The sequence below is a fragment of the Enterococcus sp. DIV2402 genome (assembly GCF_017426705.2).
Lineage (GTDB): Bacteria > Bacillota > Bacilli > Lactobacillales > Enterococcaceae > Enterococcus_F > Enterococcus_F lowellii.
Genome location: NZ_CP147251.1, coordinates 3048530 through 3163872, shown reverse-complemented (window position 1 = coordinate 3163872; position 115343 = coordinate 3048530). Strand labels below are relative to the sequence as shown.

Here is a 115343-nt window from a genome sequence, read left to right as displayed (position 1 = left end):
GTGACCATTAGTTATGTACGTCAAAATTATGAAGATAATCAAGGGACATTGCAGGAATTTGCAGAAGAACATCGCTTAAGTTACCAAGATTTATTAAACAACTTACGGAAATTAGGTATTGAACGAACCGTCTTTAATAATCGAATTGAAAATATGAGTATGGGACAGAGAAAACGCGTAGAACTAGCGAAGTCATTAGCAACTCCTGCTGAATTATTTATCTGGGATGAACCATTAAATTATTTGGATGTGTTTAATCATAAACAACTAGAAGAAGTCATTCAATCGATTCAACCAACGATGCTGATTGTCGAGCATGATACAACTTTCTTAAAAAATGTAGCTACAAAGATTATCCACCTTTAAAAAGCGATTTGCTTGAAAAAAAGTGGTGCAGAAATTTTCTGCACCACTTTTTAGTTTTCGACATTACGGACGTAATCATCGAAGTATTGTAATAATTCATTTTTTAATTGTTGGTAATCGTCTTCTGTATAGTCTTTTTCCGCTAGTTTAATTTCTAAAAAGGGAATATTCAACTCTTCTTTTAGACGATCCAGTATATCTAATCGGTCCATTTTTTTCACCTTTATAATAAATTAAATGATGCATTGACAGTTTCATAGGTTTGACTCATGTAGATTAAACGATTATAAAGTGATTCCAAATCATCATTTTTATGGAAAAGGACTTGCTTTAATTCGAAATAAAATACATCAAACGCATTAACAAATTCTTCTACTTCTTTCGTTTGTAATTCTTCAAAAGTATCGCAACGAACATAAGCTTTTTCAGCAATCGCATAAGCTTCTGCTGTAGTCAAAATAGCTAAATATTCATTAAAATTACGACTAGTGACTAATTCATAAGCGGATTGGCATTTGTTATAAATATTTGAAAAGTCTTTAACTAATAATTCGACTGGCGTTTTTGAAAACATAGCGACTCCTCCTAGGGATTATTTTTCAAATAAGACACAGACACATTCTGGTGCATAAATATCTTTTTTAATAAGTGTCAATGTGCCATTTTCTGGATCACGACGATACAATGTAAGGTTATCTGTATTTTGATTGGCACAGATGACAAAGTTTTCTGTCGGATCTAAATCAAAATCACGAGGATGATCGCCTTCTGTTGAAATGTGTTGAACAAAAGTAACACTTGCGCCTTCTTCTGCTACAGCGAATACAGCGATAGAGTTATGACCACGATTTGATAGATAGACAAAACGGCCATCACTAGAAATACGAATAGCTGCGCCACCGTTAAAGCCTTCGAAATCTTCTGGTAAAGTGGACACTTTTTGTAACTCTTTAAATGTACCTGTTGGCGCATCATAAGCTAAAACAGTAATCGTACTGTCTAATTCTCCAAATAAATAGGCATAGTTAGTATTTGGATGGAAAACTAAATGACGAGGACCTGTTCCAGCAGGCGCAACATATGTCGCAACTTCGGTTAATTTTCCTTCGTTAGATACATCGTATGTGTAAACACGGTCTGTTCCTAAATCACAAACAACTAAACGATCATCTGGAGTTAAGTCTGTGTAATGTACGTGAGGAACATTTTGATTTTCATGTGGTCCGACTGGCTCATCATGAAACACTGCGTCAGTTGCTTCTAAAGAACCATCGTCCAAAATTTTGTATACGTTTACTTCGCCTTTGTGGTAGTTGGCACCGTAAACAAGTTGACGTGCTTCGTCTACTGCTACATAACATAACGGAGCGCCTTCTTCTGTCACAGCATTTAAAAAGTTAAATTCTGGATCATACGCACCCGCGCCGCCTTTACCGTCAATTTCTGTGACTGTATACGTGAAGCCTTTTTCACTACGTGCTAAATAAGTGGGACTATTTTCTTCAGTAAGTAATTCTAAGTCTACCAACTCTTCTTTATCTGTGTCTAAAACTAAAGAATAAATTCCTTTACTTTCACGACGAGTGTAAGTTCCTAAAAACATTTTTTCTAACATAGTGTTACCTCCTAAAAATAGATTATATTTATTTTAACATACAACTTCTGAAAGAAGAACATTGTCTGACTCAAACATCTGTGAGAAATAACATAAACATAAGGAACCTTCTGACAGACTTAATAAATAATATGTTATAATTTATCTATCCATAATAACAGGAGGTCGATGTTTAGGATGCATCAAGGAAAAGTAGTTACAATTGGTCAAGAAGCAATTGATGAAAATGAAAAAATCTTGATTTTTTTCGGTAAAGGAGTAACAGATGGGTTACGTCCATACTCTATCATTCAAGAAGTCGAACAAGCAAAAGACATCGAATTAGCCGTAGGCGGGAGTATTTTGTTTGGGGCCCAAGAGTACCAAATTACGTATGTAGGCCATTTGGCGAATCAAAATTTACAAACGATTCAACATATTTCATTTGTATTTTCTGAAGTGCCAACCGATAAATTATCAAGTAGCGTGTATTTAACACCTGCTAAACTTCCCGAAATAACAGAAGGGATGACCATTACTTATCGCTAGGAGGAGAAACGATGGAAAAGAAAAATAAGTCGCTTTCGTGGTTTTGGAAATGGTTTTTAAATAATCAAGTAGTGACCGCATTATTAATTGTTTTGCTCGTCCTACTTATCATTAATCTATTTACCCGCGTCTCGTATTTATTTACGCCGGTACTACAATTTTTAGCAATTGTCGGTTTACCGATTATTTTAGCAGGAATATTGTATTATTTAATGAATCCGGTGGTCGATTTTGCAGAGAAAAAAGGCATCAAACGAATTTACAGTATTATTGCATTATTTGTTTTAGTAGTAGGGTTATTGGCATGGGGAATTGTCGTAATCGTGCCAAAAATTCAAGAACAAACATTAAGTTTTGTAGATAATTTTCCACAATATGTCAAAGTAGTTGAAAAAACAGTGAATGATTTATTCTCTGATCCAATTTTTAGTCAGGTTCAAGAACAATTGACCGCATCTGGCGAAAAATTCATGAACTCATTAACAGAAGTCATTCAAAATGTATCAAAAACTACTTTCCAAAATCTGGGGAATTTCTTCGGGGCAGTGGCATCCATTGTCGTCGCAGTGATTACCATGCCGTTCATTTTATTCTATCTATTAAAAGATGGGAAAAAATTGGGTCCTTATATTGTCAGCTTTTTACCAACCAAATTGCGTAAACCAACTTTGAAAGTTTTGGGTGAAATGAACGCTCAAGTATCTTCTTATATTCGTGGACAATTAACGGTAGCTTTTGCAGTGGCAATTATGTTTATGATTGGGTTTTCAATTATCGGTTTAGATTATGCCATTACACTAGGGATTGCAGCAGGTTTCTTAAATTTAATTCCGTATTTGGGCTCATTTTTAGCTCTTGTTCCAGCGGTCTTTTTAGGAATTGTGGGCGGACCAGTGTTATTAGTGAAAGTTCTGGTTGTATTTGTTATTGAACAAACGATTGAAGGCCGTGTGATCTCACCATTAGTTCTAGGAAGTCAGTTATCGGTTCATCCCGTTACGATTTTATTAGTGCTATTAACTTCTGGAAAACTATTTGGTTTAGTGGGCGTAATCTTGGGAATTCCAGCATATGCCGCAATTAAGGTAGTGATTGCTAACGTGTTTGAATGGTACAAACGCATTTCTAATTTATATGAAGAAGAAACAGAAGTTGTATCAAAAGAATAAGCAAAAAAAGCTAGAGACCTTTTTTCAAGGTTTCTAGCTTTTTTGATGACTAAAAGTTTAAGCTAATTTCTTCAGCTTTTTCAATAGCTTCATTGATAATTGATTCTGTTTTTTCTGGAAAATGATCGGCGCCTTCAACAAAGATTTGGTTGAAATCAGTCACGCCAATAAAGTTTAAAATACCTTTGACATATTGTGAAGCGAAATCCTGTCCTTCATAAGCACCACCACTCGCTTGAATATGCAAGGCTTTTTTGCCTTCTGTTAAAGGTTGTGGTCCAGCTTCTGTGTAACGGAATGTTTTTCCCGCAACGTTGATCGTATCAAACCATGCTTTCAAACGTGTAGGAATGTTTAAGTTCCACAAACCGTTTGCAATAACTACTTTATCAGCAGCTAAGAATTGGTCTGTTGATTCGTTGAAACGCGCAATTTTGCGTTGTTGTTCTGCTGTTAATGTAGAAAAATCTTTGCCTTCACGTAAATCGTTCCAACCAGACATAATATCATAATCAATTTCAGGAAAATCTTCATGATATAAATCTAATGTAATGATTTCGTCTTCCGGGTGACTTTTTTTGTAACTATCTAAAAAAGCATAAAAAACTTTCATGGATTTTGATGCTTCATCTGTCATTGGGTGCGCTTTAACCGCTAATAATGTTGCCATAGAATCTCTCCTTTTAATTTGTAAGTAAGTTCTTAAAAATAGTATACAAGATAAAAAAAGGAATTCAAATATATTTGTTTGATTTTTTTCTGCCTAAAGGCAATATCTATTGTAGAATTAATTAAAACGTATATGGAGGATTTGAATGTATGATTAATACCGTAATTTTAGATTGGGCAGGAACAACAATTGATTTTGGATGTATGGCGCCAGTGGATGCCTTCTACCAAGCCTTTAAAAAAGAAGGTATAATAGTAACAAAAGAAGAAATTCGATTACCAATGGGGACAAAAAAACACGATCATATTATGACTATGTTAAAGATGCCGCGAATTGCTCAAGAGTGGTTAGCTGTTCATGAACAAGAACCAACAGAAACCGATATTAATCGTATCTATCAAACATTTGAAGACGTGATTTTTCAAACCTTAGATCAATATTCAGACGTGAAATTAGGTGTGTTAGAGGTAGTCGAACAATTAAAAGCGATGGGGATATCGATTGGCAGTACAACAGGATACACAAGTGACATGATGAAAATTGTTGCTAAAGTTGCAGCTGAACAAGGTTATGAACCAGATTTCATTGCAACTCCTGATTTAACAAAAGGAATTGGTCGTCCGGCACCGTATATGATTTTTCATATCTTAGAGCATTTTTGCACACCATCAGTTCAAAATGTTGTTAAAATTGGTGATACGATTTCAGATATTGAAGAAGGCAAAAATGCAGGTGTCTTTTCGATAGGTTTAATAGAAGGCAGTTCATTAGCGGGTTATTCTTTTGACGAGTATCAACAGTTATCAGAAACAGATAAACAGGAGCTGGATGAACGTGTGCGTGAGGAATATTATGTTGCGGGAGCAGATGCGGTGCTTGATAACTTAGCTGAATTGCCAGCGTTTATTGCGATGCTAAATAAAAAATCAAATGAATGCAAAAAGAGCAACTGAACGAGAACGCTCAGTTGCTCTTTAGTGTTATGCAGCTTCTTTTCTAAGAGCTTTCATACCACCGATGACATGTATTGCTTTATATCCATGATTATTTAAAAATTGTGCAATGATGTCTGAACGACGACCAGAATGACTGAGCACATAATAAGTTGTATTTTCATCTAATTCATTTAAACGATTCGGCAAACTAGTTGTCGGCATAGAAATAGCATCAGGTAGGTGACCTTCGCTAAATGCACTTGCATCACGAATATCCAAAATAGCAATAGATTGATTTAGCAACAGTTGAAAGTCTTGTACATTGATTGAATTCATAAAAAAATTCCTTTCTTTCTTGAATGAATTGATTTTATGTGCTTTTTTGAAAATATGCAACGTTTTTGTATATAGATGAAAAAATAATGAAACAAATCTTAATGTTTTCAACATCAAACATAGAACAACATACGTTTTGTTTGTATAAATATTGTTTTTCCGTAAATTAAACATAGAAACTTGCTTTTTTAGAGAGAATCAAGTAAAGTATATCTGTGCGTTAAGCACCACCTGTCACTTGGTTTGACGAATCACCAACGTTTTACTCAGTTGCAGGGAAATAATCGAAAGAGGTGGAAAACATGGCAATTTCTAAAGAACGTAAAAACGAAATCATCAACCAATTTGCTCGTCATGAAGGAGATACTGGTTCTCCAGAAGTACAAATCGCTGTATTAACTGAAGATATCAATACTTTGAATGCTCACATCCGTGAACACAAAAAAGATCACCATTCATACCGTGGTTTGATGAAAAAAGTTGGTCACCGTCGTAACTTGTTAGCTTACTTACGTAACAAAGACGTAGCGCGTTACCGCGAATTGATCAAAGCTTTAGGATTACGTCGTTAATCATTACAATGAGAAAAGTGAGGTTCAACCGAATCTCACTTTTTTGTTGTGAAACACAGCGATTCGCCAACTGAAAGGCGGGCGAAAGCTGATGTTGAACAATACTAGCTGAGCAAAAGCGAGGGTAGTAACCGCACCACCGAAACACAGCGATTCGCCAACTGAAAGGCGAGCGAGAGCTGATGTTGAACAATACTAGCTGAGCGAAAGCGAGGGTAGTAACCGTACCACCGAAACACAGCGATTCGCCAACTGAAAGGCGAGCGAGAGCTGATGTTGAACAATACTAGCTGAGCGAAAGCGAGGGTAGTAACCTTTTGTACCAAAGGATGGTCAGAAGAGAAAGCTTATGTTGCACAACATGATTTGGGTAAAGCAAATCATGAATTTCAAAAAAACAAAAAAATAAAATCGCTGTGACTGTTGGCCTGGCTTACTACTAACCAAATGAAAGCACTGAATTTTCAATGTTTTCATTTGTTTAGTAGCAGCCTTGACTCACAGTAGAAAAGGAGTTCTTATGACAAAGCAAGTATTTAAAACAACTTGGGGCGGACGCCCATTAGAAGTAGAAGTCGGACAACTTGCAAAACAAGCCAATGGGGCTGTTTTAGTCCGTTATGGAGACACTGTTGTCTTGAGTGCAGCTGTTGCCTCAAAAGAAGCAAAAGATACAGACTTCTTCCCGTTAACAATTAACTATGAAGAAAAAATGTATGCAGTAGGGAAAATCCCTGGAGGTTTTATCAAACGTGAAGGTCGTCCAAGTACTGATGCGACATTAACTGCACGTTTAATCGATCGTCCTATTCGTCCAATGTTTGCGGAAGGTTTCCGTAACGAAGTACAAGTAACGAATATTGTTATGAGTGTTGAACAAGATTGCTCACCTTCTATGGCAGCAATGTTGGGTTCTTCCTTAGCATTATCAATTTCAGATATTCCATTTGATGGTCCGATTGCCGGTGTGGATGTGGGTCGTGTAAATGGCGAATATGTCTTAAATCCAACTGTTGAACAAGCAGAAGCAACAGATATCGAATTAACCGTAGCAGGAACAAAAGATGCGATTAACATGGTAGAATCTGGTGCCAAAGAAGTATCAGAAACAGATATGTTAGGGGCATTATTATTTGGACATGACGCAATTAAAGAAATCGTTGCTTTCCAAGAAGAGATTGTTGCAGCTGTGGGTAAAGAGAAAATGGAAGTTACTTTGTTACAAGTTGCTGAAGACTTGAAAAAAGAAATTTTCGATGCGTATTATCAAACAATGAAAACAGCCGTTTTAACAGAAGAAAAATTAGCTCGTGAAGACGAAATTGACAAAGTAAAAGATACTGTCAAAGAAGTTTATGCAGAAAAAGCAGCTGAATTAGAAGCAGATGCTGCTGCGCAATTAACAAAAGAAGTAAAACAAATTGCTGAAGATCTTGAAAAAGATGTTGTTCGTGAATTGATTACAATTGATAAAATTCGTCCTGATGGGCGTAAATTAGATGAAATTCGTCCATTGGCATCAGAAGTAAGTTTATTACCTCGTGTGCATGGTTCTGGTTTATTCACTCGTGGACAAACACAAGCATTATCTGCTTGTACTTTAGCACCATTAGGCGAACATCAAATTATTGATGGTTTAGGTGTGGAAGAATCAAAACGATTCATCCATCATTATAATTTCCCTCAATTCTCTGTAGGTTCAACTGGACGTGCTGGTTCTCCAGGTCGTCGTGAAATTGGACACGGTGCATTAGGTGAACGTGCATTAGCTCAAGTAATTCCAAACGAAGAAACATTCCCTTACACAATCCGTTTAGTTGCGGAAGTTTTAGAATCAAATGGTTCTTCTTCTCAAGCAAGTATTTGTGCAGGCACCTTAGCTTTAATGGATGCCGGTGTACCAATTAAAGCCCCAGTTGCAGGGATTGCAATGGGCTTAGTTTCTGACGGTGAAAATTATACAATTTTAACAGATATTCAAGGTTTAGAAGACCATTTAGGCGATATGGACTTTAAAGTTGCTGGAACAAAAGATGGGATTACTGCGTTACAAATGGATATTAAAATCCAAGGTATCACAGAACAAATCTTACGTGAAGCACTAGCGCAAGCGAAAAAAGCACGTATGGAAATTCTTGAAGAATTAACTTCAACAATTGCAGAACCACGTGAAGAATTAAGCCAATATGCACCGAAGATTGAAATGATTAAGATTGACCCAGCGAAAATCAAAGACGTTATCGGTAAAGGTGGCGACACGATCAACGGAATTATCGATGAAACAGGCGTTAAAATCGATATTGATCAAGATGGAAATGTGTCAATCGCTTCTGCGGATGCCGATATGATTAAAAAAGCGATTAAGATTATTGAAGACCTAACAAAAGAAATCAAAGTTGGCGAAGTTTACTTAGGTAAAGTTGTCCGCATTGAAAAATTCGGTTGTTTCGTAAACTTAATTAAAGGAAAAGATGGTTTAGTCCATATTTCTCAATTAGCAAATGAACGTGTCAATAAAGTAGAAGACGTTGTGAAATTAGGCGACGAAATCTTAGTGAAAGTCACAGAAATCGACAAACAAGGTCGTGTGAACCTTTCAAGAAAAGCTTTATTAGCAGACGAAACAAAAGAAGAGAAATAAACAAAAAAGTTAGGATGGCAACATCCTAACTTTTTATGTATCTTAAAGGAGATTTCTTATGAAACAAAATTGGAAATTAAAAATCATGAAATTCATGCAAGGACGTTATGGACATTTTGATGCATTGGGTAAAATGCTTATTATCATTGCATTAATTGTATTGTTACTTTCTAGCTCATTTCGTTGGTTAGCCTATGTATTACTTATTGTTGCTTATTATCGCTTCTTTTCAAAAAAGATTTATGTACGCGCGAATGAAAATAAAAAATATTTAGTCTTCCAAAATAAAGTCACAAATTTTTTTAAGCAAAAAAAAGAAATATTCCAACAGCGAAAAACACATGTCTATTTTCGTTGCCCAGAATGCAAGCAACAATTACGCGCACCAAAAGGGAAAGGGAACATTAAAGTGACCTGTAGTAATTGTCACCATCAATTTGTCAAAAAAGTTTAGCTTCAATCAAAGGGAAACTTTTGTATAAAAGAATAAAAGGTGCTATAATACTTTTCCTTGCCCTTTGAAAACAGATGAATCGATGAACTCTGTGCAGAGCGTCTAAACAACGTGCAGTAGATGATTTGGGATCAGACCTTGCTGTTGCTTGATGGGATACTGTCAAACAATGAGTTGAGAAATATGGTGACATATGATGAACGAGGAGTAAAAGCTCCTTAAGGCGAAGAATCATGCAAAATATTGCTAGATATAAGGTATGGTAGCTTACGGGGAGGAGAATAAAAAGCGTAGAGAAATACTCTCGCCTCTCCTTGCTGGCGCTTAAAAAGGGATTTTTAAGAAAGTCGAAGGAAGATCCAATTAACTCCTATGCTGTGAAGGTTAGAAATAATCTATAACGTAAGAAACGAGTAAAAGTAGCTCAAAGGCAGAAATTAAACCTAGAATGGTAGACAATTGACTGAATGTTTGAGTAAAATTTGTGGTCCGTTGTGATCGACAGCACTTAAGGTTGTTTTTACAACTGTATAAAGCAAGAGAAAGTTTCAGGTCGCTCCTGTGGCTCAGTCTTCTTGGGTGCGTGACTGAATAATATCACACCAATATGGCGTAGAGAGAAATACTCCAGCGATTCATTTGTTTTTAAAGGGTAAGTAAAAACTGCGAGAACGTTATTAACAACGTTCTCGCAGTTTTTTTAATTACGTGTAATTGTACATTGCATAATTAGTTCGCCATTTTTTGAATCTTCTTCATTTGTATGTGTGAAGCCAAATGATTCGTAAAAAGGAAAGGCTTTAAGATTTTCTTTGTGCACACTTAAATAAATAGTATCGACTTGTCTGTAGTGATCTTTTAAATAATTCAAAACAGCACGAAAGAGTGCATGTCCGTATCCTTGTTTTTGATGACGATAATCAATCATAAAACGATCAAACCAAATTGAGCGCTCTGTAGTATTTTCAGCGCCAATCATCGCAAAACCAACCATTTTATGATCCACATACAATCCGATAGGTGTCCATTGTAACGAACGATCATAAGCAGCTTCCAGTAATGAATCACGATTTTCTTCAATTAAATTTTTTTGGTTTTCCGCAACAGATAAGTTTGCTGCTTCACGCCAATTGTCTTGGGTAATTGGTTTTAATTGGTATCTCATATAAAAATCACTCCTTTCCCATAGTATATCAAACTTGAAATAATTCTAAAGTAAAACGTATTCATTTTTTTAGAAAGCGTTTTTTTCAGTTCCAGTATTTGAACTTCATTCTCAATTAGTCTACAATGAATAGGAATAAATAATGAATTTGGAGGGAACGGAATGTCTGTTTTAGAAATCAAAAACTTGCATGTTTCAATTGAAGATAAAAAAATCTTAAAAGGTGTTAACTTAACTTTAAATACAGGTGAAATTCACGCAATCATGGGACCAAATGGAACAGGTAAATCAACTTTATCTGCGGCTATTATGGGAAATCCTAACTTTGACGTTACTGAAGGAGAAATTCTTTTGGACGGCGAAGATGTTTTAGAAATGGAAGTTGATGAGCGTGCGCGTTTAGGTCTATTTTTAGCCATGCAATACCCTAGTGAAATTCCTGGAATTACAAATGCAGAATTCATGCGTGCGGCAATTAATGCAAAACGTGAAGAAGATGACAAAATTTCTGTGATGGATTTCATCAAAAAATTAGATGAAAAAATGGATTTATTGAATATGCCCGAAGAAATGGCAGAACGTTACTTAAATGAAGGCTTCTCTGGTGGGGAGAAAAAACGGAACGAAATTTTACAATTATTGATGTTAGAACCAACATTTGCTATTTTAGATGAAATTGATTCTGGTTTAGATATCGATGCTCTAAAAGTTGTGGCAAAAGGGGTTAATGAAATGCGTGGCGAAGGTTTTGGCTCGTTAATCATTACGCATTACCAACGTCTATTGAACTACATCACGCCAGATGTTGTGCATATTATGATGGAAGGTCGCGTTGTAATGACTGGTGACGCTGACTTAGCTCGTCGTTTAGAAGCAGAAGGTTATGCTGGTATCAGTAAGGAATTAGGTATTGATTACAAAGAAGAAGAAGCGTAAGGAGGTCAAGATATATGAAAAACAACTTGAAAGACTATCTTGACGCAGTCAACGTTTTTTCAGCTCTAAAGGAAGAACCTGCTTGGATGCTTGAATTGCGTCAAGCTGCGTTAGACAAAGTAGATGCACTACCATTTCCAGTAATTGAACGTGTGAAATATGAACGCTGGCCATTATTGAACATTGATGAAGCTGAATTGAATGGTGAAAATGTGGTAGAAGGAACTATTCCGTCATTTGACGAAATGAGCGACCATCCAATTTTAGTACAACAAGATGGCGCAACTGTTTTTGAACAACTTCCACAACATTTAATCGATCAAGGTGTCATTTTTACCGATTTGTTTACAGCAATGCAAGAGCATTCTGATTTAGTAAAAGAATACTACATGACGAAAGCTGTACCAGTGGATGAAGATAAAATGACAGCCGCACATGCAGCCTTTATGAATGGTGGTATGTTCTTGTATGTACCGAAAAATGTTGTCATTGAAGAACCAATCGAAGCTGTTTTCCATCATAATGGCAATGCAGCAACACATTTCTTCAAACATGTGTTAATCGTTGCCGATGAACACAGTGAATTTAGCTATTTAGAACGTTTTATTACAAAAGGTGCAGAAGCTGAAAAAATTTCTGGGAATGTGGTTGTTGAAGTAATTGCTAAACCAGGTTCAAAAGTGAAATATTCAGCGATTGACCAACTAGGTGTGAACTTATCCACTTATATGAATCGTCGTGGTTATATCATGCGAGACGCTTCTGTCGATTGGGCTTTAGGTGTAATGAATGAAGGCAATATCGTTGCCGATTTTGATTCTGATTTAGTCGGTGAAGGTTCTCATTCAGAAGTAAAAGCAGTCGCAATCAGTGCGGGACGTCAAATTCAAGCAATTGATACGCGCGTAACCAATAAAGCACCTCATTCAATTGGTCACATTTTACAACACGGAGTTATTCGTGAACGTGGAACCTTAACATTTAACGGAATTGGTCACATTCTAAAAGGAGCAAAAGGTGCCGATGCCCAACAAGAAAGTCGTGTTTTAATGCTTTCAGATAAAGCTCGTGGCGATGCTAACCCAATTTTATTAATTGATGAAAATGAAGTAACCGCAGGACATGCAGCCAGTGTTGGTCGTGTTGACCCAGAAGAAATGTATTATTTAATGAGTCGTGGTCTACGTAAAGAAGATGCAGAACGTTTAGTTATTCGTGGCTTCTTAGGATCTGTGTTAACAGCGATTCCAGTCAAAGAAGTTCAAAAAGAATTAATTGATGTTATTGAAGGGAAGTTGAACACATGATCAATGCCCAAAATCTTCGACAAGAATTTCCCATTTTGAATCAAATTGTCAACGATGAACCGCTTGTTTATCTTGATAATGCTGCAACGACACAAAAACCGGATGCTGTTTTACAAGCCTTGACGGACTATTATCATAGAAATAACGCGAATGTTCATCGAGGAGTGCACACATTAGCAGAACGTGCGACCCATGATTACGAAGCCTCAAGAGAAAAAGTTCGTCGTTTTATTCATGCGAAAGAAACTGCAGAAGTTTTGTTCACTCGTGGAACGACAACTGGATTAAATTGGGTATCACGAAGTTTTGGGGATGCATTTGTTCAAGAAGGCGATGAAATCGTCATTTCGTATATGGAACATCATTCCAACATTATTCCTTGGCAACAATTAGCAGCTCGTAAAAAAGCGAAATTGAAATACATTGCACTAACACCAGAAGGCTTTTTGGATATGGAAGATGCCAAACGTCAAATTACAGATAAAACGGCACTTGTCTCTGTCGCCCATGCGTCAAATGTGCTAGGTGTGATTAATCCCGTCAAAGAATTGGCAGAAGTTGCGCATGCACATGATGCAGTGATGGTGGTAGACGGGGCACAAGCAGTCCCACATATGCCAGTCGATGTGCAAGCTTTAGACGCTGATTTCTATGCGTTTAGTGCCCATAAAATGTGTGGTCCCACAGGAATTGGTATTTTATACGGCAAACGCAAATGGTTAGAGAAAATGGAACCCGTGGAATTTGGTGGCGAAATGATTGATTTTGTCCATTTATATGAAAGCACATGGAAAGAACTACCGTGGAAATTTGAAGCAGGCACGCCCAATATTGCTGATGCAATTGGCTTAGGTGCGGCTGTTGATTATTTAGAAGCGTTAGGAATGCAAGAAATTCATGATTATGAGGCAAGTTTAGTGGCATATGTTTTACCAAAATTACAGGCGATTGAAGGATTGACGGTCTATGGACCACAAAACCCAGATGACCATACAGGTGTAATTGCCTTTAATTTAGATGGTATTCATCCACATGACGTGGCAACCGCATTGGATATGGAAGGGGTCGCTGTACGTGCAGGACATCATTGTGCCCAACCATTATTGAATTACTTAGATGTTCCAGCAACTGCTCGCGCAAGTTTTTACATTTACAATACAAAAGAAGATGCTGATCGTTTAGTGGAAGCAATTCAAGCAACAAAGGAGTTTTTCAAACATGGCACTATCTAGATTAGATAATTTATACCGTCAAGTGATTTTGGATCACTCCAGTCATCCACATCATCACGGTAGCTTAGAAAAATCAAATCAACGAATCGAATTAAACAATCCAACCTGTGGCGATGTGATCCATTTAGAATTAAATATGGAAGATGACATCATTCAAGACATTGCCTTTTCTGGACACGGTTGTTCCATCAGTACCGCTAGTGCGTCAATGATGACCGAAGCGGTACTTGGCAAAACATTGGCAGAAGCAATGGCGTTATCCGAAAACTTCTCTCAATTAGTCCAAGGAAACGATGTCCCAGAGTTGGATAAATTAGGCGATGCAGCCATGCTTGGTGGCGTCGCAAAATTTCCCGCACGAATTAAATGTGCAACTTTAGCTTGGAAAGCCTTAGAAAAAGCCTTAGAACATCCTGAAACAGGAATTGGTGAAAGTGGCTTTATGAAGCATGAAGAAGATAAGGAGTGAGAAACATGGGAGTACCTGAATTAGAAGAATATAAATATGGTTTCCACGATGATGTGGAACCAGTCTTTAGTACCGGAGAAGGACTAACAGAAGATATCGTCCGTGAAATCTCACGTGTCAAAGGCGAACCAGAATGGATGTTAGAATTCCGTTTGAAATCATTAGAAGCCTTCAATAAAATGCCGATGCAAAAATGGGGACCTGATTTATCAGACATTGATTTCAATGCCATTAAATATTACCAAAAACCAAGTGACAAACCAGCCCGTGATTGGGATGACGTTCCAGAAAAAATCAAAGAAACCTTTGAACGTATCGGCATTCCCGAAGCAGAACGTGCCTATTTAGCCGGTGCTTCTGCTCAGTACGAATCAGAAGTGGTTTACCACAATATGAAAGAAGAATTTGAAAAATTAGGGATTATCTTTACAGATACAGATTCAGCATTAAAAGAATACCCAGAGATTTTCAAACAATATTTCTCAAAATTGGTGCCACCAACCGATAACAAATTAGCCGCATTAAACTCAGCCGTATGGTCAGGCGGAACCTTTATCTATGTACCAAAAGGTGTTCGTGTTGATGTCCCATTACAAACGTATTTCCGTATTAATGCCGAAAATACAGGCCAGTTTGAGCGTACATTGATTATCGTTGATGAAGGCGCCAGCGTTCATTACGTAGAAGGCTGTACCGCACCAACCTATTCAAGCAACAGCTTACATGCTGCGATTGTTGAAATCTTTACCTTAAAAGATGCATATTGCCGTTATACAACCATCCAAAACTGGTCAGATAACGTGTATAACTTAGTAACAAAACGCGCCAAAGCAATGGAAGGCGCAACCGTTGAATGGATTGACGGAAACCTAGGTGCCAAAACAACCATGAAATACCCAAGCGTTTACCTTGAAGGTGAAGGCGCACGTGGAACCATGTTGTCAATCGCCTTTGCCGGTGCCAAACAAATTCAAGATACTGGTGCCAAAATGATTCACAACGCTCCAAACACCTCTAGTTCGATTGTATCCAAATCAATCGCTAAAGACGGTGGCGAAGTGAACTATCGTGGACAAGTAACATTTGGTAAGAGAAGTAAAGGCTCCATCTCTCATATCGAATGTGACACCATCATTATGGATGACCAATCAAAATCTGATACCATCCCATTCAATGAAATCCACAACAGCCAAGTCGCCCTAGAGCATGAAGCCAAAGTATCAAAAATCTCAGAAGAACAATTATATTACCTAATGAGTCGCGGCCTTTCAGAAGGCGAAGCAACAGAGATGATTGTTATGGGCTTTGTCGAACCATTCACCAAAGAACTTCCAATGGAATACGCAGTTGAGTTGAATCGATTGATTTCGTATGAGATGGAAGGGTCTGTGGGGTAATAAAAATTATGCGTAATAAATGCTTATATATAGGCGTTTATTACGCATTTTTTGTTTCGTTTGAAAAAAATTGGCGTGAATTTTGGCGTACTAGCTAAAATTTGATTGATTTACATCGAATTAGACTTGATTGAAGCAAACTCATCCAATTTTGTTACAGTACCTTTCAATTTGTTTTTTATAATATATGTAGATGTCTAATGTTACTTTACTATTTTCTTGCCTTAGTTGTTTTTGAATGACTTTGAAATATTCCCCATCTTCCAATAATAAACTAGTATGCGTATGATTGAATCTACGAGGAGTGATATGGAGTAAAGTATATTTTTTTAATATATCTTAAAAAATCATTCACAATATTGGAAATGTGCAGAGTATTCGTAAACGTTGAAAAAACACATTGCTCTTCTGTACTCGTATTATAGTCTAGCTTAAGGTAGGCAGTTCTCTAGTACATCTCTTTCTTCTAATTATGTAAGATTGCTAATAGATGTTAAAAATCGTGCTGAACAAGTTTATTATTATCAATTGAATACAGGATATAATAGTAAGTGCAAATTTAGATGCTTATGTTGTATCACAGCATGCAACTCAATTCCTCATTACTGAAATTTCAGTAAAAATAAGATACAATAAGGGTAACTAATTAATAAAGGAAGTGCTACTTATGACAACTCTAGACATAGATAAATCTAAACTAACGATTATGGGTGTTCAATTTGACTCTCAACAAGAGTTCAAGGGTGTCTGGTATGCACTAAGTACGAATATGATTGAAGGCTGGGAGCCTGAAAAACAAGATGTAGAAGAAATGAAGCAATATATCATTCAAAAGAATAAAGAGAATTTGTATGAGTAAATGTGATTTATACGAAGCGTACTACTATGATGATCCTGACAATGAGTATACTTACCCAGATTCATCTGTATTAAGAAATAAATTTAACATTAGAGAATTTGAAGAACTAGTGAAACAAGAATATCAGCTGGTTAGAATCAAGGCTTTAGATCTTTACGTTTCTCCAATTTTAGTACATTCAATGAGAGATGTGTGTAAAATTCATTTTATGCTTTTTTCAGAGTTATATGAATGGGCTGGAAATTATAGAAAGGTGAACATTTCTAAGCAAGGGAACGCATTTATGGCAATGCAATCTTTTGCTACAGGTGAGCAGTATATGAATTCATTATTTAATGATTATTACGATAATGCTCATGATGTGAGTCAGATATCAGCTAAATTGGCAGTGATTTTAGATAATTTAAATTACATGCACCCCTATAGAGAGGGAAATGGCAGAACGCAGCGTGAAGTTGTAAGAGTTTTGGCCTTAGCAAAAGGATACGAGCTGTTGATAAATGTTGATGGAGAAGATGAAGTTTACAAGCAATATATGGATGGAACGGTTTATTCAGATGTAAAGGTGTTAGATAAGTTAATCAGTTCATTGTTAGAGAAAATTGAAGAGTGATTATATCAGTTGAAATATAAAAGCTCCTCTTTGCATAGCCTGTCCGTTGAGATATTTTACCTGTCTGATATAGATTTTAGAGTAAATAATTTTTTTAAAAGCTTATTTGTAGAGATTTAGAGAGTTATAGTGAACTGTAGACTCTTAAAATCTTGAATGGAAAGGTCTGTGGGCTAAACGGTTTTCAGTCTAAATAAACGGGCTCTTTAACAATTAGTGTTGGTAGAAACTAATTGTTAAAGAGCCCGTTCAAGTCATCAGAGTAACATACAACTCCCCTGATGGCTTTTTTTGTACATCAACAACCTTCATCAAGAAACAAAAATTGATTGTTGACGAAACTGAATTTTTTATGAAATAGTCTATTTTCTCGTATTCTCCTAAACCCCACCATTCAAAACCCTAACCTGACCCAGCAACGAAGTTAATTCTATAATCTCAATTTCATCAATATGTTGGATAGTTGTGGCGATTTTATCCGCTAGTTGTTTATCAATGTTTTTGGTTAAGTAATAATATTTTTTAAGTAAGACGTCCCAAGAGGCAGGATTGGTGGTAAAGCCTTCGTAATCTTGTTTTTCTACAGAGAAAATAGTCCCGTCATTCGTTTCAATTTCAATTCGGCAGGCCATTTCTTGTGGGAAACGATTGCTATATTCGTCTGATACTTGAACATCTACTTTTTGTAATAGTTGTTGCACGTCGTCACTGTTAATGCGGTTAGTCTCGTACTGTTCTGGCATCACTTGACCATCTAAAAAGGCGACAGCAAGCATATAAGGAAGAGAGTGATCGGCTTCTTCTTTTGTTTTGATGGTTTTCTTTTCGCCTTCTTCTCCGCCGCCGATAATGTTATATGCAACATCGAAAGTTGCTAGTCGGATTTGTTTGATGTCTTGTGCAGCTATTTGTTGGTTATTTCGAATTTCCAAGATACCTTCGATAGAGGATTGGGAATGAATTTCTGCGTTATATTTTTTTATGATTGTATCGGTTACTCGTTCAAGATTTTCTTTGGACCAATCGATTTCAAAGGGACCGGCAATACTGTCCATGAAGCCTTTATTTCCTTCAAACACTTCACGAGCGCCAGTGATTCCATAACTAGCGAGGAGTGTTGCATGAACAGCACCCATGGCGGTATTTGGATACGCTAAACCTTTCCAATTCGATAAAGTTCCAGTTCTGGTGACTCTTAAAGCATTTTGCGTTGTACCAGCGATTGCGATGGCATTTGCGATACCCGTAGCAGCTAAACCGAGTGCTCGTGAAGCGCCAGCTGCGGCACCGTAAGCTCCTTGAACAGTATGATCAAAGCCATGTTTTCTAACAGGTGCTAGCTCAGATAGTCTAGCTTGGACTTGGTAAGCGATACCTAGTGACAATAAAAATTCTTTGCCGCTAATTTTATTGTATTCAGCCGCAGCAAGGACAGGTGCGATATTATCTGAAGGATGGCACGTTTCTTCTTTTGCTAGATAAGAGTCGTTATAATCAAGATAACGAATCGCTGCACCATTGTAGAAGGTAGCGTAATCTGGTGTTGTTTTTCCACCACCGATTAAGGTAACTAAGGGATTTCCTCCTAAATCATCTGTCATTTGACGGATAGCTTTTATCGGTTTACCATCCAGTGCGCCAATGGCAACACCGATGCTATCAAGTAAACGTCCTTTTAATGAGTCAACTGCTTCTTTTGATAAATCTGTCCATTGTAGTTGAGCAGTCCATTCAGCAAGTTCTTCAACCATAGTCATGTTCGTGTTCGTCATTTATTCAACCTCCATATTCTAACTGTTTCAAAAATAAGATTAATCGTTTTTGCCGTCATCCAATGTAAGGACGCGACCAAATAATTCAGTATTGCCCCAAATACCTCTACGCAAACCTTCAAGTTGGACAATTTGGCTATGGTCGACAAAAAGGTTGATTTCAGGACCATAATTTTTAATGTACCAAGCAAAAACATTCGGGTCAGCAGCTTCAAACATCACTTTTTCTGTCCCCAATTCTTTCACAAATTTAGAGACCATATCTGTTCGCCAAGTATCCACACTTTCAGTAATGCCTTCTGATTCGATCATTAACATATAAGCGCCTGCTTCTAAACATTTTTTACCAGTCTCGATTGCTTTATCGATGTCTGTTAAACCGGCAGCTTCGTTTTGTGCAACGGTATTTGTTCCTCCAGAACCGAATTGAATGCCAATCTCTGGTTTAGCCAATAAACCAGCATCTTGCACACGTTTGGTTAAGCGCACAATATCGTCACTTGGTATTGTTAGGAATCCAGTTGAAATTTCGATAATATCAAAGCCTAATCTTTTACATTCGCTAATATAATGGTCAACTGCTTCGATACCTTGCGTCAAGACATATTCCATCCAACCACCAGTATCCACTTTTACATCATATTCATGGCAAATATTGATGAAATTGATTAATTGATCTTCTGGCATTAAGGAGAATGAACCACCAGCAAATTTTATGATATCTACATGTTCGCCCATTGTTTCCATAATGTCTCTTAAATAGCGTTCACCCATAACATTGTAGTAAGGGCCACGGATTTCACTGACACCATATTTTCTTGGTTTTTTTGGTCTACTATTATGTCTAATTTTTGAAAATGCTTTATTGTTTGTCATATAATCACAATCCTTTTCTAAGTTTAAATTGAAGTTTGCTAATTACTTTTTACTATCCACCTTTCCTCTGTTATATCTATAAACGTATTTTCCGTTTTTATCAGTTTCCTTATCAAAAAAATTAACTTCTAATAAAGAAATAATGGCGACTGTTTTACTAATGTGTGATAAAGTGTTGATGTAACCTTGGTGTTATAGTAGCATTGTAGCTTCTATATATAAATATAGATTCTCGTTATTACTATCGGTTTTTCCGATGATTAGGAGTGAAGTGATGAATTTAAATCAGATTAATGCGTTTCTAACGATTGTTGAAACAAACAATTTTACAAAAGCAGCAGACAAGTTATATATTAGCCAATCGACGCTTTCAGACCGGTTATCTGCTTTAGAAGAGGAGCTAGACACACGTTTAATTAAGCGTCGTTCGGGTAAAAAAAAGCTAGAACTCACGGAAAAGGGTATTGAATTTTTGGATTATGCCGCACGATATATCGAATTAGAAAATGAAGTGAATGAGTGGAAACAAGCACCCTTACTTCCACATTTAAAAATTGGTGCGCCGCAAAGTGTGAATACTTATTTATTTCGAGGTCTTTATAGAAGTTATTTAGCAGAGTCCTATCAAATTCATGTCAGTTCACATTGGAATCGAACGATTTATAGTATGGTGAATTCGTTTGATATAGATATTGGCATTGTTTCTAAACCCTATCAATCGAATCAAGTAACCACAAAAGAGTTAATCAATGAACCGTTATTGATTATTTATGATAACCGCTTTTCTAATTATCATCAGCTTGATGAGTTGAAACGGTCAGATCAAATCTATATTGGCTGGGGACCGGATTATAAAGATTGGTACTATCGTCAATGGGATAGTAGTATTCCTGCAAGAATTACGCTGGATTCTCCTGAACTGCTGATGGATTATCTAGAATCAGAAGATACATGGGCAATCGTACCGTTATGTGTTTATCAGGATATCATTCAAAAAAATGATCATATTAAAACAGTTCCCACAGAAAGTGACATTCATCGCACGCTATACTTAATTTATAAAATGGGTCAAGGAGAAGCACGTAACCAAAAAATAAACGGATTTATTGAAAGCTTGCATGACTATATTTTAGACTTAGAATCAAAAGAATTATGTACGGTTTTAGGGGATGAGTTGTACGAAAAGTAACAAAGGTGCCATGAATGGAGATATTGAGGAATCACTATCTCTTCAGCGGACAGTAATAAGATGTTATTTATTTTGGATAAAGTTTTCATATTTCACTTGAAGAAAACTAATAGTGTTCCTTCAATTGCCCATAAAACCGCAGTATGTTATGCTATTTCTTGAAACTGTTTTCAAAAAGTGTAGAGGAGGAATATCCTTAGAAAGGGCTAAGGGTAGATGGGGAATATGAAGAAATATATAAACAAGAAAGTAGTTGTTTTATTAAGCATGGGAGTACTTGCTGGCTGTGCGACTAATACGACCAGTGAAGACAAAGAAACGGAGAGCGCTAATTCTGAAGAGAAACAAATCACTATTTTAGGGACATCGGATATTCATGGTCGCTATATGGCGTGGGATTATGCGATGGATGTGGAAAATAAGGCGGGAAGCTTTGCGCAAATTAGTACGATTGTCAAAGAAGTTCGCGATAACAATGAGCATACAATTTTAGTTGATGCGGGTGATTTGATTCAAGATAATTCAGCGGAATTGTTTAAAAATGATGACCATCATCCAGCCACAGAAGTGTTAAAAGCCTTGGATTATGATGTTTGGACGATGGGAAATCATGAGTTCGATTATGGATTTGATGTTTTGGACAATATCACTGAGCAGTTTGATGGGGGTGTTTTAGCTGGAAACGTACAGTTGGAAGATGGAACGCCGTATTTTGATTCGTATAAAATTGTGGAACGCGATGGTGTGAAACTTGGTTTTATTGGGATGACGACGCCATTAGTTGCGGAGTTTAAGAAAGATACAGATATTTTTGATGGAAAAAAATTAACTGATCCTGTCAAAGAAACGATTGAAGTGGTAAAAGAGTTGAAAAAAGATGTCGATGTCTTAGTTGGTGTTGTTCACATGGGAATATCGAATGAAAACGATGTGCACAATACTGGCGTAGCAGATATGGCAGAAGCCGTTCCAGAATTGGATGTGGTATTTGCTGGTCACATGCATACATTGGTAGAAGAAGAGTTCATCAATGATGTATTGATTGTTGAACCTGATAAATATGGCCGTTTTGTTTCGCGTGTGGATTTAACCTTAACTAAAAATGAGGATGGCTATGAAGTGAAGGATAAATCTGGTTCTGCCATAGAAGTGGCTGGCTATGAAGAAGATCCTGAAATTAATGAACTGCTAAAACCTTCGCATGAACGTGCGAGAAAAGATGCAAATACAGTATTAGGCGAACTTGTGGGCATGGATTTAGTTCCTGAAAATGAGATTCAAGGGATTTCATCTGCACAAATTCAAGAAACACCGTTAGTCAATTTCTTTGGTGAAGTGATGCTTCATTACAGTCAAGGAGCCGATGTAGTCGCGTTTCAAATTGACACTGACACACCGTCTTTAGACATGGGAGAAATTAAGAAAAAAGATATTGCACGAAACTATCAATTTACAGATGGTGAAGTGACGGTCTATGAAATTACGGGTAAAGATTTAAAAGATTATATGGAATGGGGCGCTGATTATTATAATCAAACGAAACCGGGCGATGTGACAGTCAGCTTTAATCCAGAACGCCGAACAAGTAAATACAATACGAATGACCGTTTTTACAATGTGAAATATGAGATTGATCTTACAAAAGAATCGGGTGAACGAATTGTCAATTTAAGACGTTTAGACGATACGCCAATCAAAGAGGATGAAACGCTTAAAATTGGAATGAATCAATACAGAATGAACTTTTTAGTATCTGAAGATGGACCGTTAGCCGGCAGAGAATTTAAAGAAGGCTATTCCACTTTTGCTCAAGACGCATTTGGTGAAGTAGAAGGACGTATTAGAGAACTGTCTGCTCGTTATATTAAAGAAGAGAAAGATGGCGTTTATGAAGGTGTTCTGTTAAACAATTGGAAAATTATTGGTATAGAAAATGATGCAGAAGTACGCCAAGATGTTGTTGATTTAGTCAATGCAGAGATTTTAGAATTGCCTAGTATGGAAGAAGGTAAAGTGACCAACATTGCTTCTATCAATATCAACGACGAAGTAACCCAACAAGATATTGATGCATTAGCTAAAAAAGCCAATATAGCGGTTGAAGAGTTGCCAGATATTCAAACAACAGGTGAATTGTACCAAGCGATTAATGAAAAACGTAGTAAATAATCAAAAAATAAACCGCATCAGAATTTCATCTGATGCGGTTATTTTTCTATTTATCTTTACGATATTCTAACATTAACCCCTTCAAGAAATTACGCGCATATTTATCCAAACAAGGTTTATAATTGCGGTGTCCTTCTTTACGTAAAATGGCACCTAGTTCTCCTTTAGAAACGTTCACTCCTGCGAGTGCTAAAATCTCTAACATATCTTCACTAGTTAGGGACAGGGCAATTTTTAATTTCTTTAGTAACAAGTTATTGGCATTGCCATTATGCAGTTCCAGCACGGGTTCAGGAGCACCTTCACGCACACCGCGTTGCGAAGTAATCATCCCGTTTAGAAATCGTTCAAAATTTTCATTGGTTAATTCTAATTCATAATTTTCTTCATCTTTTTTCTTCAACATTTCTCGAACTTCTTCTTTAGTAACAGTTACGCCACCTAATGCAAAAATTTTTATCATATCGTTATCTTTAATGTCTAGCGCATAACGTAAGCGCGTTAAACGATCATTATGATTCATACTTAACACCTTCCATTTCCCTTTGATTATAACAGATTTATCGTTATTCTGTTTGATACATTGAAAAAAGCGATAAATCTTCTAATGTAACGTAATAGAAATTTTCAGTTGTCACAAATGTAGAATAAACGGATTTCGGTATCGCTACTTCAATATGACTAAATTCCAGTTCATCATTTTTTAAAGTGGTAAGGGCATTTTGATAATTTTGTTTTTCGTCTTCAACTAGAGAACTAGATTCATTCATCATCTTCTCTAAATTATCTTCTGGATGTTTCAAAAGGTACGTAAAGTTAGAAATTAAAAATTCTTTGACTTCTATACCACCATCATGGAGTTAGATTTTTGGTCTAGCTTTTTGGGGTCGGTACATAGTTCAAACTATAATGGCGTTTTTTCTGTTAGGCAAACTAGTTTTTAAGTTTTCGCCAAGCTACAAAACCGCCTGCAATCACGAGAATACTAACACCAGCAATTGGCAAAATATTTTCGGATTCTCCCGTTCTAGGTAAATTCTTGGAAGGGGGATTTTTTTCTTTAGCAGTTGGTTTATTTGTTTTTTTTGTTGACGAAGTTGTTTTTGATTCAGTTGTATGCTTTTTTGTGCTACTAGTTGACGTTTCCTCTTTGGAAGAAGAATCGTTGGTACTATTAGTAGAAGTTTCATTTTCAGTTGTTGATTCTGTGGAACCAGTTGTTTCACTTGTCGAAGATTCTATGGTGCTGCTTGATTGTGTATGTGTATCTGAAGTCGATTCTCCCGAGTTTGATTCTGAGGTTTTGGTGCTCGATTCTATGGTGCTACTTGATTGAATTTCTTCATCACTTGAATCATCGGGTTCTTCAGGTGTTTCTGGCGTTTGCGCGATTTGATTGAATTGTTGATTTTCTTCAAATAATTTTCCGACTTCCAGTAATAAATAGTCGTTATTTTGAGCAGCCATAAATTGAATGCCTAAGGGTAAGCCATCTGTTGAAACATAAGTTGGTAAACTAATCGCAGGTGTACCTGTTAAATTTGCTACTTGGGTAAACGGTGTATGCGTTAGACCTGGTAACCATTGATCATAAACTAGTTGCAATTTTTCTTCTTTAGACAAAGTTTCCATATTCTTGATAGCTTCAATGTGTTCTGGAAGCATGGCTGTATCATTTAGCAAAGGGGCAGTCGAAGCAGTCGTCGGTGTTAAAAATAAAGGATATTTTTCTTGAAACGAAGCCAGTTCTGCACCAATTTGCCGAACCGCTTCCCATGCTTGATCAACATCTGCGGTTGTTAAATCTTTACTTGTTTGAAACAATGCCCAAGTCGTCCAATCAACATCTTCCATTTCAACCGGTCGTTTTGCTTGTTGTTTAGCTAAAAAATCAATGATGCCCATGGAGCTAGCACCGATTGTATAATAATTTTCCATCAACTGGACACCGTCATAAGGTTGCTCGACTTCTTCTACTTGAAAGCCTTGTTGACGTAAAAAATCAATGGCTGTTTCTACTGCTTGAACGGCTTCTGGTTCAACGGGCGTACCCACAGGTGATTTAGTCGAGTAGGCGATTTTAACGTCTTGTGTTAATGAAAGTTGTGGCAATTCTTGTGTTTTAAACGTATCAAACAAAGTGATGGTATCATCCATCGTTTTTGTTTCTGCAAAATGACTGGTTTGCCCACGTTCGCTAGCGGAATTGCCAACTAAAACACCTCGAGAAGGCTTCATCCCAATAATGCCATTCCAAGAAGCTGGGATACGAATGGAACCACCGGCATCGCTTCCTGTACCAATCGGTGTATAACCAGCAGCGACCCCAGTTGCTGAACCGCCAGAAGAACCACCTGCTTGATATAAAGGATTCCACGCACTACCTGTCGGACCATAGAGCTTGGAATTTGTAATATTTTTTAATCCCATTTCTGGATAATTGGTTTGCCCAATCACAATAAAACCAGCATTTTGAAAAGCTTTCGTGAACGTTCCGGTTGAACGTGAAACGACATCTTTTGAAAATGTTAAACCGTTTGAGTTACTCCCACCAGCAATTGTGTGACCCAATCCTTTGACAATTAAAGGAACACCTAAAAAAGGTTGTCCTGTATCTTCAATTTCAGCGGCTTCTTTGAGCGCTTCTGTTTCACGCAAAGAAATCATGGCATTGTAGGTATCATCTTGCTCGCGAATTTTTTGAAAAGCGAATTGGACTAATTGAACACTAGTCACACGCTGTTGCCGGACAGCTGCTGCAAGTTCTAATGCCGAACTATTTTCATAGTCTGCCAACGTAAAGGTACTGGGTACTTCGGAAGAATTTTCGGTAGACTCAACAGAAAAATTAGTTGCAGATTCAGTTGTTATTAAAGTAGAATCGGTTGTATTTTTCTGTTCACTACTGGAAGTGAGTTGTTCTTCATCTGAAGTGACGTATTCAGATAGACTAGTGGATGTTGCTATACTTTCGACAGTGGTTTGTTCTGTGCCACTGGTTGAATCGATTGTGTCTAAAACCCCTGTTGACACTGGAATAAGTAACACACTTGTTGCTAATAAAATTCCCCATTGTTGCCATTTAATCCCTATTCTCTTCATAAGCATCTCCTTAAAATAACAAAAGTAGTTACGATTATTAGGCTAAAGGAAAGCTGTATTTCTGTCAATTCAATTGATTGTTTGTTATTTCTTTTATAAGTAACTAGTTATTTTATTTAATGATGGTTAAATAAAGGTTGTCACTATAAAAAGAACAAGTTATCATTAAGGAAATAACTATAATTGGGGATTTTGTTATGAATGAGTATCAACAGATAGTCGCACGTTATAAAAAATATAAACAATACGAGTGGAAGGTGCTTTTCGTCTCGATTAGCTTACTTATTTTAGCGAGTATCTTTGTTTCATTAGATTTGATTCGAATAAATCCATTTGTCGTGTATTTGTTTGCGATGGGGGTCGCACTTTATTATGCCTGGCATATTCGTGTGGAGACTAAAAATTTTTATCAATTAAAACGTTTTTTGAAAAAACATGATGTCGAAACATTGAAAGATAAAGAATTGTTATTTTTTATAGATTACCAATTAACACACGCAGTGAACCAAAAAGTGTTAGATGTGAATGCCCATCAATTAACTGAGACAAAACAAACATTGTCATTGATAAAAAATTATTATAACCATTTAAAGGATGGTGATAATCAAGAAACAACGTTGACATTAATTGGGTATCAAACTTTGATAGAACAAGAAAAATAGTGCGAGTAGGTAGGGTGTAAAATGAAATTAAGACGTGCAGTAGTAGGTATTATTTTAGCATTTTCAGCTACAGGGGTTGTTGCAGCAAATGAGAATGCCAATGCGTACCAAGAAGTTTATACACAACAAGATAAACAAGAACGACAAATTCAAACGATTTTAAACTCGGAATTTATTTCTGAAGAAGACTCAGAACTATTAAAGCAAAAAGTAACCGAAATCAATCAAGCAGAAGAAAAAGCGAATCGCCAGACATTAAAAACGTTAATTGCAGAAGAACAACAAGATTTTTCTGCTGTTAAAAAACGGGTTGCCAAAAATGAAAAGCTAGTCATTCAGACAGAGCAAGAAGAGTTATTAAAGAAAATTACAGAGCTAGAAACTAAAAGCAAAGAGAAATTTATTGCTAAAAAAGATCGCCAACAATTAACAGAACTGAAAGAAGAAGCTCAATTGGCGTCTAATTCCACTATCATCACTATTCGAGAACTTACACGTACAGTTAGCGAATTAGCTGAACAAATGGAAAACAATCAAGTGTTAATTACAGAAACAGTGAAGGAACTAGCTGAATTAAATAAATCATCAGAAGCGCTAGCTAAACAAAAGTATATATCTTCTAGTGAAAAAGAGGAGTTAGCAGCAGATAGAAAAGAAAATGCGACATATTTAGAACAAGCTGAGAATCTACAAGCAATTACAGAGCGCAAATCCTCTTCTCAATCTTTAGTCACACGCTTGCAAACAAAACAAACAGAAAGTGCTGAAGATTTTGATGCACATGAAAAGAAAGCTACCGAATTCATTCAAACGGCTCGCTCTTTAGTAGCAAATGGGGACTTGACGTCTGATGAGCAAGCAAAACTAGAGGACGTGCTTACAACATTAGATGATTCTCTAAAAATGAAAAATTATCAGCCTGGTGATTTGGCAAAAAATTCGCAAACTTTGCAAACAACATATGATGAATTCTTAGAAAAAAGTAATGAACGAATTGCAGAAGCGAAGAAAAAAGCTGAAAAAGAAGCAGCTGAAAGAGCAAAAAAAGAAGCTGAGGAACAAGCTGCTCGTGAAAAAGAAGCTCAAGCGGAAGCTGCTAGACAACAAGCAGCAGTGGAACAAACGACGAACGCTAACGATTCAGCTACTCCTACTTTAGTGGGCGACTGGCATCAAGCGCCAGCCGGGTATAAGTATTTAAAAGTAGAGAGCGGGAAAACATATGGTCAAGTGAAAAATCCAGGGAATTTTAGCTTGATTACAGAAGCCGAAGCTGCCAATTATAGTCCTGGTCATGGCAATGGCTCTGCTAAACAATAACTACCAAAGACGAGATGACCGATTTTAGTCATCTCGCCTTTTTAGTAGTCCCTGTCTACATCAGATCATCTGGTTTGTATTGGAAAGAAATCCCAAACCCTGTTAATTCACTCAACTCAAAAACATCCAATAAACTGTTTGTTTTGACTATTTTTTTATTAACACAAGCAATAGGTAATATATGTGTACCATGTTCCTCTAGCAACTTCCACACAGCGTAATTCTTTTTAAATTCTGCGGAGGAATCGTTCAAAGAGTGTAGATAGTAATTATTGCAATCTTTGTGAGAATGTTTGTTTTTGTTTAACGCTGCTAATACTTCTATCCCTAACAGGATTTCTTCTGATTCTGGTTTATTTTTGTCTAATACATAATAGTCAATATCCATTATTATCCTCTCCATTCATATTGCTACAATTTAATCCTACCATATCATTTAGTATGCAAAAGAGCTAGATAAGGAAAAGTTCATCGCCTCCATGCGTCATTGCAGGGAATTTGCTATACTATAAATAGAAATATAATCGTTTTTTTAGGAGGAGGAATATGAATATCAAATTAGGTAAATTGTTGATTGCTACAATAATTATGGGAAGTTTTCCAGTAAACTTATTTGCAGAAGAAACAGTAACTTCTACGACAGACAGTGATATAAGCTCTGAATCAATTTCTGACATTTCAGAAAGTCAAACATCTGTGACTAGTGAAAGTCAAAGTTTTGAAACAACAGAATCTTTAGTAGAAACAACAGATAGTTTAGAAAATACCGAAACAACCACTGAAGAATCTAGTACTTCGGTTAGTGAACAACTTTCTAGCGAGACAAATTCTTCAACAATGAGTGAAACAAAGACAACCGAAACAACAACAAGTGAATCTTCTACAGAAACCTCTCAAGAAACAGAAGAAACCACAGAAGAACCGCAAATTCAATTGTTTCAACAAGCGGTGTCTTTACCTTACGCCACCATTTTGTCAACAGCTAAAATCTGGGATGATACGTTGAAGAAAGAGTTGGGCACGACAGCGACTCTAATCAATCAAACTGTAAAAGTCGAAAACAAGCTAACGAAAAATAATCTGACGTATTATAAGATTGCTACTAAAGATCGGTCATTAGGATATGTTGAAGCGAAAGTTTTAGAACTGACAAAAGAAGGTAATGGGAAACACCATAGTTATGGAAAATATGTAACGGTAAAAAATGATCAATACATGTGGCAAAATTTTTCATGGGAGAAACGAACGACCAACGCTGCGAAAAAAAATCGCACCTATCAAGCACGCGGGTATTATCAGCATTTTAATGGGAGTCGTTATTTAACGCTATACGATAACAATGGCAATTGGGCAGGTTATACCAATGAAAATAACGTAGTCGTAGCAGATGGTCAGCAAGGGATTTATCTGGCGAATAATAAATATGTAACGGTAAAAAACGATCAATACATGTGGCAAAATTTTTCATGGCAGAAGCGAACGACCAACGCTGCGAAAAAAAATCGCACTTATCAAGCACGCGGGTATTATCAGCATTTTAATGGGAGTCGTTATTTAACGCTATACGATAACAATGGCAATTGGGCAGGTTATACGAATGAAAATAACGTAGCTGTAGCGAATGGCCCACAAGGAATTTATCAAGCAGATAGTAAACAGGTAACAGTGACGAATGATCAATACATGTGGCAAAATTTTTCATGGCAGAAGCGAACGACTAACGCTGCGAAAAAAAATCACACGTATCAAGCACGTGGCTATTATTACCATTACAATGGCAGTCGTTATTTGACTTTATATAACAATCAAGGAACTTGGATGGGGTACGTGAACGAAAATAATACGAAAAAAAGTAGTCCACAAGGCGACGCTATTTCCACATCAAAACGAGTAACTATCCCTAGCTCAAACTATGAGGTGTGGCAAAATTTTGATTGGCAGCGAAAAACGACAGCACGTCAATTAAGCGGGAAAATTTATCACGTAAAAGTGTATTATCAACATAGGAATGGTTCAACCTATTATTCCTTGTATGATTCGAAAAATAATTGGCAAGGTTATATCAACGCAACTGGAACAAGAACCGTTGAGACTAGGCAAGGGATTACCTATGTCGATGGTATTCTAATTGCGAATAAAAAGCATTCTTTGCCAGCTAATTATAATCCAGGCGAAAATTCAACAGCAGGTGGTAAATTCCGTCAATTATTACGAGCGATGCAACAATTGAATATGGATGTGAGTAATAGTTACAGTGGTTTTCGTTCATATAGTTATCAAAGTGTGTTATATCAAAATTATGTAAGAACCTACGGGCAAGCCGCAGCAGATCGTTTTTCTGCACGACCTGGCTATTCTGAACATCAAACAGGTCTAGCCTTCGATTTAATTCATAACAATGGCTCATTATTGGAAAAAAGTCGCGAAGCTAATTGGTTAGCGGCGAATGCACATCAGTATGGTTTTATCATTCGTTATAAAGCAGGAAAAGAAGCCATTACTGGGTATCAATATGAGCCATGGCATGTGCGTTATATCGGAAGTCAAGCAAGTGCGATTTATCGCTCAAACAAAACATTAGAAGAATATTTAGGAATTCCTGGTGGAGGATACTAAATAAAAAGCGACAGTGAAGATGAATCATTGTCGCTTTTTTGCGCACAAAAATCATTTAGTTTCTAAAATGTAAACGTTTTTATTGAAGTTTATAAAATAGAAGTATATAATTTCTATAATCGAAACAATTATTAAATAAAAAGGTTGTGAAGAAATGAAGAAAAAAGAGTTTGGAACCGAAAAAAGCACCAAACCATTATCCGTGTTGCATGACCACGTTTCAGTTTCTAAGTTAACCCTCAATCGGCTCTATATTGTCACCTCGATTGGTTTTTGGGTACTGTATGTCTCTTCCACTATTTTTAAGCAATTTACGAATACAACACATGAATTTCAAACAGTTGTAGAAGCAGCTCTTTATATTTTGATTGTGACACTCTTAAATTTTTCCGCCTTAATCTATTTATTTTCTAGAGAAGGGGCATTTAAACGATTTAATCAACACACTCGAGTTCCCCGAGAAAAAATCGATCAATTTTTTACACAAAAACAACCGACGATCACGGTGTTAGTTCCGTCTTATGATGAAGAAGTCGCTGTTATTCGTAAGACGTTATTATCCGCTGCGTTACAAGAATATCCGCAAATGCGGGTGGTTCTTTTAATTGATGATAATCCGGTGCCAAATAATCCACAAGCCTTTGAAAAATTAGAAGCAACGAAACGATTGATTCACGAAATTACTATGCTTTTACAAGAACCACGCGACCATTTTGAACAAGTTCTAAAAGTGTTTGAGCGTGGACAAGTTACTAAAAAAATTGCGGGTGATCGTTTACGAGCAATTGCTAGAGAGTATACACGTGCGGGTGACTGGTTAAGTGAGATGGCGCAACAAGAAATAAATGAAGACCACGTCGATCAATTTTTCATTGAGCAAGTCTTACATGATTTAGCAAATGAATTATATTTAGTGGCAAAAGCGTTACTGACTGCTGCGAATCAACAGTCATCAATTGACTATACTCGTGCACATCAACTGTACTGTCGCTTGGTGTGGCTATTCAAAGTAGAACTTGATTATTTTCAAAGAAAAAAATATAGTTCATTATCCCATGAAGCGAATAAAGCGATGAATTTAAATGCGTATATTGATTTAATGGGTGGCAGTTATCAAATTGAGCGTACGCCAGCGGGTGACATTTTGACACGAACAGAAGAAACACCAGATGTGGTGATTCCAGATAGTGAATTTTTGTTAACGCTTGATGCCGATTCTATTTTATTAAGAGAGTATTGTTTACGTTTGGTTTATTTATTGAATCAAGCTGAAAATAAAAAAGTTGCGGTTACGCAAACGCCCTATTCATCTTTTCGAGGGACGCCTACTAGGATCGAACGAATTGCAGGTGCTACCACCGACCTTCAGCATATTCTTCATCAAGGAACCACCTATTACGGCGCAACATTTTGGGTAGGAGCTAATGCGGTCATTCGTAAAAAAGCTTTGGAAGATATTGCCGAAATATCTTATGTGAATGGCTTTAAAATTAGACGTTTTATTCAAGACCGAACTGTAATTGAAGATACCGAATCTAGCGTAGATTTAGAAAAACACGGCTGGCAATTAGTAAATTATCCAGAACGTTTGAGCTACAGTGCGACTCCGCCAGATTTTGGTTCCTTAATCATTCAAAGACGGCGTTGGGCAAATGGTGGATTATTGATTCTTCCAAAATTATTTGGAACAATGAAACAACGAAAAAAGGCGGGCCATCCAATCAAATGGATGGAATTTTGCATGCGTCTTAATTACATGGCGTCCATTTCTTGGGCTAGTTTTAGTTTGATTTTTCTATTAGCGTATCCCTTTGCTGAAAATCTTTTAAGTGTCTATATCTTATGTTCAGCATTACCTTATTTTATGGCAATGGCGGGAGATTTGAACTATTCACGTTATAAACGAACAGATATTTTTAGAATCTATGGGTTTAATTTAATTCTCTTAGCAGTTAATTTAGCGGGTGTGCTTAAATCAATCCAACAAGCGTTAACTGGAGAGAAAATTCCTTTTGCACGGACACCTAAAGTAAATAATCGCACGGCTTCACCAACCATTTATTTACTTATGCCGGTAGTCATTATTCTTTTTTCCAGTTTTATGTGCTATCGTTCGTTGCTAGTAGGAAATTGGGGAAATGCCCTTTTTGCTGGTTTCAATGCAATAACAGCTACTTGGGCATTTGTGTCGTATATTGGTATTTGGAATATGTGTGTGGACATCTTCCATAATTTTATTGATTGGTTCTTTGTCGAAGTGAAACCAAAACATACCACCTTACAAAATCCGGTGAATGACTTGAATTGGCAAGCAGTCTTGTATTATGGGGATGATAAAAATAAAGTCCCTTTAAACGTCGAGTTGCAATATTCGAAACCACTAGCCAAGAAGAGAGAGGAATGAGTGATATGAAGAACAAACAGGTTACGCCTACTCGTCGCTTGTCCATTTTACGTCTACTATTCATGGTGGTGGTACTTTTGATTGGGTCAGGTGCTTATTTAAATCGTACAGAACTGTTTGCTCAATTTCAAAAATCGGATCATCAACCGTGGTTTGCTTCATATGTCGATGTGACTGCAACACCCCAGTTTAATTTTGAGCAATTGGAGGATAACGTTGTTTTATCATTTGTTGTAGCATCAGAAAAGGATGGTTCACCGAGTTGGGGAAATTTTTATTCATTAGAGGAAGCGAGTCAGAATCTAGATCTTGATCGACGTATCGCACGACTAAGACAAAAAGGGTATGATGTGATTGTTTCCTTTGGCGGACTATTGAATGATGAATTGGCGTTGCGCTATACGGATGTTGATTCGCTTGTCGCAGCGTATCAAGAAGTCATCGATCGTTATGACTTAACGACGATTGATTTGGACTTGGAGAATGACGGTCTCACCAATCGAACAGTCAATCAGTTACGGGCACAAGCAATTGCTAAGTTACAAACAAATCGTAAAAAAGCCGGCAAATCGTTGGCGGTGTGGTTGACACTGCCAGCTGATCCGAATGGCCTAACAAAAGATGGAACGGATACAGTTGCTGAATTTTTAACCAACAAGGTTGATTTAGCAGGAGTGAATATTATGACGATGAACTATGGTGGTAGCCGTCAACCGAAATTATCTTTAGCTGAGAATGCGATACAGGCATTGAAGGAAACCCATCGGCAATTAAAAATTATGTATAACAAAGCTGGAATTTATCTAAGTGACGCTGTATTATGGGCAAAAATAGGTGCAACGCCCATGATTGGACAAAATGATGTTGCTACTGAACGCTTCACCTTAAAAGATGCGACAGAATTAAATCAGTTCGCGCAAAAAGTGAAATTAGGACGAATGTCGATGTGGTCGGCTAATCGTGACCGTAAATCCAATCCAGATTATGTGCCCGCAACGTTTGTATCTGATAGTTATAGCGGCGTTACCCAAGAAGACCAAGATTTTGCCAAGCGATTAAAGAAAAATTTAAACGGCAAAGTTGCAGAAAATGCGCAACTTACAACAGTTTCTAATTTAACAAAAGAAGAGTTACAAAAACCCGATGATCCTGCGACTAGTCCGTATCCGATTTGGTCAGAAGAAGGCGTTTATTTAGCGCAAACGAAAGTCGTTTGGCATCATCATGTCTATGAAGCAAAATGGTGGACGAAAGGCGATGCACCCGACAGTCCGATTTTACGTGCCGAAGAAACGCCTTGGCAACTTATCGGTCCAGTTTTGCCTGGTGAAAAGCCGTTACCTCAATTAAAATTACCTGAAGGGACGTATCCGAACTGGTTAGAAGACACAGTGTATACTGCTGGAAAACGAGTCATGTTTGACGGCATTGGGTATGAAGCAAAATGGTGGAATAAAAATGAAAATCCCGAAAAAGCGTTAATCAATTTTGAAACATCGCCATGGAAAGCCCTGTCTCAAAAAGAGATTAAGCAGATGATACAAGCAGAATAATTTTTCAGATAATTTCCAGAAAAAAAGGCAAACGTATGCTCCCCTCTTGTGGTATACTGTTAACGGAATAAAATGCAAAAGAGGGGTTAGTATCGGAAAAAGAAGAAAAACATTAAAAAGTCGTGTTAAAAAAATAACACGTAAACTTATCCGTCAATTAAAAAAAATGCCACCATCAACAGTCGTCTCTTTGTCTTCAGTTATGGCTAGTTTATACGGCGTTTTAGGAGAAGGATTTGTTAAATTTTCGAATTATAATTTGATTACGCTGTTTAATCAAATGGAAAGTGTCATTAAACGTTGGGCGGCATATAGTCCAGAATTGTTAATGAATTATCGCAATAATTTCCAGCTTTTCGATTTTGCGAAGTACGCACTAATCGGAGTGCCTATCATCATTTTAGTTTTACATGTCGTATCTTCCAAAAAAAGTCAGATTATCGCTTTTGTTTTTTCTGTCGTTCAATTGGGCTTGTTTACGTATCTGAACAGTTATACTGGAAAAGTTGTTTCCGCTGCGTCAGATGATTACACGACTAATTTTGTCCGCTTACTTCTGGATAATCAAAACAATATGTTTGGGATGCCTGCGTATTCTTTATTCGTTGGTGTGATTGGTTTAATTTTAACATCGCTATTTAAAGCCGTGAAGCGCTAGAATTTTTCTAGTGCTTTTTTCATTCAGCTCTTTTCATTCAAAATAATTTACGGTATGATGAGACACGTGCATGAAATCGAGAAATTTTTCTCGGACTGGTTCGAAACCTCCCAGTTATAAAAAACTATATACCTCTTGAAAGGAGGTTGGAAATGCAACGACAAAAAGTAATTATTGATTGTGACCCTGGTATTGATGATATGTTGGCGCTAATGCTGGCTGTTCAAGCACCAGAGCTAGAAGTAGTTGGAATCACTGTTGTTTGTGGCAATGTTCCTGTTGAGTTAGGAGTTGAAAATACCTTTCGCTGTTTGGAACGTTGTCATAGACTAGATATTCCTGTGTATCAAGGTGCAACAACACCATTGACGCGAGAATTTATCAGTGCGCAAGATACACATGGAATGGATGGTTTAGGCGAAACATATTTCCCTCGAACATCCGAAAAAACAATAGAAGTACAAGATGCAGCAACGTATCTAGCGACCACTTTTGCTCAACCAACAGCTATTTCCGTCATCGCCTTGGGTCCGTTGACAAATATTGCGCAAGCTTTGCAGAAAAATCCACAGCTTGGAGAACATATGCAACGCTTTGTTTCAATGGGTGGAACGTATAAAAGTCATGGGAACTGTTCACCAGTAGCAGAATACAATTACTGGTGTGATCCAGATGCTGCAGCGTACGTCTTTCAACATCTAAATCAAACAATCGAAATGGTTGGTTTAGATGTAACGCGCGAAATTGTTTTAACACCGACATTAATTGAATACTGTCGACGGATGAATCCAGAAATTGGTCAATTTATTCAAGCAATCACCCGCTTTTATGTGGACTTTCATTGGCAGCAAGAGCATATCTTGGGCTGTGTTATTAATGATCCGCTTGCGGTCGCTTATTTTATTGACCCCACGATTTGCACGGGTTTCGAAAGTTTTACTGCTGTTGAAACAACGAGTATTAGCATGGGACAAACCTTAGTTGATCGCTATGATTTTTGGCAGAAACCTGCGAACAGTAAAATTTTAACTGAAGTGGATACGTATTCTTTCTTTGGGAAGTTTTTGACCGTCATTCTTCATGCACAAGAAGAACTGATTCAAACGGATCTAAAAAACTTAATGTGAGGATGACTATGTATCATGAATCAAACAAAAACCATCACTACTAGAACCATTACCATTGTTGCGTTAGCTTTAGCATTGAATTATGTAGGGGGCACCATTGCCTTGTTCTTGCGTCTGCCTATTTATTTGGATACGATTGGAACAATTTTCGCTGCTGTATTATTAGGTCCTGTTTATGGTGTATTAGCAGGCTTATTAAATGCTTTACTTAGCGGTTTGACTACTGATTTATTTGCTTTATATTATGGACCTGTCCAAATTGTTACTGGGTTTTGTGCAGGTTATTTCTTAAAAAATCGCTTAGAAGGAAAACAATTAGTGATAAAAACGTTATGGATTTCATTACCTGGAACAATTATAGCAACGATTATCACGGTTGTTTTATTTGGAGGTATCACGTCTTCTGGTTCAAGCGTGATTGTTCAATTATTACGTGGGATTGGCTTATCACAAGTTTCCAGTGTCTTCCTTGTTCAAGTGATTACAGATTACCTTGATCGATTGGTGTCCATTGTTTTGGTGTTGATGGTGACAACTCGTATCACGCATCGGTTTATGAAAGAGTACTAGAATTTTTCTAGTGCTTTTTTTGTGGGGGAAATATGCTAAACTAATGGAGATGTTGGGAGGAGAAGCAATGAAAAAATTAAGTAATTCGTCTACTGATTTAGTGAAAATGACGAAATGCCCAAAATATTGGTGTATTTATGGGGGATTAGTTGGAAGTATGCTGGGCTTTTTTCAGCCGGTAGTATCAGCCGATAGTTGGCAAGTAAATTCGGTTGAAGAAATTGTTAGTCGTATCGATTCAACCCACTCGTTAACAATGATAGAAGGGGATACTGTGTGGAATATCGGCATGGCGTTAAATATTAAAAATCCGATGCAGTTGTTATCTGCGAATGGTTACCAAGATGGCGAACAATATACGTTGCCAGTTGGTACAGTTATTACGTGGGATGGCAATTATGTCATTGTTAAAGACGAGCAAAATCAGGTAGTAGGTGAAAAAATCATAACGGATAATGAAAAAATGAATCCTGAAAAAACGATAGCCAATCAAACAACGGATGAACCACAGACACCAGCAATTAAAGAAAAAATTGCCAAACAGCGTGAACAAGTGGCTCAAGCAAGAGCAGACTTAGAGGCTGGGGAGAATCAAAATGTAGAACGAGCACCTGCTGTATCAACTGCAAAAAAACAAGAACTTGAAACAGCTTTAGCAGATAAACAAGCGGAGCTAACGGCTTTAGATTCAGAACTAGCTGTCGCACAAACACAAGAAACGAGCGAAGATTTAAAAGAGCAAGCAAACGCGCAACAAACCATCGCCGAAATTGATGTGAAACGTCAACGTTTAGAAACAGAAATAGCGATTTTAGAAGCGGAATATAGCGCAGCTAAAGTAGAGGAGACAGATTCAACTCATACAGCTGAGGCAAGAAATCAAGCAATTCAACGAGATGCTTTACAAAAAGCGGCTTTAGAACAAACACAAATCCTACAAATCTTAGAGGACAATTTGCAACAGCAAACAGTGATTGAATGGACACAAGCAGTGGAAGACTTTTCAATGACTTTAGCAGATACCGAGAAGCTATTCAGTACAATGGAGGTGACGGCAACGCCCCAAACGAATCAAACGATAGCAGCTGCCAATGAAGCACTAAATCAAAAACAAACGCAACAAGCTGAGTTGTCGATACAATTAGAACAAGCGCAGAACGATTATCAAGCTGCTCAAGAACTATATACGAATTGGTTGAATACTGGGAGTGACAAAAATGCAGAAGGCGAGCAATTAGCGACGACGTTATTAGACATGGAACAAGCTAAAAATGAAATGGTTGACCGTTTTACAGCAGACTTGCTAGATTTTGAGGAAATAAGCCTAACTTTCTCAGATCTTGCCTCTCAATTAGCAACTTATCCAACAACAAACCAATTCACCAAAACACAACAAGCGATTGCGACAGTCATTCAACGCTATAAATAACAAAAAAGAGACGTGTACGAGCGTCTCTTTTTTGTTTAAACCACCATATTCTCTTTAATTGCATGTAAATCTTTAATTAAAATTTTACGATTTTGGATACGAATAGCACCGGTTTCTCTTAATTGCTGCATCATACGATTGACACTACTTGCAGAAGTAATCCCACAAAAGTGAGCAATTTCTTCATTCGTCACGACAAAATCAATTAAATAACCTTCTTTTGTTTGTACGCCAAATGTCTCATAAAGGTCATATAATTGTGTACAAACGGCACCAAATTTCCCATTCATTAGCATTTGCTGCATTTTTTTCATCGATTGCAACAAATTCACACGATAATATTCTTTAACATAATTTTGTAATTGTGGACTTTGATTAATATCTTTCCAAAATTGCACACGATCAATTTGATAGAGCTCAGCTGTAGGAGATTCGACACGGATGTTAAAAGGAGCATCAATAAATTTCGAATATTCATCACGTAATAAAGAAACAATTTCTAACCCAGTAATATAGCGAAGATTAAATTCCCGTCCGTCATGAGAAATGACACTAGTTTTAATGATTCCTTTTTTCAAAATATACGCAGAACTATCTTGTAATCCTTCATACATTAAATACTTTTTCTTTGACCTAACAATCACTGGAAACGCATGATCATCCAAATAATCTTGTAAGATTTGTTTATCCATCGTCATCCTCCTTTTTTGCTTGTTCTCTAGCATTTAATCGTAGAAACTCACAAAAAACAATAACAAATGTTAATAACATTTGCAATTAAAAGATGTTATTAGCAATTTATTGTTACAAAGTGACATTTTTTGTGTAAGAAAACTTTGTATAATGCGATTTGTGAAAGAAAATTATGCCATCATTCGCGAAGATCCGCGTTGAACAAATAGATATGATATTTTTTCACAAATTTATTTTAACAGAGGTGACCTAAATAATGGGAGAGTTGGAAAAAGAAGTGGGGGAGAAACGGTTGGAGACACCAGATAAATTATTTAATAAAGGCTTTATTGGTATGACCGTGATTAATTTTGTTGTTTATTTGGTTTATTATTTATTGATGGTGATTATCGCAGTTATTGCTCAAGATCAACTACACGCAACTTTAGGACAAGCGGGATTGGCGTCAGGCATTTATATTATAGGAACATTGTTCGCTCGTTTGTTAATGGGGAAAAAATTAGAATCTTACGGTCGGAAAGCAGTCTTGCGTTATGGGTCAGTCTTTTATTTATTAACAACAGTTGCTTATTTGTACGTGCCATCGATTGGTATCTTATATGTCGTACGTTTATTGAATGGGTTCGGTTATGGTACGGTGTCAACTGCTACAAATGCGATTGTCACAGCGTATATTCCGAAATCACGTAATGGGGAAGGCATCAATTATTATGGATTAAGTACTAGCTTGGCTGCCGCCATAGGTCCATTTATTGGAATGGTATTATTAAATTTGACGAATTTTTATTTTATTATTGGTTTTTCAATTGTATTAATTACCATTACGACAATCGCCAGTTTTCTATTTCCAGTTAAAAATATCGTATTATCAGCAGAACATCGAAAACTAATTGCATCATGGTCGTTGGAAAGTTTTATTGAAAAGAAAGTTCTATTTATTACATTTATTGCCTTTTTAATGGGATTTGCTTATTCAAGCGTATTAGCCTTTTTGTCTTCTTATGCACAAATCATACATTTGGTGCCGGCTAGTTCATTCTTTTTTGTTGTTTACGCATTGGTCATTACGGCTACTCGTCCGTTGTCAGGACGCATTTTTGATACTTATGGTGAAAATTATGTGATTTACCCAAGCTATATTTGTCTGGCTATAGGATTATTGCTGTTAAGCTTCACAACAAGTAATTGGATGTTACTTCTTTCAGGTGCTTTTATTGGGTTAGGCTATGGAACCTTCATGTCAAATGGGCAAGCGATTTGTTTGAAAAAATGTGAAGGTCATCAAATTGGTGTAGCTTTATCCACGTATTTTATTGGCTTGGATTTAGGTTTAGGAATAGGGCCTTATTTATTAGGTGAATTACGAAGAGTGATGACTTTTCAAGAAATCTATCGAATTGCTAGTCTATTGCCCGTCGTTTGTGTCATTTTATATGCTTTATTTTATCAATCAAAAATATCATTACCAAAATTACAAGAAATCAAAGGGGAGAAGTAACATGCAAACAGAAGAACAATTTGTTGAATTAATGAAACAAACGCTATCTACATTGAATGAAATTAGTCATAAATTAGAGGGGATTGAAGCAAATACTGAAGCAATTGACCATGAACAACAAAGCTTACAACACTCGGTCTATTGCTTACAAAAAGTGATGGAGAACGATAATTTCATTGGTTAACGAAACGATACCTCTGCAAAAGTCTAGTAAACTAGGAAACTCTAAAAGAACATGCTAAAATAGAAAAAATAGACAATGATGAGGTGTGCCGATGAAGAAGCCGATGAATTATTACTTGCCAATTATTTCCCATTACTTAGATGTTCCCTATGATGATAAACCACGTCGCGTCCGTGTGTTGCTACCGCGAGATTACGATATGTATGTGGAAGAAAATTACCCAGTGGTCTATATGCATGATGGACAAAATGTTTTTTATAGTAAAGAAGCCTATTCGGGCCATTCATGGAAGTTAATTCCTTTAATTAAAAATAGTGTTGATTTACCGAAAATGATTATTGTAGGCATTGATAATGCAGGGGAAGATCGCTTAGACGAATACACGCCTTGGCCGTTTGAATTGAAAGAAGAGGTTGAAAGTCATGGGCATCCTGGCGGTATGGGTATTCCTCACGGTGAATGGATTGTGAATACCGTTAAACCATTTATCGATAAACATTACCGGACACAACCAGAACGTGAACATACAGCATTAGTGGGTAGCTCTTTAGGAGGACTCATCACAGCGTATATGGGTGCAGCATATCCTGAAACTTTTGGTTCATTGGGAGTATTCTCATTAGCTTCATGGTTAAGTGAAAATGCCTTTTTAGATTTTATCGATAAAAACCCACTGCATCCTGATACGAAAGTATATATTCAAGTAGGAACAGAAGAAGGAAACGAAGTCGATGAAACCTTTGTTAATAAGAATATTAATCAAGCGTATATTGATAGTTCCTTGTGGTATTATCAAACGATGTTGCGAAATGGACATGCTATGGATAAAATTTGGCTGCGTATTTTAGCAGATGAGCACCATTTTGAAAAATATTGGGCGGACCATTTTGGTGAATATCTACAGTTCACTTTTCATAATTAAGAGAAAAAGGCGATGATATACGTCTTTTAATCCTAAACTATCCGAATGATACACCATGAGTGTTACTCAATGTGTATCATTCGGATAGTTTCATTTTTTTTATGTCACGGACTTTTTTTAAACTTTACGATATTTTCGTAAGCCTAAAATATTCGCAAGGGTAAACAACAAAGCGAATAACATTAACATACCTAAATCACCCGCAATGGTGTCAAATCCTTGACCTTTAAACATCACACTAGTCAGCGCGTCTCCCGCATAAGTCAAAGGTAAAAATTTGCCGACAGTTTGAACCCAATTGGCCATCGTATCAATGGGAATAATGCCTGCAAAAAAGATTTGAGGAATCACGACTAAAGGGATAAATTGCATCATCTGGAATTCGGAAGATGCAAAGGTAGAAACAAATAACCCCATCGATAGCGCCACTAAGGCAATTAACAGATTAATAACAAAGACCCAAATCAACTCACCAGCGATGGTCAAATCCAAAATATAGGTTGCATATAACACAATCAAAATTGTTTGAACAATCGCAAATAAGCCATAACCAGTCATATAACCAAAAATAATTTCACTTCGTTTCACCGGTGTTGCCAATAAACGTTCTAAAGTTTTTTTGGTTCGTTCTCTCAGTAACGAGATACCTGAAATCAAAAAAACAAAGAAAAAGACAAAAAAACCAATTAAAATCGGAAATAAGGTATCAAAAAAATCAGAGTCATCATTACCATACACATATTGATTGGTTATCGTATAGTGCGGTAGCTCGTTTGTGCGTGGGAGATTCTGCATTGCACTACTCATAAGTAGACTAGGCAAGAGACCGGCTAGTTGTTTGCTTTTATTTGGATCGGCATTTTCATAGGTTACCGTTAATTTCGTACCGGTTGTTTCGATGAATGCATCGAGTTGATGCTGCTCAATAAGTTTTTTGGCAGAAGTATCGGTAGTAAATGCTGTTAATGTCACGGTATCAGGAAATTGCTCAATGAGGCTATCAGGAACTTGTCGATAGCCTACAACTAGTTGCGTATCTGTTTCATGGTCAAAAACAACATGCATCAGCGTTAGAATAAATAAAGGTGCAACCATCATTAATAGGAGCGTCCGTTTATCGCGAATCATTTCTTTTAAAATTCGTTGAACGAGTGCTTTATAGCGCATGTTTTTCCACCTCAGCTTTCAAGAAGACTTCTTCAATCGTAGTTGCCTGAAATTGGGCTTTTAATTCTTGCGGGGTACCTAAAGCAAATAACTGACTGTCAATAATTAAACCAAGTGTGTCACATTTTTCTGCTTCATCCATCACGTGTGTTGTAACGAGAATACTTTTTCCTTGATCCGCCAAAGCTCGTAACTTTTGCCAAATTTCCACTCGCAAACGTGGATCAATTCCTACAGTAGGTTCGTCTAAAATTAACAAATCCGGATCGGCTAAAAGCGTAATTGCTAACGAAAGACGACGTTTCATGCCACCTGAATAATTTTTGACCACTGTATGCTGAAAGTCGGTCAGTCTCATTAAAGCTAGTTGTTCGTCACACGCTTGTTTCAACGCTTGTTTTTTTAACCCCATCATTTGCCCAAAAAAGTAGAGATTTTCTTTTCCTGTTAAGTCTTCATAAAGTGCATCCTCTTGGGCCATGTAACCAATTCGTTTCAAAATCGTTCGATTGGGCATCGCAGTTTCTAAGACACGACTGGTACCTTGAGTTAGTTTTTCCATGCCCATCAAACATTTGACTAGCGTTGATTTTCCCGCACCACTAGGTCCAATTAAACAAAGAATTGTTCCTGCCTCGACGGTTAAAGAGACATCATTTAAAGCAGTAAACTGTTGAAAAGATTTGGTTGCGTGTGTTAATTCAATGGTTGGCATTGTTCTCTCCTCCTCAATTAGACACAGTGTCTAATAAAAAGTATACTCATATTGTAGTCCAGTTTTTTTGAAATACAATTGAAAAAACGAGATAGTAAACATTTGCCTTAAAATTGTCTAGTAAAATTTAGCTAGGAGGAAACAATGGAAGAAGCCTTTTTAGATGTTCGTGTCCAACGAACGATAAAAAAAATTACCCAGGCGCTTATCGTATTATTGAAAGAGAAGAGTTTAGGAGAAATTACGGTTAAAGAAATTATCACGAAAGCTAAAATTAGTCGCGGAGCGTTTTATTTACATTATCAAGATAAAAACGATTTAATCCAAAAACTAAAAAATAATTATTTGCATCATTTTTTTCCACAAATTCAAACCGCTCTTGATGGCCAACGCATCGATTTTTTCTTAGAAGCCTTAAATTTTTTGAAAGGAGAGGGCGAGTTAATTGCCTTATTGCTTTCAACGAATGGTTCTTTAGCTGTACAAAATGATATTCGGAACGTTTTACAACAGTATGGGAAAAAATACTTAGTGAAACAATTAAAAGGGGAGACCCTTACGCCTTTAGAAGAACATTATTTTGTGATTTATTACAGCAATGCGGCGTTTAGTGTCATGCAAGAGTGGATTAATCGTGGGCAACAAGAATCCCCAGAGGAAATGATGAATATTTTAGATGCAATTGTTCCTAAGGAGTTTTTCCGTTAAAAAAGAAGCATGGCTGATTAGCTCATGCTTCTTTCAATTAACTAAATTTTTCCTTGTCGTTCCAATGCACCAAAGAAGTAGGGCAGTTGATCACGCCAAGCATCCCAATCATGAGGAATATCATGTCCCCAATAATCAAACCAACCAGGAATTCGTTTGCTTTCAAAAATATGTTGTAATTCACGAGTGGCTAAAATATGGGGACCTTCCCAATCACCTTGACCAACACAGACAATAAAAGTGTTTTGACGGTAGCGCTCTAGGAACCAATTGTCTTCCATATTTTTTAAATAATCAACCGGTGAATTAAAGTAAACGGCTTGATCACCATAAAAATCACCCGTAAAGAAACGGGCATCATAAACACCACTTAAAGCAATACTAATATCAAAAATATCTGGATGGCGTAATGCAAAGTTAGCTGTGTGGAAACCACCCATGCTACAACCAGTAGCAATCATAGCGCCGCCCCAATTGGATTCATAACGAATTAATGGGACTAATTCTTCAACAATGTAACGATCGTATTGATTATGTGTTTCCCCAATATCATGTGGACTACGACTTGTTGCTAACCATGATTCATTATCTAATGAATCTGGAGTATAGAATTTAATCAATCCGCGGTCAATAAATGAACGACAAGCTTCAATCATTCCGAAATCAGCAAATTCATTTTGACTACCGCCAGATGAGGGAAAGACGATGACAGGTTTCCCTGCATGTCCATAAACATTAAAATGCATTTCGCGGTTTAAATGTCCGCTGTAATGACTTCTTCTTTCAAAGTGCATAAAAAACCTCCTAGTATTTTTCACGAATAAATGCGAAATATTCGAATAACTGTTCTTCAGATGGTGTACGAACGAGATAGCCTTCATCACCCATAATTGCAGCAAAAATGCCAGGAATCGTTTGGATATTAATTAGGTTGTCGCCTAAATAGTTACGAATGTCATCGTTTGAATGAACGTAGTTATGCGTTTTATATTGTCTTGAAACATACCCACAGTAATACGGGCGTTCAACAGCTGTGTAGAATTTATTGTCTTTTACGACATTTGCATATTCTTTAAAGATATCAATATCATTGCCGTAGTTGAACATATCAATGGTTGCACCACCTGGTGGACGCAGATTTACTTCTAATGGCAACAGTGAACCATCCGCAATTCGGAAAAATTCAAAGTGGAAAAAGCGTTCTTTTGCATTGAAAGCTTGAACCATTTTAGCACCCATTTCGTATAAATCTTCTGGAACTTCACGAGATAAATAGAAATACATATCGTCGTTGTTTTCAACAGTTTCCAATACAGCGACATTGTAGAGTAAGCTTGAATGATAAACAATATTTCCATCGTGATCCACTAGTCCGTCAAATGTGACGATATCGCCTGGAATAAATTCTTCCATGATATAAGTTACTTCTGGATGACGAATGTCAAAGAAGTGTGCTAATTCATCTTCATTGTTAATTTTGTACGTATCGCCAGCACCTACACCACTATCTGGTTTAATGATAACTGGGAAGTTTAATTCGTTGGCTAATTCAAAACCGTCTGCTCGTTCATAAAAAACGCGACCGTTTGCCACAGGTAATCCAATACTTCGAAAAACTTCTTTCATTGCAGATTTATGTTTAATGGCATCTAAATCATTTTCTTTATAGCCAAAAACATTAAAATCTGTTCGTAGACGCGCATCGAGTTCTAACCAATGTTCATTGTGGGATTCGATGCGATGAATTCGACCATATTTATGAGCAAAATACGCAACGGCACGATAGACCTGATTGTAATCTTCCATGTTGTCTACCCGATAATAATCGGTGAGCGAGTTTTTTAACGTTTGAGATAATTGTTCATAAGGGACATCCGCAATTCCAAGAGTATTAAAACCAGTTTCTTGTAGACGTGGTGCAAAAGTAGCAAAGTTATCTGGAAAGTGCGGTGAAATCATCACGAAATTTAATTTGTTTTCCATATAGATCACCTTTTATTGTTTTTATTGTTAATCATAGCATATTATCTTTTTGAAATCTAACTATTTTTTAATCTTTAGAGGGCGTTTTGCCATCAAAATAAAAGATATGTTTTTTTATAAATAATGAAAGAAAAAGAAGATTCGTTCAATTAAGTAGCCTTAGATTTTACAAATGGCTGGTTCTTTTTTATAATTAAATTATACAAAGGTAAGTACTTGTATAAATCTGATAAGGGAGAGATTCATATGACCGACAAAACCAAAGAAAAAGTTTATGCCGAACGTCAGCACTCGTACAAGTCAGAAAAAGAGAAGATTTTTAAAGAGGCGCAGAAAGAGGCAGTCAAAAACAAAGTAATTGAACCGAAGAAAAAAGAAGAAGAAAAATAATAAATTCCCAGCAGAGAATATCTTTGCTGGGAATTTTTTAAGGTAAGTCAGTGTAAAAACGGTCGTTGCCTTGGAAGACTACTAATTGTTTGACGTCAAATTCGCGCAATAAGTTGGCCATTTCTGGGAATAAGAGACGATAATCTTCTGCCACATGGGCATCTGATCCAAGCGTAAATAATTTCCCGCCTAGACTTTGATACAAAGGAATCGCATAACGATAGAGTACTTCGTTTTGATAGCGTCCAAAACTTTTGGCGTTAATTTCCATCGCCAATTCACGTTGAATCACTTTTTTGAAGATACTAATCAATTCTTTCTCAAAACGACTTTCTAATTCTTCTGGTGTAAAGTCAAAACGGCGTAAGCCATATTCGAAGTGCGTGAGGATATGTCCGTCTGGAAAAGACTCTAATACTTCTGCCATTTGGTCAAAGTACATTTTTGCCACCGCAAATTTATCTTTGGTTAAAACAATATCATCCATGTAATCAAATTTGCCGTTTTGGTGAATACTCAATAGTTTTAAATCATACGTATGGCTAGCAAGATAGTCTTGAATTTTCGCTTCTTGACCAGGAACAACGCCTAATTCAATACCGCGTAAAAATGTAGTGTCATATTGTTCATTTAATTCGGCTAATTTTTTCGTTAAAATCGCATAATCAGGAATATCATCTTTGAAACCTGTACCGGCATTTTCTAAGTCAAAGTGGTCGGTTGCTACAAAAAATTCAGGTTTGTTACCCAGATAGTTTTCAAATTGTTCCTCTGAGTCAAACGATAAAAACGTGTGTAAATGCTGGTCATAATAGTTCATGCAAGAGCCTCCTTTTTTTCAAACAGTACCACAATTTAAGCAATTTCGCTAGTGGCGATTTTTGGATATGTTATGTTATCCTTTTAAATAAGAGGAGGGGAAAAAATATGCAAGAATTCTATGAATTATCTGATGGATTTCAAATTCCAAAGATTGGGTTTGGCACGTATAGTTTGAATGGTTCGTATGGAACACGTGTCATAGAACAAGCGCTAACGGTAGGTTATCGCTTAATTGATACGGCCTTTAATTATGAAAATGAAGGAGCGGTGGGACGAGCGATTAAAAATAGCAGTGTTCCACGCGACCAAATTACCGTTGCCTCCAAACTACCAGGAAGACATCATCTTTATCAAGAAGCATTGGTGACTATTGAAGAATCCGTAGCACGTTTGAATTTAGACTATATCGACTTGTATCTCATTCATTGGCCCAATCCCATTCAAAATCACTATGTGGAAGCGTGGCAAGCATTAATTGATGCACAAAAAACTGGCTTGATTCGTTCGATTGGTGTTAGCAATTTTTTACCTGAACACATTGATCGTTTAGAAGCAGAGACTGGTGTTCTACCTGTCATCAATCAAGTGGAATTGCATCCGAACTTCAATCAGGAAAGTCAACGTCAGTATAATCAGTCGAAACAAATAATTACAGAAGCTTGGAGTCCACTTGGGCGTGCGACAGAAATCTTACAACATCCTATATTGAATGAGATTGCTGTTCGCTATGGCAAGACTATTCCACAAATCATTTTGCGTTGGCACGTACAGTTAGGTGTATTACCAATTCCGAAAGCCTCGCATATCGCTCGTCAAAAAAATAATTTAGCCATTTTCGATTTTGAGTTGTTGCATGAAGATATAGCATTAATTGCATCATTAACGAAAGAAGAAGGCCGTTTAAAACAGCAAAATCCAGCTACTTATGAAGAGTTTTAAGAGAAAAGAGCGCAAGAGGCGCTTTTTTTTCGTTTTTAGATGGTAATTTCATGAAAATATCAGTATAATCGGTCTATCTAAAAAATAGAAAGTGGAGTGATTGTTTGCCAAAACAATTAAAAAAAGAAATTTCGTTAATTGGTGCCTTGTCAACCGTTATGGGAACGGTCATCGGCGCGGGCGTCTTCTTTAAAGCTGCCGCCGTAGTCTCACAAACGCAGTCAGCCGGTTTAACCTTATTTGCTTGGTTATTAGCAGGCTTTTTAACAATTTGTGGAGGATTAACCGTAGCCGAGTTAGCTACAGCAATTCCTGAAACAGGTGGACCGATTAAATATATCGAAATCGCTTATGGAAAGTTGCCCTCATTTTTATTAGGTTGGGCGCAAAGTATTATTTATTTCCCAGCTAATATTGCCGCTCTAAGTATTATTTTCGCAACACAATGTTTGAATTTATTTCATTTGGATACACAATGGTTATTGCCTTTATCCATTTTAACTGCGTGCAGTGTGACAGGAATTAATTTATTGGGAACAAAAATTGCAGCCAATGTTCAATCGGTGACGTTAATCGTCAAATTGATTCCTATTGCTGTTATTATTGTGGCAGGTTTATTGATGCCTGGGAAAGTGGATGTGTCCATTGTTGATATTTCAATTGGTGGTACGGATAAATCGTGGGCAGCAGGCTTTAGTGCCGCCTTGTTAGCGACGTTGTTTGCTTACGATGGCTGGCTAAACGTAGGAACTGTTGCAGGTGAAATGAAACGTCCGGAAAGAGACTTACCAAAAGCCATCATCTTTGGATTGAGTTTTGTTACATTGATTTATTGGGTAATTAACTTAGTATTCTTGAAGACCTTGCCAATCGATCAAATCGCTGGTAATTTAAATTCTTCTTCAGAAGTCGCAACTGTACTTTTTGGCAATATCGGTGGAAAAATCGTTACAATCGGCATTTTAATTTCAGTTTATGGAGCATTGAATGGTTATACAATGACCGGAATTCGTGTCCCTTATGCGTTAGCTTTGAAAGATGAATTTTTATTTAGCAAACAAATGAAAAAATTGTCAAAAAATACAACAATTCCTTATGTGGCTGCGTTATTCCAATTAGTCATTGCCTGTGTGATGATGAGTATCGGAACATTCGATTTGTTAACAGATATGTTGGTTTTCGTTATGTGGTTTTTCAGTATTTTAATTTTTATTGCGGTCTTTTTATTACGTCGTCGTTTTCCAGAAATGCCTCGACCTTACAAAGTACCGTTATATCCGATTACACCGTTAATTGCAATCGTGGGCGGAGGATTTATCTTAGTGATGACAACCATTACAACGCCAATGTTAGTCATTACCGGAATTGGCATTACGGCAATTGGCGTGCCAGTCTTTTATTACTTGCAACGTAACTATCATTAAAAAAGCACCTCCCGCCTAAGTGAACAAACTTAGGCGGGAGGTGCTTTTGTTTAGTTAAGAATCTTTAAGGTATTGACAATATCTTTTAAATTATTTGAAATGCTTTGTAATTCACTGACGTGTCCTACAAATTCTTCCATTGTTGCTAAAACTTCTTCGGCGTTGGCTGAAACTTCTTGCGTACCTGCAGCATTTTCTTCTGTGGAAGCTGAGATACTTTCTAAATTTTCTAAAACAGAATTTTGAACAGTAACGATTCGAGTGGTGGATTGTTCAATTTCTTGGATACCTTGAATCATTAAGGTATTTCGATTAAAGACCTCTTCAGCCGAGACAATCGCTTGTTCAATCAAACGTGTTTGTGTTTCACCGCCGTCTAGAGAACGTGACGCTTGTTCAACCATCTCTGTTGATTGGTTTTGAATTGTTGAAATAATCGTCTCAATTTCTTTCGTAGAATTTTTGCTTTGCTCTGCTAATTGACGAATTTCGGCAGCAACGACTGCGAAGCCTTTCCCAGATTCACCCGCACGAGCGGCTTCAATTGAGGCATTTAAAGCTAATAGATTTGTTTGATAAGAGATATCGTTAATGACATTAATAATTTGATTAATCGCTTGAATACTTTGATTCATGGTATTCATTCCGTTTACCAAATTACTCATTTGTGCAAGTTCCTGTTGCCAACTTGAGTTAACAGCACCCATCACATCCATACTTTGTTGATTAATTTGTGTGGATTCATGAGACTGTTCATTCATCGTAGTAACATTATTAGTCAATTCTTGAACAACATCTGAAAGTTTTTGCATTTGACTAACACTGTGCTCAGTTTCCTGTGCTTGTGTACCTGTTACTTCTGCAATACCAGTAATGGTTTCAGTCACTTCACTAGTTGCAGAACTTGTTTGTTGAGAAAGTTCTAATAAAGAATCTGCCATTGTTGCTACAACATCACTTTGTTTTTTTGTATTTGTTAATAAACGACCTGTACTCTTAATCATTTCATTGTAACTATCTGCCATTCGGTGAATTTCATTTCCTTGTGGATTAGGATAGACATAATTTTTTGCACTAGCCGCAATATTAAAGCTTAAACCATTCTTTTTCTTTTTAGGAATGGGACGATAGATGCCATTTTTTATTTCATCAAATAACTCAACAAATACTAAAATAATATTTTTAATGATATTTCGTACGAAATAAGAGAATAAAAACACAATGACTAGGAGAATAACTGCAATAATTGCTGAAGAAGTCAATAATGAATTTTTTTCCTCATTGTATTCGGTTGAACGAAGAGTAGCAAACGCCCAAGTTTTCGATTCAGGATCAGAACCTTTATCAAAATAAATGCTTGAGACATCACCGTCACGATAAGAAATGTTACCTGTTGACTTAGCGGCTTCTTTCATCTTGGTAAAGACATCATTGTCAGAAACATCGACACCTACGCGTTCTGGTTCAAGATCGGCAATAATCACGCCTTCACTCGTAATAAGCGAAACTTGTCCGGTGCGTCCAATTCGTAAATCTTGGATTAATTTATTGACGCTTTCATAAGACACTTCTAGACTAAGAACACCCCAATCACCATTATCATTCGTGATAACCTTTGAAAAGGCATTAACAAATTCTTTGGTTACTACATCTTGATAAGGGGTAGACCAACTTGCTTTTCCATTGTTCGCAACAGCTTCTTTAAACCAAGGTCTTTCAGGTGCTTGGAAATCTGCTGGGATATTTACGTTGGATACAAATTTATTATCTGGTGTTGCAAAAATAATGGATTTAATTTGAAGATCACCATTTACTGCAAAATCAATTGCAGAACGAATTTCTGTCATATTAAAATCTTTTTTGAAAAAATCATTCTCAGCAAAACTGTTAAAACGTGATTCAGCATTTGCGACAAGATTCTCTTTTTCAGTCATTACTGCACGAGTCGCACTTTCTTTGGTTATATCATTACGTTTTTCCATGATATTGGTAGTAAGAGCAAATGAGCTAAATAACATTGCCAATACAGGAATTAGAGCAAGCAACACTAAGACACTTAGAATTAGGGTACCGATACTTTTTTGCTTTTTCATCACTTTCCTCATTTCTATCTAGAATTGTATATTGTTACACATAAGATAAATCGGTTATCTAAATTAAAATTTAAGAGCAAACATGCATCGGAACAAAAAAAGCTCCGATGCATAAATTAGTCTGCTTTAATAATTGATAAGCGGTTGACCATTTGTTTTAATTCTTCAGAGATTCCTTGTAAATCGCCTACATGACTAACGAATTCTTCCATCGTTGCTAAAACCTCTTGGGCATTCGCAGAAACTTCTTGTGTACCTGCTGCATTTTCTTCAGTCGAGGCTGAAATACTTTCAAGATTTTCAAGAACACTATTTTGAATAGATGCGATGTGACTTGTAGAATGTTTAATTTCTTGAATACTATCAAAAATTGTAGTGTTACGCCTAAAGACTTCTTGGGAAGAAGTAATTGCTTCGCTGATTAAATCAGTTTGTTTTTCACCACCATCTAATGAACGTGTTGTTTGTTCAACCATATTGAGTGATTGGTGTTGGATAGTTTCGATAATCTCTTCAATTTCTTTGGTAGAATTCTTACTTTGTTCGGCTAGCTGACGAATTTCGGCAGCAACGACTGCAAAGCCTTTACCAGATTCACCTGCACGAGCAGCTTCAATTGAGGCATTTAGAGCTAATAAGTTCGTTTGATAAGAGATATCATTGATAACATTAATAATTTGGTTAATGGCTTGAATATTTTGATTCATGCCATTCATTCCATCAACTAAAGTACTCATTTGTGACATTTCACTTTGCCAATTGATATTGACTTTGTTCATCACATCCATACTTTGTTGATTACTTTTATTGGAATTTTCCGATTGCTGGTTTAAAGTTTCGACAGTTGTTGTTAGCTCTTGGATTACATTAGAAAGTTGTTGCATTTGGGCCACACTGTGTTCAGTTTCTTGTGCTTGCATACCTGTCACTTGTGCCACTCCAGTGATTGTTTCAGTTACGTCACCAGTTGCAGAAGTAGTTTGCTGCGACAATTCTAACAGAGAATCTGCCATTTCAGCAATTTGCATACTTTGTTGTTGTGAAGTATGAATAATTTCTTCTACACCATCAATCATATTGTTATAGCTAGCTGCCATGCGATGAATTTCATTACCATTTTCATCTGGATATAAATAATTGCGAGCATTTTCAGTAACTTTATAGAAGGGCGCACGTTTTCTTTTTTTCTTTGAAATTTGATGATACATGCCATCTTTCATCTGATTGAATAATTCTACAAAAACTAGAATTATTTCTTTGATAATATTTTTTGCAAAAAAGGCAAAGGCAGTCGTCACTAGCAACATAACTATCGCAACTGTTAAGGAAGTAAGTAATAATGCACGACTTTCTTTGGAATATTCTCCTTTATAAATAGTCGCAAAGGCCCAACTGTGACTATCAGCTTCGGTACCTTTATCAAAATAAATAGTTTCTGTGTCAGATGGGAGGTTTTTGGTAAGGGTGCCTTTTTGGATTGTCGCTTGTTTTAGTTGCTGATAGGTGGTAGTGTCAGAAATATCCGTACCAACGCGTTCTGGATCAACATCAGCAATAATTACACCATCTTTTGTCATTAAAGAAACATGCCCTGTTTGTCCGATGGTTAAGTCATTTAAAACTTTAGTGACACTCTCATAGGAGACATCTAGACTAATAACACCCCAATCACCTTGATCGTTGCGAATCATTTTAGAGATTGTATTGACAAAATTTCCGCTAACTAAATCTTGGTAAGGAATCGACCAAATGGCAGTACCATTACCTTCAACACCATCTATAAACCATGGTCGATCACTTGGTTTATAGTCTTTCGGTAACTCGTTTGTTGCAGTGAAACGATTGTCTAATGTGGCAAAAGTAATCGCTGTGATGTTCATTTCTCCAGATAGAGCGGTTCGTAAAGTTTTACGAATTTCTTTAAAATCAAATGCTGTTTTAAAAACAGGCTCTTCAGAAATGGCATCTAAACGCGATTTTGCATTATTTAGAAGATTCTCTTTTTCAGTAATAACAGCTTGTGTGCCACTTTCTTGACTAACTAGATTGCGTTCTTTTAATAAATTAGTCGTGATAGTAAAAGAACTTATTAACATGACAATAATTGGTAACAAACTCAACCAAATTAAGACGGCTAAAATAATCGTACTAATACTTTTCTGTTTTTTCACTTTTTCTCCCCATTTCATTGAATAATTTTAAATGCATTGATGTATCTAAAATTATTCAATCGGTTCTTTTCTTTTGAGAATTAAGATAAAATAACAAAAAAATGTTCGAATTTTGTGTTTCTAACCATTGTTTTTCGAAAAAAAGAAGATAGGCGAGCTATCTTCTTAAATGAGTTATTCTTTTGCAAAACTTGCTGATTGATTTCCTGCTTGACGGCCAAAGATAATAATATCAGCTACGGCATTCCCACCAATTCGGTTATTTCCATGCAAACCACCTGTTACTTCACCAGCTGCATATAAACCAGGGATCGTTTTGTCTTCTTTGTTAATCACTTGTGTTTCGGTATTAATTTTTACGCCACCCATTGTATGGTGAATTCCTGGTGCAATTTGAATAGCATAGAAAGGTCCCTCAGTTAAATCGTAATCCATGGCTGTTTCACGACCAAATTCTTCATCTTTTTTATCAGCAACTGCTTTATTCCAAGTGTCTAATGTTGCTTTCAGTGTTTCTTCAGGTACATCAATTTTCTTCGCTAGTTCTTCAATTGTGGCACCTTCTTCCACAACACCTTGCTCTTTGTAAAAGTCTACTTGTTTTGCTCTTTTTGCTAAAGCGTCATCGAAAATTAGATATGCATAATGTTCAGGCAATTCAGTTTCAGCAGCTGAAACTTTGTCGCGTGTTTCTAGTTCGTTAAAGAATCGTTTCCCTTGCTGATTTACCAAAATCGCTCCTTCACCACGAACGGTTTCACTAATTAACATCCCATCTTTTTGAACAACAGTTGGATGGACTTGAATTTGGTCCATAGCGACTGTTTGCCCACCTAAAGCTTCAATCATTTTAATGCCATCGCCAGTGCTTCCTTCAGAAGTCGTACTAACATAACCTTTTAAGTCTGGACGGTATTTCGTAATCATTTCTTCATTTGAACCAAAACCACCTGTTGTTACAACAACTGCTTTGGCATTGATTTCTTTTTCTTCACCGTTAATTGAAACAGTTACACCTGAAATTTTATCGTCGGTTTCATTAATTTTTGTAACATCAGCATTGACGAATAACGGAATTTCACGTTCATGAACGTTACGAATTAATCCATCGACTAAGTAACCACCCACAGCAGAACCATCAGCTGGACGATGGATACGTTTTACACTTGCACCACCACTGTAGCTAATATTATTCAACGTAATGCCCATATTATCTAACCAATCAATGGCATCAGCTGAATGGTCAACGAAATAACGAAGTAGGTCACGATCATTGGTTTCTTGTCCACCTTTTAATGTATCTTCAAAAAAAGTATCGTTGCTATCTTCAATCCCTTGTTCTTTTTGGAATTTAGTTTCAGATGCATTCATTCCGCCAGAAGATTTTAAGGTATTCCCACCTGCGATTGGCATTTTTTCAAGAATAACAGGATTTGCTCCGGCTTCTTTGGCTTGTATCGCGGCTGCCATTCCTGCACCACCAGCACCAACAATGATAACGTCATAGCTATCTTTTAATTGTGACGGGTCCGTGTACTCTTGTTCAGATGCGCCCGAATTTGCATCTGATGAAGCGCTCGTTTTTTCAGTAGATGAGTTTGTTGCACTACTTGCACTACTAGAATTTGTGTTACCACTACCACAAGCAGTTAGCAAGAAAGCAGAAACAATTAATAAACTACTTACAATCTTTTTCATTAAAATATCCTCCTAAAATTTGTTTGCAAACATAGTATAATATATCACAAACTAAAAAAGCAATAATTTGTGCAATAAATATTTATTTTTTATATATATTATCCTTTTTTATCATTAAATCATTTGTTTTTTAGCTTTTTCATTATAAAAAGTTAGTGAAAAATATATCAATAAAAGGTATAATACTTTTAAATGAGAATCATTCTTATTGTAAGGAGGAACACAAATGGAGATTGATTTAACAAAAAGTGTCTATGAAATAGTGACATTATATCCTCAAGTGAAGGAAATAATGTTTGAGATAGGATTTAAAGAAATTGCCCAACCAGGTATGTTGCAAACAGCAGGACGTTACATGACGATTCCTAAAGGAGCTAGGATGAAAAAAATTCCGTTAGAAGAAATCGTAGCAACGTTTAAAGCAAATGGTTTTACAGTGAAAGGAGAATAAAATGAAACGAACACGAGAAGAACGTCAAAAAAGAATTGTTGAAATTTTATCCTTGTTACATGAAGGTGGTTCTTTTGAAGAGGCCAAACGTTTATTTAATGAAGAGTTTGATGGTGTAGATGTCACAGAAATCACAGCTGCTGAAAAAGCGTTAATTCAAAGTGGCTTAAATCCTGCCGAAATTCAAAAACTGTGTAATATTCATGCTGCTGTTTTTAAAGGATCAATTAATGATATTCATCACTCAAGTGCAGCTTACGCTCAACCGGGTCATCCAGTACATACCTTGAAATTAGAAAATCAAGTATTACAATCTCTGTTGACGGATGAGATAGATAGTTTATTAGTAAAAATTTCAAAAGGTGATTGGTCAGTAAAAGAGCGTCTCATTAGCGCATTAACGGATTTGTTACAAATTGAAAAGCATTATACTCGTAAAGAAACACTGATTTTTTCTTATATGGAAAAATATGGCATCACAGCTCCTCCACAAGTGATGTGGGGCGTAGATGACGATATTCGTGCAATGGCCAAAGAACTAGTCGCTTATACAAAAGGAGAAAAAGTTGCCTATAATCCATTAGTTGAAAAATGGGTGACTGTAAAAAATGAAATTGAAGAAATGATTTTTAAAGAAGAAGAAATTATGGTGCCAATGATTTTAGATGTGTTTAGCTTAAAAGATTGGGAAAAAATTGCTTCAGATAGTTTCGAAATTGGCTTTGCGTATATTCCAGAACCATTACCATTTAAAGCAAGTCAAGAAGATATAGCCAAAGAGCTGGCACGTGAGCCTTTACGATTAGCAGCTATTCAGCAAGCCAAAGAAACAACTGATGCTATTGCTGCTGGATTAAAGAGTGAATCAATTGCTATGGAAGAAACCTACGACTGGGAACAAACGAATACTGCAGATACTGTGGTTTTACCCACAGGAGTGTTACAGCTTAAACAACTGATTGCCTTGTTTCAAGCATTACCAGTTGATCTAACGTATGTTGATGAAAATGACCGTGTTCGTTTTTATTCAGAAGGTAAGGAGCGCATTTTCCCTCGTACAAAATCAGTCATTGGTCGTGAAGTGGTCAATTGTCATCCACCAAAAAGTATGCACATGGTCCAACAAATTTTAGATGATTTTCGTTCAGGAACACGTGACCAAGCGGATTTTTGGATTGATTTAGGACCGAAGAAAATTTATATTCGTTATTTTGCACTGAAAGACACAGACGCTCAGTATTTAGGCTGTTTAGAAGTCACACAAGATATTACAGAAATTCAAACAATAGCTGGACAAAATCGATTGTTAGAAGATTTTACAAAATAATTAAAACGAAGAAATGAGGAGTAAAACTTATTTCTTCGTTTTTTTGATTGCATTTTTTCTGTGTTAGTTATATAATTCGCTTAAATAAAAGTTTAGGTTAGCCTAAAAATATAAATATGGTTAACTATATTTATCAAAGGAGGAAAGAATATGTTGAAGTTTCAACAAATTTCTGCTAGCTATGATGGGATTCATCAAGCGGTAGATAAAATATCTTTTACAGTTGAAAAACCAGCTATTGTGGGAATTATAGGTCCCAACGGCGCAGGGAAATCAACGTTTATTAAAGCAGCATTACATTTAATTTCAAATACAGGGGAAACGACAATTGATGGACAACCATTAAAAACTGTCCAGAAAAAAATTGCTTATGTAGAACAAAAAACGGCAATTGATTATACCTTTCCCATTACTGTTCGTGAGTGTGTTTCATTGGGACTGTATCCTCAAAAAACGATTTTTCAACGTTTTACCAAAAATGATTGGCAAAAAGTTGATGCAGCTTTGGACTTAGTTAAAATGAGTGAGTTTAAAGAACGTCAAATTGGAGAGCTTTCAGGTGGTCAATTTCAACGTGTCTTAATTGCACGAACACTTGTCCAAGATGCTTCATACATTTTCCTAGATGAACCTTTTGTAGGAATTGATGCAACGAGTGAAGGCATTATTATGGATTTGCTACAAAATTTTAAAGCACAAGGCAAAACCATTTTTATTGTGCATCATGATTTAAGCAAAGTTGAAGAATATTTTGATGAATTAGTTATTTTAAATAAAGAGTTAATTGCTTATGGACCTACACAAGAAGTATTTATAGAAAAGAATTTAGTTGCAGCATTTGGCGATTCTATTTTTATTAGAGGAGGTCGTTTAAATGATTAGTAATTTCATTGATGGATTAGTCAATTATCACTTTTTACAAAATGCTTTGATTACGTCTGTGGCGATTGGTATGGTTGCCGGAGCCATTGGTTGTTTTATTATTTTACGAGGCATGTCCTTGATGGGTGACGCGATTTCACATGCTGTATTACCAGGTGTGGCATTGTCTTATATTTTAGGCATAAATTTCTTTATCGGAGCGATTGTATTCGGTTTGCTTGCTTCGGTGTTGATTACGTATATTTCCCAAAATAGTGTCATTAAAAGTGATACGGCGATAGGGATTACGTTTAGTTCTTTCTTAGCTCTGGGAGTTATTTTAATCGGTGTAGCGAATAGTTCAACGGATTTATTCCATATTTTGTTCGGGAATGTATTAGCAGTTCAAGATAGTGATAAATGGATTACTTTAGGAATTAGTGTTCTTGTACTCGTTTTAATTGTTTTATTCTTCCGTCCGTTACTAATTACGTCATTTGATCCAATGATGGCGAAAGCCTTTGGAATGAAAGTGGAAGTTTACCATTATTTATTGATGATGTTATTAACGTTAGTTTCCGTTACTGCGATGCAAAGTGTCGGAACAATTTTAGTAGTCGCAATGTTAGTGACGCCAGCTGCAACGGCGTATCTATTTACCAAACGTTTGAGTCATATGTTAGTATTATCCAGCTTTTTAGGTGGAATTTCATCTCTTATTGGTTTGTTTATTGGGTATAGCTTTAACATTGCAGCAGGTTCAAGCATTGTTTTAACTGCCGCAACGATGTTTGTCTTAGGCTTTTTATTATCACCTAAACAACGTGCTAAAAATGGCAAGAAAAACTGGTTATTCGCTGCTGGTCTGATTGCTTTATTAGGTGGTGGAATTGCGTTATATACGAACCTACATGCTACCGAAGAAACAGAAGATAAATTAAATGTGGTCGTGACCAATTCCATTTTAAAAGATATTACAGAACAAATTGCTGGCGATCATATCAATTTACACAGTATTGTACCTGTGGGTAAAGATCCCCATGAATATGAACCTTTGCCCGAAGATGTGCAAAAATCAACAGATGCCGATGTCTTGTTTTATAATGGTTTGAACCTTGAAACAGGCGGCAATGCTTGGTTTACTAAACTGATGAATAATGCCAAGAAAACGGTCAATGAAGATTATTTTGCAGTCAGTGATGGTGTAGAGGTGCTTTATTTAGAAGATGAGGCGGCTGGAAAAGAAGATCCTCATGCGTGGCTGAATTTAGAAAATGGGATGATTTATGCAGAAAATATTGCAAAACATCTGAGTGAAAAGGACCCAGAAAATGCAAGTATTTATCAAGAAAATCTTACGAACTATCTCGCATTACTGACTGAATTAGATGAAGAAGCAAAAGCTAAATTTGCTTCTATTCCAGATGACCGCAAATTAATTGTGACGAGTGAAGGATGTTTCAAATACTTCTCGAAAGCCTATGATGTACCTTCTGCTTACATTTGGGAAATTAATACCGAAGAAGAAGGAACGCCAGATCAAATTCGTTTATTAGTCGATCGTTTGAAAAAATCAAATGTCCAATCTTTATTTATTGAAAGCAGCGTGAATCCTAAACCGATGCAAAGTGTTTCTAAAGATTCAGGAATTCCTATTTATTCTGAAATTTTTACGGATTCAATTGCAGAATCTGGCAATGATGGAGATAGCTATTATGCAATGATGAAATGGAATTTGGATAAGATTTATGAAGGATTAGCAAAATAAAAAAATCGCATCGAAATTAATCTTTCGATGCGATTTTTTCGTCTTTTGCAAGATGATAATAGATAATTTCAGGTGGAACACCTAAACGCATAGGCACGACACTCATTCCCAAACCATTGTTGATTGACAGCAGGGTTTTATTGGCAAATAAATACAGACCTCTTTTGTAAGTAGTAGCACCAGGATGTTTATAGCGAACAAAAGGCAAGCGAATTTGTCCTCCATGACTGTGACCGGCTAAAATCAAATCATAGTTTTGAAGATTTTCAACCTGTTGTACGCTGTCTGGTTCATGGATTAACAGCAAGTGCCATTGAGCAAGAGTTGCTTCAAAATCAAATTTGGGTGAACCTTTTATACAATCATCTACGCCTGCAATATTAATTGAAATATGTTCATTGGATCCGAAAATTTCTTCGTTTTTTAATAACGTAAAGCCAGATTCTTTAAGAACTTCACTGACAAAATATTGACCATCGCCAGAATAATCATGGTTTCCTAAAATGGCAATTTTTCCCATGGGAGCAGACATTTTTTTTAATTTTTCAATTAAACGTTTTGTATCGCTACTGGGCCATTTTTTATAGTTGTCAATTAAATCACCAGTAAAGATAATTAAATCAGGTGAAGTCTGCATAATCGAACGAATTACTCGATTTAAACGATAGGGTTTGTATAAGCGTGAAAAATGGGTGTCACTAATATGTGCAATAATCATATTGGTATTTTCTTCATATAAATCGTAAGCGTTGGAAATATCTAGAACTTGCATTTTATTTTTGCGGATAAAGTAATGCTTTTTCTTCAATCGGCGTGGCTCAATGAAGACCATATACAAAAGAAGAAGAGCGATTGTAATCATTATCCCATAAAGTATGTACATGTATTGGGTCTCCTTTGCCATTTTTAATGTAACATATGTATATAGAATAGTGGATTATAAGCAAAAAAGCAATCGAACAAAAGAGAAAATTTTCGCATAAAAAAGTCTGTCGAGTACTTCTTAAGAGTCGACAGACACAAATTCCACATCATTATTTTCTGCGCTTAAAGCGTGTTTTTTTGCCTTTTTTTGAAGGAAGTAAAAAGACTAGACAATCATAAGGCAAACTAATTAAGGACCATGCTAAAGCTTTGCTTGATGGTTGACTAACATATACATTACGAAATAAAAAGTGCATACCAACTAGTCCTACAGCACCAAAAGCAAGTAACCATCCTGTCTGGTCAAAATAAGCAAATTGACGAAATGCTACAGTCATCATGGGATACAAATAAAAGAAAGCTGCCGCTAAACCAAACCGCCAATTACGAGTTAATTGATATAAGCTAAGTAAAAAGAACAATGCCGATAAGAAAATACCAAGTGGCGGAAACAAACTCACTAAGAAAGAATACAGCATACCAAAAAGTAACATACCTGGACCTTTAACTAATGCGGTAATACCAACTAAGATTAAAAGAATTACTAATTGTTGAGGAAAACTAGCAATTGTTAACATTCCGAAACCCAGTAATAGTAACCAATGGGTGAAGGTATTTACTTGATTTTTATCAGAAACTCGTTGTTTTTGGCGCAGTTGTTGTGCGAATTGCGGAAAATCTTTTTGAAAGGCTAACCCTTTATCTTTTGCTCTTGAATAATACCGGTACTGCGAACGTAAACGTTCCATCCCAATCCCTCCTTTTTCTTTTTCTACTATATTATAAGAAAGAATAGGTTCCAACGTATCCATCTTTAGACGGATGTTTGCCTAGGTCTTAAGAGATACTCGTTTCGAATTTAGCGAAAATGTGCTATTGTATACGAGAGAATTAGGAGGAAGAAAGATGATTTTTGATTCACATACACATTTAAACGCTGAGCAATTTAATGATGATATTCCTGAAACGATTGCTCGTGCCAATGAATTAGGCGTAACGGAAATGGCTGTTGTTGGATTTGATTATCCAACAATTGAAAAATCCTTACAATTAAGCCAAACATATCAGGATATCTATAGTATCATTGGCTGGCATCCAACTGAAGCAGGAAGTTATACAAAAGAAGCTGAGGCATTCTTACAAGAACGTTTAACACAACCAAAAGTGGTAGCGTTAGGTGAAATTGGCTTGGATTATTATTGGATGGAAGATCCAAAAGACATACAAGAAAAGGTTTTTCGTCGTCAAATTTCGATTGCTAAAGAACATGGCCTACCTATTAGTATTCATATGCGTGATGCTATTGAAGATACGTATCGGATTTTAAAAGATGCAGATATTCGTGAAATTGGTGGAATTATGCATAGCTTTAGTGGCGATGATATTTGGGCACAGAAATTTTTAGATTTAGGGATGCACCTTTCATTTAGTGGCGTTGTAACGTTTAAAAAAGCGTTAGAAGTTCAAGCAGCAGCAAAAGTTGTTCCGTGGGATCGACTCTTAGTTGAAACAGATGCGCCTTATTTAGCACCTGTTCCGTATCGAGGGAGAAGGAATGAACCTGGCTATACACGTTTTGTCGTTGAAAAAATTGCAGAATTGCGTGAAGTGACTTTTGAAGAGGTAGCAAAACAAACAACGGCAAATGCCCATCGTTTGTTTGGGATTGAGCGATGAGTAAATTAGCGATTGAAGAAATCATTGTCGTTGAAGGCAAAGACGACACTCGCCGTATTCAAGAAGTTGTTGAGGCAGATACAATTGAAACAATTGGTTCGGCGATTAACGAGGACATTTTGGAACAAATTGCTCATGCGCAAGAAACACGCGGGGTCATTATTTTTACGGATCCTGATTTTTCTGGTGAGAAAATTCGTAAGACAATCATGGAGGTTGTTCCGGATGCTAAGCATGCATTTTTACCAAGAAGCCAAGCAAAAGGAAAGCGCAAAGGGGCAAGTTTAGGTGTTGAGCATGCTAGTAATGAAGCGATTTTAGAGGCATTACGCAAAGTTGTTACGCCTGTAACCAACCAAGAACTAGGTATTCCTCGTCAAGCGTTGCTAGATTATGGCTTAATCGCAGGTCAGCAAGCGAAAGAGCGTCGCGAAAAATTAGGCGATGAATTACGAATAGGCTATACAAATGGCAAACAATTAGCGAAACGTTTAGCGATGTTTCGAATTACCGAAGAAGAATTAGCAGAAGCAATGAAAAAAGTGGAGGAAATCCTGTGAACGAAAAAAGAGAAATTGCTGTCCCATCAAGAACAAAAGAAATTCTTGCAAAACACGGTTTTACATTCAAAAAAAGTCTTGGACAGAACTTTTTAACAGAACCGAATATTTTACGCAAAATTGTTGAAACAGCAGATATTACCGAACAAACCAATGTTATTGAAGTCGGACCTGGAATTGGTGCATTAACTGAACATCTAGCAAAAAATGCGCGCCAAGTTTTAGCATTTGAAATTGATGATCGCTTAATTCCCGTATTAGCAGATACTTTACAAGATTATCCAAACGTTCAAGTAATTCATCAAGATGTCTTGGCAGCGGATTTAATTCATGTTACACAGGAAAAATTTGAAGCAGACTTACCAATTAAAGTAGTTGCTAATCTCCCTTACTATATTACGACACCAATTATGATGCACTTTTTAGAATCTGGCTTACCCGTTGCTGAAATGGTCGTGATGATGCAAAAAGAAGTTGCAGACCGTATTTCAGCTAAGCCTGGAACTAAAGCATATGGTTCATTATCTATTGCTGTTCAGTATTATATGGAAGCAAAATTAGCTTTTATCGTACCCAAAACGGTTTTTGTTCCTCAACCTAATGTTGATTCGGCGATTTTAAAATTAACACGTCGAGCAACACCTGCAGTTGAAGTAACCGATGAAAAAGAATTTTTCAAATTAACCAAAGCAGCTTTCCAATTACGCCGTAAAACACTTTGGAATAATTTGCAAAATAATTATGGGAAAGATGAAGCAACTAAAAAATGGCTACAAGCTAGTCTAGAAGCAGCTGAAATTGATCCTTCACGCCGCGGAGAAACATTAACTTTAGCTGAATTTGCCGCATTAAGTAATGAAATGGAAGCAAAAAAACCGCTATAGGTCATTTCTCACAACGAAATCGAATGAAACAAAAACAACACGAATTGACAACTGTTGTTTTTGTTTTTTTTTATACTATAACATTTTTATTTCTAAAAAAGGTTGATTTACATATATACGTTTTGTTTTTTTAAGCCGATACTTATTAGATGGTTACTGATTTATAGAGGAAACAGTTGTTTTCTAAAAACCTCATTTTTTTCCTTATAAAAAACATTAAAAAATAAAAGAATTATTATCAATATTTTTTGTTTTCATATAAAATATTTTTTGTTCTTTATAGAAAATGTCTGAATTAGAGATAGCTTTTTATAAAATAACGAGCCATTATTATGTAAAAATTTTATTTATAATGAAAAAATATGGAAATAGATAATGAGAATGCTTGTGAAACTCGTTTTGTTTGCTTGAATTTATAATAAATCTTATCCGATGAATGAAAAAAATTATAAATAAAAAATAAGGAATTGATAAGATGATTGGTAAACAAGAATCTTGTTAATGTAGTTAGTACATAAATAATGAGGAATATTGAATAAGGAGAAAATAGCATGTTTGAAATTTTTTTGGATAAAGAAGAGCAAAAAAAGTATATGTTTATAAAAAAACTAGAAGAATCAGACAGTTTTACCTTATCGATCAATGAAATGATGAATGAATTGCAAACTTCGAATTATGTATTCAAACGACTTACCCAAAGTTTGCTAATGGATTTTCAGCGTTTTGATTTGGATAAATTATGTGCGATAGAGATTATTGACCAAAATATTATGTTGAGTTCTAAAGAACATAATATTGCTGAAACACTTTTTGAATTATATATTCAAGAATCAATCAAGTACCGCCTTGTGTTACAAGCCTTTTTACAAACGTATAAATCGTTAAATGAATTTGCTTTAACGGAATCAATTAGTTACCCAATTGCGCATAAAAGCCAAAGTGAACTAAACAAAGAATTACAAAAATTAGGATTTAAGATTAATCGACGCTTTCAAGTAGAAGCAGAAAATGAAGTGGAATTACGTTTTTGGGCAACAGAGCTTTTATTAAAAATTGAAAAAAATAATTTTTTAATTTATGAGAAAAGCGATGATTTTTTTATTAATAATCAACAGAAAAAATTACATTTTGTAAATACCACACTCTTTCAAAAGCTCCATATAAAACACACATTGTTTGTTATTGATACACGTATTAGACATCATTATTTCATAGAAAATGATTGCGAATTTGAAATTATCGACAATAAGCTTTTGCCAAAGGAATTGATAAATACTAGTCGGTTGTTTTTAGAGCGATTTCAATTGTCAGAAAATATACTATGGAATGAAATTTACGCATTGAGTCGCTATTATTTTAGTTTAGAAAGCCTTACTTACCCCTTAGAACTTCCGTCAACCTTTACGATAAGTCGTTGGAATAGCAGTTTCATTAGTGCTTTACAAAAGAAATTTCCTAGAATTTGGAATTATCCTGAAGAAACGAACCAATTATATAAAGAAATTTTTTATGTTCATATTGATTTGCTCAATAAAGGAAAAATCCATAATTACTTTATTAATGCAGAACAAGTGGAGTATTTTAAAAACAGATTTCCGGAAATACACGCATTTTTAACGATTTATATTTCTAACTTAAAAGAAACAGAACCCTTTTTGCATGACCGTAGAAAATATTTGTTTTTGAATTATATGATGACAATCATCACTGTTTTACCATTAGAAGCTATTTTAGATCCTGTTTATATTTATATTGATTTTTCTCAAGGCCGTTTTTACAATCATTTTATTGAAACATTAGTAACAAATTTTGCAAATATAGGAGCAATTGTGACACCTGTCGTGGATAGAGCGGATATTGTCATAACAGATAGTAGGCGCATAGCAACGAATGTCGACAAAGAATTTGTATTTTTGCTAAATTTACCTCAAGCAACTGATCTAGAGTTTCTATTTCAGAAGATTGTTGATACACGTTGGTGGAAAAAACATGAATCACAATCAGAATTACGATAACCATAAGGATTTTATCAATCCTTATGGCTTTTTTTATAAAAAAAGATGGATTTTTATAATTTTTTTTATAAAAAAAGGTAAAAAAACTATAAAAACTGAAACCGTTGTCCTTGACTTGTACAGATAGATTTAGTCAAAAAATACTTTTTAATAATAAAAAAGCTGGAATAAAAAAATAACACGACAAAAAGACAATGATTTTTTCGAATTGCTGGATATTTGTCGTTATTTTATATGTGTCTTTTTTGTGAAGAATAAAATATGTTTTTTTGTTTTTCAATCCAAGGATAAAAATTAGGAAATTTATATGAGAATTATTTTTTGATTAAAAAATAATTATAAAAAAGGTAGGGTTTATTTGTTAAATTGAAGTACATTCATATTCAAGAGGCAGATTTGCTAGCTAACTACAGATTATTTTAATGGGAGATTTATAGTATGAAAGAAAAAACAAAAAGAAGAATCAAACTCGTTTTTTTTCTTATGTTACTAATCGTTGCTTTACTTTTAATTTTTAACAATCAAATTCAAGAAGCAATTGTTCGCCATAATAGTCAATCATTTACCATAGCGAACGTGAATCGAGAAGAGATTCTTGAAAACCAAAAAAAAATTACTCAAAGTAAATCAACAGATGCAACCAATTCATCTTCTAATATAACAAACTCTTCTACAAAAAAAGAGCAAGATATTGACTCAGAAGAAAAGGCGAATGCACAAAATACAGATGGCATTACCTTTGATTTTTCAGCAGTGGAACCGATTAGTACCCAAGCTGTAGTAGAAGCACAACTAAATAAAAAAAATTCAACATATCCTGTTGTTGCTGGAATTGCTATTCCAAGTGTCAATCTCAATTTACCTATTTTTTTAGGCTTAGCAAATGAGAACTTATTGTGGGGAGCAGGAACAATGTCGCCTTCTCAAGTGATGGGCAGTGGAAACTATGCCTTAGCCAGTCATTTGTCTTATGATCCCTATGCGTTATTTTCACCATTAGTGAATGTGAGCATGGGCGATCGTATCTATCTGAATGATTTAACAAATGTTTATATTTATGAAACCTATTCAAAAAAATCCGTTGCACCTGATGCGACAGAAGTTTTAGATGAAGTACCTGGTCAAGCTATCGTTACATTAGTAACCTGTGGCGATTATGATGCAACCAGTCGATTAATTATTCAAGGACAGCTAGTAGACGTTGTTCCTGTTGACCAAATGACGACAGACATGACGACAGCATTTGGGTTGTAATAAAGTTATGCTTATTTCTTTGTAAAGATGAACTATAGCACCACAGAATGAACCAAAAAGAAGCATTAGAATTTTTTTTAAAAATGAAAATGAGTTTTGGAGGGGTATTATGGAATGTTGGGAAAATCATACGTACGAAGCAACAGCACTTACTTTTTCAGATACAAAATTATTTAATGAACGCCCAACAGGCAATCGTTTATCGCCGTGGGGAGTAAATCATTTATTGCTTTATTTGCTGATTTTGACAGATTTACAAGATAAGAAGTTATCTCCAGATCAAGTAGTAACTTTTTCTAGAGGCGCAATGGTTGAAAAAGACGCATTACGTTCAACGCATGGCGTTCGTGGGGAAGAACGCTTATTAATTGATGTATTAAATCAAGCAATTTCATTAAATGCACCAGACTGTATCCGCGCTTTATGCCAATTGTATGGCAGTGAGAAAGAAGCACGGAAAAAAATAAATCAACTAGCCATTAAATTAAATATCTCAAAAAAATCTCAGATTAGTTTGACGGGGCGTCAAGCCAATCGTCAAAAAACGAACTTATTTGATTATTATAAAGTTGGTTTAGCTTACTTGAAATTAGCAAGATCCACTTTTTCTTATATAAAAAATAGAATTCATATTATTCAGGGGAAAAAATATCAACCGCAATCATTTATGGATTTAAAAGGTGATGCTATTGCTAGCATTTTTTGGGGAGATCAACAGAGTAATGCTTTAATTTTTCGTGAGGTTGCTGGACAGTTGGTGTGTTCACTAGTTATTAACAGTCAAAACTATATTCAAACCGTTGAATTAGCTTTATTAACCTCATTAGTCTCAGATGAAAAAATAGAGGAAATAGAGTTAGAGAATCCCATCATTAATATCCTAGCAGATACGTATTTTGGTGAATTTTATACAAAAAAACGTAAGTTGAAAAATCAAGCAGATGCGTTACAAAAATATGGTTATGCACATTCTTTTGAAAAATTATCAAAAAAAATGAAGAAGGAAGACTTCAATATTGTTACTTATGAGGGGGTGCTAATCAAACCCAATGAACCTTGTTATAACGAAAGAAAAGTTTTCTATCTTGGTGGGGATAAAGAAAAAACGATTAAGGAACTAAAAAATCGTTTCGTTAAGATGATTAACTTGGGAAATAATCATGCGAAAGACTATGGAGAAGAGGCGCTTTTAGATACGATTGATAGTTTAAAAGCAGCAGAAATTTCTACAATAGGTTCAGGTGAAAATCTGTCGGATGCCATTAAACCAGTAATTGTAACCTATGGGAATCAGAAGTTAGCATTTTTTTCAGGATATTGGCATCGTAATGGGCGTGACTTAGATTTTGACTTTTATGCAACAAATCGTTCAGGAGTTACCACATTAGATGGAATATTATTAGAAGAAATCAAACAATTTAAAAATAGAAATCCTCAAACCCAAGTGGTTGTTTTTGCACATTGGGGTGTAGATTTCAAAAATGTATTAGTATCACAACGACAGTTAGCAAAAATTTTAGTTGAAAAAGGTGCGGACTTAATTATTGGTAGTGGTCCCCATAAAATTCAAGAAGTAGAAGAAATTGATGGAACACGGGTATTTTATAGCATAGGTAACGGGATTTTTAACAATAATGGTCTAGAATTCACTAAACCAGAAAATTTCCCATATGGTTATTTCTTAAAATGGAATATCCAAAAGAATAAAATACAAATCTATCCTTTTTGGAATTTTAATCTTGATACATTTTGGCAACCTTATTTTATTAATGAAAAAGATAGACAAACAGTTATTCAAGATATAGAAACGCTTAATTCGAATAAGTTACTAACTAGTGCAAAAAAAGATGAAGCAGGTCACCTGTACTATGAAATAGATGCTTTTAAAAGGAAAACGCAGACAGCTAATGAAAACAGTAAATGGTTAGAGTGGTTTGACCAAAATCTGAAGGGGTATTTTTTACAATCAGACATTATCCCCGATTTTAATTTTGATTTTATGAGTATTGATCCAAAAGTAATAGAAGAAACGCAGTGTGAAAATGCCGTATATGTTTCTTTAAGTAAAGAAGATTTAAAAAATATGATTTATTTACCTAACTGGAACCCACTGCATAGAAATGAACAGTTACTAAATAGTAATGCCATTCATAAAATAGGATTAATTATTACAGATACGCCAATCGAACAGTATAAAGACAGTATCCCGCAATATATTGTAGAGAATGGGTTACAAACAGCGTCATTATTAGCAGATTGCATGACAGAAAATGCTTCTGGAAAAATGGTTACTATTACTGGTAGTGCAGGGAAATCTTCTGTGCGAATGCTTTTAGAGCAATTGTTAGAAAAAGAAAAGCCAACTAGTAATACAGGAAATTCAAGCTTACATCTTCCTAATTTAGATATTGCATTGAGTCTAATTACTAATCCTACCATAGCATTAATTGAAGCTTCTGTTGGATGTATGAATCGATTAGGGTATGGGAATGAGACGTATCGTTATCGTAGTGATGTTGCAATTATGACATCATATGGAAATGCCCATGCAAAATATGGTGTAGAAAGAAATCTATCCTGTAAGACGGAACTGTTTAGACATACAAAAAATGGAGCTACGGCAATTATTAATGGTGATATTGAAGAAAAATATTTATGGAAAATACTCCGTGAAGCAAATAGTCAAAATTTGCAGATTAAAACATATAGTTTAACAGATTCTACTGCGGATTGTTGTTTAGTAGAAAGGATTATTACACGAGATGATTCCGAAATAACAGTGTCATTAAATCGTCACCTCTATACATTTAAAGTAGTTGCGGATAATTTAGGAAGAATCCAAAATATTATGGCTAGCTTACTAGCAATCGATGCTTTAGGTTATGCCGTAAATGATTATATTCATTGTTTTCAAGAGTATCATAATTTGCCGAGGAATTTGGAGAAATGTGTGATTGAAAATGAGGATATGAAAGTTACTTTAATTGATGACACACATAATAGTTCCATTCTTGCTTTAAAAAATGGTTTGCAAACATTTAAAGAAAAACGAAAATTTTATACGGGAAATAGTTTATTAGTACTGGGGGAAGTCGCAGATTTAGGAGAAATCAGCTTCCAAGAGCACTATAAATTAAAAGAAATGATACAAGATAGTCCAGCTGACCAAATATTTTTATGTGGTAAGGCATTTCAACAACTGGCAAACGAACTTCCAGAAATCCAATGGTTTGAAGAAAAAGAATTAATTGCTAAAGAAGTTGAAAAATATATAGAAGATGATTCTTTCATATTTATTAAAGGATCGTCACTCAGTAAATTTTATACAGTTGCTGAACAATTAAAACAGTACAGTGTTAAGCAAGAAGCTATACCTTGATGTGCTTAATTGAGGTCGATAGTTATCTTATCAAATGTTCAAAAAATCTACTTTATTTGGTATTCGCATCTAATATTTTTTTAATATTAGATTGAATAATATATATATAATCGTTGGTTAGTTTAGGGAAAAAAGAAGGAGGGACATTCAAAGTATTCCCGAGTTGAGATTTGTTGGTTGGTTACTCATGTTCACAAGCAAAGGATGCAAGCCTTTTTGTAAGGAGGATAAGTAATGAAGAAGAACGACTATAAAAAGATTATGAACGCGAAGCAAAGAAAACGCGTCTCCAAAAGAAATAGTATTTTAGCCAATGCAGCAGTAACAGGGTTGTTATTAACTGGAACTGTAGTGGCACCAGCAACATTGTTATGGGCACCTAGTACTGTAGAAGCAGCTTTAGTTGATGCTTCTATATTACAAAATGTAACTACAAGTAATGATAGTGGAACTATTCTAAATGGATTGTATGATAATGGGACTGCTTATAGAGTTGGAACTGGGGTAGAAAATTTTAATATTTTTGTATCTGGGACAAGTCCTATTGATGCTTCTCTTATTTCAGATAATAATAAACGCATTGTTATTTCAATTCCAGAAGGCTTGCAAGGAAGTATAGCAACTAATGGCCAAGCTCAAATTAATTCAAGTTTTAGCTTAGATTTAAATAATGTACCTTTACTTTCAGGTGGTTTAAGCGCTCTTACAACTGCTGTGGGTGGCTTAGTAACAGGAGTTGGTCAGATAGTGGATACTATTACTGGCACTGCTGGCATTATTTCTAATGTTTCTACTACTGGCGTTGTAATTCAAGAGTTATTAGATGATTTAATTGCACTTGATACAGCAACATTTGCTTCAGATGTTATGTTATCACCAGACGGTACTCATTTATATGTGGATGTGAATGACGGTTTAGGATTAATTTTAGCTCAAAATGTTACAGACATTTTGAACGATCTGAATGATGCTATCAATAGTTTAAGCATTACAGTAGATCCTAATGCCAATATTATTCAGCAAGGAATAGCCACACCAGTAGTAGCAGCAGCTAACTTAATTCTTAACCCGATCAAAACTACTCTGAATGCAGCAGTAAATCTTCTATTAAATCCAGTTATAAATAATGCAGGAGAATTGGTTAATCAATTAGCAGATGCTGCGGTATTAGGTGGAATGGATGCGACTATTCCAGTTGCACTTAATACAGATACAGTAGATCCAGTAGGCGTTCCAAATGATGGTGCATTTAATTTTAATGGTGCAGTTATTGAAGGAAACACAATTGATATTAATATTTTAAATAATTCTAGTGATGCCAATACCATTTATTTTGAAGCAGCTGCTATAGATGTTACAGCACCAACTGCTACTGTAACAGGAAACACAGCAGGCTATACAGTGAGCGGAACAGCTGATCCTGATGCAGAAATAGAAGTTCGTGATGCAGATGGAAATGTAATTGCTAGTGGTGTAGCTGATGGTGATGGTAATTATACAATTCCAATCAATGGTGAAGATGTTTATCCAGGACAACCAGTGAATGTGGTCGCTATCGTTGAAGGAAATGAAAGTGATCCAACACCTGCTGAAATTCCAACTTTAGTAACACCGGTACCAACAATTACTGGTGATTCAGTAAATGGTTATACAGTAACCGGTACGGCAGATCCAAATGTTACAGTTGAAATCAAAGATGCAGATGGAAATGTAGTAGGAAGTGGACCTACAGATGGCGATGGTAATTTTTCTATTACAATTCCTGTAGGTGCAGTTGTAGAAAATGAAGAATTGACTGTTAACTCAACTGTTAATCGTGATGGTGTAGATTACATCAGCCCTAACGCAGACATTATTGTTCCAGAAGATGATGAAACAGATGGAGACGCTGATGGCGATGCGGATGGTGATGCGGACGGTGACGCTGATGGCGATGCCGATGGCGACGCGGATGGTGACGCGGACGGCGATGCCGATGGTGATGCTGATGGCGATGCGGACGGTGATGCGGACGGTGACGCTGATGGCGATGCGGACGGCGATGCCGATGGCGACGCAGATGGAGACGCAGACGGCGATGCTGATGGCGATGCGGATGGTGATGCGGACGGTGACGCTGATGGCGATGCGGACGGCGATGCTGATGGAGACGCTGATGGAGACGCAGACGGCGATGCCGATGGCGATGCGGACGGCGATGCGGACGGTGACGCTGATGGCGATGCGGACGGCGATGCCGATGGAGACGCAGACGGCGATGCTGATGGTGATGCGGACGGCGATGCGGACGGTGACGCTGATGGCGATGCGGACGGCGATGCTGATGGAGACGCTGATGGAGACGCAGACGGCGATGCCGATGGAGACGCTGATGGCGATGCGGATGGTGATGCGGACGGCGATGCCGATGGAGACGCAGACGGCGATGCCGATGGAGACGCAGACGGCGATGCCGATGGCGATGCTGATGGTGATGCGGACGGCGATGCGGACGGTGACGCTGATGGCGATGCGGACGGCGACGCAGATGGAGACGCAGACGGCGATGCTGATGGCGATGCTGATGGTGATGCGGACGGCGATGCGGACGGAGACGCAGATGGCGATGCGGACGGCGATGCTGATGGCGATGCTGATGGTGATGCGGACGGCGATGCCGATGGCGACGCTGATGGCGATGCCGATGGCGATGCGGATGGTGATGCTGATGGAGACGCAGACGGCGATGCTGATGGCGATGCTGATGGAGACGCAGACGGCGATGCTGATGGTGATGCTGATGGCGATGCGGACGGTGACGCGGATGGTGACGCAGATGGCGATGCGGACGGCGATGCCGATGGTGACGCAGATGGCGATGCGGACGGCGATGCTGATGGCGATGCGGATGGTGATGCTGATGGAGACGCAGACGGCGATGCCGATGGCGATGCTGATGGCGACGCGGACGGCGATGCTGATGGCGATGCGGATGGTGATGCTGATGGCGATGCGGACGGTGACGCTGATGGCGACGCAGATGGCGATGCGGACGGCGATGCCGATGGCGACGCAGATGGAGACGCAGACGGAGATGCGGACGGTGACGCTGATGGCGATGCTGATGGCGATGCTGATGGAGACGCAGACGGCGATGCTGATGGCGATGCGGATGGTGATGCGGACGGAGACGCAGATGGTGACGCAGATGGCGATGCGGACGGCGATGCCGATGGCGACGCAGATGGAGACGCTGATGGCGATGCCGATGGAGATGCAGACGGCGATGCTGATGGCGATGCTGATGGTGATGCGGACGGCGATGCCGATGGCGATGCGGACGGAGACGCAGATGGAGACGCAGATGGAGACGCAGATGGAGACGCAGATGGCGATGCGGACGGCGATGCCGATGGCGACGCAGATGGTGATGCGGACGGAGATGCGGATGGCGACGCGGACGGAGATGCCGATGGCGATGCCGATGGAGATGCGGACGGCGATGCTGATGGCGACGCGGACGGCGATGCTGATGGCGATGCGGATGGTGATGCTGATGGCGATGCGGACGGTGACGCTGATGGCGACGCAGATGGCGATGCGGACGGCGATGCCGATGGCGACGCAGATGGCGACGCAGACGGAGATGCGGACGGTGACGCTGATGGCGATGCTGATGGCGATGCTGATGGAGACGCAGACGGCGATGCTGATGGCGATGCGGATGGTGATGCGGACGGAGACGCAGATGGTGACGCAGATGGCGATGCGGACGGCGATGCCGATGGCGACGCAGATGGAGACGCTGATGGCGATGCCGATGGAGATGCAGACGGCGATGCTGATGGCGATGCTGATGGTGATGCGGACGGCGATGCCGATGGCGATGCGGACGGAGACGCAGATGGAGACGCAGATGGAGACGCAGATGGAGACGCAGATGGCGATGCGGACGGCGATGCCGATGGCGACGCAGATGGTGATGCGGACGGAGATGCGGATGGCGACGCGGACGGAGATGCCGATGGCGATGCCGATGGAGATGCGGACGGCGATGCTGATGGAGATGCAGACGGAGATGCCGATGGTGATGGTGATGCGGACGGCGATGCTGACGGCGACGCGGACGGAGATGCCGATGGCGACGCAGATGGAGACGCAGATGGCGACGCAGACGGCGATGGCGACGCAGACGGAGATGCGGATGGAGACGCGGATGGCGATGCTGATGGTGATTCAGACGGTGATTCTGATGGCGACAGCGATGGCGACTCAGATGGAGATTCCGATTCAGACAGCGACTCAGACTCAGATAGCGATTCCGATTCAGACAGCGACTCAGACTCAGATAGCGATTCCGATTCAGACAGCGACTCAGACTCAGATAGCGATTCCGATTCAGACAGCGACTCCGATTCAGATAGCGATTCCGATTCAGATAGTGACTCAGATTCAGACAGCGACTCAGACTCAGATAGCGATTCCGATTCAGATAGTGACTCAGACTCAGACAGCGATTCCGATTCAGATAGTGACTCAGACTCAGACAGCGATTCCGATTCAGATAGTGACTCAGATTCAGACAGCGATGGAGATGGTGATTCCGATGGAGACAGCGACAGTGATGGAGATAGTGACGGAGATTCAGACGGAGATAGCGATGGAGACAGCGACTCAGATTCAGACGGAGATTCTGATGGAGATAGCGACTCAGATGCCGACGGAGACAGCGATGGCGACTCTGATGGAGATAGCGACTCAGATTCAGACGGAGATAGCGATGGAGACAGCGACTCAGATTCAGACGGAGATTCTGATGGAGATAGCGACAGCGACGGAGACAGTGATTCCGACTCAGATAGCGACTCAGATTCAGACAGCGACTCAGACTCAGATAGCGACTCTGATGCCGATGGTGATGGAGACACAGATGAGCCATATGTAGATGAAATTACTGAAGGCGATGTCCTTGTTACCGGGGATGCTATTCCAAACGCTGAAATTGTTATTCGTGATAAGAATGGAAACATTATTGCTAAAGGTGTTGCAGGAGCAAATGGTGAATTTGCTATTCCAGTAACCGGACTAAAAGCTGGCGATAAATTATATATCACTGCTCAAGTTGATGGTAAGAAAGTAAGTAAGACAGTTATTACCACAGTAAAAGCGCAAAACCAAACATCTCAACCAACTGTAAACCCTGTTAAAGAAGGGGATAAAACAATCACTGGTACAGGAACACCAGGTGCGGCTATTACTATCCGTGACAAAGACGGTAAAGTGATTGGTAAAGCAATTGTTGGCGCTGATGGTAAATGGTTGGTAGCTGTTTCTGGTTTACGTGAAGGCGACAAACTATTTGTCACATCTCAAGAACCTGGAAAAGCTGAAAGCAATCCAACAGAAGTCACTGTAGGTAAGAAAGATAGTGGCAAACCTGATAAACCTGGAAAAGGCGATCATAACCATGGTAAACCTGGCGGAAATGGTACAAATAAACCATCTACAGGCAAACCTGGGTTACCTCAAACAGGGGTTGAAGTGAGTGCGACTGCATCAATCTTCGGTGCTTTATTAGCTGCCATCTCTGGATTTGGTATTTGGAAATCTAGAAAAGGTAAAAAAAATCCTAAGTAAGAACAAGTAAGAGCGAACATTCGATGAGGGAGTAATTCCCTCATCGTTTTGAAATTGAGGAGGGAAAGACATGAACAACGTAGTATCTAAGAGTCAAACATTGAACCAATTATTTGAAACTTTTGAGACATATAAGAATGCTGAAATAAAAACCTCTATTTTTATTTTAAGCTATGGAAAAAGTGCTTCCCGTTGCCATGTAAAGGAATTTTATGGCAGAACATTGAAGCAAAGTTGGGACAAATTAGCTTCGTTCTATCGCTCCTTATCAATAAATATTGAATATGCTCGTATTGACTTGATTACTGAAGAAACAAAAGTTACATATGAGGAATTATTAGAAATTATTAATAGTATCAATCGGAATAACTATGTTGAGTTTGGACTTCGACTTGAAGGTTTTAAAAAGAGGAGTTTTTTGAAAGAAGAAATTACCGCAAATGCTTTATTAGTTCCAGATAAAAATCACAAAATTGGTCAAAATAAAGCAAATCTCCATTTCGACACAGCTAATTATAAAAATTACGTTAAAAGAAAATACAATGTTCTAGACCATACAATGAACTATTTCTTAACGTCAGATATTTATTTATTTAAAACAAAAGCTTTTTTTATTGATGAAAATCAATTTTATGAATTAAAAGACTATGGTTTTGGTAATCAATTTCGAATTGTGGAAGAAGATAACTTCCGTGAGATGCTTGATTTAGTCATTCATCAAGGTTCCAATTATTTATTAGATCAATTGGATGAAGCTGGCGAATTTATCTATGGTTATTTTCCGTGTTACGATCGTAATATTCGAAATTACAATGCCATTCGTCATTTCTCTTCAATATATGCATTGTTAGAAGCTGGCGAGTTTCTAGATAATCAAGAGATGATTGAACATTCACTGCAAGGTTTAGTTTGGGGATTTGAAAATCTAGCTGAAGAAAACGACGGCGATTATTTTATTAAAGATCAAATTGGAGAAACCATTGAATATAAATTGGGGGCACAAGCAGTTGCCATCTTGGCTTCGGCAAAGTATACACAAATTACCAATGATACACGTTTCTTTGAAAAAATGAAAACTTTAACACGAACGATCGAAAAACGATTCCTTACTGAAAATGATGAGACGATACATGTCTTTGATGGCCATTTAGCAATTAAAGATAAGTTTAGAATTATTTATTATGATGGTGAAGCTCTGTTCTCAATGTTACGTGCCTATGAATTAATGAAAGATGAAGAAATTTTTGCCATTTGTAAACGACTAATGACGCACTTTGTTGCTAATAATTATGAAAAATATCATGATCATTGGTTGAGTTATGCAGTTAACGAATTTTTAAAACATGAACAAAAAGATGACTATTATATCTTTGGGATGAAAAATGCCTTAAATCGAATTGATTTTATGGAAAGTCGTGATACTGCTTATCCGACGATGCTTGAGTTATTAGTTGCCGCTGCCAAAATGATGTTGAAGTTAGAGGTATATGATCGACGTAAAGAAATTATTTCTGATGAAGAATTTGAAGCAGCAAAAAATCGTATTTTTGATGTGATGAGTCATCGTGCGTATCATGAAATCGTAACTGGTACGATGTTCCCTGAATTTGCGATGTATTTCAAAGCACCGTATAAGATTGAATATGGATTTTTTGCTAGACATGACCGTTTCAGAATGAGAATTGACGATGCAGAACACTTTTTATCAGGACTTGTTAACTATCGCAGTTTAACCTTTGGGAGTGAATAATTATGGAATCTTATGGCGTCATTCGAGTGATTGCATTATTTGCTTTAGCACTCTATGCTGTATCAGTAAGAAAACGTATTAAACGTAATCGAAAAGAAGAACTAAATGATTCACTAGACAATTTTAAAAAAGACGAAAATGGGTTATATCCTTGGGAAACTCATACCGATGATTCGCCAGAAAGCATCCCTTCAGATGCAAAAGTGTTTAAAGAAAAAAACAAAATACGAAGAGGAAGATGGTAGACTGAAAATTTAATATGAGTCATGGACAATTACAGTAGATTAGTATGCAAAGAATCTTCCCCCTGTAATTGTCTGTTTGTATCTAAAGTTTACTGAAAATGGAGGGATGATAGATGGAAAAAGAACACAAACGTCAGCTGTTTATTCGCAAAATAGTTCTCTTTCTTTTCTTATTATCTATAACCTCGGCCAGTTATTTTCACGTAAAAAAAGTAGAGGCAGCTATCGTAGGATTAGAACTTTTAAACAATCTTTCCTCACAAAATGACAGCCAGACAACAAATGAGTATCGTTGGCCCGTCAATGAAGTGCAAAAAAGAGTGGTCTTTACTATAGAAGGAAATGAGACGGTGGATTTAGGGCAGATTGTTTTAGTAGGAACGAAAAAAAAGGCTGTGGTGGTCATTCCTGAAACGATGTTAAATCAAGTATCAGTAGGAAATGAGCAAGCTAATTTTAACGGGAATATTTTGTTAGAAAAAAATAATATGCCTGTATTTACTACTTTAATTACGACGGTAAGTGGCGCTGTAGGAACATTATTAGATGGTGTGACCAATTTATTGAAAGGCAAAGTCTTAGGTTTGATTACGTTATCCGATGTTGTTTCTGTTAATACAGGTGACTTGAGTGCCAAGCTAAAAGAATTAACCGATTTATCAGCACTCAATAATGTAGCATTTTCTGAGAATGTGACCTTAACCGCAGATGGTAAAGCAGTGGTTGTTGAACTAGATAATGGTTTGGCGATGAAATTGCAAGATACGGTCAATCAACTACTCGATGAATTAAAAGCGATTGAATTAAAAATTAGCCTGTTGCCTGGAGCGGAAAATTTACCTTTAATCGGGGAAATTTTAAAAATTGTCAATGGTACATTAACGACTAGTGTAAAAGCCTTAGAGGCAACATTAGATAGTACCATCACACTTGCTCAAAATACATTTAATTCAACAGAAAGCTTATTAAAACAACTAGCTGATGGTTCAGTATTAGCTGATTCAACCATTGATATTCCAACAGAAATTAGTCGTCCGAGGCATGTGAATACCGACTTAGATGCAGCGTTTATTGGGACAATTGTTCAGGCGAATGTTATTGATGTCAATCTTCTTTCTCAATCGCAAAGTAAAAACTATATTTATTTTGCACGAGAGATTTTTGAATGGCAGCTTTCTTTGCCAACAAATTTAGATTTTGGAACACATCCAATTCAAACGAAAGCAGCAGAAACGTGGGTTGCTGAAAATGAAAACCAAGTGACAACAGGACAAATCTCTGTAACGGATTATCGACTTAAAACAATCGAAACCAGTTCGAAATGGGAACTAAGTGTGAAGCAAGAAAGTGCATGGCTTAATGGCGAATATCCGTTGCCTAATGCTCAGTTACAGATGAATATTGGCGAAATTACAAGGGTTCAATTTCAACCTGAGGATATTAGCTATCCTCAAGGTGAAAACATTTCTTTATATAATCAAGAAACTGTCAGCCTTTTAAGTTTGGAAAATGCACAAGCATCAGGCGCTGTCACTATTGATTTATCATCTTTTTACCTATATATCCCTGAAAATACCCCCAAATATACAGGAACTTATCAAACAACTTTAGTTTGGACGCTATCAGATGTTCCTTGAGGAGGGAGGAAATGGTCAAAAAATTTATTATTACGCTAATAATGTTGAATTTTTGCGTTTTTTTCATAGAGGTTCATGCAGAGGTAACTACTGGAAATGTTGAATTTTATTACGGGGAAACCACCGAAGAAACTACGGAAACAACGACAGAAACGTCAACAACTGATTTTTCTCATGAAACAACAGAGTCTACTGCTAAACCACCGTTTGGACAGTTTGGTGAAACGATTAATCAAATGTTAGGTTTCTTCGGGATTATTTTAATTGCAATGGCTATTTACAACATCATTAAAATTAGGAGGTTATCAAAATGAAAAAAAGAATTTTTTTATTGGTTGCTGCATTTGGATTAGTGAGTTTTAGTACAGCACCTGTTGTTTTTGCTGCTGACAATACGACAGGAGAAGTAGAATTTACGCCAGGAGATATTATTTTTGACCCAGAAGAACAAGGTGCAGATCCTACCGCTAAATTACCCACAAACTTAGACTTTGGTGCACATGAAATTCAAACAACTACTGCAGAAAAATGGTACGCAACAACAGACAATACTGGTGAGAAAAATGGGAATAATTTAACAACAGGAACAATTGCTGTTCGCGATAACCGGGGCGACGCTACATCAACATGGTCATTAAAAGTGAAACAAGTCTCGCAGTTTAATTTAGGTGCTTCGACGTTAGGAAATGCGCAACTGAATTTCAAAGTCGGAACATTAAATAATAATCTGGGGGTACCGCCAACTTCTAATATTACAGGCAATCAATTAACGTTTGTCTTGTTTAATCAGGATTACGATGTTCTAACAGCAAATGCAGGGACAGGTGCAGGAGAAACGAAATTACCGATTGAAGAATTTGAATTAGAAATTCCTGCAAATACAGATAAAAAAGCTGGTCAGTACCAAACGAGCTTAATTTGGACATTTTCATACGCGCCAACTACGCCATAATGGAACTGTTGTCAAAAAGGGGATGAAAGAATGAAACGAATAGTGAATTGCTTGTTATGTATAGGAGCAGTCATACTCTTTTATAGTTATGCGGTACCTGTAGAAGCTGCATCACTAGGTAGTTTTGAAGCGAATATCAAGGTTCCTGACTCCCAAACGAACAAAGAATTAATGTATTATGATTTATTACTACAACCTAAACAAACAGAGGAACTATCATTAGAACTCAAAAATACCAGTGAGAAAGAATTGACATTAGCTGTTTCATTTCATCGCGCAGTTAATAATTCGAATGGTGCCATTGTGTATTCAGATAGTTCAGAAGGAAAATCTGATTCAGCAGCGTTTGACATTGAAGATTTAGTGGCTGTTTCAGATAAAGAAGTCACCTTAAAACCGAATGAAACAAAGCAAATCACTATCGAAGTTGCTATGCCAAACGAGGAGTTTGCTGGGGTTTTAGCAGGCGGTCTTTACATTCAACAGGTTGGTTCAGAGGAATTTGAAGGGAACGTGCAAAACTTATTTGCAAGAGAAATTGCGTTGATTGTACGCAATCGTTTAGAAACTGTTGAACCAGAAATCAAAATTAATTCTGCTAAGGCACTCCAAGAAAATGCGCGTAATGCTGTGAGTGTGGTTATAGAAAATAGTACACCGACTTATATTGGTGATGTGGAACTGTCGTATGCTATTAGTCGTGATGAGCAAACCATAATTGAAGAAACAAAAATGATTACTTTCGCACCGAATACCAAAATGAATTATTTTATCCCATTGAGTGGACAAGCATTTGAAGCGGGAACGTATACGGTAAAAACAACGTTAACAGCAGGTGACAACGTGTGGCAAGGCGCACCGACGTTTACGATTGAAGCGGATGAAGCGAAAGAATATAATCAAACAGATGTATCGATTGAAAAAACACCTCTTTCTTGGCTAACGATAGGCATCGGTGTAGCTGTCGGATTGTTATTTATTTTTGTTATTATACTCGTAATTAAAAATAAAAAACTACAGAAAGAATTAAAATCAACGAAAAAATGAGTCGGAGAATGATTCTCTGACTCATTTTTTAATAAGTGTCTTGACACCTAGCCTATTTATCGATAGAATAGGTTCAGTTTGAAGTGTCTTGACACATTGGAGGAGAAAAAATGAAAACTAATTCTGTAAGAAAATTAACGATAGCAGCGTTATTAATCGCAATGGGAGTTATTATTCCAATGATTATGCCGAAAATCGTGATTGGTCCGGCATCTTTTACTTTAGCAAGTCATGTTCCATTATTTGTAGCTATGTTCTTTTCACCAAGTATTGCCATCGCAGTCGCATTAGGAACGGCATTTGGTTTCATGATGACGGCGCCATTTATTATTGCGTTACGAGCATTGTCACATGTGGTATTTGCGGTGATTGGTGCGAATTATTTACAAAAACATCCAGAAATTATTTTAAGTAATAAGAAGTTTCAAGTGTATAACTTTATCATTGGTTTAGTCCATGCAAGTGTGGAATTGATTGTGGTAGCAATTTTCTTCCTTGCAGGAAACAGTGCAGGTGCAACGTATGAAGGAAACCTGTTTATTTTCTTATTTGGCTTTATCGGCTTTGGTGGGTTAATTCATAGTATGATTGATTACAATATTGCCTTTTTTGTGATGAAATCACTAAGTAAAGCCTTCGACGTACCTGTTTTTTTGAAGGCGAAAGAAATGAAATAGTTAGTAGCTAACTTTTCAGAATATTTACGGAAAATAACGAAAAATTAAGTGTATTTTATTGTTCAAATGGATTTCCTGTGCTATATTCAAGGCGTAGAGTAATCTACAAATAAAACAGAGTAGAAGACAAAGCGTTAAGTGCTGAGAGGATGGGATGTTGCCTCTTGGACGAAGGATGTTATCCGCGGTTTTGTTTTCGCATTCGCTGCATATTTATTTGTGTAGCAGCTCGTTAAGGAGATGCTAGAAATGAAAAGAAAAGTCAACGCACACATGATTACAACCATGGGACTTTTGATCGCTTTAATGGTGGTCTTGTCGCGAATTGTTGGATTTGAATCACAGTACCTCAAAATTACATTCACCTTTGTACCAGAAATGGTGATGGGCATGTTATTTGGTCCTTTTTGGACAGGAATAGGCGCAGTGATTGCTGATTTAATCGGGATGGCATTATTTGCTAAATCAACCTTTTTTATCGGATTCACATTGAATGCTTTCATCGGCGGCGCAATTTATGGATTCTTTTTCTACAACAAAGAAGTAACTTGGAAAAATGCGATCTTATGTACACTAACTAACACGATTATTATCAGTTTAATTCTGACGCCAATTTGGTTAGCTATTATGTACAATCAACCATTAACAAGCTGGGTAATTTGGGCGCCGCGTTTAGTTAAATCGGTGATTATGTTACCTGTTCAATCCGCAATGATTTATTTTGTTGGTCGGGTCCTTCCAATGAAACGATTAACTAAAAATTTAAAATTTACCGCATAATTGCATAACTATAGTTAAACATCCACTAAAGGCGAACATCAATCCGATGTCCGCCTTTTTTATTATTGCGATTATTCTCTGGGATTACCCATCATACCTGTTTGAGAAGCTTCTTCACCAGTTTCGGTCACATTAGTAACTGCATCAGAAAGTGTCAGGGTTCCAAGTTCGATACCGTTAATAATTCCTTCCTCATACAAGCCGTTTTTAGCAGTTCCGTTTGCTTCAGTTCCACTAATCAATGTATACGTTTCGCCAATTTTTAAATCAGCAGAAGAGATCGTGAGATGTTGGAAATCTTTGTTTGGTTGATAGGTGACAACCACATTTCCGGAACTATCTTGTAAACTAATAATTGTTCCAGCTTTTTGCGTACTATCAAAATAAATACCAAAAGAAGGTTGAGTGGAAGACTCTGACACATTCATTGCCATACCGTTACTTCCGCTACTAACAAGAGTTCCGCCAGTTAGTTCAAATGTACCGTTATAATCAAGGGCACCATTGTCATTTTCAGTTGGTCCATTGATGCTTAACGTTCCACCAGACATTTGAATATTTCCGTTACTATCTAAGCCGTCACCTTGGGCATCAATCGCTAGCGTTCCGCCATTGATAATAATTTGCTTACTTTCATCGGCTTGATTGCCGCCACCAGGTCCGCCATCAAAGGAATCCGCGCCAAATGTTCCTGTTTCAGAAGTGGTATCACTACCACCACCTGCATTGACGCCATCATTACTAGCAACTATTGAGACTTCGCCATCATTTAAAGTAATGACGCTTGCTTCTAATCCTTCATAAGAATCGGTGATAACAATCGTTCCACCGTCAATGGTCAAATTATTGTCGGTGTGAATTCCGTCATCTGCTGAGGTTAGTTTTAATTTACCACTTGCAATGGTAATATCTCCATTGCTATGGAGACTATCGTCAGCGCTATCAATCGTCAATGTTCCGCTTTGAATAGTCACTGCTTTACCAGCTTTAATTCCTTTATAGCTTTCCTCTGTTGAAATGGGTTCTTCACCGGTTTGAATAGTGATATCTGCTTGCTGAATGGTTACATTGGTTTCGGCTTGAATGCCATCACGTCCAGAAGTAATCAAGAAGCTACCGCCATCGATTGCCACAAAACCTTTTGTTTCATCTTCAGTATTGTTTGCTTGAATCCCATCGCCTTCTTCGGTAGTTAACGTGTAAAGTCCGTCTTTAATTTGAATGGAATCTTTACTTTTTAGGGCGTTGTTTTTCGCATTAATAGTGTAATTTCCAGAGATTAAAATCAAATCATCTTTGCTGCGAATCCCATTATTGTAATTTCCATTAATGATTAGTTCGCCCTCTCCGTTAATAACTAAATCTTCTTTGCTAAAGAAGGTGGCATCTGGTTCCGTTTCATTTGCTTCTAATTGATAGTCACTACCATCTGTTAAGGTCGTAGTTGAATTATCTGCGAGTGTCGTAATGACTTTTTCAGCTTGTTCAATTAAAATAGCGGGACCTGATTTATTCGTAATAGTCACGCCGTCTAAGATGAGGTAAACTTTCTCTTCTTTGCCAACGTTGACAATGACTTGTCCATTTGTAAGTTCGCCAGTCAGTGTATAGGTTCCAGCTTTAGTAATGGTAACTGTTTGATTATCGACAGTTGCGCCATCACTGGCTTCTGTGGCATCAGATAGCTCAATTGCCAGGCTATCTGATGCATCTGTATTAAAATCTTCATCTTCATAAGAACCAATTGTCTCTGTATTTGTAGCGGTGAGCTGGACTGCTTCATTGCCAATTGAGAGATCCGTGCTGTCAGTGGTAGCTGTGTCATTGTGAGCGCAAGCACCTAATAATAAGGCGCTTACTAATGAGACATAAATTATTTTTTTCATGCAAATCCACTTCCTTTTTTCTATAATTCGTCGCGATTAGTGGCGACCTTGCCTAAAACAATTGGTAAATTACCATTGCGTACACGAATGGCATCGATTAATTCTTTTTCTTGTTGTTGATCTTTAAGTAATAAAATGTAACGTAATTCATATAAGCTACCCATAGTAGTAGTTCGAACGGAATCAAGACGATGGCTATAAGCGAATGTTTCAAAAATATCAGTGAACAAGTCAGGATAATCTAAATCTTCTGGAATAGTCACTTTTAATTCACGTTCTGTGGTTTTTTGATTCCCAAAGTTTGTCCGATAGATAACCAATAAAAAGATTGCAACAACGGCAGAGAACACCGCAATATATGAGACATACCCCATACCAGTTGCTAAACCAATTCCCATCGACCAAAAAATACTTGTAATTTCTCGAGCGCCACCAGCCACTGAACGGAAACGAATTAAACTAAACGCACCTAGTACCGCCATCCCAGTCCCTAAATTCCCATTTACCAGCATAATCACTGATTGAACAAGAACTGGCAAAACGGCTAAGGTAATTACAAAATTTTTGGTGTAGACATTGCGATACATATGAATAAAAGCGACCAGCATCCCTAGAACAATGGCGCTAATGATACAAATTAATAACTCCTGAATATGGATATCTCCTGAACCTTCTGTAAATAGACTAGACAACATAGAATAATTCCTCCTTGAATAAGTAACGTTGATAAGTTTGTGCATATTTTGAAAAACTACCTTTTTGCACGTGATGTTTCGTTAATAATTCGACAAACCACAAAGGATACGCCCCCATTGCTTTGACCTCCATCAAAACATCTAACTCTGGTGCGACCAATTCACCGCGAGTTGCAGCCAATGCTACGTGATTGACTTGATACCGAATATTTTGGTCAAAAGTTACACGAAAATCCTCATCATCTTCTAAATAAAGAGAAAGTCGATCATAAGAAATCAAAACTTTCGGCAGTAAATCCGTGTGTTTTAAAAATAACCAATTAATTTCTTGAGCAATTTGTGACTGCTCCAATGCAAGTGGGAAGTTTCCTGTTTGTTCCCACGCAAGATAATCGGTGTAAGTTAAGGGAATTCGGCGTTTATAAACAATGCCTTTCACTTTTTTCTTAATTTCTAAAAAAACGAGACTATCATTTGTTGGTGTACCATAACTTCGAATACGAAATTTCTCTTTATATTTGGGCTTATCCATCGAATGACGAATAAAGTGATAATTGTCCGTATCGTAATATAATGAACGAATCGTGTGTAAGCCATATTGATCGACGGTCATATACTGTTGTAGTTCTTGAAAAAACGCTTCGAATTGTTTTTGATTGAAGAGATATTTGCTCTCTTTTCGTTGAAATACTTTTTTGAGTTTCATATTTCTATTCCTCCTTCGTTTGCTTTCTGGTGCTATCATAAAAAGTGAACCTTAAACTTAGCTTAAGCGAGAATTTAAGGCTGAATTAAGCTAAAAATGGTATGATATCTTTAAAGAAGGTGAAGAAAATGATTAAATTTTTATTGATTGAAGATGATGTTATTCTCTCAGATACAATTAAAGAAATTGTCACAGAATTAGGTGAAGCAACACAAGTCTATACAGGAAATGAAGGATTATACGAAGCCGAATCTGGTGTGTATGATTTGATTATTCTTGACTTGATGTTGCCGGAAATGAATGGGTATCAAGTATTAGCGGAGCTTCGTAAGCAGGGCAACCAAACGCCCGTCTTAATTTTGACAGCCAAAGATGGCTTAGAAGATAAAATAGAAGGATTTCAAAAAGGTGCCGATGATTATTTAACCAAACCGTTTTATCGGGAAGAATTAATCATGCGCATAAAAGCGTTACTCAAACGTTCATTGGGTCTTTTTGATGAAAATACGCTGACGTATCGAACGATTACTTGCCAATTAACAAGTAAAGAAGTGCTTTATGAAGGAAAAATTTTACCGATTCAAGGACGCGAATTTGATTTGTTGGTGTATTTTTTACAAAACCAAGGCATGATTTTAACTAAAGAACAAATTTTTGACCGAATTTGGGGATTTGATTCTGAAACAACGGTGACCGTCGTTGAAGTGTATATGAGCCATTTACGAAAACATCTGCGTCCTACAGGTTTAGAAAAGGATTTTCGAACATTACGAAATGTTGGCTATATGTTGAAAGGAGAGGAAACATGAACAAAACCCTCTCACGAAAACAACGCAGAAATTTTTTCTTGATGAACGTCAGTGCCTTTGCGGTAATTTTTGTCTTTTTAGGAATGATTATCTTACAATTATTAAGTCAAACTGCGTATCGTGAAACCGATCAATCCATTACGGAGATGAATCATAATCCTGAATTTATTCAACAAGAAATTGCGCGTTATCGCGATGATTCTTTCCCTGAGAATTTTCATAAAGAACCGCCGAAAAGTCCTTCCAGCAACCGTTTTAACACGCAAATTATTTTGTGGTCAAAAGACGGTGAAATTTTGAATAAAGACGCGATAGGTGGACGATTTTCACAAATGGAAAATCTACGGTTGCAAACGAGTCAATTAGAAGAAATTCAAACAGTAACCATTCAAGACGATGAAGATGAATTAGTTTTTCACTCATTAACGAAAGAATACGCAGATAATGAAATTGCCTACGTTCAAATATTATCAAACGTCAATCAAATTCAGCATTCTTTGACCAATTTTCGTGCAATCGTGGTCGGTTGTATGATTGTATTTTGGTTATTATCAATTGGTATCAGCTATTGGTTATCTGCTGTTTCAATGAAACCTATTTTAAAGGCATGGCAAAAGCAACAAGAATTTGTGGAGAATGCGTCGCATGAATTACGCACGCCGTTAACCATTATCCAGAATCGCTTAGAAAGCCTTTTTCGAAAACCAGACCAGACCATTTTAGAGGAATCTGAAAATATTGCGCAAGCACTCAATGAAACACGTCGTTTGACGGGATTGACAGCGGATTTATTAACGATTGCTCGGAGTGATGCCAATCAATTAATGTTAGAAAAAGAAGCGGTTGAAACGGAGGCCTTTTTAACAGATTTAGTCGTACCTTTTCAAGAAATGGCGGAATTGGAAGGAAAAGTTTTTACATTGGACGTAGCCAATTCTCCAACTGTGGTCATTGATCGCAAGAAGGTGTATCAAGTTATTGTCATTTTGTTGGATAATGCGTTAAAGTATACAAAGCAAGGCGATACAATTGAGGTAATCTCAACTAAACGATCCAAATTATGGGAATTACATGTAAAAAACACTGGTCCAAGTATTTCCAAAGAAGCCCAGGAACATTTGTTTGATCGCTTTTATCGCGAAGACAGATCACGTTCAAAAGAAACAGGCGGGTATGGTTTAGGATTAGCCATTGCAAAACAAATTATTGAAGAGCATCAAGGGTCCATTACTGTGAAGGATGTGAATCCTCATGGGGCTGATTTTTGTATTCAATTGCCATTGAATTAAGTCAGCATGAAAGGAGAAAGTATGGGAAAAAAACTTGTTATTGCAGTTGAAGTCTTGGTATTAATTGCCGTGATTATTGGAACCTATTTCTTTTTTACAAAGAATGAAACCAAATCAAATGACAAAGAACCAAGTCAAACCAGCCAAACAACTACGCGTTCGTCTAGTCAAAGCCAAGAAGTAGATCCGTTAGATGAGTGGATGGATGAAATGACATTAGAAGAAAAAGTCGGACAATTATTTTTTGTTCGAGTACCAGAAATCAACCAAATTGAAGACATTCAATCCTATCATTTAGGTGGGTATGTATTATTTAGTCGTGATACAGATGGGGAGACCCAAGAGAGTTTGCGTCAAAAAATTGCTAGTTATCAAGATGCTAGCGACGTCCCGTTGTTAATTGGTTCAGATGAAGAAGGCGGAACAGTTACTCGTATCAGTCAAAATCCGAATCTTGCGGCACAGCCATTTGCTTCACCACAAGCAATCTATGCGTCTAGTGGTTGGGAAGGAATTGTTGAAGATACGAAACAAAAAGCGGATATTTTAACCGATTTAGGAATTAATACCGGCTTGTTCCCAATTGCTGATGTTGCCACAGATCCAACTGCGTTTATTTATGATCGAACAATTGGTTTAGATGCAGAAGGAACAAGTGAATTTGTTGAAAAAGTTGTAACAACACTAAAAGAAGCTAAAAGTGGTTCTACTCTGAAACATTTTCCAGGATATGGCAATAACCGTGATTCTCATGTGGAGATTGTGACAGATGAGCGACCATTAGCAGAAGTCGAAGCAGATTATTTACCATTTGAAGCAGGTATCAAAGCAGGAGCAGATAGTATTTTAGTGTCACACAATATTATTGCCAGCATTGATTCTGATGCGCCAGCGTCCATTTCGACCAAGGTTCATGAAGTATTACGCAATCAATTAAATTTTGATGGTGTGGTTATGACAGACGACATGGATATGGCGGGTCTAGCTAATTTTATTTCACAAGAAGAAGCGGGCTTAAAGGCGTTACAAGCAGGCAATGACTTAGTGATGTCTTCTAGTTACCAACAACAAATTCCGTATGTGATTCAAGCAGTTCAAAATGGGGACTACAGTGAAGAACAATTAAATGAATCGGTTCGTCGCGTGTTAACATGGAAACAACAGTTAGGATTAATTTAAACGATACCTCTTTTTCAGATAGTTCTGGAAAAGGGGTATTTTTTGACGACTGCTTACACACATGTTACCGTAATTATAAGCACTTCATTATTAAAGGAGGAAGACAAGATGAAGAAATATGAGCAACTATTTTATGATGGTAACTGGCAAACAGCCGACTCTCAAGTATTTTCAGATGTAGTCAATCCTGCAACCGAAGAAGTCATTGCCCAAGTGATTCAAGCAACGCATAAAGATGTGGATAACGCAGTTGCAGCTGCGAAAAAAGCTTTTTCAAAATGGAATACCACAGCACTAAAAGAACGTGCGGAGTATTTAGAAAAAGTATTAGCCATTATCAAACGTCGCCAAACAGATATTCAAAAAACAATTATTCAGGAATTAGGTGCAAGTAAGCAATTTACAAAAAATGCGCAAGTTCCGTTATCGATTCGTGAGATGGAAGCCACACTTTCTGAATTTGCAACCTATTCATTTGAAGAAACCGTGGATAACGCCAAAATTACGAAAGAAGGATATGGTGTGGTTGCTTGTGTAACTCCTTGGAACTATCCTTTCAATCAAATTCAACGAAAAATTACGCCGGCGTTATTAGCGGGTAACACGGTTGTTGTTAAACCAGCTAGTAATACACCACTCACAGCCATTTTATATGCTGAAATTATGGAAGAAGCTGGGTTACCTAAGGGTGTCTTTAATTTAATTACGGGGAGTGGTGGCGATGCAGGAGATTATTTAGTTTCACATCCTGATGTCGAAGTCATTTCCTTTACTGGCTCAACAGAAGTCGGAAAAAACCTCTATCATCATGCCGCAACAACCGTCAAAAAATTAGTTTTGGAATTAGGCGGTAAATCAGCGATGGTCTATCTAAAAGGTGGCGATTTATCGGCTGCTGTCGAAGCTGCTGCCAGTACCGTTTTAGATAATCAAGGACAAACCTGTTCGGCGCTTTCACGTTTGTTGGTTCCTAGCGATGAATTAGAACAAACAAAACAACTTTTAAAAGAATATTATGCAACTATCCAAGTCGGAGATCCAGCGGAAGAAGCAACTCGAGTGGGTCCAATGGTGTCAGAGAGTCAACGGAAAACCGTATTAGAATATATTCAAAAAGGGCAAGAAGAAGGCGCAGAAATCTTAGTAGGTGGGCAGGTAATTGAAGGCAAAGGATACTTTGTCGAACCAACTGTTTTTGTGAATGTTACCAATGACATGACGATTGCCCAAGAAGAAATTTTTGGTCCAGTGTTAACCGTAGTGACGTATGATACAGTCGAAGAAGCGATTGAACTTGCGAATGACTCGGTTTATGGTTTATCAGGTGCTGTCGTTGGCCCAACGGAAGAAGCTGAGAAAGTAGCACGCCAATTACGCACAGGAAATGTGATTGTCAATGGTGGCAAGCGCACAGCGAAAGCGCCATTTGGAGGCTATAAACAATCCGGATTAGGTCGTGAAAATGGCTTATATGGACTAGAAGATTATCTTGAAACAAAAGCGATTTTCTTATAAAGCATAAAAGCAGTCTGCGGACTGCTTTTTTTTATGTAAAATTTTTCTTAAATTTATCGAAAAACAATAAATTTATATTGAATATCGATAAATAAAATAATAAACTCAATCCATCAATAATAAAGGAGTTTTCCCAATGAAAATCAAAACAACATTTTTAAAAATTATTTTACTAGGAATGAGTGTATTCATTTTATTTGTAGCTATGCTTTGGACGTTTGGTTTAATTCATGCCTATTCCGCCAATGAACTCTATCCAGCTAGAATTATCGCACATATTTCGCTTTACGGTACCGCGATTTCATCACTAAGTATTATTTTCTTTGTGTATCGTATTTTACGCTTAATTGATCAAAACAATCCTTTTTCAACACAATCTCTGCAACTTATTCGAAAAATTAAGCAAGCAACCTTAGTCATTTTTGTTTTATTTTTAGGTTTATTACCTATGGTTTATCGAATTGCAGATGTGGAAGATGCACCAGGTGTAGTCATCATTGGTTTAGGAATTATTGCTGTTCCTTTAGCGCTATCGGTATTTGTAGCAACTATCGAAAAATTATTAGAAAGCGTCATTCAAATCAAGCATGAAAATGATTTGACGGTTTAGGAGGGAGACAGTGATGCCAATTAGAGTAAACATTGACCGAATGTTAGTGGAACGTCAAATGTCTGTCACGGAACTTGCTGAACAAGTCGGTATTACAATGGCCAACATTTCCGTATTAAAAAATGGCAAAGCCAAAGCGATTCGCTTCTCCACTTTAGAAGCATTATGCAAAGCATTGGATTGCCAACCTAAAGATTTATTGGAATACGTAGAAATGACGGAGTGATTTTAGCTATAGACTAAATTAAAAGACCTCAAAAAATGAGTCTTTGAGGTCTGAAACAGCGGATAACTATTTTTCTAGGTCATATTTATGATGAAATAAATCTTGGATAAAGGTCTGGGCATTATCGTCTAGCAGCGGATGATTTTCTAACGTCTTCAAAGTTTCTTTCGTATGATCAAAGAAACGCACAGGGGCAAATGTGCCACGTTTTATGAAATTTGTGTAGCGATTTAAGTATAATGCCAAAAATTCTAATTTTTTTGTTTCATCAATCGGGAGTGCCTGAATAAAATCGTAAACAGATAAGAAAATTTTAACAGCATCTCTCGGTGGTGTACCAGCTTTGGAGAGCGATTCACCATCTTGTTCACCGATAAAATAGTATGTTTTTTGATTACCTAAAATGGCAATTTTAAGGGACACACTATACATTTTCATCATAAACCAATTGTCTTCACGAACTTTGATGGAATCAGGAAAATCAAGTTGATATTCATCAATTAATTCACGCTTAAAGAGTTTTCCTACAGCATTTAAAGAATTATAGAGTTTAGTCTGTGAGAAGGCTAGATTAGTTACGGTTGTTGGATAAGAAAAGGCGGATTTACTGATAGCACGGGTACTACCTAAACCACGCGCATAAGGCATACAAACCATATCATTATCACCAGATTCAGCAATTGCCATCGCATCACTTAAAGCGTGTTCGGTTAAGTAATCATCCGAATCGAGAAATAATAGCCATTTTCCAGTAGCTAATTTAATACCGTTATTACGTGGTACAGACGCACCACCAGAATTTTGCTTTCGGCGCGCAATGAGAAAATTTGGAAAAAATTTTTCATAATCTGCTAAAGTATCAAAACTATGATCTTGTGAATGATCATCAACCGCGATGATTTCCACTTTTGTTAAGTCATAAGTTGTTTTTTTCAACCAATCCAGCGTGACTTTCACAGATTTTTCCCGATTATAAATAGGAATGATAATTGAAAGTAAAATGTTAGGTGTTTCTTTTTTGAACTTATACTGAGAGAATACTGCTAATTCGGTGATTGCCATATAAAAATCCTCCGTTTTGTATACTTTTCTAAAGTATAGCATATCCATAAAAAATAGCGAGAAAACGTTGCGTTTTCTCGCTGCTTTTTACTGTTCAAACTGTGCATGATGCAATTGATAATACGCGCCTTTTTGCGCAAGTAACTCTTCGTGTGTTCCTTGTTCAATAATATGCCCCGCATCCATCACTAAAATTTTATCAGCTGATTGAATGGTTGAAAGTCGGTGTGCAATGACGAAGCTTGTGCGTCCTTGCATCATTTCGAGAAAGGCAGATTGAATATTTTTTTCTGTTAAGGTATCCACAGAACTGGTAGCTTCATCTAAAATTAACATAGCTGGATTACTAATCATTGTACGAGCAATTGTTAATAATTGTCGCTGCCCATCAGAAATTTTAATTCCTTGTTGTCCGATTGGTGTATCTAATTTTTGAGGTAAACGCATGACGTAATCATACATGTAGGCTTTTTTCAATGCAGTATAGATTTCTTCATCGGTTGCTTGCGCATTCCCGTAAGTTAAATTTTCTCGTAAAGAAGCGTCAAACAACCAGGTATCTTGTAACACCATGCCAAATTGTTGGCGTAAATTGTCGCGTTTTAATTCACGAATATCCACACCGTCAATGGTGATTTTACCACTATCCACATCGTAAAAACGCATTAATAAATTAACCAATGTCGATTTTCCAGCACCTGTTTTTCCTACAATGGCAATTGATTCACCCGGTTCAGCAGTAAAAGTGAAGTTCTCAATCAATGGTCGCTTGGGATCATAAGCAAAATCAACTTCTTCAAAACGAACCTCACCTTGAATAGTTGTTAACTCTTTGCCAGTTTTATCCGAAGATTCAGGCGTTTGATCCACTAAATCAAATGTTCGTGTTAACCCAGCTAAAGCTGTTTGAATTTGCGTCGTAATCCCTGAAATCTCAATAAACGGTTTAGAAAACTGTGAGGAGTAAATAGTAAAACTCGAAACAATCCCAATCGTAACCAATTCGCTCCCTGAAAAAATTAAATAGGCACCGGTAAAACCAACGGCTACATAAGCCAAGTGATCGACAAAACGTGACAACGGATTGGTTAAGGAAGAAGAAAATTGTGCTTTTTGTCCACGCACATATAATTCTTGGTTAATTGTTTCAAAACGTTGTTGATTATTTTCTTCTTGTTGGAAGGCTTTGACAATTTTTTGATTGCCCACCATTTCTGTAATAAAGCCAGAAACTTGTCCGACAATTTCTTGTTGCTGACGAAAATCATTTTGTGATGCACGAGCCACAGCCCAGCTTACTAGGAAAATAATGGGTGTGGATAATAAAACGACAATTGTTAAAACCACACTCATACGAACCATCATAAATAAAGCGAGTAATACAACAGAAACACCTGAAAATAATTGATTGAAAATCGCTGATACAGCGACCGAAACATTATCCATATCATTCGTAAATCGGCTAACAATATTGCCGTGAGAAGTCTGATCGTAATAACGCAAGGGAAGTTGGTTCAATTTTTGATAGGCATCTTTTCGTAAATCGGCGGCTGCTAAATAAGCCACTCGATTTCCTAAGCGTTGAATAAACCATTGACTAACTGTGGTTACGCCAACAATACCGGCAAATAGACCTAAAATTTTATATAACTGGTTAAAATCAACCGCATCTTTTCCAAGTAACTGATCGACCGCTTGTCCAATTAAAAAGGTCATATAAACCGAAGTGAGACCAGCAATGATCCCAAGTAACATGGCAGTCATGTTTTCTTTTCTATAGCGTAATAAGTAAGGGAAGAATCGTTTTAGACTATTCCAATCAAAAGATTTTGTTTTCATTCGATTCCCTCCTCTTGTGATTCGACAATTTCTTGGTATTCTTGCGATGTCTGTAGCAACTGTTCATGAGTTCCTTTAGCCACTAATTTCCCTGCATCCATTACAAAAATTTGTTGCGCATCTTGGATTGAACGAATTCGTTGGGAAATAATGATAACTGTCCCATTAAGTGTTTTCAATGCTTGACGCAAATTTAAGTCTGTTTGATAATCTAACGCACTCAAGGAATCATCCAAAATTAAAATTTCTGGTTTAGCAATTAATGCTCGCGCAATGGTCAACCGTTGCTTTTGTCCACCAGAGAAATTTTTTCCACCTTCAAAAATCATCGTATCCAATCCATCAGGCAAGGCTTCGACAAAATCACGTGATTGTGCGAGCTCTAATGCTTCCCAACATTCTTCATCTGTAGCGTTGTTTTTTCCCCAATGTAAATTATCTCGAATCGTTCCAGTGAATAGGACTGCTGTTTGAGGAACCATGGCAATTGTTTTTCGTAAAGCATTCAACTCCCACTCACGAACATCTTTATTGCCAACCTTTACCGAACCCGCAGCAACATCATAAAAGCGAGGAATCAACTGAGTTAAAGCTGTTTTTCCACTACCAGTGGGGCCAGTGATGCCAATCGTTGTGTTGCTTGGAATCGTGAAGTTAATATTTTCTAAAGCTAAACCAAATTCAGGAGCAAAGCGGAAATCAACCTGTTCGAACGAAATACTGCCATCATTCGTAGAAGTTTCCGTGGTTTGAACTGATTGAATAGAGGATTCAACATCTAAGACTTCATTAATACGACTTGCCGAAGCCGCCGCTCGTGTGAAAAGAACGACCAAATTGGAAACGACAATTAACGCTAATAACATTTGATTCATATAATTAACCAATGCCAAAATTTGACCTTGTTGCAAATGACCGATATTTACTTTAAAGCCCCCAATGTAAAAAATGGCTAAAACACCAATATTTAAAATTAAAGTTGTAGCAGGCGTCAGCAATGCAGAAAGATTTGTTACGCGCAAATAAACTTTAGATAATTCGTCCGTAGAGTCATCAAAACGTTTGATTTCTGTTTGACGACGGGCAAAGGCACGAATCACTCGTACACCACTTAAGTTTTGGCTAACCAATTCGTTAACATGATCCAATTGACGTTGGACAAATTTGTATAGCGGGACAGATTTTGCAATAATAAAAAATAAAACGAAACAAAACAGCGGCAACATCAATAAGAAAACCAGACCAATTTGCCAATCAATATAAAACGACATAACAACAGCACCGATACTGAGAAAGGGTGCCCGTACTACCAAACGAATAAGCATCGCTAGAGCAACTTGCAATTGATTCACATCGTTGGTTGTACGAGTAATCAATGTATCTGTTCCAAACTGATTCAACTCTTGATGTGACAGTTGATTGATTTTTTTCATCAATTGATTACGTAATTCTGTTCCAAATCCTTGTGACGCATACGAGGCAAAATATTGACAAATTACTGCGCACAATAATCCAACTATCGACATGACAACCATCCAAATCATCATTTCCATCACTTTGGACCAATTGTTTTTCTGAATCCCTTCATCCACTAAAATTGCCATTAATAATGGTAAAATAAGCTCAAAAATTGCTTCTAAAAATTTGAAAAAGGGACCGAGAAAAATTTGTTTTCGATAATTTTTAGCATAATGTAATAAACGAAACATAATTTCCTCCTTAAAATAATATGATAGCAATATTGTAACGCAAAGAAACAATGAAGGAAAGTTGCAGAAACTAAACACCGCATAGAGAAGCAAATACAGACTATGTTACAAATGCGTTACGAGCTAGAATCCTAATTTATCAACATTTAACCATTGTTTAACACTGATAAATAAGGATATGTATCAAAAATATCTACTATCTCAGCGAATTGTAATAATCTGTAAATGAATTGCAACAAATAAGGAAGCCTACTTTTGTATAATATACAAAGTTGGAGAATAAAAGGAAGGTGTTGAATTCGTGAAAGCGAAGAAATTTTTAGCAACTTGTTTGTTGGGAATGACTGTTACAGCGCCATTAGCAGTAAGTGCTGAGTCACTAGAATCTTTGGATAAAAAAGAAGAAGTACTTCTACAAAAAAGTGAAACAATTAGTGCTGATGTCCAATTAGCATTGCAAGATGTTAATCAGAAGTATCAAGAAGTAGAAGAACTGAAAGATAAAATAGCTAAAAATGAAGTGATTTTAGCATCCACAAAAGAAGAAATGAAAGCAACAGAAGAAAAAATTGCACAAAGAAAACAGCTCGTTGCGGATCGTTTACGAACGTTGCAGTTGAATCGAGCATCAGAAAATAAGTTGATGTTATTACTACAGGCTTCAAGTATTCAAGAATTTGTTAGTGGGGTGTATGCCATTTCTGTCTTGCAGACAGCTGAAAAAGATGCCCTAGATGAATTAGATGCAGAGGTAGCTAAATTACAAGAATTAGAAGTAACAGCCACCACTACACAAAAAGAACTTGAAACTAGTGAGCATGCCTTAGTGACTGAAGCAAATGATTTAGATTCAAAAATCAATGATTTGCAAGATCAACTTTCCGATAATCAAGACGCCTTACAATCTGTAGCTCAAAGTAAATATGTTGAGAACGAACGTCTAAAAGCAGAAGTGGAACGTAAAGCAGCCGAAAAGCGTGAAGCAGAGCAAGCGCGTCAAGCAGAAGAAGCCAAAGCTCAGCAAGAAAAAGAAGCAGCTGAAAGCCAAGCTAAAGAAACACAAACCGAAGAAAAACAAGAAACAACCGTTGAATCTGAAACCAGTTCTGAAGACACAAGTGCAAATACAACAGCAGAACAACCAGTGCAAACTGAAAAATCAACGAATACAACAATAGAATCTGAAACAAAAGTAGAAACACCCAAACCAGAAACGCCGAAACAAGAGACAAATATACAACCTGAAGAAACACAATCAACTGGTCGTGTATTATATATGGAATCCACAGCATATTCTTATGCGGAAGCTGGCGCAAGTTTCTATACAGCTTCTGGATTAGATCTAAGACAAAATCCACAAGCTGTTGCAGTTGACACGAGCGTTATTCCACTAGGAACCTTAGTAGAAGTAGAAGGATACGGTGTAGCAATTGCAGCTGATACAGGTGGGGCAATCAAAGGCAATATCATCGATGTTCACTTTAAAACTCCTGAAGAATGTCTTCAATGGGGACGCCGCTACAACGTCAAAGTCACGATTCTTCAATAACTAAGCAAACGAGCGATACAATCATTCTTACTTTAAAGGATGATTGTTTTGCTGTAAAAATACTACCTTTTCTGAAAAAAGGAGGTGTCTTTTAAAACGGATACAAACCCTTTTATATAAGGTGAAACTTAGAATACCAACGTTTTTTTTAGGCCTTAATGAAAATTGAATGAAAAAGATTTTCTTCCATTTATAGGGCATTTGCAGTAAAATTGGCATATATGTCTATTATAAAACGAAGTATAAATAAAAATATGAATAATAAATTAATACAAGGAGTGTTAATCAACAAATGAATAAAATGCTGAAAGGGCTTGGTGTGGCAGCTGTCGCAGTTGCTGCTGTTGGAATTTGTTATATTGGTTATCAAAAAAACAACGACCGTCAATATGAACAGCGTGTTTCTTATGCAGAAACAGCTGTCACAAATGAAAAATCAAAGTTGGATGAACTACAAAAAACTGTCGATGGATTATATGCCAGCAAAGACAAAGATTTTTTGAAAAAAGGGTTGAAAACAGCTGACGTAACTAAAGTAAAAAGTGATTTAGAAGCTGTCCGCGTTACAGCAGATGATTTTAATATCAAGGAAGGTTCATTACCTGAAGGAATTAAAGAATTAGAGAAACAAAAGACAGAAATTTCTAAGAACTTAACGGATGTTTCAGACAAATTAAGAATTCAAGAACAAACGAATAAACTATTTACCAAAGAAGTCCCAGATTGGTTGAAGTTTAAAGATGAGATGGCGATTCAAGATAAATTGAAAAAAAATCAAGTCGATGAAGTCAGCGAAAAATTATCATTATTTCCAGATGATAAATGGCGCAAAGTAGCTAAAGAGTATTTGAAAAGTGCCTCTGATCAAGTAAAAACCGCAGATGACTTACAAAAACGCTTTGATGAACTATTAAAAGAAGGCGCTATTGTTACGTATGAAGATTATATGGAAGTCTTAGCTAAAATAGAAGACATCCGCAATGAGAAATTAAAAGAAAAATTCACTGCCTTAGCAGAAGAAGTTTCGCACATTGTTGGTTTAGTACAAGAATCAACTTACGAAGAAGTGATTGAAACAGAAACCTATGAAGAACCAATTATTGAAGAAACTTATGAAGAGCCAATTATTGAAGAAACTTATTCTGAACCAGTTTATGAAGAACCAATACCTGAATCTTCAGAAGAACAATGGATACCAGAAACACCAACAGATACTGGTAATCAAGGTGAGTATGTTCCTCCTGTAGATAATGGTGGAAATACAAGTGAAAGTGCTGTAGAAAATCCAGAGACTACACCAAGTACTGAAACGCCAGCAACTGAAGAATCAACGCCAGTAATTGATTCTGGTAATGAAGCTAACCCAGAACAAACAACTGTTAGTTCAGCAACTGAATAAGAGTATTCGATAACAATGGAGGAATGACCAATGTCGCGAAGAAGTCGACGCAGTTCAAGAGGAAAAAAAATCTTTTTAACAATTTTTGCAATCGTTGCTGCGCTAGTTGTGATTGCAGCTGGTGTAGGTGCTAAATTGTACTTTGATTTATCAGGCTCAATTAAACAAACATACGAATCTGTTGAGCGGAAAAATGAAGAAACCAAGAAACGTCAACAACCAGTCGATTTAAACAAAAAAGAGCCATTTAGTGTATTGTTACTAGGAATTGATACTGGTGACTTAGGACGAACGGAACAAGGTCGCTCAGATACCTTGATGGTAGCCACAGTGAATCCAAATGATAACAAAACAACCTTAGTAAGTATTCCCCGTGATACCTATGTTGATATCGTTGGTTATGGCACACAAGATAAAATTAACCACGCTTATGCATTCGGTGGAGCAGCAATGTCTATGGATACTGTTGAGAAATATCTAGATATTCCAATTGACCATTATGTTTCAATTAATATGATGGGAATTAAAGAGTTAGTAGATGCTGTCGGTGGCGTGGATGTTAATAATGATTTGGAATTTGATTTAAGTGGAAATCATTATGCCTTTGGTCCTATCCATCTGAATGGTGAAGAAGTACTAGGCTATTTACGTATGCGGTATGATGACCCACGCGGTGATTATGGACGCCAACTACGTCAAAGAGCTGTTGTTGAAGCGGTTGTTAAAAAAGTTTTAACTTTAGATGGTGTTACTCAATATCGTAATATTCTTGATGCAATGGAAGGGAATATGAAAACTGATATGAGTTTTAATGATATGCAAAAAATTGCTTTGGATTATCGTGGTGCATTTACGACCATGGATCAATTGCAAATGCAAGGGGATGGCTTTATGCAAGATGGCGTATCTTATCAGCGTGTCAGTGAAGATGAATTGAATTCTGTTCAAAATAAATTGAAAAAACAATTAGATACAAAGTAATCGATAGAAAGTGGAGAAAAGATGGAAGAAACGGTTAGTTTAAAAGAAATTTTTGAAGTTTTGAAGAAGCATATTGCTCTGATAATTGTTAGTATGTTTATTGGTGTAGGTTTAGCAGGTGCGATTACATTTTTTGTAATTACTCCTCAGTATAGTTCGCGTGCACAGTTAATTGTTACATTACCTCAAAATGAAAATACAAACAGTAATTTAAACGATGTCAATTATAATTTGCAGATGCTAAATACCTATAAAGATATCATTAAAGAAGGAGATGCTTTAGCACTACAAGTACAAGAGAGGTTAGAGCAAGATTTTGATATTGTATTAACTTCAACTCAAATTAAAGAAATTTTAGAAGTGACACAATCTCAAAATTCACAAATGTTTTCAATTTCAGCAACAAGTCCAAAAGCCATTGATGCAGAGCACATTGCGAATACAGCAGCTGAAGTCTTTCAGGAGACAGTGAAGGATGTTTTGACAAATGTAGATAAAATTACGATTGTCTCAAAAGCAACTGCAAGTTCAACGCCAGTATCCCCAAATAATAAATTAAATTTAGCTATTGGTTTGTTATTGGGTTTAATTGTAGGAGTTGGATTAGCATTCTTAATGCAATTATTAGATAGAACAGTTAAAGATAGTCGTTTTGTAACAGATAATTTAGAATTTACTATTTTAGGTACTGTACCACAAATGACTCAAAAAGAAATTAATGCAACAACACAAAAAATGCCTAAGAAGTCAATAAAAAAAGTGGAAAGAGATGAAACTGCTACTAGACGTAGCCGTTCACGTGTGTAGGAGGATATCATGGCAAGAAAAGAACGTAAAGAACAACAAACTAATCCAGTAAGCTTAATTACTCTAGTAGATCCTTCATCACCAGTTTCAGAACAATATCGTACAATTCGAACAAATATTCAATTTGCCTCATCAATTGATCATAAATTACAAACATTAGTAATTACTTCCTCAGGACCAAGTGAGGGGAAATCAACAACTTCGGCAAATTTAGCAGTTGTCTTTGCTAAATCTGGTCAAAAAGTATTACTAATAGACGCAGACATGAGAAAACCTACAGTTTTTAAAACTTTTCAATTAACTAATGAAGTGGGGTTAAGCACTGTACTAAGTACAGGTGAAAATGTAGGTGATGCAGCTCAACAAACAAGTATTGAGAATTTGTCAGTATTGACTAGCGGACCAAAGCCACCTAACCCATCAGAATTATTGGGTTCCATGCGTATGGATCAAGTTATTCAAGAAGCAAGAAACTTATACGATATTATTATTTTTGATATGCCACCTGTGGTTGCAGTAACAGATGCTCAAATTATGGCATCGAAAGTAGATGGAACGTTATTAGTGATACGGGAAAATGTAACAAAAAAAGAATCTGTTACTAAAGCAAAAGAACTATTGCATATAGTAAATGCTCGAGTATTAGGTGTTGTATACAATGGTGCGGAACAAAGTAAAGATCAAGGATATTATTATTATTCTAGTTAATAGTTGAAGGAGTCGAATGAAATGATTGATTTACATTGCCATATTTTACCAGGAATCGATGATGGAGCAGAAAACATAGAAGATAGTATTGCGATGGCTGAAAAAGCTATTAGTCAAGGTATTACTCATATTTTATGTACACCACATCATAATAATGGTCGATATGAAAACACAAAAGAATCAGTCATTCATTCGGTTTCATTATTACAAGCTGAATTAGATAAACGTAATTTAAACTTGACTTTATTAGAAGGACAAGAAGTCCGAATCACTGGAGATTTGATTGAGGAAATTAATCAAAATCGAATCCTCTTTACTGATTTGGATGATACATATATATTAATTGAATTCCCAACAATGGATATACCTGCATATACTGAGCAAATTTTCTTTGAATTACGTGCACTAGGTAAAATACCAGTGATTGTTCACCCAGAGCGAAATGTGAAATTTAGAGAAGATCCTAATTTATTAATCCCTTTTTTAGAAATGGGATGCTTAGCACAATTGACTGCTCCAAGTATCGTAGGAACATTTGGTAAATCAATACGAAAAACATCAATAGAAATGGTAAAATATAATTTAGTACAAATGGTTGCTTCAGATGCGCATGGAGTTAAGAAAAGAACTTTTTATATGGATGAAGCATATAAAATAATTGAAAAAGAATTTGGAATGGAAAAAGTGAAACAAATGCAACAAGTGACTAAAGATTTAGTCAACGGGGATACAATCAATTATCCTGTATATCAAGAAGTGAAAAAGAAAAAATTTGGTTTGTTTTAGGAGGATTAACTATGGGGGAAAATATTCAATCTTCTAAAAAATTAGAGGAATTATCAATTAGAGATACGAGTAATATTATTAATCCAAAAATCATTGAAAAAAAATATTTTTATTTATTTGTCAAACGATTGATAGATATTATAGGAAGTACGTTGGGATTGGTTTTATTAACACCTTTATTTTTAGTTATTGCTATTTTAATGAAAAAAGAAGAGCCAACAGGACCGATCTTCTTTTCACAAATTAGAGTAGGAAAGTATGAAAAAAATTTTAAAATGTTCAAATTTCGATCAATGTGTGTAGATGCCGAAGAAAAACTAGCAGAATTACTACAACATAATGAAGTAGAAGGTGCAATGTTTAAAATGAAAGATGATCCTCGTGTGACAAGAGTAGGGAAATTTATTCGTAAAACGAGTATTGACGAATTACCACAACTTTGGAATGTCTTAAAAGGAGATATGAGTTTAGTAGGGCCTAGACCACCCTTGTTAAGAGAAGTGGTAGAATATACTGAATATGATAAACAAAGATTACTAGTTAAACCAGGATGTACTGGATTATGGCAAGTTAGTGGTAGAAATGAGGTTGGTTTTGATGAGATGGTTGAATTAGATATTACATATATAAAAAATTTAAGTTTGCGGAATGATATAACTATTATTTTGAAGACAGTTGGAATAATGATTAAACCTAATAGTGCATACTAAGAAAATTTATTATATGGAGGATATATATAGTGAAAGGAATTATCTTAGCAGGAGGATCAGGGACTCGTCTGTATCCACTAACAAAAGCAACATCAAAACAATTAATGCCCATTTATGATAAACCAATGATTTATTACCCAATGTCGATTTTAATGTTAGCTGGCATTAAAGAAATTTTGATTATTTCAACTCCACAAGATACACCTAGATTTGAAGAATTATTTAGAGATGGTTCTGAATTAGGAATTAGTATTGAATATGCTATTCAACCTAGTCCAGATGGCCTGGCTCAGGCATTCATTATTGGTGAGGAATTTATTGGTGAGGATAGTGTATGTTTAGTTTTAGGTGATAACATTTATTATGGTGGTGGTTTATCAAAAATGTTACAAGATTCTGCTGCTAAGCAATCAGGAGCCACAGTATTTGGTTACCATGTACATGATCCAGAGCGTTTTGGAGTAGTAGAATTCGATGAGCAGATGAAGGCTATCTCCATTGCAGAAAAGCCAGAAAAACCTAAATCAAACTATGCAGTGACTGGATTATATTTTTATGATAATGATGTAATAGATATTGCTAAGAATATTAAGCCTTCCCCTAGAGGTGAATTAGAAATTACTGATGTGAATCAAGCTTATTTAGAAAAAGGCAAACTTTCTGTAGAAGTTATGGGAAGAGGTTTTGCTTGGCTTGATACGGGGACACATGAATCTTTATTAGAAGCATCTACTTTTATTGAAACAATTGAGAAACGTCAGAATTTAAAAGTTGCTTGCTTAGAAGAAATTGCTTATCGTATGGGTTATATTACAAGAGAGCAATTAGTTGAATTAGCACAACCATTGAAGAAAAATCAATATGGACAATACTTACTACGTTTAGCAGGAGAATTATAATATGGGGAAAATCAAAGTAACTGAAACAAAATTACAAGATGTTAAAATTATTGAACCCGCAATTTTTGGCGATCATCGTGGATTTTTTACTGAATCTTATTCAGAAAAAGATTTTAGAGAAGCTGGAATTAATATTAATTTTGTTCAAGATAATCATTCGTTATCTACTCAAGCGGGAGTGTTGCGTGGTTTACATTTTCAAATAGGCAATGCGGCTCAAACTAAATTAATTCGCGTTGTAAGTGGAGCAGTGTTAGATGTTATTGTTGACATGCGTAAAGGCTCACCAACATATGGTCAATGGGAAGGTTATATCTTGTCTGAACATAACCATCGTCAATTATTAGTGCCTAAAGGCTATGCACATGGATTTGTTACATTGACTGATAATGTTAATTTCTTATATAAATGTGATAATTATTATAATGCTGAAGCAGATGGGGGCATTAATTTCTTATCACCAGAATTAGATATTATATGGCCTATTGATGTTGAAAAAGCTATCACATCTGAAAAAGATGCAAAACAACCAACCTTTGGAGAATTCGAAAAAGAAAATCCATTCGTTTATGGTGAAATTTAACAGGAGGGTAACTATGAAAAAAATAATAGTAACAGGTGGAGCAGGATTTATTGGTTCTAATTTTGTGCATTATGTAGTAAATAATCATCCTGAAATTCATGTAACAGTATTGGATAAATTAACTTACGCAGGAAATAAAGAAAACTTGGTAGGATTGCCATCTAACCAAGTAAAATTAGTCGTTGGAGATATTGCAGATGCAGAATTAGTTGATAAACTAGTTCAAGAAACAGATGCAGTTGTACATTATGCTGCTGAATCACATAATGATAATTCACTAAATGATCCATTTCCTTTTGTTCAAACGAATATTATTGGAACATATACGTTAATTGAAGCTTGTCGTAAACATAATATACGCTATCATCATGTTTCAACTGATGAAGTATATGGTGATTTACCTTTACGTGAAGATCTACCGGAGTATGGCGAAGGTGTTGGCGAAAAATTTACAGCGGAAACACCTTATAATCCGTCTAGTCCATATTCTTCAACAAAAGCAGGATCAGATTTATTAGTAAAAGCTTGGGTTCGTTCATTTGGTTTAAAAGCAACTATTTCAAATTGTTCAAATAATTATGGTCCATATCAGCATATAGAAAAATTTATTCCACGCCAAATTACTAACGTTTTAAGTGGAATTACTCCTAAACTTTATGGAGAAGGAAAAAATGTCCGTGACTGGATTCATACGAATGATCATTCATCAGCGGTTTGGGCAATTCTAACTAAAGGTCGTATTGGAGAAACATATCTAATTGGTGCGGATGGAGAAGAAGATAATAAAACGGTTATTGAATTAATTTTAGAATTAATGGGACAATCTAAAGATGCATACGAACACGTTCAGGATCGTTCAGGACATGATTTACGATATGCAATTGATTCTACTAAATTACGAGAAGAATTAGGATGGGAACCTGAATTTACGGATTTCCGTTCAGGACTAGTTGATACGATTCAATGGTATACAGATAATCAGGAATGGTGGAAATCTGAAAAGGAACTGATAGAAAGTAATTACGCAAAACAAGGTCAATAATAAAAAAATTTGTTTTTGAGGAAAGGAAAAAAATAGTGATTTTAGTAACGGGTAGGAATGGTCAGTTAGGTACTGAAGTATGTCATCTTTTAGATGAAAAAAATATTGATTATATCTCTACTGGCTCAAAAGAAATGAATATTACTAATTCAGAGATAACGATGAATTACATAAAAAAAATAAATCCGGATGTTATTTATCACTGTGCAGCATACACTGCTGTGGATAAAGCAGAAGATGAGGGGAAAGAATTAGCTGAGAAGGTTAATGTTGAAGGAACTCGTAATGTAGCGTTAGCAGCGAAAGAAGTAAATGCTGTTATGGTTTATATTAGCACAGACTATGTTTTTGATGGATTATTAAAAGACGGTGAATATGCTATTGATGCGCAAACAAATCCACAGAATGAATATGGGCGAACTAAATTATTAGGAGAACAAGCAGTTCAAGGAATTCTTGAAAAGTATTATATTATTCGAACTTCTTGGGTTTTTGGTCAGTATGGACATAATTTTGTATTCACTATGCAAAAATTGGCTGAAAATAGAGACACGTTGACTATTGTCAATGATCAGTTTGGTCGACCTACTTGGACAAGAACATTAGCTGAATTTATGGATTTTGTAATTGAAAAAAAATCGCCATATGGAATATACCACTTATCGAATGATGGTAGTTGTTCATGGTATGAATTTGCTAAAGAAATTCTTAAAGATAATAATGGTGTAACAGTTTTACCAGTCACATCAGAAGAATTTCCACAAAAAGCGAAACGTCCACAGTACTCTATAATGGATTTAAATAAATCTAAAAATTTAGGATTTAAAATTCCATCTTGGCAAGATACTCTTGAAATTTTTTTAGAATTAAATAAGTATGTATAAAGTGAGGACTATAAAATGAAAGTATCAGTTTTTGGATTAGGATATGTTGGTTTGGCGAACGCTCTATTGTTAAGTCAAAATGAACAAGTTAAAGCATACGATATCGTGGAAGAAAAAATTAGTATGTTGAAAAATAAAAAATCGCCTCTAGAAGACCCAGAAATTTATGAATTTTTAGAGCGAAATGATTTAAATATTGAATTTACAAGTGATTTTGACAATGCTGTGAAATTTGCAGATTATTTAATCATTGCTACCCCAACAGATTACGATGAACGGAAAAATTATTTCAATACATCTACAGTGGAAGATGTGATAAAACGTGCATTAGAAATTCGTTCAGATGCCACGTTTATTATTAAATCTACAGTTCCTGTAGGTTATACACTTGAAGTTCAAAAAAGCTTCAATACTAAAAATATCATATTTTCTCCAGAGTTTTTACGAGAAGGTAAAGCATTATACGATAATTTATATCCATCTAGAATTGTTGTTGGTGAGAATTCAGAGCGTGGAACAGAAATAGCAAATATGTTTAAGAGTAATACAAGAAAAGAAAAGGTTGAGACTTTGTTAACTAACCCAACAGAAGCTGAAGCTATTAAATTATTCTCTAATACTTATCTAGCATTACGTGTTGCATATTTTAATGAATTAGATACTTATGCAGAAGTCCGTAACCTTGATTCGAAACAAATTATTGAAGGAGTAGGATTAGATCCACGTATAGGTTCTCATTACAATAACCCATCATTTGGATACGGTGGATATTGTCTACCAAAAGATACAAAACAACTACGTGCCAATTATGAAAACGTACCAAGTAATATTATTGGAGCAATTGTAGATTCGAATACCACAAGAAAAGACTTTATAGCAGATCAAATAATTTCTAAAAATCCCAAAATAGTTGGAATTTATCGTTTAACAATGAAAGCTAATTCTGATAATTTTAGATATTCTTCAATTCAAGGTGTGATGAAACGAATTAAGGCAAAGGGAATTGAAGTGGTGGTATACGAGCCTACTTTAAATATGGATAATTTTTATAACTCCAAAGTAATAGAAGACTTTAATGAATTTAAAGAACTGTCAGATATTATTATTTCAAATAGATTAGAATCAGTACTAGAGGATGTTGTGGATAAAGTATATACACGTGATATTTTTGGTACTGATTAATTCAGGATGTTCTTTAAAAGAAAGGAGATAATACCATGAAAATAGCTCTAGCTATACCTACATATAATGCTGGAGAGCAATTTAAAGAGGTCTTAAATCTAATCAATAAACAAGCTAGTCAAATTGACTATAAATTAGTGGTAGATAGTTCATCAACAGATAACACTCTAGATATAGCTGGAAATTATGGGTTTAATACAAAAATAATTAGTAAATCTGATTTTTCACATGGAGGTACTAGAACCGAAATTGCAAAAAAATTATTTAAATTAGATTACAAGTATCTAATTTTTATGACTCAGGATGTTTTTTTGCAATCAGAAGCTTTGAAAAATATTATTGAGTATATCAAAGTCCATGATGCTGCTGTAGTTCGAGGTAAGCAAGAAGTGGACTTGAATAAAGGTAACTTATTTGAATATTTTGCTCGAAATCAAAATTATGGAGAAAAAAATTTATTATATACTAAATCTGATATTGCTGAGAAAGGGATAGATACAATATTTACTTCAGATGCTTTTGCGATTTATGATTTAGAGAAATTAAGTACTGTTGGATACTTTGGAACTAGTGGAAATGTTTCGGAAGATATGTTTGCAGCTCATAAATTGATTCAAAATGGTTATTCAATTGGATATTGTAGTAAGGCAAAAGTGTTTCATACACATAATTATACTATAAAACAAGAATATAATAGATATATACCTATTGGAAATTTTTATAAAGAACAACATGAATGGATTTCTAAATATGGTAAAACAAATCAAAAAGGTATTATGCTAGTATTAAACGAAATGAAGTTCTTAGTTTTAAATGGGAAAATATATTTAATTCCAACAGCTGTTTTGAGAAATGCTGCTAAACTTATTGGATTTCAAATTGGAAAAAGAGGAAAATAGTACATGAGTAATTTTTTAATTGTTAATGAAGAACATTTTGTGAAAGATTCCAATGGAGATTATTGGGCCAAAAGAATTATTAATGATGAATATTTATCCAGATATCTAGAAGTTTTTGATGAAATAACTGTATTTGCTAGAATTTCACGAGTTGAAAAAGCAAATAAAAAATTCAAAAAAATTACTTTATCAAATGTAAATTTTTTAGAAATGCCTGATTTTCATGGACCAAAAGATTTATTGAAAAATTCACTAAATATCATCGCTCAATTTAAAAAAGGATTAAGTAGTAATGATGGTGTGATTTTACGAGCTCCATCTCCATTATCCTTACTTTTATATAGATTCATTCCACCAAAGAAAGTGATGGGAGTAGAATTTATGATGGGAGCAGATAAATTCTTTGAAGGAAATGCTTTTTTTACAAAAATAGTTAATAAAATTATTATTAATGAAGCTAAAAAATTGGTATATAAAGCTAATGGAGTTTCATTTGTCACAAAAGAGCATTTACAGAAAATTTATATTCCTAGGGCTAATAATTTAAATGATAGTAAATATTTTACTACATCATATTCTTCAATAGATTTACAGCCAGAGTTTTTTTCTTATAGAAGTGAATTTAATATTCATTCATCTATTAAACTTATTGAGGTAGGATATATGGATTCTTTGAGAAAAGGACAAGATATTTTAATTGAGACAGTAAGTAAATTAAGACAAAAAAAATATGATGTAGAATTATATTTAGTAGGAGAAGGAAAACAAAAAGAATATTTTGAAAAACTAGCTAAAGAATATTCTGTAGAAAATAGTGTACACTTTTTAGGATCTATTTCAAATAAGTCGCAGATACGGGATTTACTCATTAAATCTGATATTTTCGTATTACCTTCAAAATCTGAAGGATTACCTCGTGTTTTAATAGAAGCAATGGCAACAGGTCTACCAATAGTAGCAAGTAATGTAGATGGGATACCAGAATTAATACAAAAAGAATTGATGGTAGATGATTTTTCAGTAGAAAAATACGTACAAAAAATTACTAGGCTTATAGATGATACGGATTATCGAAAGTTAATTAGTGAAGAGAATTATAAAAAAGCTCAAATTTACGAGAAGAGTGTATTGAATAAAAAAAGACAAGAATTCTATCATAAACTGAATGTATTATCCAATGAAAATTAGGAGGAATAATTTTGAAAATATTAATTACTGGGGCGGCTGGTTTTATTGGAGCTAGACTAGCGTATTTATTACCAAAAGAATATGAAATTGTTGGTTTAGATAATCTAAATGATTACTATGATATAAATATAAAATATGAACGCCTCAAGCTACTTAAGAAAAAAAGAAACTTTAGATTTATTAAAGAAGAATTGACCAATAAAAAGTGTATCGATAAATTATTTCATGAGGAAAATTTTGATGTTATTGTACATTTAGGAGCTCAAGCTGGGGTGAGATACTCTATAGAATCACCGTACTCATATATTGATTCTAATATTATCGGTACAATGAATATTTTGGAAGCTGCCAGACACTATCCTGTACAACATTTGATTTATGCGTCTTCAAGCTCAGTATATGGAGGTAATTCTAAAATACCTTTTTCAACCAACGATAATGTTGATCATCCTGTAAGCTTGTATGCTGCTACTAAAAAATCAAATGAATTAATGGCACATGCCTATAGCAACTTATATAAAATACCCACAACTGGATTACGATTTTTTACTGTGTATGGACCTTTGGGTAGACCAGATATGGCTTATTTTTCCTTTACCGAATCTATTTTAAAAGAAAAGCCTATTAAAGTTTACAATCAAGGAAATATGATGAGAGATTTTACTTATGTAGATGATATTGTAGAAGGAATTATTAGATTAATACCTCAACCACCTTTAGAAAATCAAAAGTGGGATGAAGCTGAAGAGGTTTCATCTAGTTGGGCCCCATATAAAATTTATAATATTGGTAATAATCATCCTGTACGTTTATTGGACTTTATTGAGACAATAGAAAAGCATTTAGGTATGAAAGCTAATAAAATCTTCATGGACATGCAACCAGGGGACGTAAAAACTACATATGCTGATGTTAGTGATTTGGAAGAAAAAATTGATTTTAAACCACAAACAAGTTTAGATATTGGTATAGGTAAGTTTGTTAATTGGTACAAAGAATATTATAATGTGTAGGGGAATGATGTATCATGAAAATAATATTTGTTTGTGATCACGGTCATTTTGGTGGCGCAACTCAAATGTTAGTATGGGTTGCTAGTCAAATGAAAAAAAAAGGTCATGATATTAGAGTTTTAACTTTTTGTAGTAGTCAAGATTTTAGAAGCTATGATGATAGCTTAGTATTTGATGATTTTAACTTTAAGGAACGTACACAAAATGAAAAGAGGTCCATGGTAGATTTTATTAAATTAAATAGAGACTATTTTAATTATATGAAACAACATCGACCTGATGTTGTAGTGAACTTTGGGGATCATTCATTTTATTTATCCTTCTTTTATAAAAAATTATTAAATTATTATTTTGTAATTTCAGAAAGAGTAGATCCATTCTATCCTATAAGTAAGCTTGCAGTGATAAGGCGTAAGCTTTATAATTTTGCAGATGGAGCTGTTTTTCAGACTGCAAAGGCTCAATCATATTTTTCAAATCGAATTATAAAAAAATCAAGAGTTATTTTCAATCCAGTAAAATTAAAAAGTAATAATTATTGGAAACATTCTAAACATGATAAAAGTTTTATTTACGTAGGTAGAATAGATATTAATCAGAAAAGGTTAGATTTACTTATTGATGCTTTCAATGATTTTTGTAAAGATAATAATAGATATATATTAAAAATATATGGAACTGGAAGTGAAAAAAATACCCAAAGATTACAACAAATGGTAGCTATGTACAATTTAGAAAAAAAAGTTGTGTTTAAAGGATATATAGACGATGTTGCAAGCGTATTATTAGAAAATGAAATTTTTGTATTAACCTCAGATTTTGAAGGAATTCCTAATAGCTTAATTGAAGCAATGGCTGTTGGTATGCCAGTAATTTCTAGTGATTGTAGCCCTGGAGGAGCAAGAGTGTTGGTTCAAGATAAAGAAAATGGATTGCTTTTTGAAAGAGGAAATAAAGAGCAGTTAGTAAGTTTAATGAATGAAATTGTTGATAATCATAAAATGCAAATAAGAATGGGAGAAAATGCAAGACAATCACTTTCTAAGTTTACTGAAGATACAATTTCCAGCCAATGGGAGGACTTTTTTTTAAATATAAGGAGTTGATTAGATGTTAAGGAAAGTAACGGGTAAATTAAAATCATTATTAAGAAATACAGGAAATAAATATTTTTCAAATTTTAGACGGCGCAAACTTATAAGAAAAGATTTTACTATTATATCTAACAATTGTTGGGCAGGAAATGTATATAGATATTTTGGATTACCATATAACACTCCTACAGTAGGTTTGTATATGTATCCACAAGATTATTTGAAATTTATTAATAATTTAAAATTGTATATAGAAACACCGATTTCATTTATAGATATTACTGAAAGCAAATATAAAATAGAATTAATAAAAAAAGGGCAAAATACTATCCCTATTGGGAAAATTTTAGATATAGAGATTATGTTTTTACATTATGATAATGAAGAGGAAGCTTTAGAAAAATGGAACAGAAGAGTTCAAAGAATTAACTATGACAATATTATTTTAAAATTTAGTCAAATGAATGGTTCAACAACGCAAGATTTAATGAGTTTTGATCAAACTAAAGGAAACTTTAAGAAAATATTATTTGTAAAAGATGAGGCATTAGCGCAAAAATATGAATCAGCAATTTACTTTAAAGGTTATGAAAATAAAAAAGAAATAACTAATGATACTACACACTTCAGAAGAGGATTGGATTTAATTAGATTTTTAAATAGATAGGAGAAAAATGGTGTTTATTCTAAATGTTTTAATATTAATTGTATCTTTATTTTTTTACAAAATTTATTTAGGAAATATATTTAATTTTCCTAATTTGTTTAATACATTATGGTTACTAATGATAGCTTTTAGTTATCAGAATATCCTTAATATTCCTACTCCATCTAATACAACATATCTATATGCATATTTATCCGTGGTAGTTTTTAATATTTCTTCAATTATTTTTTTGATGAAAAGAAGAAATAATAATGACAAAATTGATGAAAATAGCCGTTTAAACATTAAATCAAAATATAATTTATGGACTTTATTTTTTAGCTCAGTTGTGTCTTTTTTTTCTTTGCTGCCTTCATTACCAAGTGCTTTTCAACTTCTTAGAACTAGTGGTTTTCATGAAATAAGGAAAGAAGTTTTTTTATCTGAAGATAGCGGAAAAATGTTATTACAATGGGGAATCAACCCTTTGATAATTTGTGGTATTGTAATGAGTGTGGTGTTGCTTTTAAACAGTAATGAAAAAATAAATAAAAAATTTTTAGTTACTATTTTAGTTATCTCTATTATTAATTGTTTAATGTATACTATTATCTTTGCTGGCCGATTTTTATTAATGATTTGTTTTATTTCAGTAATTTTTGAAATTGTTATCCATTATAAAGGAAGATTATTTAAGATTTTTTTTAACAATATATGGCTTGCTATATCATTAGTATTAAGCATTATATTAGTTATAGTAATTTCAAATCAAAGAGTTTTAAGTAATTTAAGTTTTTGGAATATGACGTATGTTTATTTTTTTGCACCATTAAATCTTTTTAATGTATATATTGAGAATCCTGATTTTGGAAAATTGGATGACTTATTTAATGGTAAATTTATTTTTTCTGGGGTATACACACCAATAACTGTTTTGTTAAATAGAATATTCAAAACAGGTTTTTCTATCCCTTTAGCCACATTAAATGAAGTCACTAGTAATTTTGTTTGGATAACACCTTTTGTTCACATGAATAATAATAGCACGTATTTATATGCTGCATTACGTGATTTTGGCATACTGGGATTATTTATTTATCCTATGGTTTTAGCAAAATATTTTCAAGTTGTTTATAATAATTTTCTAATGAATAGGACAGTATTTACGGAATCTTTATATGCATATTCATTAGCAATGTTAGTTTTTTTGCTATTTGAATGGATGCCTGCACGTATTAATATTATTCTAGCAGGAGTTTTTATGTATTTGCTTTATAAAAGTTTTTTTATAAAATTAAAATAATTTATAATTAATGGGGATTATATAATGGATAAAAATAAATTAGCTGATAAAACAATGATAAAAAAAACCATTATTTATTTTATTGGTAACTTTTCTTCGAAAGTTTTAGGGACATTGATAATCCCTATATATGCTATATATCTTTCAGCTTCAGAGTTAGGAAACTATGATTTTCAACAGACGATAGCACAATTTGTTTCTCCAATTATAGTACTAGCTATAT

105 protein-coding genes and 2 riboswitches (2 of these 107 running past the window's edge) are annotated in these 115343 nt (G+C 36.0%); of the genes, 76 read left to right on the top strand and 29 right to left on the bottom strand.

Features of this window, described 5'->3' with window-relative positions:
- A protein-coding gene (locus tag DOK78_RS15435; RefSeq protein WP_207871548.1) for an Lsa family ABC-F type ribosomal protection protein crosses the window boundary here: on the top strand, positions 1-366 show its 3' end. It extends 1122 nt beyond the left edge of the window; the window shows 366 of its 1488 coding nt (coding positions 1123-1488); the start codon falls outside the window, past its left edge; its stop codon occupies positions 364-366.
- A gap of 50 nt (positions 367-416) precedes the next feature.
- On the opposite strand, the gene DOK78_RS15430 is transcribed toward DOK78_RS15435, so the two are convergent.
- From DOK78_RS15430 to DOK78_RS15420, 3 genes are read right to left on the bottom strand one after another with little or no spacing between them, the layout of a single operon-like run.
- Positions 417-578: a hypothetical protein gene (locus DOK78_RS15430; protein ID WP_207871547.1), complete on the bottom strand. Its 162-nt coding sequence runs from the start codon at positions 576-578 to the stop codon at positions 417-419.
- Between the two features lie 11 nt (positions 579-589).
- Positions 590-940, bottom strand: coding sequence for a hypothetical protein (locus tag DOK78_RS15425; RefSeq protein WP_207871546.1), 351 nt, complete (start codon positions 938-940; stop codon positions 590-592).
- 18 nt (positions 941-958) lie between these two features.
- Positions 959-1981 carry a lactonase family protein gene (locus DOK78_RS15420; protein ID WP_207871545.1) on the bottom strand — a complete coding sequence of 341 codons (1023 nt, stop codon included), beginning with the start codon at positions 1979-1981 and terminating at the stop codon, positions 959-961.
- A gap of 177 nt (positions 1982-2158) precedes the next feature.
- Between DOK78_RS15420 and DOK78_RS15415 the strand changes: the two genes are divergently transcribed.
- Complete coding sequence (locus DOK78_RS15415; RefSeq protein WP_207871544.1) at positions 2159-2509, top strand: PTS glucitol/sorbitol transporter subunit IIA; 351 nt, start codon at positions 2159-2161, stop codon at positions 2507-2509.
- Between the two features lie 11 nt (positions 2510-2520).
- Entirely contained in the window at positions 2521-3678 is a 1158-nt protein-coding gene (locus DOK78_RS15410; RefSeq protein ID WP_207871543.1) for an AI-2E family transporter, read from the top strand.
- A 49-nt stretch (positions 3679-3727) separates the two neighbouring features.
- Here the strand turns inward: DOK78_RS15410 and DOK78_RS15405 are convergent, their stop codons facing one another.
- Positions 3728-4348, bottom strand: a complete 621-nt coding sequence (locus DOK78_RS15405; protein WP_207871542.1) for an NAD(P)H-dependent oxidoreductase — start codon at positions 4346-4348, stop codon at positions 3728-3730.
- Positions 4349-4497: 149 nt separating this feature from the next.
- Between DOK78_RS15405 and phnX the strand changes: the two genes are divergently transcribed.
- Complete coding sequence (phnX, locus tag DOK78_RS15400; protein WP_207871541.1) at positions 4498-5301, top strand: phosphonoacetaldehyde hydrolase; 804 nt, start codon at positions 4498-4500, stop codon at positions 5299-5301.
- 27 nt (positions 5302-5328) lie between these two features.
- On the opposite strand, the gene DOK78_RS15395 is transcribed toward phnX, so the two are convergent.
- Positions 5329-5619 carry a rhodanese-like domain-containing protein gene (locus DOK78_RS15395; protein ID WP_207871540.1) on the bottom strand — a complete coding sequence of 97 codons (291 nt, stop codon included), beginning with the start codon at positions 5617-5619 and terminating at the stop codon, positions 5329-5331.
- A gap of 302 nt (positions 5620-5921) precedes the next feature.
- On the opposite strand from DOK78_RS15395, the gene rpsO reads away from it, so the two are divergent.
- The 3 genes from rpsO to DOK78_RS15380 all read left to right on the top strand — a co-directional run bounded on the left by rpsO (position 5922) and on the right by DOK78_RS15380 (position 9286).
- Positions 5922-6191 carry a 30S ribosomal protein S15 gene (gene rpsO / locus DOK78_RS15390; RefSeq protein WP_016174218.1) on the top strand — a complete coding sequence of 90 codons (270 nt, stop codon included), beginning with the start codon at positions 5922-5924 and terminating at the stop codon, positions 6189-6191.
- Between the two features lie 520 nt (positions 6192-6711).
- Positions 6712-8832 carry a polyribonucleotide nucleotidyltransferase gene (pnp, locus tag DOK78_RS15385; protein WP_207871539.1) on the top strand — a complete coding sequence of 707 codons (2121 nt, stop codon included), beginning with the start codon at positions 6712-6714 and terminating at the stop codon, positions 8830-8832.
- A 58-nt stretch (positions 8833-8890) separates the two neighbouring features.
- Positions 8891-9286 (top strand): hypothetical protein, encoded by a 396-nt coding sequence (locus DOK78_RS15380; RefSeq protein WP_207871538.1) that lies wholly within the window; start codon positions 8891-8893, stop codon positions 9284-9286.
- A gap of 700 nt (positions 9287-9986) precedes the next feature.
- Here DOK78_RS15380 and DOK78_RS15375 read toward each other — a convergent pair.
- A complete protein-coding gene (locus tag DOK78_RS15375) occupies positions 9987-10451 on the bottom strand; it encodes a GNAT family N-acetyltransferase (RefSeq protein ID WP_207871537.1) in 465 nt (154 codons plus the stop codon).
- 162 nt (positions 10452-10613) lie between these two features.
- Here DOK78_RS15375 and sufC point away from each other — a divergent pair, with 162 nt between their 5' ends.
- The 7 genes from sufC (at position 10614) to DOK78_RS15340 (ending at position 17264) form a co-directional block, all read left to right on the top strand.
- Positions 10614-11387 (top strand): Fe-S cluster assembly ATPase SufC, encoded by a 774-nt coding sequence (gene sufC / locus DOK78_RS15370; RefSeq protein WP_207871536.1) that lies wholly within the window; start codon positions 10614-10616, stop codon positions 11385-11387.
- 14 nt (positions 11388-11401) lie between these two features.
- Entirely contained in the window at positions 11402-12694 is a 1293-nt protein-coding gene (gene sufD / locus DOK78_RS15365) for a Fe-S cluster assembly protein SufD (RefSeq protein WP_207871535.1), read from the top strand.
- Positions 12691-13926, top strand: a complete 1236-nt coding sequence (locus tag DOK78_RS15360; RefSeq protein WP_207871534.1) for a cysteine desulfurase — start codon at positions 12691-12693, stop codon at positions 13924-13926. The genes sufD and DOK78_RS15360 overlap by 4 nt, the downstream gene beginning before the upstream one ends.
- Complete coding sequence (sufU, locus tag DOK78_RS15355; protein WP_207871533.1) at positions 13913-14395, top strand: Fe-S cluster assembly sulfur transfer protein SufU; 483 nt, start codon at positions 13913-13915, stop codon at positions 14393-14395. The genes DOK78_RS15360 and sufU overlap by 14 nt, the downstream gene beginning before the upstream one ends.
- A gap of 5 nt (positions 14396-14400) precedes the next feature.
- A complete protein-coding gene (gene sufB, locus DOK78_RS15350) occupies positions 14401-15792 on the top strand; it encodes a Fe-S cluster assembly protein SufB (RefSeq protein ID WP_207871532.1) in 1392 nt (463 codons plus the stop codon).
- A 667-nt stretch (positions 15793-16459) separates the two neighbouring features.
- A complete protein-coding gene (locus DOK78_RS15345) occupies positions 16460-16651 on the top strand; it encodes a hypothetical protein (protein ID WP_207871531.1) in 192 nt (63 codons plus the stop codon).
- Positions 16644-17264 carry a Fic/DOC family protein gene (locus DOK78_RS15340; protein WP_207871530.1) on the top strand — a complete coding sequence of 207 codons (621 nt, stop codon included), beginning with the start codon at positions 16644-16646 and terminating at the stop codon, positions 17262-17264. The genes DOK78_RS15345 and DOK78_RS15340 overlap by 8 nt, the downstream gene beginning before the upstream one ends.
- A gap of 380 nt (positions 17265-17644) precedes the next feature.
- Here the strand turns inward: DOK78_RS15340 and DOK78_RS15335 are convergent, their stop codons facing one another.
- Both DOK78_RS15335 and DOK78_RS15330 read right to left on the bottom strand, forming a co-directional pair.
- A complete protein-coding gene (locus DOK78_RS15335) occupies positions 17645-19036 on the bottom strand; it encodes an MmgE/PrpD family protein (RefSeq protein WP_207871529.1) in 1392 nt (463 codons plus the stop codon).
- A gap of 39 nt (positions 19037-19075) precedes the next feature.
- Positions 19076-19912 carry a phosphosulfolactate synthase gene (locus DOK78_RS15330; protein WP_207871528.1) on the bottom strand — a complete coding sequence of 279 codons (837 nt, stop codon included), beginning with the start codon at positions 19910-19912 and terminating at the stop codon, positions 19076-19078.
- 274 nt (positions 19913-20186) lie between these two features.
- Here DOK78_RS15330 and DOK78_RS15325 point away from each other — a divergent pair, with 274 nt between their 5' ends.
- Positions 20187-21101 (top strand): LysR family transcriptional regulator, encoded by a 915-nt coding sequence (locus DOK78_RS15325; RefSeq protein WP_207871527.1) that lies wholly within the window; start codon positions 20187-20189, stop codon positions 21099-21101.
- A 225-nt stretch (positions 21102-21326) separates the two neighbouring features.
- Positions 21327-23270 carry a bifunctional metallophosphatase/5'-nucleotidase gene (locus tag DOK78_RS15320; protein ID WP_243430366.1) on the top strand — a complete coding sequence of 648 codons (1944 nt, stop codon included), beginning with the start codon at positions 21327-21329 and terminating at the stop codon, positions 23268-23270.
- A 46-nt stretch (positions 23271-23316) separates the two neighbouring features.
- Here the strand turns inward: DOK78_RS15320 and DOK78_RS15315 are convergent, their stop codons facing one another.
- The 3 genes from DOK78_RS15315 to DOK78_RS15305 form a co-directional block, all read right to left on the bottom strand.
- Positions 23317-23793 carry a DUF1456 family protein gene (locus DOK78_RS15315; RefSeq protein WP_207871525.1) on the bottom strand — a complete coding sequence of 159 codons (477 nt, stop codon included), beginning with the start codon at positions 23791-23793 and terminating at the stop codon, positions 23317-23319.
- Between the two features lie 43 nt (positions 23794-23836).
- A complete protein-coding gene (locus tag DOK78_RS15310; protein ID WP_207871524.1) occupies positions 23837-24040 on the bottom strand; it encodes a hypothetical protein in 204 nt (67 codons plus the stop codon).
- 163 nt (positions 24041-24203) lie between these two features.
- Entirely contained in the window at positions 24204-26372 is a 2169-nt protein-coding gene (locus DOK78_RS15305) for an amidase family protein (protein ID WP_207871523.1), read from the bottom strand.
- A gap of 197 nt (positions 26373-26569) precedes the next feature.
- Between DOK78_RS15305 and DOK78_RS15300 the strand changes: the two genes are divergently transcribed.
- Both DOK78_RS15300 and DOK78_RS15295 read left to right on the top strand, forming a co-directional pair.
- The gene (locus tag DOK78_RS15300) at positions 26570-27034 is read left to right on the top strand and encodes a hypothetical protein (RefSeq protein WP_207871522.1); all 465 of its coding nucleotides are present in this window, start codon (positions 26570-26572) and stop codon (positions 27032-27034) included.
- A gap of 21 nt (positions 27035-27055) precedes the next feature.
- On the top strand, positions 27056-28354 hold the full coding sequence (locus DOK78_RS15295; protein WP_207871521.1) for a hypothetical protein: 1299 nt from the start codon (positions 27056-27058) through the stop codon (positions 28352-28354).
- A gap of 55 nt (positions 28355-28409) precedes the next feature.
- Here the strand turns inward: DOK78_RS15295 and DOK78_RS15290 are convergent, their stop codons facing one another.
- Positions 28410-28742 carry an arsenic metallochaperone ArsD family protein gene (locus tag DOK78_RS15290; protein ID WP_207871520.1) on the bottom strand — a complete coding sequence of 111 codons (333 nt, stop codon included), beginning with the start codon at positions 28740-28742 and terminating at the stop codon, positions 28410-28412.
- Positions 28743-28900: 158 nt separating this feature from the next.
- Between DOK78_RS15290 and DOK78_RS15285 the strand changes: the two genes are divergently transcribed.
- The 7 genes from DOK78_RS15285 to DOK78_RS15255 all read left to right on the top strand — a co-directional run bounded on the left by DOK78_RS15285 (position 28901) and on the right by DOK78_RS15255 (position 38711).
- On the top strand, positions 28901-30970 hold the full coding sequence (locus DOK78_RS15285; RefSeq protein ID WP_207871519.1) for a M15 family metallopeptidase: 2070 nt from the start codon (positions 28901-28903) through the stop codon (positions 30968-30970).
- Between the two features lie 154 nt (positions 30971-31124).
- Positions 31125-33374 (top strand): glycosyltransferase family 2 protein, encoded by a 2250-nt coding sequence (locus DOK78_RS15280; RefSeq protein ID WP_207871518.1) that lies wholly within the window; start codon positions 31125-31127, stop codon positions 33372-33374.
- 5 nt (positions 33375-33379) lie between these two features.
- The gene (locus DOK78_RS15275) at positions 33380-34927 is read left to right on the top strand and encodes a chitinase (RefSeq protein WP_207871517.1); all 1548 of its coding nucleotides are present in this window, start codon (positions 33380-33382) and stop codon (positions 34925-34927) included.
- Positions 34928-35117: 190 nt separating this feature from the next.
- A complete protein-coding gene (locus tag DOK78_RS15270) occupies positions 35118-35585 on the top strand; it encodes a hypothetical protein (RefSeq protein ID WP_243430365.1) in 468 nt (155 codons plus the stop codon).
- Positions 35586-35674: 89 nt separating this feature from the next.
- A riboswitch (PreQ1 riboswitch) is annotated at positions 35675-35719 on the top strand.
- A gap of 18 nt (positions 35720-35737) precedes the next feature.
- Positions 35738-36712 (top strand): nucleoside hydrolase, encoded by a 975-nt coding sequence (locus tag DOK78_RS15265; protein WP_207871516.1) that lies wholly within the window; start codon positions 35738-35740, stop codon positions 36710-36712.
- Between the two features lie 15 nt (positions 36713-36727).
- Complete coding sequence (locus DOK78_RS15260) at positions 36728-37282, top strand: ECF transporter S component (RefSeq protein ID WP_207871515.1); 555 nt, start codon at positions 36728-36730, stop codon at positions 37280-37282.
- Between the two features lie 67 nt (positions 37283-37349).
- Entirely contained in the window at positions 37350-38711 is a 1362-nt protein-coding gene (locus DOK78_RS15255; RefSeq protein WP_243430364.1) for a hypothetical protein, read from the top strand.
- 35 nt (positions 38712-38746) lie between these two features.
- On the opposite strand, the gene DOK78_RS15250 is transcribed toward DOK78_RS15255, so the two are convergent.
- Positions 38747-39403, bottom strand: a complete 657-nt coding sequence (locus DOK78_RS15250) for a Crp/Fnr family transcriptional regulator (RefSeq protein WP_207871514.1) — start codon at positions 39401-39403, stop codon at positions 38747-38749.
- 257 nt (positions 39404-39660) lie between these two features.
- On the opposite strand from DOK78_RS15250, the gene DOK78_RS15245 reads away from it, so the two are divergent.
- From DOK78_RS15245 to DOK78_RS15235, 3 genes are all read left to right on the top strand, one after another.
- Entirely contained in the window at positions 39661-40902 is a 1242-nt protein-coding gene (locus tag DOK78_RS15245) for an MFS transporter (protein ID WP_207871513.1), read from the top strand.
- A 1-nt stretch (position 40903) separates the two neighbouring features.
- Positions 40904-41086 carry a hypothetical protein gene (locus DOK78_RS15240; RefSeq protein WP_207871512.1) on the top strand — a complete coding sequence of 61 codons (183 nt, stop codon included), beginning with the start codon at positions 40904-40906 and terminating at the stop codon, positions 41084-41086.
- A 91-nt stretch (positions 41087-41177) separates the two neighbouring features.
- Complete coding sequence (locus DOK78_RS15235) at positions 41178-42008, top strand: alpha/beta hydrolase (protein WP_207871511.1); 831 nt, start codon at positions 41178-41180, stop codon at positions 42006-42008.
- A 117-nt stretch (positions 42009-42125) separates the two neighbouring features.
- Here the strand turns inward: DOK78_RS15235 and DOK78_RS15230 are convergent, their stop codons facing one another.
- On the bottom strand, positions 42126-43175 hold the full coding sequence (locus DOK78_RS15230) for an ABC transporter permease (protein WP_207871510.1): 1050 nt from the start codon (positions 43173-43175) through the stop codon (positions 42126-42128).
- Positions 43165-43890 carry an ABC transporter ATP-binding protein gene (locus DOK78_RS15225; protein WP_207871509.1) on the bottom strand — a complete coding sequence of 242 codons (726 nt, stop codon included), beginning with the start codon at positions 43888-43890 and terminating at the stop codon, positions 43165-43167. Before DOK78_RS15225 ends, DOK78_RS15230 begins: the two co-directional genes overlap by 11 nt.
- Before the next feature lie 144 nt (positions 43891-44034).
- Between DOK78_RS15225 and DOK78_RS15220 the strand changes: the two genes are divergently transcribed.
- Positions 44035-44598, top strand: coding sequence for a TetR/AcrR family transcriptional regulator (locus DOK78_RS15220; RefSeq protein ID WP_243430363.1), 564 nt, complete (start codon positions 44035-44037; stop codon positions 44596-44598).
- A gap of 41 nt (positions 44599-44639) precedes the next feature.
- Here the strand turns inward: DOK78_RS15220 and DOK78_RS15215 are convergent, their stop codons facing one another.
- Positions 44640-45392 carry an esterase family protein gene (locus DOK78_RS15215; protein WP_207871508.1) on the bottom strand — a complete coding sequence of 251 codons (753 nt, stop codon included), beginning with the start codon at positions 45390-45392 and terminating at the stop codon, positions 44640-44642.
- Between the two features lie 10 nt (positions 45393-45402).
- The gene (locus DOK78_RS15210) at positions 45403-46581 is read right to left on the bottom strand and encodes an ATP-grasp domain-containing protein (RefSeq protein ID WP_207871507.1); all 1179 of its coding nucleotides are present in this window, start codon (positions 46579-46581) and stop codon (positions 45403-45405) included.
- Between the two features lie 246 nt (positions 46582-46827).
- Between DOK78_RS15210 and DOK78_RS15205 the strand changes: the two genes are divergently transcribed.
- Positions 46828-46971: a hypothetical protein gene (locus tag DOK78_RS15205; protein WP_207871506.1), complete on the top strand. Its 144-nt coding sequence runs from the start codon at positions 46828-46830 to the stop codon at positions 46969-46971.
- A gap of 37 nt (positions 46972-47008) precedes the next feature.
- Here the strand turns inward: DOK78_RS15205 and DOK78_RS15200 are convergent, their stop codons facing one another.
- Entirely contained in the window at positions 47009-47791 is a 783-nt protein-coding gene (locus DOK78_RS15200; RefSeq protein WP_207871505.1) for a histidinol phosphate phosphatase, read from the bottom strand.
- 107 nt (positions 47792-47898) lie between these two features.
- Here DOK78_RS15200 and DOK78_RS15195 point away from each other — a divergent pair, with 107 nt between their 5' ends.
- Both DOK78_RS15195 and DOK78_RS15190 read left to right on the top strand, forming a co-directional pair.
- Positions 47899-48732: an aldo/keto reductase gene (locus DOK78_RS15195; RefSeq protein ID WP_207871504.1), complete on the top strand. Its 834-nt coding sequence runs from the start codon at positions 47899-47901 to the stop codon at positions 48730-48732.
- A gap of 104 nt (positions 48733-48836) precedes the next feature.
- Positions 48837-50156, top strand: coding sequence for an APC family permease (locus tag DOK78_RS15190; protein ID WP_207871503.1), 1320 nt, complete (start codon positions 48837-48839; stop codon positions 50154-50156).
- Positions 50157-50206: 50 nt separating this feature from the next.
- On the opposite strand, the gene DOK78_RS15185 is transcribed toward DOK78_RS15190, so the two are convergent.
- The 3 genes from DOK78_RS15185 to DOK78_RS15175 all read right to left on the bottom strand — a co-directional run bounded on the left by DOK78_RS15185 (position 50207) and on the right by DOK78_RS15175 (position 56118).
- On the bottom strand, positions 50207-52249 hold the full coding sequence (locus DOK78_RS15185) for a methyl-accepting chemotaxis protein (protein WP_207871502.1): 2043 nt from the start codon (positions 52247-52249) through the stop codon (positions 50207-50209).
- Between the two features lie 116 nt (positions 52250-52365).
- Positions 52366-54420 (bottom strand): methyl-accepting chemotaxis protein, encoded by a 2055-nt coding sequence (locus DOK78_RS15180; protein ID WP_207871501.1) that lies wholly within the window; start codon positions 54418-54420, stop codon positions 52366-52368.
- 174 nt (positions 54421-54594) lie between these two features.
- On the bottom strand, positions 54595-56118 hold the full coding sequence (locus DOK78_RS15175; protein WP_207871500.1) for a flavocytochrome c: 1524 nt from the start codon (positions 56116-56118) through the stop codon (positions 54595-54597).
- Between the two features lie 226 nt (positions 56119-56344).
- Between DOK78_RS15175 and DOK78_RS15170 the strand changes: the two genes are divergently transcribed.
- From DOK78_RS15170 to DOK78_RS15155, 4 genes are all read left to right on the top strand, one after another.
- Positions 56345-56569 (top strand): DUF1858 domain-containing protein, encoded by a 225-nt coding sequence (locus DOK78_RS15170; protein WP_016174259.1) that lies wholly within the window; start codon positions 56345-56347, stop codon positions 56567-56569.
- Between the two features lies 1 nt (position 56570).
- Positions 56571-57896, top strand: a complete 1326-nt coding sequence (locus DOK78_RS15165; protein WP_207871499.1) for a DUF438 domain-containing protein — start codon at positions 56571-56573, stop codon at positions 57894-57896.
- Between the two features lie 150 nt (positions 57897-58046).
- On the top strand, positions 58047-58778 hold the full coding sequence (locus DOK78_RS15160; protein WP_207871498.1) for a metal ABC transporter ATP-binding protein: 732 nt from the start codon (positions 58047-58049) through the stop codon (positions 58776-58778).
- Complete coding sequence (locus DOK78_RS15155) at positions 58771-60525, top strand: metal ABC transporter permease subunit (RefSeq protein ID WP_207871497.1); 1755 nt, start codon at positions 58771-58773, stop codon at positions 60523-60525. The genes DOK78_RS15160 and DOK78_RS15155 overlap by 8 nt, the downstream gene beginning before the upstream one ends.
- A gap of 16 nt (positions 60526-60541) precedes the next feature.
- Here DOK78_RS15155 and DOK78_RS15150 read toward each other — a convergent pair whose 3' ends face one another.
- A complete protein-coding gene (locus DOK78_RS15150) occupies positions 60542-61408 on the bottom strand; it encodes a metallophosphoesterase (protein WP_207871496.1) in 867 nt (288 codons plus the stop codon).
- Between the two features lie 151 nt (positions 61409-61559).
- The gene (locus tag DOK78_RS15145; protein WP_207871495.1) at positions 61560-62198 is read right to left on the bottom strand and encodes a hypothetical protein; all 639 of its coding nucleotides are present in this window, start codon (positions 62196-62198) and stop codon (positions 61560-61562) included.
- A 157-nt stretch (positions 62199-62355) separates the two neighbouring features.
- On the opposite strand from DOK78_RS15145, the gene DOK78_RS15140 reads away from it, so the two are divergent.
- The 15 genes from DOK78_RS15140 (at position 62356) to DOK78_RS15070 (ending at position 83922) form a co-directional block, all read left to right on the top strand.
- Positions 62356-63126, top strand: coding sequence for a TatD family hydrolase (locus DOK78_RS15140; protein WP_207871494.1), 771 nt, complete (start codon positions 62356-62358; stop codon positions 63124-63126).
- Entirely contained in the window at positions 63123-63686 is a 564-nt protein-coding gene (gene rnmV, locus DOK78_RS15135; RefSeq protein WP_207871493.1) for a ribonuclease M5, read from the top strand. The genes DOK78_RS15140 and rnmV overlap by 4 nt, the downstream gene beginning before the upstream one ends.
- Positions 63683-64570, top strand: a complete 888-nt coding sequence (rsmA, locus tag DOK78_RS15130; protein ID WP_207871492.1) for a 16S rRNA (adenine(1518)-N(6)/adenine(1519)-N(6))-dimethyltransferase RsmA — start codon at positions 63683-63685, stop codon at positions 64568-64570. Before rnmV ends, rsmA begins: the two co-directional genes overlap by 4 nt.
- Positions 64571-65121: 551 nt before the next feature.
- Positions 65122-66585, top strand: a complete 1464-nt coding sequence (locus DOK78_RS15125; RefSeq protein WP_207871491.1) for a helix-turn-helix domain-containing protein — start codon at positions 65122-65124, stop codon at positions 66583-66585.
- 438 nt (positions 66586-67023) lie between these two features.
- Positions 67024-67839: a class A sortase gene (locus DOK78_RS15120; protein WP_207871490.1), complete on the top strand. Its 816-nt coding sequence runs from the start codon at positions 67024-67026 to the stop codon at positions 67837-67839.
- A gap of 109 nt (positions 67840-67948) precedes the next feature.
- A complete protein-coding gene (locus tag DOK78_RS15115; protein ID WP_207871489.1) occupies positions 67949-71218 on the top strand; it encodes a CapA family protein in 3270 nt (1089 codons plus the stop codon).
- A gap of 234 nt (positions 71219-71452) precedes the next feature.
- Positions 71453-76834, top strand: a complete 5382-nt coding sequence (locus DOK78_RS15110) for an adhesive domain-containing protein (RefSeq protein ID WP_339076301.1) — start codon at positions 71453-71455, stop codon at positions 76832-76834.
- A gap of 70 nt (positions 76835-76904) precedes the next feature.
- A complete protein-coding gene (locus tag DOK78_RS15105) occupies positions 76905-78584 on the top strand; it encodes a hypothetical protein (protein ID WP_207942047.1) in 1680 nt (559 codons plus the stop codon).
- 2 nt (positions 78585-78586) lie between these two features.
- Positions 78587-78829: a hypothetical protein gene (locus tag DOK78_RS15100; protein ID WP_207942048.1), complete on the top strand. Its 243-nt coding sequence runs from the start codon at positions 78587-78589 to the stop codon at positions 78827-78829.
- Positions 78830-78942: 113 nt separating this feature from the next.
- Entirely contained in the window at positions 78943-80466 is a 1524-nt protein-coding gene (locus DOK78_RS15095; RefSeq protein WP_207942049.1) for an adhesive domain-containing protein, read from the top strand.
- 11 nt (positions 80467-80477) lie between these two features.
- The gene (locus tag DOK78_RS15090) at positions 80478-80780 is read left to right on the top strand and encodes a hypothetical protein (RefSeq protein WP_207942050.1); all 303 of its coding nucleotides are present in this window, start codon (positions 80478-80480) and stop codon (positions 80778-80780) included.
- The gene (locus DOK78_RS15085; protein ID WP_207942051.1) at positions 80777-81418 is read left to right on the top strand and encodes a WxL domain-containing protein; all 642 of its coding nucleotides are present in this window, start codon (positions 80777-80779) and stop codon (positions 81416-81418) included. Before DOK78_RS15090 ends, DOK78_RS15085 begins: the two co-directional genes overlap by 4 nt.
- A 30-nt stretch (positions 81419-81448) precedes the next feature.
- Entirely contained in the window at positions 81449-82465 is a 1017-nt protein-coding gene (locus DOK78_RS15080) for a DUF916 and DUF3324 domain-containing protein (protein ID WP_207942052.1), read from the top strand.
- Positions 82466-82575: 110 nt separating this feature from the next.
- A complete protein-coding gene (locus tag DOK78_RS15075; protein WP_207942053.1) occupies positions 82576-83142 on the top strand; it encodes a hypothetical protein in 567 nt (188 codons plus the stop codon).
- 113 nt (positions 83143-83255) lie between these two features.
- Positions 83256-83352, top strand: a riboswitch (THF riboswitch).
- 30 nt (positions 83353-83382) lie between these two features.
- Positions 83383-83922 (top strand): folate family ECF transporter S component, encoded by a 540-nt coding sequence (locus DOK78_RS15070; protein WP_207942054.1) that lies wholly within the window; start codon positions 83383-83385, stop codon positions 83920-83922.
- 71 nt (positions 83923-83993) lie between these two features.
- Here DOK78_RS15070 and DOK78_RS15065 read toward each other — a convergent pair whose 3' ends face one another.
- From DOK78_RS15065 to DOK78_RS15055, 3 genes are read right to left on the bottom strand one after another with little or no spacing between them, the layout of a single operon-like run.
- Entirely contained in the window at positions 83994-85808 is a 1815-nt protein-coding gene (locus DOK78_RS15065; RefSeq protein WP_207942055.1) for a carbohydrate-binding domain-containing protein, read from the bottom strand.
- A 20-nt stretch (positions 85809-85828) separates the two neighbouring features.
- Entirely contained in the window at positions 85829-86503 is a 675-nt protein-coding gene (locus DOK78_RS15060; RefSeq protein WP_207942056.1) for a DUF4956 domain-containing protein, read from the bottom strand.
- Positions 86493-87209 (bottom strand): polyphosphate polymerase domain-containing protein, encoded by a 717-nt coding sequence (locus DOK78_RS15055; RefSeq protein WP_207942057.1) that lies wholly within the window; start codon positions 87207-87209, stop codon positions 86493-86495. Before DOK78_RS15055 ends, DOK78_RS15060 begins: the two co-directional genes overlap by 11 nt.
- A 128-nt stretch (positions 87210-87337) precedes the next feature.
- Between DOK78_RS15055 and DOK78_RS15050 the strand changes: the two genes are divergently transcribed.
- From DOK78_RS15050 to DOK78_RS15025, 6 genes are all read left to right on the top strand, one after another.
- Positions 87338-88018: a response regulator transcription factor gene (locus DOK78_RS15050; protein ID WP_207942058.1), complete on the top strand. Its 681-nt coding sequence runs from the start codon at positions 87338-87340 to the stop codon at positions 88016-88018.
- On the top strand, positions 88015-89307 hold the full coding sequence (locus tag DOK78_RS15045; protein ID WP_207942059.1) for a sensor histidine kinase: 1293 nt from the start codon (positions 88015-88017) through the stop codon (positions 89305-89307). The genes DOK78_RS15050 and DOK78_RS15045 overlap by 4 nt, the downstream gene beginning before the upstream one ends.
- Positions 89308-89328: 21 nt before the next feature.
- Positions 89329-90486 carry a glycoside hydrolase family 3 N-terminal domain-containing protein gene (locus DOK78_RS15040; RefSeq protein WP_207942060.1) on the top strand — a complete coding sequence of 386 codons (1158 nt, stop codon included), beginning with the start codon at positions 89329-89331 and terminating at the stop codon, positions 90484-90486.
- A gap of 108 nt (positions 90487-90594) precedes the next feature.
- A complete protein-coding gene (locus DOK78_RS15035; RefSeq protein WP_207942061.1) occupies positions 90595-92001 on the top strand; it encodes an aldehyde dehydrogenase family protein in 1407 nt (468 codons plus the stop codon).
- A 136-nt stretch (positions 92002-92137) separates the two neighbouring features.
- Positions 92138-92611, top strand: a complete 474-nt coding sequence (locus tag DOK78_RS15030) for a DUF2975 domain-containing protein (protein WP_207942062.1) — start codon at positions 92138-92140, stop codon at positions 92609-92611.
- Between the two features lie 13 nt (positions 92612-92624).
- On the top strand, positions 92625-92837 hold the full coding sequence (locus DOK78_RS15025; protein ID WP_207942063.1) for a helix-turn-helix domain-containing protein: 213 nt from the start codon (positions 92625-92627) through the stop codon (positions 92835-92837).
- Between the two features lie 66 nt (positions 92838-92903).
- On the opposite strand, the gene DOK78_RS15020 is transcribed toward DOK78_RS15025, so the two are convergent.
- From DOK78_RS15020 to DOK78_RS15010, 3 genes are all read right to left on the bottom strand, one after another.
- A complete protein-coding gene (locus DOK78_RS15020) occupies positions 92904-93899 on the bottom strand; it encodes a glycosyltransferase family 2 protein (RefSeq protein ID WP_207942064.1) in 996 nt (331 codons plus the stop codon).
- Between the two features lie 87 nt (positions 93900-93986).
- Positions 93987-95738 carry an ABC transporter ATP-binding protein gene (locus DOK78_RS15015; protein WP_207942065.1) on the bottom strand — a complete coding sequence of 584 codons (1752 nt, stop codon included), beginning with the start codon at positions 95736-95738 and terminating at the stop codon, positions 93987-93989.
- The gene (locus tag DOK78_RS15010) at positions 95735-97447 is read right to left on the bottom strand and encodes an ABC transporter ATP-binding protein (RefSeq protein ID WP_207942066.1); all 1713 of its coding nucleotides are present in this window, start codon (positions 97445-97447) and stop codon (positions 95735-95737) included. The genes DOK78_RS15015 and DOK78_RS15010 overlap by 4 nt, the downstream gene beginning before the upstream one ends.
- 301 nt (positions 97448-97748) lie before the next feature.
- Here DOK78_RS15010 and DOK78_RS15005 point away from each other — a divergent pair, with 301 nt between their 5' ends.
- From DOK78_RS15005 to DOK78_RS14915, 19 genes are all read left to right on the top strand, one after another.
- Complete coding sequence (locus DOK78_RS15005; RefSeq protein WP_339076300.1) at positions 97749-98996, top strand: 3D domain-containing protein; 1248 nt, start codon at positions 97749-97751, stop codon at positions 98994-98996.
- Positions 98997-99288: 292 nt separating this feature from the next.
- Positions 99289-100395 (top strand): hypothetical protein, encoded by a 1107-nt coding sequence (locus DOK78_RS15000; RefSeq protein WP_207942067.1) that lies wholly within the window; start codon positions 99289-99291, stop codon positions 100393-100395.
- 30 nt (positions 100396-100425) lie between these two features.
- A complete protein-coding gene (locus tag DOK78_RS14995; protein WP_207942068.1) occupies positions 100426-101376 on the top strand; it encodes an LCP family protein in 951 nt (316 codons plus the stop codon).
- Positions 101377-101397: 21 nt separating this feature from the next.
- Complete coding sequence (locus tag DOK78_RS14990) at positions 101398-102183, top strand: YveK family protein (protein ID WP_207942069.1); 786 nt, start codon at positions 101398-101400, stop codon at positions 102181-102183.
- Between the two features lie 9 nt (positions 102184-102192).
- Entirely contained in the window at positions 102193-102891 is a 699-nt protein-coding gene (locus DOK78_RS14985) for a CpsD/CapB family tyrosine-protein kinase (protein WP_207942070.1), read from the top strand.
- Between the two features lie 21 nt (positions 102892-102912).
- Positions 102913-103677, top strand: a complete 765-nt coding sequence (locus tag DOK78_RS14980) for a tyrosine-protein phosphatase (RefSeq protein ID WP_207942071.1) — start codon at positions 102913-102915, stop codon at positions 103675-103677.
- A gap of 11 nt (positions 103678-103688) precedes the next feature.
- Positions 103689-104387, top strand: a complete 699-nt coding sequence (locus DOK78_RS14975; RefSeq protein WP_207942072.1) for a sugar transferase — start codon at positions 103689-103691, stop codon at positions 104385-104387.
- 29 nt (positions 104388-104416) lie between these two features.
- A complete protein-coding gene (rfbA, locus tag DOK78_RS14970) occupies positions 104417-105286 on the top strand; it encodes a glucose-1-phosphate thymidylyltransferase RfbA (protein ID WP_207942073.1) in 870 nt (289 codons plus the stop codon).
- A 10-nt stretch (positions 105287-105296) separates the two neighbouring features.
- Positions 105297-105869 (top strand): dTDP-4-dehydrorhamnose 3,5-epimerase, encoded by a 573-nt coding sequence (rfbC, locus tag DOK78_RS14965; RefSeq protein ID WP_207942142.1) that lies wholly within the window; start codon positions 105297-105299, stop codon positions 105867-105869.
- Between the two features lie 13 nt (positions 105870-105882).
- Positions 105883-106911 carry a dTDP-glucose 4,6-dehydratase gene (rfbB, locus tag DOK78_RS14960; RefSeq protein ID WP_207942074.1) on the top strand — a complete coding sequence of 343 codons (1029 nt, stop codon included), beginning with the start codon at positions 105883-105885 and terminating at the stop codon, positions 106909-106911.
- 35 nt (positions 106912-106946) lie between these two features.
- Positions 106947-107795: a dTDP-4-dehydrorhamnose reductase gene (rfbD, locus tag DOK78_RS14955; protein ID WP_207942075.1), complete on the top strand. Its 849-nt coding sequence runs from the start codon at positions 106947-106949 to the stop codon at positions 107793-107795.
- A gap of 15 nt (positions 107796-107810) precedes the next feature.
- The gene (locus DOK78_RS14950) at positions 107811-108977 is read left to right on the top strand and encodes a nucleotide sugar dehydrogenase (RefSeq protein WP_207942076.1); all 1167 of its coding nucleotides are present in this window, start codon (positions 107811-107813) and stop codon (positions 108975-108977) included.
- A 35-nt stretch (positions 108978-109012) separates the two neighbouring features.
- Complete coding sequence (locus DOK78_RS14945; RefSeq protein ID WP_207942077.1) at positions 109013-109876, top strand: glycosyltransferase family 2 protein; 864 nt, start codon at positions 109013-109015, stop codon at positions 109874-109876.
- Between the two features lie 3 nt (positions 109877-109879).
- The gene (locus DOK78_RS14940; protein WP_207942078.1) at positions 109880-111064 is read left to right on the top strand and encodes a glycosyltransferase; all 1185 of its coding nucleotides are present in this window, start codon (positions 109880-109882) and stop codon (positions 111062-111064) included.
- 11 nt (positions 111065-111075) lie between these two features.
- Complete coding sequence (locus tag DOK78_RS14935; protein WP_207942079.1) at positions 111076-112077, top strand: NAD-dependent epimerase; 1002 nt, start codon at positions 111076-111078, stop codon at positions 112075-112077.
- Between the two features lie 14 nt (positions 112078-112091).
- Positions 112092-113183, top strand: a complete 1092-nt coding sequence (locus tag DOK78_RS14930) for a glycosyltransferase (protein WP_207942080.1) — start codon at positions 112092-112094, stop codon at positions 113181-113183.
- Between the two features lie 4 nt (positions 113184-113187).
- A complete protein-coding gene (locus DOK78_RS14925; RefSeq protein ID WP_207942081.1) occupies positions 113188-113838 on the top strand; it encodes a DUF1919 domain-containing protein in 651 nt (216 codons plus the stop codon).
- Between the two features lie 10 nt (positions 113839-113848).
- Positions 113849-115120 carry an oligosaccharide repeat unit polymerase gene (locus DOK78_RS14920; RefSeq protein WP_207942082.1) on the top strand — a complete coding sequence of 424 codons (1272 nt, stop codon included), beginning with the start codon at positions 113849-113851 and terminating at the stop codon, positions 115118-115120.
- A 24-nt stretch (positions 115121-115144) separates the two neighbouring features.
- Positions 115145-115343 carry the 5' portion of a lipopolysaccharide biosynthesis protein gene (locus tag DOK78_RS14915; protein ID WP_207942083.1) on the top strand. The gene runs 1220 nt beyond the window's last position, so 199 of the gene's 1419 nt are visible here — the first part of the coding sequence; it begins with the start codon at positions 115145-115147; its stop codon lies beyond the right edge, outside the window.

Coding starts and splice junctions, on each gene's coding strand:
- DOK78_RS15185 (WP_207871502.1), bottom strand. CDS start 52,249: ATGAAAAAGCAAAAAAGTATCGGTACCCTAATTCTAAGTGTCTTAGTG.
- DOK78_RS15260 (WP_207871515.1), top strand. CDS start 36,728: ATGAATCAAACAAAAACCATCACTACTAGAACCATTACCATTGTTGCG.
- DOK78_RS15375 (WP_207871537.1), bottom strand. CDS start 10,451: ATGAGATACCAATTAAAACCAATTACCCAAGACAATTGGCGTGAAGCA.
- DOK78_RS15280 (WP_207871518.1), top strand. CDS start 31,125: ATGAAGAAAAAAGAGTTTGGAACCGAAAAAAGCACCAAACCATTATCC.
- DOK78_RS15110 (WP_339076301.1), top strand. CDS start 71,453: ATGAAGAAGAACGACTATAAAAAGATTATGAACGCGAAGCAAAGAAAA.
- DOK78_RS15300 (WP_207871522.1), top strand. CDS start 26,570: ATGAATGAGTATCAACAGATAGTCGCACGTTATAAAAAATATAAACAA.
- DOK78_RS15115 (WP_207871489.1), top strand. CDS start 67,949: ATGGAATGTTGGGAAAATCATACGTACGAAGCAACAGCACTTACTTTT.
- DOK78_RS15155 (WP_207871497.1), top strand. CDS start 58,771: ATGATTAGTAATTTCATTGATGGATTAGTCAATTATCACTTTTTACAA.
- DOK78_RS15065 (WP_207942055.1), bottom strand. CDS start 85,808: ATGAAAAAAATAATTTATGTCTCATTAGTAAGCGCCTTATTATTAGGT.
- DOK78_RS15380 (WP_207871538.1), top strand. CDS start 8,891: ATGAAACAAAATTGGAAATTAAAAATCATGAAATTCATGCAAGGACGT.
- DOK78_RS15255 (WP_243430364.1), top strand. CDS start 37,350: ATGAAAAAATTAAGTAATTCGTCTACTGATTTAGTGAAAATGACGAAA.
- DOK78_RS15265 (WP_207871516.1), top strand. CDS start 35,738: ATGCAACGACAAAAAGTAATTATTGATTGTGACCCTGGTATTGATGAT.
- DOK78_RS14925 (WP_207942081.1), top strand. CDS start 113,188: ATGTTAAGGAAAGTAACGGGTAAATTAAAATCATTATTAAGAAATACA.
- DOK78_RS14985 (WP_207942070.1), top strand. CDS start 102,193: ATGGCAAGAAAAGAACGTAAAGAACAACAAACTAATCCAGTAAGCTTA.
- DOK78_RS15020 (WP_207942064.1), bottom strand. CDS start 93,899: ATGGCAATCACCGAATTAGCAGTATTCTCTCAGTATAAGTTCAAAAAA.
- DOK78_RS15425 (WP_207871546.1), bottom strand. CDS start 940: ATGTTTTCAAAAACGCCAGTCGAATTATTAGTTAAAGACTTTTCAAAT.
- DOK78_RS15040 (WP_207942060.1), top strand. CDS start 89,329: ATGGGAAAAAAACTTGTTATTGCAGTTGAAGTCTTGGTATTAATTGCC.
- DOK78_RS15080 (WP_207942052.1), top strand. CDS start 81,449: ATGAAACGAATAGTGAATTGCTTGTTATGTATAGGAGCAGTCATACTC.
- DOK78_RS14980 (WP_207942071.1), top strand. CDS start 102,913: ATGATTGATTTACATTGCCATATTTTACCAGGAATCGATGATGGAGCA.
- DOK78_RS15145 (WP_207871495.1), bottom strand. CDS start 62,198: ATGGAACGTTTACGTTCGCAGTACCGGTATTATTCAAGAGCAAAAGAT.
- DOK78_RS15045 (WP_207942059.1), top strand. CDS start 88,015: ATGAACAAAACCCTCTCACGAAAACAACGCAGAAATTTTTTCTTGATG.
- DOK78_RS15250 (WP_207871514.1), bottom strand. CDS start 39,403: ATGGATAAACAAATCTTACAAGATTATTTGGATGATCATGCGTTTCCA.
- DOK78_RS15290 (WP_207871520.1), bottom strand. CDS start 28,742: ATGGATATTGACTATTATGTATTAGACAAAAATAAACCAGAATCAGAA.
- DOK78_RS15235 (WP_207871511.1), top strand. CDS start 41,178: ATGAAGAAGCCGATGAATTATTACTTGCCAATTATTTCCCATTACTTA.
- DOK78_RS15430 (WP_207871547.1), bottom strand. CDS start 578: ATGGACCGATTAGATATACTGGATCGTCTAAAAGAAGAGTTGAATATT.
- DOK78_RS15275 (WP_207871517.1), top strand. CDS start 33,380: ATGAAGAACAAACAGGTTACGCCTACTCGTCGCTTGTCCATTTTACGT.
- DOK78_RS15095 (WP_207942049.1), top strand. CDS start 78,943: ATGGAAAAAGAACACAAACGTCAGCTGTTTATTCGCAAAATAGTTCTC.
- DOK78_RS14950 (WP_207942076.1), top strand. CDS start 107,811: ATGAAAGTATCAGTTTTTGGATTAGGATATGTTGGTTTGGCGAACGCT.
- DOK78_RS14995 (WP_207942068.1), top strand. CDS start 100,426: ATGTCGCGAAGAAGTCGACGCAGTTCAAGAGGAAAAAAAATCTTTTTA.
- DOK78_RS15325 (WP_207871527.1), top strand. CDS start 20,187: ATGAATTTAAATCAGATTAATGCGTTTCTAACGATTGTTGAAACAAAC.
- DOK78_RS15070 (WP_207942054.1), top strand. CDS start 83,383: ATGCTAGAAATGAAAAGAAAAGTCAACGCACACATGATTACAACCATG.
- DOK78_RS15075 (WP_207942053.1), top strand. CDS start 82,576: ATGAAAACTAATTCTGTAAGAAAATTAACGATAGCAGCGTTATTAATC.
- DOK78_RS14940 (WP_207942078.1), top strand. CDS start 109,880: ATGAGTAATTTTTTAATTGTTAATGAAGAACATTTTGTGAAAGATTCC.
- DOK78_RS15105 (WP_207942047.1), top strand. CDS start 76,905: ATGAACAACGTAGTATCTAAGAGTCAAACATTGAACCAATTATTTGAA.
- rnmV (WP_207871493.1), top strand. CDS start 63,123: ATGAGTAAATTAGCGATTGAAGAAATCATTGTCGTTGAAGGCAAAGAC.
- DOK78_RS15205 (WP_207871506.1), top strand. CDS start 46,828: ATGACCGACAAAACCAAAGAAAAAGTTTATGCCGAACGTCAGCACTCG.
- DOK78_RS15305 (WP_207871523.1), bottom strand. CDS start 26,372: ATGAAGAGAATAGGGATTAAATGGCAACAATGGGGAATTTTATTAGCA.
- phnX (WP_207871541.1), top strand. CDS start 4,498: ATGATTAATACCGTAATTTTAGATTGGGCAGGAACAACAATTGATTTT.
- DOK78_RS15030 (WP_207942062.1), top strand. CDS start 92,138: ATGAAAATCAAAACAACATTTTTAAAAATTATTTTACTAGGAATGAGT.
- pnp (WP_207871539.1), top strand. CDS start 6,712: ATGACAAAGCAAGTATTTAAAACAACTTGGGGCGGACGCCCATTAGAA.
- DOK78_RS15025 (WP_207942063.1), top strand. CDS start 92,625: ATGCCAATTAGAGTAAACATTGACCGAATGTTAGTGGAACGTCAAATG.
- DOK78_RS15195 (WP_207871504.1), top strand. CDS start 47,899: ATGCAAGAATTCTATGAATTATCTGATGGATTTCAAATTCCAAAGATT.
- DOK78_RS15000 (WP_207942067.1), top strand. CDS start 99,289: ATGAATAAAATGCTGAAAGGGCTTGGTGTGGCAGCTGTCGCAGTTGCT.
- DOK78_RS15015 (WP_207942065.1), bottom strand. CDS start 95,738: ATGAAAACAAAATCTTTTGATTGGAATAGTCTAAAACGATTCTTCCCT.
- rpsO (WP_016174218.1), top strand. CDS start 5,922: ATGGCAATTTCTAAAGAACGTAAAAACGAAATCATCAACCAATTTGCT.
- DOK78_RS15285 (WP_207871519.1), top strand. CDS start 28,901: ATGAATATCAAATTAGGTAAATTGTTGATTGCTACAATAATTATGGGA.
- DOK78_RS15175 (WP_207871500.1), bottom strand. CDS start 56,118: ATGAAAAAGATTGTAAGTAGTTTATTAATTGTTTCTGCTTTCTTGCTA.
- DOK78_RS14975 (WP_207942072.1), top strand. CDS start 103,689: ATGGGGGAAAATATTCAATCTTCTAAAAAATTAGAGGAATTATCAATT.
- DOK78_RS15160 (WP_207871498.1), top strand. CDS start 58,047: ATGTTGAAGTTTCAACAAATTTCTGCTAGCTATGATGGGATTCATCAA.
- DOK78_RS14990 (WP_207942069.1), top strand. CDS start 101,398: ATGGAAGAAACGGTTAGTTTAAAAGAAATTTTTGAAGTTTTGAAGAAG.
- DOK78_RS15215 (WP_207871508.1), bottom strand. CDS start 45,392: ATGCACTTTGAAAGAAGAAGTCATTACAGCGGACATTTAAACCGCGAA.
- sufB (WP_207871532.1), top strand. CDS start 14,401: ATGGGAGTACCTGAATTAGAAGAATATAAATATGGTTTCCACGATGAT.
- DOK78_RS15035 (WP_207942061.1), top strand. CDS start 90,595: ATGAAGAAATATGAGCAACTATTTTATGATGGTAACTGGCAAACAGCC.
- DOK78_RS14930 (WP_207942080.1), top strand. CDS start 112,092: ATGAAAATAATATTTGTTTGTGATCACGGTCATTTTGGTGGCGCAACT.
- DOK78_RS15410 (WP_207871543.1), top strand. CDS start 2,521: ATGGAAAAGAAAAATAAGTCGCTTTCGTGGTTTTGGAAATGGTTTTTA.
- DOK78_RS15150 (WP_207871496.1), bottom strand. CDS start 61,408: ATGTACATACTTTATGGGATAATGATTACAATCGCTCTTCTTCTTTTG.
- DOK78_RS15225 (WP_207871509.1), bottom strand. CDS start 43,890: ATGCCAACCATTGAATTAACACACGCAACCAAATCTTTTCAACAGTTT.
- DOK78_RS15220 (WP_243430363.1), top strand. CDS start 44,035: ATGGAAGAAGCCTTTTTAGATGTTCGTGTCCAACGAACGATAAAAAAA.
- DOK78_RS15060 (WP_207942056.1), bottom strand. CDS start 86,503: ATGTTGTCTAGTCTATTTACAGAAGGTTCAGGAGATATCCATATTCAG.
- DOK78_RS15395 (WP_207871540.1), bottom strand. CDS start 5,619: ATGAATTCAATCAATGTACAAGACTTTCAACTGTTGCTAAATCAATCT.
- sufD (WP_207871535.1), top strand. CDS start 11,402: ATGAAAAACAACTTGAAAGACTATCTTGACGCAGTCAACGTTTTTTCA.
- rfbB (WP_207942074.1), top strand. CDS start 105,883: ATGAAAAAAATAATAGTAACAGGTGGAGCAGGATTTATTGGTTCTAAT.
- DOK78_RS15055 (WP_207942057.1), bottom strand. CDS start 87,209: ATGAAACTCAAAAAAGTATTTCAACGAAAAGAGAGCAAATATCTCTTC.
- DOK78_RS15200 (WP_207871505.1), bottom strand. CDS start 47,791: ATGAACTATTATGACCAGCATTTACACACGTTTTTATCGTTTGACTCA.
- DOK78_RS15165 (WP_207871499.1), top strand. CDS start 56,571: ATGAAACGAACACGAGAAGAACGTCAAAAAAGAATTGTTGAAATTTTA.
- DOK78_RS15310 (WP_207871524.1), bottom strand. CDS start 24,040: ATGAATGAATCTAGTTCTCTAGTTGAAGACGAAAAACAAAATTATCAA.
- DOK78_RS15330 (WP_207871528.1), bottom strand. CDS start 19,912: ATGACAAACAATAAAGCATTTTCAAAAATTAGACATAATAGTAGACCA.
- DOK78_RS15245 (WP_207871513.1), top strand. CDS start 39,661: ATGGGAGAGTTGGAAAAAGAAGTGGGGGAGAAACGGTTGGAGACACCA.
- DOK78_RS15090 (WP_207942050.1), top strand. CDS start 80,478: ATGGTCAAAAAATTTATTATTACGCTAATAATGTTGAATTTTTGCGTT.
- DOK78_RS15315 (WP_207871525.1), bottom strand. CDS start 23,793: ATGAATCATAATGATCGTTTAACGCGCTTACGTTATGCGCTAGACATT.
- DOK78_RS15295 (WP_207871521.1), top strand. CDS start 27,056: ATGAAATTAAGACGTGCAGTAGTAGGTATTATTTTAGCATTTTCAGCT.
- DOK78_RS15335 (WP_207871529.1), bottom strand. CDS start 19,036: ATGACGAACACGAACATGACTATGGTTGAAGAACTTGCTGAATGGACT.
- DOK78_RS15420 (WP_207871545.1), bottom strand. CDS start 1,981: ATGTTAGAAAAAATGTTTTTAGGAACTTACACTCGTCGTGAAAGTAAA.
- DOK78_RS15085 (WP_207942051.1), top strand. CDS start 80,777: ATGAAAAAAAGAATTTTTTTATTGGTTGCTGCATTTGGATTAGTGAGT.
- DOK78_RS15010 (WP_207942066.1), bottom strand. CDS start 97,447: ATGTTTCGTTTATTACATTATGCTAAAAATTATCGAAAACAAATTTTT.
- DOK78_RS15210 (WP_207871507.1), bottom strand. CDS start 46,581: ATGGAAAACAAATTAAATTTCGTGATGATTTCACCGCACTTTCCAGAT.
- DOK78_RS15100 (WP_207942048.1), top strand. CDS start 78,587: ATGGAATCTTATGGCGTCATTCGAGTGATTGCATTATTTGCTTTAGCA.
- DOK78_RS15140 (WP_207871494.1), top strand. CDS start 62,356: ATGATTTTTGATTCACATACACATTTAAACGCTGAGCAATTTAATGAT.
- DOK78_RS15415 (WP_207871544.1), top strand. CDS start 2,159: ATGCATCAAGGAAAAGTAGTTACAATTGGTCAAGAAGCAATTGATGAA.
- DOK78_RS15340 (WP_207871530.1), top strand. CDS start 16,644: ATGAGTAAATGTGATTTATACGAAGCGTACTACTATGATGATCCTGAC.
- DOK78_RS15170 (WP_016174259.1), top strand. CDS start 56,345: ATGGAGATTGATTTAACAAAAAGTGTCTATGAAATAGTGACATTATAT.
- DOK78_RS15050 (WP_207942058.1), top strand. CDS start 87,338: ATGATTAAATTTTTATTGATTGAAGATGATGTTATTCTCTCAGATACA.
- sufU (WP_207871533.1), top strand. CDS start 13,913: ATGGCACTATCTAGATTAGATAATTTATACCGTCAAGTGATTTTGGAT.
- DOK78_RS15230 (WP_207871510.1), bottom strand. CDS start 43,175: ATGCGCTATAAAGCACTCGTTCAACGAATTTTAAAAGAAATGATTCGC.
- DOK78_RS15120 (WP_207871490.1), top strand. CDS start 67,024: ATGAAAGAAAAAACAAAAAGAAGAATCAAACTCGTTTTTTTTCTTATG.
- DOK78_RS15125 (WP_207871491.1), top strand. CDS start 65,122: ATGTTTGAAATTTTTTTGGATAAAGAAGAGCAAAAAAAGTATATGTTT.
- DOK78_RS15320 (WP_243430366.1), top strand. CDS start 21,327: ATGAAGAAATATATAAACAAGAAAGTAGTTGTTTTATTAAGCATGGGA.
- DOK78_RS15360 (WP_207871534.1), top strand. CDS start 12,691: ATGATCAATGCCCAAAATCTTCGACAAGAATTTCCCATTTTGAATCAA.
- sufC (WP_207871536.1), top strand. CDS start 10,614: ATGTCTGTTTTAGAAATCAAAAACTTGCATGTTTCAATTGAAGATAAA.
- DOK78_RS14945 (WP_207942077.1), top strand. CDS start 109,013: ATGAAAATAGCTCTAGCTATACCTACATATAATGCTGGAGAGCAATTT.
- DOK78_RS15240 (WP_207871512.1), top strand. CDS start 40,904: ATGCAAACAGAAGAACAATTTGTTGAATTAATGAAACAAACGCTATCT.
- DOK78_RS15405 (WP_207871542.1), bottom strand. CDS start 4,348: ATGGCAACATTATTAGCGGTTAAAGCGCACCCAATGACAGATGAAGCA.
- DOK78_RS15345 (WP_207871531.1), top strand. CDS start 16,460: ATGACAACTCTAGACATAGATAAATCTAAACTAACGATTATGGGTGTT.